117 protein-coding genes and 1 pseudogene (2 of these 118 only partly in view) are annotated in these 112,652 nt (G+C 62.1%); 59 read left to right on the top strand and 59 right to left on the bottom strand.

Going from position 1 to position 112,652, the window contains the following annotated elements; genetic code table 11:
* Together FJ977_RS18760 and FJ977_RS18755 are read left to right on the top strand one after the other, a co-directional pair.
* Positions 1–367, top strand: the end of a protein-coding gene (locus FJ977_RS18760) for a cytochrome c oxidase assembly protein (protein WP_140773719.1). 512 nt of this gene lie to the left of the window's left edge; the window shows 367 of its 879 coding nt (coding positions 513–879); the start codon falls outside the window, past its left edge; the stop codon is at positions 365–367.
* The gene (locus FJ977_RS18755; RefSeq protein WP_140773718.1) at positions 348–764 is read left to right on the top strand and encodes a c-type cytochrome; all 417 of its coding nucleotides are present in this window, start codon (positions 348–350) and stop codon (positions 762–764) included. The genes FJ977_RS18760 and FJ977_RS18755 overlap by 20 nt, the downstream gene beginning before the upstream one ends.
* On the opposite strand, the gene FJ977_RS18750 is transcribed toward FJ977_RS18755, so the two are convergent.
* The 8 genes from FJ977_RS18750 to FJ977_RS18715 form a co-directional block, all read right to left on the bottom strand.
* A complete protein-coding gene (locus tag FJ977_RS18750; RefSeq protein ID WP_140773717.1) occupies positions 765–1,568 on the bottom strand; it encodes an ABC transporter permease in 804 nt (267 codons plus the stop codon).
* A complete protein-coding gene (locus FJ977_RS18745; protein WP_140773716.1) occupies positions 1,565–2,290 on the bottom strand; it encodes an ABC transporter ATP-binding protein in 726 nt (241 codons plus the stop codon). Before FJ977_RS18745 ends, FJ977_RS18750 begins: the two co-directional genes overlap by 4 nt.
* Positions 2,287–3,249, bottom strand: a complete 963-nt coding sequence (locus FJ977_RS18740; protein WP_140773715.1) for a PQQ-dependent catabolism-associated beta-propeller protein — start codon at positions 3,247–3,249, stop codon at positions 2,287–2,289. Before FJ977_RS18740 ends, FJ977_RS18745 begins: the two co-directional genes overlap by 4 nt.
* Positions 3,237–4,412 carry an ABC transporter substrate-binding protein gene (locus tag FJ977_RS18735; RefSeq protein WP_140773714.1) on the bottom strand — a complete coding sequence of 392 codons (1,176 nt, stop codon included), beginning with the start codon at positions 4,410–4,412 and terminating at the stop codon, positions 3,237–3,239. Before FJ977_RS18735 ends, FJ977_RS18740 begins: the two co-directional genes overlap by 13 nt.
* Positions 4,409–5,083 (bottom strand): ATP-binding cassette domain-containing protein, encoded by a 675-nt coding sequence (locus tag FJ977_RS18730; protein WP_246683169.1) that lies wholly within the window; start codon positions 5,081–5,083, stop codon positions 4,409–4,411. The genes FJ977_RS18735 and FJ977_RS18730 overlap by 4 nt, the downstream gene beginning before the upstream one ends.
* Positions 5,083–5,850, bottom strand: a complete 768-nt coding sequence (locus FJ977_RS18725) for an ABC transporter permease (protein ID WP_140773712.1) — start codon at positions 5,848–5,850, stop codon at positions 5,083–5,085. Before FJ977_RS18725 ends, FJ977_RS18730 begins: the two co-directional genes overlap by 1 nt.
* A 10-nt stretch (positions 5,851–5,860) precedes the next feature.
* Positions 5,861–6,793: an ABC transporter substrate-binding protein gene (locus FJ977_RS18720; RefSeq protein WP_246683167.1), complete on the bottom strand. Its 933-nt coding sequence runs from the start codon at positions 6,791–6,793 to the stop codon at positions 5,861–5,863.
* 251 nt (positions 6,794–7,044) lie between these two features.
* The gene (locus FJ977_RS18715) at positions 7,045–7,377 is read right to left on the bottom strand and encodes a hypothetical protein (protein WP_181179949.1); all 333 of its coding nucleotides are present in this window, start codon (positions 7,375–7,377) and stop codon (positions 7,045–7,047) included.
* A gap of 168 nt (positions 7,378–7,545) precedes the next feature.
* On the opposite strand from FJ977_RS18715, the gene FJ977_RS18710 reads away from it, so the two are divergent.
* The 4 genes from FJ977_RS18710 (at position 7,546) to FJ977_RS18695 (ending at position 10,855) form a co-directional block, all read left to right on the top strand.
* Positions 7,546–8,478 (top strand): NAD(P)/FAD-dependent oxidoreductase, encoded by a 933-nt coding sequence (locus tag FJ977_RS18710; protein WP_140773711.1) that lies wholly within the window; start codon positions 7,546–7,548, stop codon positions 8,476–8,478.
* A gap of 167 nt (positions 8,479–8,645) precedes the next feature.
* Positions 8,646–9,932, top strand: coding sequence for an SDR family oxidoreductase (locus tag FJ977_RS18705; protein WP_140773710.1), 1,287 nt, complete (start codon positions 8,646–8,648; stop codon positions 9,930–9,932).
* Positions 9,932–10,414, top strand: coding sequence for a DUF2269 domain-containing protein (locus FJ977_RS18700; protein WP_140773709.1), 483 nt, complete (start codon positions 9,932–9,934; stop codon positions 10,412–10,414). Before FJ977_RS18705 ends, FJ977_RS18700 begins: the two co-directional genes overlap by 1 nt.
* Positions 10,415–10,528: 114 nt before the next feature.
* The gene (locus FJ977_RS18695) at positions 10,529–10,855 is read left to right on the top strand and encodes a low affinity iron permease family protein (RefSeq protein WP_140773708.1); all 327 of its coding nucleotides are present in this window, start codon (positions 10,529–10,531) and stop codon (positions 10,853–10,855) included.
* A gap of 624 nt (positions 10,856–11,479) precedes the next feature.
* Here FJ977_RS18695 and FJ977_RS35860 read toward each other — a convergent pair.
* From FJ977_RS35860 to FJ977_RS35855, 4 genes are all read right to left on the bottom strand, one after another.
* Positions 11,480–11,821, bottom strand: a complete 342-nt coding sequence (locus tag FJ977_RS35860; RefSeq protein ID WP_181179948.1) for a hypothetical protein — start codon at positions 11,819–11,821, stop codon at positions 11,480–11,482.
* A 1,381-nt stretch (positions 11,822–13,202) separates the two neighbouring features.
* The gene (locus FJ977_RS36750; RefSeq protein WP_348643214.1) at positions 13,203–13,460 is read right to left on the bottom strand and encodes a hypothetical protein; all 258 of its coding nucleotides are present in this window, start codon (positions 13,458–13,460) and stop codon (positions 13,203–13,205) included.
* Between the two features lie 153 nt (positions 13,461–13,613).
* Positions 13,614–14,126, bottom strand: a complete 513-nt coding sequence (locus tag FJ977_RS18675) for a hypothetical protein (protein WP_140773706.1) — start codon at positions 14,124–14,126, stop codon at positions 13,614–13,616.
* Between the two features lie 167 nt (positions 14,127–14,293).
* Positions 14,294–14,455, bottom strand: a complete 162-nt coding sequence (locus tag FJ977_RS35855; RefSeq protein WP_181179946.1) for a hypothetical protein — start codon at positions 14,453–14,455, stop codon at positions 14,294–14,296.
* A gap of 391 nt (positions 14,456–14,846) precedes the next feature.
* Here FJ977_RS35855 and FJ977_RS18670 point away from each other — a divergent pair, with 391 nt between their 5' ends.
* Complete coding sequence (locus FJ977_RS18670; protein WP_140773705.1) at positions 14,847–15,377, top strand: ferritin-like domain-containing protein; 531 nt, start codon at positions 14,847–14,849, stop codon at positions 15,375–15,377.
* 87 nt (positions 15,378–15,464) lie between these two features.
* Here the strand turns inward: FJ977_RS18670 and FJ977_RS18665 are convergent, their stop codons facing one another.
* Together FJ977_RS18665 and FJ977_RS18660 are read right to left on the bottom strand one after the other, a co-directional pair.
* Positions 15,465–15,734 carry a hypothetical protein gene (locus tag FJ977_RS18665; protein ID WP_140773704.1) on the bottom strand — a complete coding sequence of 90 codons (270 nt, stop codon included), beginning with the start codon at positions 15,732–15,734 and terminating at the stop codon, positions 15,465–15,467.
* 234 nt (positions 15,735–15,968) lie between these two features.
* Positions 15,969–16,157, bottom strand: a complete 189-nt coding sequence (locus tag FJ977_RS18660; RefSeq protein ID WP_140773703.1) for a hypothetical protein — start codon at positions 16,155–16,157, stop codon at positions 15,969–15,971.
* Here FJ977_RS18660 and FJ977_RS35850 point away from each other — a divergent pair.
* Positions 16,156–16,332: a hypothetical protein gene (locus FJ977_RS35850; RefSeq protein WP_181179944.1), complete on the top strand. Its 177-nt coding sequence runs from the start codon at positions 16,156–16,158 to the stop codon at positions 16,330–16,332. The genes FJ977_RS18660 and FJ977_RS35850 overlap by 2 nt on opposite strands.
* 85 nt (positions 16,333–16,417) lie before the next feature.
* On the opposite strand, the gene FJ977_RS35845 is transcribed toward FJ977_RS35850, so the two are convergent.
* Positions 16,418–16,768, bottom strand: a complete 351-nt coding sequence (locus FJ977_RS35845) for a response regulator (protein WP_181179942.1) — start codon at positions 16,766–16,768, stop codon at positions 16,418–16,420.
* A 595-nt stretch (positions 16,769–17,363) separates the two neighbouring features.
* Positions 17,364–17,627: a hypothetical protein gene (locus tag FJ977_RS18650; protein WP_140773701.1), complete on the bottom strand. Its 264-nt coding sequence runs from the start codon at positions 17,625–17,627 to the stop codon at positions 17,364–17,366.
* Between the two features lie 455 nt (positions 17,628–18,082).
* Between FJ977_RS18650 and FJ977_RS18645 the strand changes: the two genes are divergently transcribed.
* Both FJ977_RS18645 and FJ977_RS18640 read left to right on the top strand, forming a co-directional pair.
* Positions 18,083–19,843: a thiamine pyrophosphate-dependent enzyme gene (locus tag FJ977_RS18645; RefSeq protein ID WP_140773700.1), complete on the top strand. Its 1,761-nt coding sequence runs from the start codon at positions 18,083–18,085 to the stop codon at positions 19,841–19,843.
* 155 nt (positions 19,844–19,998) lie between these two features.
* A complete protein-coding gene (locus FJ977_RS18640; protein WP_140773699.1) occupies positions 19,999–20,346 on the top strand; it encodes a hypothetical protein in 348 nt (115 codons plus the stop codon).
* Between the two features lie 123 nt (positions 20,347–20,469).
* On the opposite strand, the gene FJ977_RS18635 is transcribed toward FJ977_RS18640, so the two are convergent.
* Entirely contained in the window at positions 20,470–20,784 is a 315-nt protein-coding gene (locus FJ977_RS18635; protein WP_140773698.1) for a hypothetical protein, read from the bottom strand.
* Between the two features lie 135 nt (positions 20,785–20,919).
* On the opposite strand from FJ977_RS18635, the gene FJ977_RS18630 reads away from it, so the two are divergent.
* A complete protein-coding gene (locus tag FJ977_RS18630; protein ID WP_140773697.1) occupies positions 20,920–21,123 on the top strand; it encodes a DUF2934 domain-containing protein in 204 nt (67 codons plus the stop codon).
* 336 nt (positions 21,124–21,459) lie between these two features.
* Here the strand turns inward: FJ977_RS18630 and FJ977_RS18620 are convergent, their stop codons facing one another.
* On the bottom strand, positions 21,460–21,810 hold the full coding sequence (locus tag FJ977_RS18620; RefSeq protein WP_246683163.1) for a response regulator: 351 nt from the start codon (positions 21,808–21,810) through the stop codon (positions 21,460–21,462).
* Between the two features lie 30 nt (positions 21,811–21,840).
* Positions 21,841–24,948, bottom strand: coding sequence for a CheR family methyltransferase (locus tag FJ977_RS18615; RefSeq protein ID WP_140773695.1), 3,108 nt, complete (start codon positions 24,946–24,948; stop codon positions 21,841–21,843).
* Positions 24,949–25,453: 505 nt separating this feature from the next.
* On the opposite strand from FJ977_RS18615, the gene FJ977_RS18610 reads away from it, so the two are divergent.
* Positions 25,454–26,035, top strand: a complete 582-nt coding sequence (locus FJ977_RS18610; RefSeq protein WP_140773694.1) for a response regulator — start codon at positions 25,454–25,456, stop codon at positions 26,033–26,035.
* A 395-nt stretch (positions 26,036–26,430) separates the two neighbouring features.
* On the top strand, positions 26,431–26,748 hold the full coding sequence (locus tag FJ977_RS18605) for a hypothetical protein (protein ID WP_140773693.1): 318 nt from the start codon (positions 26,431–26,433) through the stop codon (positions 26,746–26,748).
* Positions 26,749–26,800: 52 nt separating this feature from the next.
* Here the strand turns inward: FJ977_RS18605 and FJ977_RS18600 are convergent, their stop codons facing one another.
* Positions 26,801–27,013: a hypothetical protein gene (locus FJ977_RS18600; RefSeq protein ID WP_140773692.1), complete on the bottom strand. Its 213-nt coding sequence runs from the start codon at positions 27,011–27,013 to the stop codon at positions 26,801–26,803.
* 156 nt (positions 27,014–27,169) lie between these two features.
* Here FJ977_RS18600 and FJ977_RS18595 point away from each other — a divergent pair, with 156 nt between their 5' ends.
* The 3 genes from FJ977_RS18595 (at position 27,170) to FJ977_RS18585 (ending at position 29,531) form a co-directional block, all read left to right on the top strand.
* Positions 27,170–27,955, top strand: a complete 786-nt coding sequence (locus FJ977_RS18595; protein WP_140773691.1) for an SDR family NAD(P)-dependent oxidoreductase — start codon at positions 27,170–27,172, stop codon at positions 27,953–27,955.
* A gap of 91 nt (positions 27,956–28,046) precedes the next feature.
* Entirely contained in the window at positions 28,047–29,225 is a 1,179-nt protein-coding gene (locus FJ977_RS18590; protein ID WP_140773690.1) for a zinc-dependent alcohol dehydrogenase, read from the top strand.
* 51 nt (positions 29,226–29,276) lie between these two features.
* Positions 29,277–29,531, top strand: a complete 255-nt coding sequence (locus FJ977_RS18585; RefSeq protein ID WP_140773689.1) for a hypothetical protein — start codon at positions 29,277–29,279, stop codon at positions 29,529–29,531.
* 51 nt (positions 29,532–29,582) lie between these two features.
* Here the strand turns inward: FJ977_RS18585 and FJ977_RS18580 are convergent, their stop codons facing one another.
* Together FJ977_RS18580 and FJ977_RS18575 are read right to left on the bottom strand one after the other, a co-directional pair.
* Entirely contained in the window at positions 29,583–30,602 is a 1,020-nt protein-coding gene (locus tag FJ977_RS18580) for an SDR family oxidoreductase (RefSeq protein ID WP_140773688.1), read from the bottom strand.
* Positions 30,603–30,667: 65 nt separating this feature from the next.
* Positions 30,668–30,943 carry a hypothetical protein gene (locus tag FJ977_RS18575; RefSeq protein ID WP_140773956.1) on the bottom strand — a complete coding sequence of 92 codons (276 nt, stop codon included), beginning with the start codon at positions 30,941–30,943 and terminating at the stop codon, positions 30,668–30,670.
* Positions 30,944–31,145: 202 nt separating this feature from the next.
* Here FJ977_RS18575 and FJ977_RS18570 point away from each other — a divergent pair, with 202 nt between their 5' ends.
* The 9 genes from FJ977_RS18570 to FJ977_RS18530 all read left to right on the top strand — a co-directional run bounded on the left by FJ977_RS18570 (position 31,146) and on the right by FJ977_RS18530 (position 40,348).
* Positions 31,146–32,252 carry an SDR family NAD(P)-dependent oxidoreductase gene (locus FJ977_RS18570; protein ID WP_140773687.1) on the top strand — a complete coding sequence of 369 codons (1,107 nt, stop codon included), beginning with the start codon at positions 31,146–31,148 and terminating at the stop codon, positions 32,250–32,252.
* Positions 32,249–33,310: an NAD-dependent epimerase/dehydratase family protein gene (locus FJ977_RS18565; RefSeq protein ID WP_140773686.1), complete on the top strand. Its 1,062-nt coding sequence runs from the start codon at positions 32,249–32,251 to the stop codon at positions 33,308–33,310. The genes FJ977_RS18570 and FJ977_RS18565 overlap by 4 nt, the downstream gene beginning before the upstream one ends.
* The gene (locus FJ977_RS18560) at positions 33,307–34,599 is read left to right on the top strand and encodes a TIGR04295 family B12-binding domain-containing radical SAM protein (RefSeq protein WP_140773685.1); all 1,293 of its coding nucleotides are present in this window, start codon (positions 33,307–33,309) and stop codon (positions 34,597–34,599) included. The genes FJ977_RS18565 and FJ977_RS18560 overlap by 4 nt, the downstream gene beginning before the upstream one ends.
* A complete protein-coding gene (locus FJ977_RS18555; RefSeq protein WP_140773684.1) occupies positions 34,584–35,684 on the top strand; it encodes a glycosyltransferase family 4 protein in 1,101 nt (366 codons plus the stop codon). Before FJ977_RS18560 ends, FJ977_RS18555 begins: the two co-directional genes overlap by 16 nt.
* Positions 35,685–35,686: 2 nt before the next feature.
* Positions 35,687–36,817, top strand: coding sequence for a glycosyltransferase (locus FJ977_RS18550; protein WP_140773682.1), 1,131 nt, complete (start codon positions 35,687–35,689; stop codon positions 36,815–36,817).
* Complete coding sequence (locus FJ977_RS18545; protein WP_140773680.1) at positions 36,814–37,908, top strand: glycosyltransferase; 1,095 nt, start codon at positions 36,814–36,816, stop codon at positions 37,906–37,908. The genes FJ977_RS18550 and FJ977_RS18545 overlap by 4 nt, the downstream gene beginning before the upstream one ends.
* A complete protein-coding gene (locus FJ977_RS18540) occupies positions 37,905–39,014 on the top strand; it encodes a glycosyltransferase (RefSeq protein WP_140773678.1) in 1,110 nt (369 codons plus the stop codon). The genes FJ977_RS18545 and FJ977_RS18540 overlap by 4 nt, the downstream gene beginning before the upstream one ends.
* Positions 39,015–39,037: 23 nt before the next feature.
* Positions 39,038–40,069 carry a UDP-glucuronic acid decarboxylase family protein gene (locus FJ977_RS18535; protein WP_140773676.1) on the top strand — a complete coding sequence of 344 codons (1,032 nt, stop codon included), beginning with the start codon at positions 39,038–39,040 and terminating at the stop codon, positions 40,067–40,069.
* Positions 40,070–40,162: 93 nt separating this feature from the next.
* Positions 40,163–40,348, top strand: coding sequence for a hypothetical protein (locus tag FJ977_RS18530; RefSeq protein WP_140773674.1), 186 nt, complete (start codon positions 40,163–40,165; stop codon positions 40,346–40,348).
* A gap of 12 nt (positions 40,349–40,360) precedes the next feature.
* Here FJ977_RS18530 and FJ977_RS18525 read toward each other — a convergent pair whose 3' ends face one another.
* Positions 40,361–42,211, bottom strand: coding sequence for a hypothetical protein (locus FJ977_RS18525; RefSeq protein ID WP_246683158.1), 1,851 nt, complete (start codon positions 42,209–42,211; stop codon positions 40,361–40,363).
* A 48-nt stretch (positions 42,212–42,259) separates the two neighbouring features.
* On the opposite strand from FJ977_RS18525, the gene FJ977_RS18520 reads away from it, so the two are divergent.
* From FJ977_RS18520 to FJ977_RS35840, 10 genes are all read left to right on the top strand, one after another.
* A complete protein-coding gene (locus FJ977_RS18520) occupies positions 42,260–43,363 on the top strand; it encodes an inositol-3-phosphate synthase (RefSeq protein WP_140773672.1) in 1,104 nt (367 codons plus the stop codon).
* Positions 43,360–43,956: a histidine phosphatase family protein gene (locus FJ977_RS18515; RefSeq protein WP_140773670.1), complete on the top strand. Its 597-nt coding sequence runs from the start codon at positions 43,360–43,362 to the stop codon at positions 43,954–43,956. The genes FJ977_RS18520 and FJ977_RS18515 overlap by 4 nt, the downstream gene beginning before the upstream one ends.
* A 12-nt stretch (positions 43,957–43,968) precedes the next feature.
* Positions 43,969–45,069, top strand: coding sequence for a glycosyltransferase (locus FJ977_RS18510; protein ID WP_140773668.1), 1,101 nt, complete (start codon positions 43,969–43,971; stop codon positions 45,067–45,069).
* Entirely contained in the window at positions 45,069–45,872 is an 804-nt protein-coding gene (locus tag FJ977_RS18505) for a nucleotidyltransferase family protein (protein WP_140773667.1), read from the top strand. Before FJ977_RS18510 ends, FJ977_RS18505 begins: the two co-directional genes overlap by 1 nt.
* A gap of 2 nt (positions 45,873–45,874) precedes the next feature.
* Positions 45,875–46,636, top strand: a complete 762-nt coding sequence (locus FJ977_RS18500) for a TIGR04290 family methyltransferase (protein WP_140773665.1) — start codon at positions 45,875–45,877, stop codon at positions 46,634–46,636.
* Complete coding sequence (locus FJ977_RS18495) at positions 46,629–47,561, top strand: beta-xylosidase (protein ID WP_140773663.1); 933 nt, start codon at positions 46,629–46,631, stop codon at positions 47,559–47,561. The genes FJ977_RS18500 and FJ977_RS18495 overlap by 8 nt, the downstream gene beginning before the upstream one ends.
* Before the next feature lie 66 nt (positions 47,562–47,627).
* Complete coding sequence (locus FJ977_RS18490; protein ID WP_140773661.1) at positions 47,628–48,692, top strand: glycosyltransferase; 1,065 nt, start codon at positions 47,628–47,630, stop codon at positions 48,690–48,692.
* Positions 48,671–49,681 (top strand): GNAT family N-acetyltransferase, encoded by a 1,011-nt coding sequence (locus FJ977_RS18485; protein WP_246683156.1) that lies wholly within the window; start codon positions 48,671–48,673, stop codon positions 49,679–49,681. The genes FJ977_RS18490 and FJ977_RS18485 overlap by 22 nt, the downstream gene beginning before the upstream one ends.
* Positions 49,642–50,598, top strand: coding sequence for a class I SAM-dependent methyltransferase (locus FJ977_RS18480; RefSeq protein WP_246683155.1), 957 nt, complete (start codon positions 49,642–49,644; stop codon positions 50,596–50,598). The genes FJ977_RS18485 and FJ977_RS18480 overlap by 40 nt, the downstream gene beginning before the upstream one ends.
* 440 nt (positions 50,599–51,038) lie before the next feature.
* Complete coding sequence (locus FJ977_RS35840; RefSeq protein ID WP_181179940.1) at positions 51,039–51,215, top strand: hypothetical protein; 177 nt, start codon at positions 51,039–51,041, stop codon at positions 51,213–51,215.
* Positions 51,216–51,228: 13 nt separating this feature from the next.
* Here the strand turns inward: FJ977_RS35840 and FJ977_RS18475 are convergent, their stop codons facing one another.
* Complete coding sequence (locus FJ977_RS18475) at positions 51,229–51,777, bottom strand: sigma-70 family RNA polymerase sigma factor (protein WP_140773952.1); 549 nt, start codon at positions 51,775–51,777, stop codon at positions 51,229–51,231.
* 408 nt (positions 51,778–52,185) lie between these two features.
* On the opposite strand from FJ977_RS18475, the gene FJ977_RS18470 reads away from it, so the two are divergent.
* Both FJ977_RS18470 and FJ977_RS18465 read left to right on the top strand, forming a co-directional pair.
* A complete protein-coding gene (locus FJ977_RS18470) occupies positions 52,186–52,536 on the top strand; it encodes an SRPBCC domain-containing protein (RefSeq protein ID WP_140773659.1) in 351 nt (116 codons plus the stop codon).
* 80 nt (positions 52,537–52,616) lie between these two features.
* Positions 52,617–53,087: an SRPBCC domain-containing protein gene (locus FJ977_RS18465; RefSeq protein WP_140773657.1), complete on the top strand. Its 471-nt coding sequence runs from the start codon at positions 52,617–52,619 to the stop codon at positions 53,085–53,087.
* Positions 53,088–53,592: 505 nt separating this feature from the next.
* On the opposite strand, the gene FJ977_RS18460 is transcribed toward FJ977_RS18465, so the two are convergent.
* Together FJ977_RS18460 and FJ977_RS18455 are read right to left on the bottom strand one after the other, a co-directional pair.
* Positions 53,593–53,781 carry a hypothetical protein gene (locus FJ977_RS18460; RefSeq protein WP_140773655.1) on the bottom strand — a complete coding sequence of 63 codons (189 nt, stop codon included), beginning with the start codon at positions 53,779–53,781 and terminating at the stop codon, positions 53,593–53,595.
* A 314-nt stretch (positions 53,782–54,095) separates the two neighbouring features.
* Complete coding sequence (locus tag FJ977_RS18455) at positions 54,096–54,845, bottom strand: Crp/Fnr family transcriptional regulator (RefSeq protein WP_140773653.1); 750 nt, start codon at positions 54,843–54,845, stop codon at positions 54,096–54,098.
* Between the two features lie 569 nt (positions 54,846–55,414).
* Here FJ977_RS18455 and FJ977_RS18450 point away from each other — a divergent pair.
* Together FJ977_RS18450 and FJ977_RS18445 are read left to right on the top strand one after the other, a co-directional pair.
* Complete coding sequence (locus FJ977_RS18450) at positions 55,415–55,714, top strand: PRC-barrel domain-containing protein (protein WP_140773651.1); 300 nt, start codon at positions 55,415–55,417, stop codon at positions 55,712–55,714.
* A gap of 242 nt (positions 55,715–55,956) precedes the next feature.
* Complete coding sequence (locus FJ977_RS18445; protein ID WP_140773650.1) at positions 55,957–56,121, top strand: hypothetical protein; 165 nt, start codon at positions 55,957–55,959, stop codon at positions 56,119–56,121.
* Between the two features lie 62 nt (positions 56,122–56,183).
* On the opposite strand, the gene FJ977_RS18440 is transcribed toward FJ977_RS18445, so the two are convergent.
* From FJ977_RS18440 to FJ977_RS18420, 5 genes and pseudogenes are all read right to left on the bottom strand, one after another.
* Positions 56,184–56,438 carry a hypothetical protein gene (locus tag FJ977_RS18440; protein ID WP_140773648.1) on the bottom strand — a complete coding sequence of 85 codons (255 nt, stop codon included), beginning with the start codon at positions 56,436–56,438 and terminating at the stop codon, positions 56,184–56,186.
* A 96-nt stretch (positions 56,439–56,534) separates the two neighbouring features.
* Positions 56,535–56,822 carry a hypothetical protein gene (locus FJ977_RS18435; RefSeq protein WP_246683152.1) on the bottom strand — a complete coding sequence of 96 codons (288 nt, stop codon included), beginning with the start codon at positions 56,820–56,822 and terminating at the stop codon, positions 56,535–56,537.
* Positions 56,823–57,045: 223 nt separating this feature from the next.
* Positions 57,046–57,452 (bottom strand): annotated as a pseudogene (locus FJ977_RS18430) (hypothetical protein).
* Positions 57,453–57,659: 207 nt separating this feature from the next.
* Positions 57,660–57,932, bottom strand: coding sequence for a hypothetical protein (locus FJ977_RS35835; RefSeq protein WP_172219740.1), 273 nt, complete (start codon positions 57,930–57,932; stop codon positions 57,660–57,662).
* Positions 57,933–57,961: 29 nt separating this feature from the next.
* Positions 57,962–58,189, bottom strand: a complete 228-nt coding sequence (locus tag FJ977_RS18420; RefSeq protein WP_140773647.1) for a hypothetical protein — start codon at positions 58,187–58,189, stop codon at positions 57,962–57,964.
* 251 nt (positions 58,190–58,440) lie between these two features.
* On the opposite strand from FJ977_RS18420, the gene FJ977_RS18415 reads away from it, so the two are divergent.
* A complete protein-coding gene (locus tag FJ977_RS18415; RefSeq protein ID WP_140773645.1) occupies positions 58,441–58,836 on the top strand; it encodes a hypothetical protein in 396 nt (131 codons plus the stop codon).
* Positions 58,837–59,820: 984 nt separating this feature from the next.
* On the opposite strand, the gene FJ977_RS18405 is transcribed toward FJ977_RS18415, so the two are convergent.
* Positions 59,821–60,363 (bottom strand): hypothetical protein, encoded by a 543-nt coding sequence (locus tag FJ977_RS18405; RefSeq protein WP_246683206.1) that lies wholly within the window; start codon positions 60,361–60,363, stop codon positions 59,821–59,823.
* A 106-nt stretch (positions 60,364–60,469) separates the two neighbouring features.
* Entirely contained in the window at positions 60,470–61,543 is a 1,074-nt protein-coding gene (locus tag FJ977_RS35830; protein WP_181179936.1) for a YadA-like family protein, read from the bottom strand.
* 303 nt (positions 61,544–61,846) lie between these two features.
* Here FJ977_RS35830 and FJ977_RS18390 point away from each other — a divergent pair, with 303 nt between their 5' ends.
* Entirely contained in the window at positions 61,847–62,983 is a 1,137-nt protein-coding gene (locus FJ977_RS18390) for a helix-turn-helix transcriptional regulator (RefSeq protein ID WP_181179934.1), read from the top strand.
* 140 nt (positions 62,984–63,123) lie between these two features.
* On the opposite strand, the gene FJ977_RS18385 is transcribed toward FJ977_RS18390, so the two are convergent.
* Positions 63,124–64,029 (bottom strand): LysR family transcriptional regulator, encoded by a 906-nt coding sequence (locus FJ977_RS18385; protein WP_140773638.1) that lies wholly within the window; start codon positions 64,027–64,029, stop codon positions 63,124–63,126.
* Between the two features lie 130 nt (positions 64,030–64,159).
* On the opposite strand from FJ977_RS18385, the gene FJ977_RS18380 reads away from it, so the two are divergent.
* From FJ977_RS18380 to FJ977_RS18365, 4 genes are all read left to right on the top strand, one after another.
* The gene (locus FJ977_RS18380) at positions 64,160–65,497 is read left to right on the top strand and encodes an amidohydrolase family protein (protein WP_181179932.1); all 1,338 of its coding nucleotides are present in this window, start codon (positions 64,160–64,162) and stop codon (positions 65,495–65,497) included.
* A 69-nt stretch (positions 65,498–65,566) separates the two neighbouring features.
* Entirely contained in the window at positions 65,567–66,766 is a 1,200-nt protein-coding gene (locus tag FJ977_RS18375; RefSeq protein WP_140773634.1) for an arabinose transporter, read from the top strand.
* 57 nt (positions 66,767–66,823) lie between these two features.
* Positions 66,824–67,594 carry an SDR family NAD(P)-dependent oxidoreductase gene (locus tag FJ977_RS18370; RefSeq protein ID WP_140773632.1) on the top strand — a complete coding sequence of 257 codons (771 nt, stop codon included), beginning with the start codon at positions 66,824–66,826 and terminating at the stop codon, positions 67,592–67,594.
* 80 nt (positions 67,595–67,674) lie between these two features.
* Positions 67,675–68,034 carry a nuclear transport factor 2 family protein gene (locus tag FJ977_RS18365; protein ID WP_140773630.1) on the top strand — a complete coding sequence of 120 codons (360 nt, stop codon included), beginning with the start codon at positions 67,675–67,677 and terminating at the stop codon, positions 68,032–68,034.
* A gap of 71 nt (positions 68,035–68,105) precedes the next feature.
* Here the strand turns inward: FJ977_RS18365 and FJ977_RS18360 are convergent, their stop codons facing one another.
* The 8 genes from FJ977_RS18360 to FJ977_RS18325 form a co-directional block, all read right to left on the bottom strand.
* Complete coding sequence (locus tag FJ977_RS18360; RefSeq protein WP_027051844.1) at positions 68,106–68,408, bottom strand: DUF982 domain-containing protein; 303 nt, start codon at positions 68,406–68,408, stop codon at positions 68,106–68,108.
* Positions 68,409–68,547: 139 nt separating this feature from the next.
* Positions 68,548–69,534: a dipeptide ABC transporter ATP-binding protein gene (locus FJ977_RS18355; RefSeq protein WP_140773628.1), complete on the bottom strand. Its 987-nt coding sequence runs from the start codon at positions 69,532–69,534 to the stop codon at positions 68,548–68,550.
* 8 nt (positions 69,535–69,542) lie between these two features.
* Positions 69,543–70,502 (bottom strand): ABC transporter ATP-binding protein, encoded by a 960-nt coding sequence (locus tag FJ977_RS18350; protein ID WP_140773626.1) that lies wholly within the window; start codon positions 70,500–70,502, stop codon positions 69,543–69,545.
* Positions 70,499–71,470, bottom strand: a complete 972-nt coding sequence (locus FJ977_RS18345) for an ABC transporter permease (RefSeq protein WP_140773624.1) — start codon at positions 71,468–71,470, stop codon at positions 70,499–70,501. The genes FJ977_RS18350 and FJ977_RS18345 overlap by 4 nt, the downstream gene beginning before the upstream one ends.
* On the bottom strand, positions 71,470–72,486 hold the full coding sequence (locus FJ977_RS18340; protein WP_140773622.1) for an ABC transporter permease: 1,017 nt from the start codon (positions 72,484–72,486) through the stop codon (positions 71,470–71,472). Before FJ977_RS18340 ends, FJ977_RS18345 begins: the two co-directional genes overlap by 1 nt.
* Before the next feature lie 22 nt (positions 72,487–72,508).
* Positions 72,509–74,170, bottom strand: coding sequence for an ABC transporter substrate-binding protein (locus FJ977_RS18335; RefSeq protein ID WP_140773620.1), 1,662 nt, complete (start codon positions 74,168–74,170; stop codon positions 72,509–72,511).
* 18 nt (positions 74,171–74,188) lie between these two features.
* A complete protein-coding gene (locus FJ977_RS18330) occupies positions 74,189–75,094 on the bottom strand; it encodes a proline iminopeptidase-family hydrolase (protein WP_140773618.1) in 906 nt (301 codons plus the stop codon).
* A gap of 55 nt (positions 75,095–75,149) precedes the next feature.
* Entirely contained in the window at positions 75,150–76,664 is a 1,515-nt protein-coding gene (locus tag FJ977_RS18325; protein WP_140773616.1) for a leucyl aminopeptidase, read from the bottom strand.
* A gap of 110 nt (positions 76,665–76,774) precedes the next feature.
* Here FJ977_RS18325 and FJ977_RS18320 point away from each other — a divergent pair, with 110 nt between their 5' ends.
* Both FJ977_RS18320 and FJ977_RS18315 read left to right on the top strand, forming a co-directional pair.
* The gene (locus tag FJ977_RS18320) at positions 76,775–77,800 is read left to right on the top strand and encodes a LysR substrate-binding domain-containing protein (protein ID WP_246683148.1); all 1,026 of its coding nucleotides are present in this window, start codon (positions 76,775–76,777) and stop codon (positions 77,798–77,800) included.
* A 204-nt stretch (positions 77,801–78,004) separates the two neighbouring features.
* On the top strand, positions 78,005–79,462 hold the full coding sequence (locus FJ977_RS18315) for an NCS1 family nucleobase:cation symporter-1 (RefSeq protein WP_140773614.1): 1,458 nt from the start codon (positions 78,005–78,007) through the stop codon (positions 79,460–79,462).
* A 35-nt stretch (positions 79,463–79,497) separates the two neighbouring features.
* On the opposite strand, the gene FJ977_RS18310 is transcribed toward FJ977_RS18315, so the two are convergent.
* The 5 genes from FJ977_RS18310 to tpiA all read right to left on the bottom strand — a co-directional run bounded on the left by FJ977_RS18310 (position 79,498) and on the right by tpiA (position 84,765).
* Positions 79,498–80,043 (bottom strand): DUF1697 domain-containing protein, encoded by a 546-nt coding sequence (locus FJ977_RS18310; RefSeq protein ID WP_140773948.1) that lies wholly within the window; start codon positions 80,041–80,043, stop codon positions 79,498–79,500.
* Positions 80,044–80,157: 114 nt separating this feature from the next.
* Positions 80,158–81,795, bottom strand: a complete 1,638-nt coding sequence (locus FJ977_RS18305) for a CTP synthase (RefSeq protein WP_140773612.1) — start codon at positions 81,793–81,795, stop codon at positions 80,158–80,160.
* A 218-nt stretch (positions 81,796–82,013) separates the two neighbouring features.
* The gene (locus tag FJ977_RS18300; protein WP_140773610.1) at positions 82,014–83,138 is read right to left on the bottom strand and encodes a L,D-transpeptidase; all 1,125 of its coding nucleotides are present in this window, start codon (positions 83,136–83,138) and stop codon (positions 82,014–82,016) included.
* A 212-nt stretch (positions 83,139–83,350) separates the two neighbouring features.
* Positions 83,351–83,827: a preprotein translocase subunit SecG gene (gene secG / locus FJ977_RS18295; RefSeq protein ID WP_140773608.1), complete on the bottom strand. Its 477-nt coding sequence runs from the start codon at positions 83,825–83,827 to the stop codon at positions 83,351–83,353.
* Positions 83,828–83,994: 167 nt separating this feature from the next.
* Positions 83,995–84,765 carry a triose-phosphate isomerase gene (tpiA, locus tag FJ977_RS18290; protein WP_140773606.1) on the bottom strand — a complete coding sequence of 257 codons (771 nt, stop codon included), beginning with the start codon at positions 84,763–84,765 and terminating at the stop codon, positions 83,995–83,997.
* 144 nt (positions 84,766–84,909) lie between these two features.
* Between tpiA and FJ977_RS18285 the strand changes: the two genes are divergently transcribed.
* From FJ977_RS18285 to glp, 5 genes are read left to right on the top strand one after another with little or no spacing between them, the layout of a single operon-like run.
* The gene (locus FJ977_RS18285) at positions 84,910–86,802 is read left to right on the top strand and encodes a SurA N-terminal domain-containing protein (RefSeq protein ID WP_140773604.1); all 1,893 of its coding nucleotides are present in this window, start codon (positions 84,910–84,912) and stop codon (positions 86,800–86,802) included.
* Complete coding sequence (gene trpD, locus FJ977_RS18280) at positions 86,799–87,809, top strand: anthranilate phosphoribosyltransferase (protein ID WP_140773602.1); 1,011 nt, start codon at positions 86,799–86,801, stop codon at positions 87,807–87,809. Before FJ977_RS18285 ends, trpD begins: the two co-directional genes overlap by 4 nt.
* A 3-nt stretch (positions 87,810–87,812) precedes the next feature.
* The gene (trpC, locus tag FJ977_RS18275; RefSeq protein ID WP_140773600.1) at positions 87,813–88,625 is read left to right on the top strand and encodes an indole-3-glycerol phosphate synthase TrpC; all 813 of its coding nucleotides are present in this window, start codon (positions 87,813–87,815) and stop codon (positions 88,623–88,625) included.
* A 2-nt stretch (positions 88,626–88,627) separates the two neighbouring features.
* Positions 88,628–89,110, top strand: coding sequence for a cyclic pyranopterin monophosphate synthase MoaC (gene moaC / locus FJ977_RS18270; protein WP_140773598.1), 483 nt, complete (start codon positions 88,628–88,630; stop codon positions 89,108–89,110).
* Positions 89,110–90,315, top strand: coding sequence for a gephyrin-like molybdotransferase Glp (gene glp / locus FJ977_RS18265; protein WP_140773596.1), 1,206 nt, complete (start codon positions 89,110–89,112; stop codon positions 90,313–90,315). The genes moaC and glp overlap by 1 nt, the downstream gene beginning before the upstream one ends.
* 45 nt (positions 90,316–90,360) lie before the next feature.
* Here glp and FJ977_RS18260 read toward each other — a convergent pair whose 3' ends face one another.
* The gene (locus tag FJ977_RS18260; protein ID WP_140773594.1) at positions 90,361–91,191 is read right to left on the bottom strand and encodes an alpha/beta hydrolase; all 831 of its coding nucleotides are present in this window, start codon (positions 91,189–91,191) and stop codon (positions 90,361–90,363) included.
* A 316-nt stretch (positions 91,192–91,507) separates the two neighbouring features.
* Here FJ977_RS18260 and FJ977_RS18255 point away from each other — a divergent pair, with 316 nt between their 5' ends.
* Both FJ977_RS18255 and kynA read left to right on the top strand, forming a co-directional pair.
* On the top strand, positions 91,508–93,133 hold the full coding sequence (locus tag FJ977_RS18255; protein ID WP_140773592.1) for an AMP-binding protein: 1,626 nt from the start codon (positions 91,508–91,510) through the stop codon (positions 93,131–93,133).
* Positions 93,130–93,966, top strand: a complete 837-nt coding sequence (gene kynA / locus FJ977_RS18250) for a tryptophan 2,3-dioxygenase (protein ID WP_081294742.1) — start codon at positions 93,130–93,132, stop codon at positions 93,964–93,966. The genes FJ977_RS18255 and kynA overlap by 4 nt, the downstream gene beginning before the upstream one ends.
* 65 nt (positions 93,967–94,031) lie before the next feature.
* On the opposite strand, the gene kynU is transcribed toward kynA, so the two are convergent.
* The 4 genes from kynU to FJ977_RS18230 are packed head-to-tail and all read right to left on the bottom strand — an operon-like array spanning position 94,032 to position 98,065.
* Complete coding sequence (gene kynU, locus FJ977_RS18245; protein WP_140773575.1) at positions 94,032–95,279, bottom strand: kynureninase; 1,248 nt, start codon at positions 95,277–95,279, stop codon at positions 94,032–94,034.
* 33 nt (positions 95,280–95,312) lie between these two features.
* Positions 95,313–96,236: an ABC transporter permease gene (locus FJ977_RS18240; protein ID WP_140773573.1), complete on the bottom strand. Its 924-nt coding sequence runs from the start codon at positions 96,234–96,236 to the stop codon at positions 95,313–95,315.
* Positions 96,237–96,241: 5 nt separating this feature from the next.
* Positions 96,242–97,021 (bottom strand): ABC transporter ATP-binding protein, encoded by a 780-nt coding sequence (locus tag FJ977_RS18235; RefSeq protein WP_140773571.1) that lies wholly within the window; start codon positions 97,019–97,021, stop codon positions 96,242–96,244.
* Between the two features lie 57 nt (positions 97,022–97,078).
* Positions 97,079–98,065 carry an ABC transporter substrate-binding protein gene (locus FJ977_RS18230; protein WP_140773569.1) on the bottom strand — a complete coding sequence of 329 codons (987 nt, stop codon included), beginning with the start codon at positions 98,063–98,065 and terminating at the stop codon, positions 97,079–97,081.
* A 153-nt stretch (positions 98,066–98,218) separates the two neighbouring features.
* On the opposite strand from FJ977_RS18230, the gene FJ977_RS18225 reads away from it, so the two are divergent.
* The 3 genes from FJ977_RS18225 to lexA all read left to right on the top strand — a co-directional run bounded on the left by FJ977_RS18225 (position 98,219) and on the right by lexA (position 101,052).
* Positions 98,219–98,992, top strand: a complete 774-nt coding sequence (locus FJ977_RS18225) for a GntR family transcriptional regulator (RefSeq protein ID WP_140773567.1) — start codon at positions 98,219–98,221, stop codon at positions 98,990–98,992.
* On the top strand, positions 98,989–99,963 hold the full coding sequence (locus tag FJ977_RS18220; RefSeq protein ID WP_140773565.1) for a pyridoxal-phosphate dependent enzyme: 975 nt from the start codon (positions 98,989–98,991) through the stop codon (positions 99,961–99,963). Before FJ977_RS18225 ends, FJ977_RS18220 begins: the two co-directional genes overlap by 4 nt.
* Before the next feature lie 351 nt (positions 99,964–100,314).
* Complete coding sequence (lexA, locus tag FJ977_RS18215; RefSeq protein ID WP_096446241.1) at positions 100,315–101,052, top strand: transcriptional repressor LexA; 738 nt, start codon at positions 100,315–100,317, stop codon at positions 101,050–101,052.
* On the opposite strand, the gene FJ977_RS18210 is transcribed toward lexA, so the two are convergent.
* On the bottom strand, positions 101,046–103,499 hold the full coding sequence (locus FJ977_RS18210; RefSeq protein WP_140773563.1) for a ComEC/Rec2 family competence protein: 2,454 nt from the start codon (positions 103,497–103,499) through the stop codon (positions 101,046–101,048). The genes lexA and FJ977_RS18210 overlap by 7 nt on opposite strands.
* 102 nt (positions 103,500–103,601) lie before the next feature.
* On the opposite strand from FJ977_RS18210, the gene gltX reads away from it, so the two are divergent.
* Together gltX and gltA are read left to right on the top strand one after the other, a co-directional pair.
* Positions 103,602–105,026: a glutamate--tRNA ligase gene (gene gltX / locus FJ977_RS18205; RefSeq protein WP_140773561.1), complete on the top strand. Its 1,425-nt coding sequence runs from the start codon at positions 103,602–103,604 to the stop codon at positions 105,024–105,026.
* A gap of 184 nt (positions 105,027–105,210) precedes the next feature.
* Positions 105,211–106,539 (top strand): citrate synthase, encoded by a 1,329-nt coding sequence (gene gltA / locus FJ977_RS18200; protein ID WP_056577025.1) that lies wholly within the window; start codon positions 105,211–105,213, stop codon positions 106,537–106,539.
* Positions 106,540–106,606: 67 nt separating this feature from the next.
* Here gltA and lpxB read toward each other — a convergent pair whose 3' ends face one another.
* The 6 genes from lpxB to bamA all read right to left on the bottom strand — a co-directional run.
* A complete protein-coding gene (gene lpxB / locus FJ977_RS18195) occupies positions 106,607–107,779 on the bottom strand; it encodes a lipid-A-disaccharide synthase (RefSeq protein WP_140773560.1) in 1,173 nt (390 codons plus the stop codon).
* On the bottom strand, positions 107,772–108,671 hold the full coding sequence (locus tag FJ977_RS18190) for an LpxI family protein (RefSeq protein ID WP_181179922.1): 900 nt from the start codon (positions 108,669–108,671) through the stop codon (positions 107,772–107,774). The genes lpxB and FJ977_RS18190 overlap by 8 nt, the downstream gene beginning before the upstream one ends.
* Positions 108,658–109,491 (bottom strand): acyl-ACP--UDP-N-acetylglucosamine O-acyltransferase, encoded by an 834-nt coding sequence (gene lpxA / locus FJ977_RS18185; protein ID WP_140773556.1) that lies wholly within the window; start codon positions 109,489–109,491, stop codon positions 108,658–108,660. The genes FJ977_RS18190 and lpxA overlap by 14 nt, the downstream gene beginning before the upstream one ends.
* Positions 109,492–109,504: 13 nt before the next feature.
* Positions 109,505–109,972 (bottom strand): 3-hydroxyacyl-ACP dehydratase FabZ, encoded by a 468-nt coding sequence (gene fabZ, locus FJ977_RS18180; protein ID WP_140773554.1) that lies wholly within the window; start codon positions 109,970–109,972, stop codon positions 109,505–109,507.
* Positions 109,965–111,020, bottom strand: coding sequence for a UDP-3-O-(3-hydroxymyristoyl)glucosamine N-acyltransferase (gene lpxD, locus FJ977_RS18175; RefSeq protein WP_140773552.1), 1,056 nt, complete (start codon positions 111,018–111,020; stop codon positions 109,965–109,967). Before lpxD ends, fabZ begins: the two co-directional genes overlap by 8 nt.
* 75 nt (positions 111,021–111,095) lie before the next feature.
* Positions 111,096–112,652 carry the 3' portion of an outer membrane protein assembly factor BamA gene (gene bamA, locus FJ977_RS18170; protein ID WP_140773550.1) on the bottom strand. 825 nt of this gene lie beyond the right edge of the window, so only the last 1,557 of its 2,382 coding nucleotides appear in the window; its start codon lies beyond the right edge, outside the window — the gene reads right to left on this strand; it ends in the stop codon at positions 111,096–111,098.

Genomic DNA, 112,652 nt, shown 5'->3' with positions numbered 1-112,652 from the left:
CGGCGTGCTGCACTATGCCCAGCACGCGAGCTTCCTTGGAACCGGCCTGCTGTTCTGGTGGGTGATCTTGCCGCGCTCCGGCCGTCAGCAGAACTATGGCGGCGCGGTTATGCATCTCTTCGTCACCTCGCTGCATACCGGCCTGCTCGGCGTTCTCCTGTTGGTTTCGCCGCGGCTCTGGTACCCGGAGAATGCCATCGGTGCCGCGCTGTGGAATTTGAGCCCGCTGGAAGATCAGCAACTTGCCGGGCTGGTGATGTGGGTGCCGGCCGGGTTGATCTACGGCGGGGCAGCATTGCTGCTGGCCGGGCTGTGGATCAAGACGAGCGGAAGGAGGGTGTCGGCGTATGCGCTCGGGCCTGTCTAAACTGCTTGCCGCCGCCAGCGCCGCGCTGGTGCTGCTCATCACCGTCGTGGCCGGGTTGACCTGGTGGTCCGATCGCGCCGCGCGCATCCGGCACGAGGCGGAGGCGTCCACGGGCGGTGAGGTAGCGCGCGCCCTGCCGATCATGACCGCGAATGGCTGCTCCGGCTGTCATACGATTACGGGTGTGCCGGGCGCGCAGGGGCAAGTTGGCCCTCGCCTCGACGCCAGCCTTGCCGACCGTGTCATAATCGGCGGCGTCCTGGCCAACAATCCGGAGAACCTGGTCCGCTGGATACGATCGGCCAGGGAAATCAATCCGCGCACGGCCATGCCATCGACCGGGATTACGGAGCAGCAGGCGCGCGATATCGCTGCCTACCTCTACGCCCTGAAGTGATTAGCTTCCGGGGCGTCGCGACCACAGGCCGCGACCGGGGTCATAGCCGACCACGGCTGCCAGGAAGAACGCTAGGAGACCGATGAGTACGACCAAGGCTGAGGCGGCATCGAACCGCAGATACAGCGCAAAGCGGATCAACTCGACCGCCGAGCTGAAAGGATTCCAGGCGGCGATCGTTGCCAGGACCGGCCCCGCCTCGGCGAGATGCCAGAGCGGATAGAGAGCCGTCGAGGCAAAGAACATCGGGAAGATGACGAAATTCATCACGCCGGCGAAGTTCTCCATCTGCGTCGAGACCGAAGATACCAGCAATCCGAAGGCACCAAGCATCAGTCCCGACAGCAAGAGCGCCGGAAACACCGCGACATAACCGAGAGCCGGCGGCCGCACGTCCCAATAGCGTGCGATAACCAGGAACAGATAGACCAGCGGCAGTCCGACAATGACGCTGGCGAGCAGTCGCGCGGCAAGCAGGTACCAGCGCGGCAACGGCGCCGTGAGCAACAGGCGCATGCTGCCCATCTCACGGTCATAGACCATGGCCAGCGAGCTCGCCATGGCGTGGAAGAGCAGCATCATGGCCGCCAGGCCGGGCACGACATAGACTTCGTAAAGCACGTAGGTCTGGTAGGGCGGCGTGATCGACAGGCCCAGCACGGACCGGAAGCCGGCGGCGAAGATCGCCAGCCAGACCAGCGGCCGCACGATCGCCGAGAACAGACGGCCGCGCTGCCTGAGCGTGCGCAGCATTTCCCGTCGCAGGATGCCCGTGAGCGCCCGGCAGGCGTGATGCATCTTCATGGCGACCTCGTCAAGGACGCGAACGCCTCGGCCGTATTGGCCACTCCGACAGCGGCGGCCATGCGGTCGGCGCGGCCGCCCCAACGCACACTTCCCTCATGCAGAACCACGACATTGTCGGTGGGGGCCACTTCTTCAAGGAAGTGCGTGGCCCAAAGCACGGCAATACCACCGTCCCGGCAGAGGTCGCGCACATGCCGCTCAAGGGCGCGCCGGCCCGGCACATCGAGACCGGTGGTCGGCTCGTCGAGTAGCAAAAGACGCGGCCGGTGCATCAACGCCCGTGCGATCTCGACACGCCTCCGCTGGCCGCCCGACAGGGCGCGAACAGGATCATCAATCCTGTCGGCCACTTCGAGCCGGCTGAGTTCCTCGCCGGAACGTTCCTTGCTCAACCTTTTGGGGAGCCCATGCAGGGCGGCATGATAGCGCAGGTTCTCGCCAGCTGTCAGGTCGAGATCAAGCGTCGGCTGCTGGAAGACGACACCCATCTCGGCAAGCGCGGTTGATGGGCTAGACTTCATCGCATGGCCGAAGACAAGGACTGACCCGGCGCGAGCGTGATAGAGACCTGTAACAAGCGAGAACAATGTCGTCTTGCCGGCGCCATTGCGGCCGAGCAGAATGCACATTCCGCCCTCCGGCACCGAAAATGACACATCATCCAGAACCCGTCGGCTTCCGAAGCTGTGGCTGAGATGCTCGACCGACAAGGCGTTCATGGGCCGATCACAACGCCCCATGGCCCGCGGCCTACCGGCAGCGATTTCACAACCTCCTGGTTCTCGAGATCGATAAAGGATATGTCGCCGGAATTGCCGTTGGCGCTCACCAGACGCTTTTGGTCCGCGGACAGCGCAACGTGCCAGGGTCGTTGGCCAACAAGATAGAGCCGGCGGACCGCCAGTGTTTTCACATCGACTTCAGCCACCCTGTTGGCCGGTCCAAGCGCCACATAGGCGGTCGCGCCGTCGCGGGACATCTCCATGCCAACCGCCTGCACGCCCTCGCGTCGGATACCCGGCACCGCGAACTCGATCTTTCCGGTTTGGACGTGCGTCGCCGTGTCGAAGACGGTCACGGTGCCCCGGATCTCCGACGAGACCCACAACTGCTTGCCGTCCGGCGAGAACAAAGTCGCGCGCGGTCTCGTGTCGACCAGCAGGTTGTCCACGAGTTCGAGCGTGCCTGCGTCGATCAGGTGCACCATGCTGGTGGTCTCCGACGTGCAGGCGACATAGCGGCCATCGGCGCTGGCCGCCATCCCTTCCGGTTCGACACCGACATCGACGGTGCCGATGACCTTGGCGGCAGCGATGTCCACGACCGACACCAGATTGTCGTTCTCGTTGGCGACGAACAGCCGCTTGCCGTCAGGATGAACCACGAAGAATTCCGGATCGGCTCCCGACGGCAACTGCCCGAGCAGCTGGCGCTTTGCGACGTCGACCACGTCGATGCGGTTGTCGTCGCCTTCCGCGACGAACAGCATCTTGTTGTCGGTCGAGAGCGCCAGTCCGCGCGGACGTCGGCCGACGTCGATCGTCGCCAGCAAAGTCATCGTCGCGCCATCGACGACCGCGACGGTGTTGTCCTGCTCATTGGACACGTAAATGGTCTCCGCGGCGGCGGGAACAGCAAGAGCGAACGCCGCCAGCAACAACGCCATTAGAACTTGCATGTGCTCTCCTCCAGGTCGATGCCCAGCGTGTCGAGCGGCGTGCGCTGATGCAGGAAGCCCGGTTGCGGCGAGTTGGAGATCAGCAGGCGCGGCCCGGCGATCAAAATGGGCTGGCGCATCTGTCCGTCCCAGGCACGGAAAGTGAGCCCCTGCCCCTTGAAGCCAGCGAGAAGAAACGCATCGCCGCGTATATATTTGCCGATTGCCGCGGTATCGAGACTGTGCAGACGCGTCGCCGCTTCGCCGATACTGCGCACAGCGAGCCAGGCGGCGTAGTCGCTGGGCAGCATCCAGCGCCCGGCCTGCCTATGGAAACGATCCTGGAGTTGCGTGGCGCCCCACTCCTCGCTGACCGCGCTCCAGCCTGTGGCGACCAGACCTTGGGTGCCGGCGACGATCCTCGGCAGAGCAGTGCGCCCCTCCAGATAGGCGCCGAATTCATCCGCTTCATCGGCGACCACGAGAACATCATAGTCGCTGACCTGCGTGACCGCCGGTATTTCGGTCTGCAGCGTGACATGCCCGGTGTCGGCGCGTCCATTGGCTGGCCTGAAGGCCCATGCCTGGTCGGTCGTGATCTCGGCTCCGAAGCGAGCCGCCGCCCGTCGAAAGGCCGCCGCCATGGCCTGATCCTGCGGATGTGGCCCCACGAGCAGGAACCAACGCCGCCAGCGTTTCCAGACGAGATATTGCGCCAACCCGTCGGCGAGCATGGCGCGGCTCGGGATCGTGTGCAGAACATTCCTGCGGCAATCCTGCTGGCGCAGCGCATCGTCCGGCGCTCGGCTGTTGAGCAACGTCATCCGCTCAGCCCCGGGCGCGGCACTGGCCTGCAGAAGCTGACCGGCATCGAGATCGGCGATGACAAAGGCGATGCCGGCATCGGCGAATTGCCTTACAGCGTCGGCCGGAGCTTCAGCGGGTGCCAGGATCCTTTCCTCCAGTCGAAATTTCTGCCCAAGAAACCGACCGGTGCTGTCGTCGTCGGCAATACCGAGCCTTGCGCCTTGCAGGCCGTCATCGGCGACGGCTTCGTCAAGGGGTCCCAGAGGCAGAGCGTCTTTGCGCTGTTGGCCGATATAGCCGATCACCATTGTCTGTTCCTCGGCGGCGCCAGGGCCGGGCATCAACAATAGAAAGAAAAGGGCCAGCATCAGTCTCATTGTGTCGAATTTCCCAGCCTAAAGCGCGCCGATCCCGCTTCATCGCGACGTGAAATTTCGACGTCGCGCACGATGCGCGCCGGCGATCCTTCCAGAACGATGACCCTGTCGCCCAGCGACGAGGCGTATGCGAGATCGTGGGTGACCAGCAGCGTGGTGGGGCGCCGCTTGGCGAAACTGTCCTGCAGCAGGTTGCGCATGGCTTGCGCCGTCGCTTCGTCCAGTGACGCGAACGGCTCGTCGAGGAGCAAGAGCGCGGGCTCAACGGCGAGCGCCCGGGCGAGCGCTACGCGCCGCGCCATGCCGCCTGAGAGATGTTGCGGATAGTCCTGCTCATGACCTTTCAAGCCGACAGCAGCGAGCCACCGGGCGGCATCGGGCGCCTGACCCGGGACGGCGAGTTCGACATTGCGCAAGGCGGTGAGCCACGGCAGCAGCCTCGGCGTCTGGAAAAGCATGCCTATCAGACGCGCGCGGCCGCTCACGCTGCCGAGAAATTCGCGGTCGATCCCAGAGACGATTGACAGCAGCGTCGACTTGCCGACACCCGACGGGCCGGTCAGGACGCAGACCTGCCCGTCTGCTATATCGAGCGACAGCGCGCGAAAGATCGTCCGGCGTTGGCCGCCGTCACCCGGGAAAGTCTTCTCCTCGATTCTGATCCTCAGCATCAGCGTCGCCATGCGAACAGACGACGTTCCAACGGCACAAGCAGCCCATACTCCATCGCAAGCATCACGACGCCGAAACTGATGGCATAAGCCAGGATGTGGGTGACATCGAAATTCTGGAAATAGACCTGCAGCTGGAATCCGACGCCGTTGGAGCGGCCGAGCAATTCAGCGAGCAGCACGATCTTCCAAGTCAGTGCCAGCCCGCTGCGCAGGGTGACCAAAAAGAAAGGCGCCAATTGCGGCAGCACGACATACCGCAGCATCGCAGCACGGCTGAAACGATAGAGTTCGGCCATTTCGGCAAATTCCTTGTCCAGCCGGCCGGCGCCTTCACGGATAGTCACCACAACGTTGGGGATCTTGTTGAGCGCAACCGCCAGGACAAGCGCCGTGTCGGCAAGACCCATCCAGATATAGATCATGATGACGGTGATCAGCGCCGGCATGTTGAGGAGCAACACGATCCAGGGCCTAATCCAGATGTCGGCTCTGCGCGAGCGGCCTGCCGCGTAGCCAAGGGCCGCGCCGATCAGGATTGCCGCCCCGAGGCCTGCGGCGACGCGTGCAAGCGAGATGCCGAGATGGTATAGCAGCTCGCCCCTGACCGCTTCGTGCAGGAGAACCGAAACAACCTGGACCGGACCGGGAAACAGCCGATCGGCGGCGACCGATGCCGCGATCTGCCAGGCAAGCACCAGGGCAAGCAATGCCGCAGCCGACTGCCAACGGTGAATGTTGGTGGTAATGGCAGAGACCTCGGTCATGATCGCCAGCTCAAGCCGGTATGGTCCAGAAGACACTGGGATCCAGGCTCGTTGCCTTGCCGACCAGATCCTCGCCGCCCAATTCGGCCAGGATTGCAAACAACCGGGCCGCGCCATCACGTTCGTCTTTGCCGAAGCGGCGAGGGATTCCGGCCCGATAAGCATCGCGTAGCGCCGCCTTCAGGAGAGGATCGTCGGTACCCAATTGCGACGCAAGCATGCGCCATTCGCCGTCCGAGGACGCGAGCAACGACTTCGCCGCCGCAGTTGCGTTCGTGAACCGCGCGAGGGCAGTCGGGTTGGCCCGGGCCCAGCTTTCATGGAAGACGTAGCCGAGCATCGGCAGTTCCGCTGAGACGTCAAGCCATTGCAGCATTTGCGCGACGCTGAGCAGAGGCCTTGCTCCTCCTGACTCGAGACGGGCAGCGAAATTCCAGAATGTCAGCAGGCCATCCAGTCGCCGCGCCAGGAATTCCTGCTCCAACAAAGGCGGCACGCCGAACACCGGATGCACCTCTTCAGCAAGATCACGCTTCAGCTGACGGAGGCTAAGCGCGCGCAACAGAATCCAGCTTTTGTCCAGCGGACCACCCGCGATCCCCAGCATTTTGCCCTTGAGGTCCGCAAGACTTCGAACGGGCGAGTCTTGTGGCAATTCGAGGGCACCTACGGCACGAGAATAGGGATAGAAGACCAGATCGGCGCCTTCGCTTCGTTGGCGCATAACCCACACCCAATCCGAAACGATGACGTCGACGCTGCCCGCCAGCAATGCAGTCTTGCCCGCTTCGGCGCCGGCAAGCCGCTGTGCCTCGATTGATACTCCGTATTCGGTGTCCAACGCTTGCCGCCGCATGACATCGACTTCCCAGGCAGCGGTGCCATATCCCAGCACGCCGAACCGCACGCGCGGCTGTGCCGCGGCTTCCGCTGAAACAGCCAACGGCCAGCAAGCAATACCTGCAAGAGCCGTCCGCCGCGAGATGCGACCCTGATCGTGCCGGGGCAGCCATTCGCATGAGGGGTTCGCAGTTATCACGGGGCGCACCGATGTGAAGGAACTCACCTAACGTTGCGGCAGCAGGAATGTTCCTCGACAGTGCATGGAACTACCTGGGAATTGACCTGGCGCCATTGCGAGAAGGCTCGCCATGCACTGCGCGGGAATGGTCAAGCGAAGGCGATTGTTTGGGCCTACGGTCCGCTCTTGGGATCATCGACCTCCAGCGCGTCCATTACAGCCGCCAGATCGTCCCCTTCGGATCTCACGCTCTGCACCCCGGCGTTCTTTATCGCTTGCTCGATAGCATCCTCGATGTTTCCGAGTTCGTCCTCCCTTACGTCGCGGCCGTAACCAGCCACCTCGGCATCCTGCTCGAATTGCTGGGCGAGCACCGCGACGCTAACTTCCTCTTGGCCAGGAAGTGTGCCGACATTCTCCTGTAGCCAGTTTTCAAAGAACTCTCTGGTCGCGCTCATCTCAGACCCTTTCGCCAGATTAAGTGCGGCGGTGATCCGAAGTTCCATGATGCTTTAACTTTCGCGGTGGCGCTGTGACAGCGGTTGCGGCCGCGACCTGCGCGAGGGGCTCGATGGGCAGTGGCCTTTCTCTTCACGCCTCGGTTGGAGACTCGCTCTTATCGCTATCCGGTTGACACCACGTGGAACAAGGTTGTTTCGCGCAGGTTGGGCGCAATGACACGTTCGTCCGGCTCACAAATTCTTGACGTTGCTATCGTCGGCGGCGGCCCAGCAGGGCTCGCCGCGGCCACGTATTTGGCCAGGTTTCTGCGGTCCGTTATCTCATTCGACGCTGGGGATGCGCGCGCCAAGCTTATTCCAAAATCCCATAACTGCCCCGGCTTCCCAGACGGCATCAACGGGGATGAACTACTCGGCCGCCTGCGAGCCCAGGCACGCCAATACGGGGCGAGCATCGCCGATGGTTACGTAGCGCACGCCGAAAAACGCGAGGAATGTTTTGTTCTGACGACGGCCGGCGGGATGGTGCAAGCAAGGCGTGTAATTCTGGCAACGGGCATTGTGGACAAGGCACCTCCGATTGAAGGACTGCAGCAGGCGATCGCAGATGGCATTGTCAGACTATGCCCGGTTTGCGATGCATACGAGGCCAGGGGTAGCTGCATCGGCGTCGTTGGCCCGGAGCATCTCGCCGTCAGGGAGGCTCTGTTCCTGAAGGAATATGGCAGCCGAGTTGCATTGCTCGCCAATTACTCGGACGATGTTTCCGAAGCTGCCCGCGCAGTCGCATTGGCAGGCGGAGTAGAAATCTGGGACGCTGTCGATGACCTGATCCCTCGACGAACCGGCTTCGATGTCGTCATGGCCGAGGGCGCCCCGCTGCGCAACATCGATGTGGTGTACCCTTCCATGGGCTGCGACGTACGCTCCGAACTCGCGGTTGCGCTCGGGGCTATCTGTGACGAAGAGGGCTATGTCCTGGTCAACCAGCATCTTGAGACTTCAACGCCAGGACTCTATGCCATCGGTGACGTGGCGGAGGGGCTCAATCAAATTGCTGTTGGGTTCGGACACGCCGCCACGGCTGCAGCTCACATTCACCACGACCTGGGCGAGTGCGCCGAGCCGGCGACGAAATGTCGATGAAGTCGACCTGCGAACGCACTCTACCGCCGCTCAACTCTTCGCTCCATTGTGACCCGGAGCTTGTTCCACCCGGCGTAATACTTCTGGCTTCGGCTTTCATCAAGTTCTCTTAGGCGCGGTGGCAGGTTTATGAAGGCGCACGCGCCGGCGAACGGCGGGAGAAAGGAATGAAAGTTCTCGTCACTGGCGCGTCAGGTCTGATTGGGAACGCGCTCTGCGCGCGCCTGACAGGTGAGGGACATGAGGTGGTTCGCGTGCTTCACCGCGCAGATACCGGCATCCATCCTGAGACCTCAACGGTTTTACTGGATATGGCGCGGGCCTTGCGACCTGAGGATTGGACGCCCTGTCTGACCGGTGTGGACGCCGTTGTAAACTGTGCTGGCGTTCTGCAGGATAGTGCCGGGGAAAACACCCGGCATGTCCATTTGACCGGCGCCTCGGCTCTCTTCGTCGCGTGTGAGCAGGCAGGTGTGAACAAGGTCATTCACTTTTCCGCCATCGGGGTCGATCGCCAGCAGCCCTCCGCCTTTTCCGCCAGCAAGCTTGCCGGCGATGCAGCATTGATGGCGCGTCGACTTGAGTGGGTAATCCTGCGCCCTTCAGTGGTGCTGGGAAGGCCGGCTTTCGGCGCAAGTGCGCTTTTTCGCGGCCTCGCGGCTTTGCCGCTCTTGCCGTTGATGCCCGACACGGGCCGTCTCCAGGTCGTTCAGCTCGATGACGTGATCTCCACCGTTCTCTTTTTCCTCAAACCCGGCAGCCCATCGCGCCTCACGCTGGAAGTTGCTGGGCCCGTGGCGCTTTCGATGAGCGAGGTAGTCGGTTGCTATCGCCGCTGGTTCGGATGGCGCAGTGCTCGGGAGTTCACCTTGCCCAATTGGACCGCAGCTATCTTGTACAGGTTGGGGGATGCCGCGGCTCAGCTAGGCTGGCGCCCGCCGATGCGCACCAATGCTGCAAAAGAGATCACGCGGGGCGCTGTCGGTGATCCCCGGCCGTGGATGACGGCGACCGGCATTCAACCGTCCAGTCTCACAGCTGCACTAGGTATAAATCCTGCGACGGTGCAGGAGCGATGGTTCGCCGGTCTTTACCTCGTCAAGCCGGCGCTGTTTGTCGTTTTGCCGCTCTTCTGGATTCTGACCGGTATCATTTCCCTCACCATCGGCTGGCGCAGCGGAGTTGACTTGCTGATTGGCACTGCTGCCGGCGGGTTGGCCGAACCGGCAGTCGTCGCCGGCGCACTGGCGGACATCTTCGTGGGAGCGCTTATCGCTTGCCGCCCAACCAGCCGGCTTGGTCTTTTCGGCGCAATCACGGTATCGCTTTTCTATGCGATCGCTGGGAGCATTTTGCGGCCGGATCTTTGGTTTGAACCACTCGGGCCCCTGTTGAAAATCTTCCCGATCCTCGCTTTGCATTTTGCAGCGCTGGCCATTCTGGAGGAACGCTGATAATGTACTTTGTGCTCAAATACCTTCACGTCATCGGTGCGGCTGTGCTGCTCGGGACTGGCGCCGGCAATGCGTTTTTCATGCTTATGGCACACCGGACCGGAAACGCCGCGACGATCGCCGCCGTCGCCCGCATGGTCGTCCTGGCTGATTTCCTGTTCACGGCTACGGCTGTTGTCGCACAACCTCTGACCGGACTGGGCCTTGCTCGGCTTGCGGGGTATTCGCTGTCGGAAGGCTGGATCGTTCTCTCGATCCTGCTTTACATCGTAACCGGCGTGTTCTGGCTGCCTGTCCTGTGGATGCAGATCGAGATGCGAAATCTGGCGACACAGGCCGCCCTGTCCAACCAGGCCCCGCCCGAGCGCTACGATCAACTGTTCAGACGCTGGTTTGTCTTCGGCTTCCCGGCTTTCGGCGCCGTCCTCGCCATCTTCTGGCTGATGATTGCACGTCCGGCAATTGAGTGGTCCGCGTTGTAGCTACGCACGACCGGCGAATCATCAACCCGCAAATGGTCTGCCGCGCCTGGCAGGCTCATGGCGGCGCAATGTAGTGCGCTCGGGAACTAGGCTCGCCGCCGCAAGTTCTTTGGGATGGCCAACCATCCCGTCACCAGCGTGCTCACCTCGATCGGCACATTGACCTCCCGCCCCGCGGCATTCCTGATCCTGTTGGCCTATGCAGTCCTTTGGATGATCTTCGAGCGACAGAGCCTCGACTGGCATGGAGCGGCCACCTTGTTCACCTGGGCCATGACGCTATTCATTCAGCGGGCAGAGCACCGCGACACCCAAGCCATTCACGCCAAGCTGGACGAGATCCTGCGATCAGATCACAATGCTTCCAACATCACACGGATCGACGACGAAGAGCCTGAGGAAATCGAAAAAGAGCGCTATCGCAGGCAGCAGGGCGATTGATGAGCGGCGCTTCGGTTTGCGACAGGGGCTTCTTTTCGAGGATCTCCGCGATAAGGCAGAACACTGGGGCCCTGCCTCCGTCAGGTAGCAGTTCGTCTACGCCCGTCGCGACACTCCACCGACAGACAGGGGCGATAAGATTTCTTGGCTACGGGGATCTCCGCCCTTGGCAGCGCTCCGATGGGGGGCTCAAGGGATTGAAAGTCTCACACCTCTCTGCTGGCTCCCGTACCCGAAAGAGAGAGAGAGGATCTTCAAACAGGACAGAGTCCCTGGGGCGTCAAAATGTGCTAAAAAAAAGCCCGCCTCGCACAATTGCGAAGGCGGGCTAGATGGCCTGACGAGATGGGAGCATCAAGCTGGCTCAAACCTTGCTTGACCGGAAATGTTCCGGATGATGTGAGGAAATCCGAAATCATTGTTACGAACCGCAAACGGCCAAGAACAATACAAAGAGGCCCGCGCCACCCAAAGCGAACGCGGGCCCCGGCGGTCCACGCCGCAACTAACGCCGTCGAAACTGGCCAGGTTTCTTCCGCTCTCATATGTGCGACCCGCCGAGAGCCCGGAGATCAACGATTGCCGAGCGGTTCAGCCAAGAGTTCCAAGGCTTTGGCTGCAATCTCATTGCGCGGCTGGTTGCGACGGTTGTGTGCCTTGCTGGTCGCCGCCGGTGCTCGTTTGGGGCGTAGGATTCTTGTCGACCTCGGGATTTTGGTCGACTGGTTGGCTGTTCATGGTGTCGGTTTTGGATTGAACGGGATCGTTCGCAGCCGGGTTGGCACCTGACGTAGCCGCCGGCAGGTTGTGCTGCTGATCCGTCGAAGGATCTTTGATAAGGACACCATAGACCTCGGCAACACCCCAGGCGACGATCGCCAGGAGCAGGGCAGTTAGGAGGACGAAAAGAACCGGACGGCCAAGCGTGGCTTGGCGGGCGCGATTTTCAGGAACATTGTTCGTCATAGGTTACGCTCTTTCAAGAGATGGCCCGCGCTTTCGGTCTAGGTTGCACGGGCCGACCAGGACGAGGACATCATGGCCAGCGCCATGAACCTGATGAGGACAGGCCGCTGTCTCAAAACATCCGGCGAGGGAGAGCGTTCCGAAACCGTCTAGAAAAAAGTCGCCTCGCGATCCAGCGCGCCGTCAGACTTGAAAAGATCCGCGTTGAAAGATCAGCTGCAAGTGCACAATCAGAAGCGTGTGCCAATCGAGAACGCTCCAGAGTTCGCGTCCATTGTATCCCGGCAAATCTCCCGAAAGCGCGGAACAGACACATCATCACTTTCCCGTACCCGCATGTTGAGGCAGCACCGGAAGGTGCCAGCCGCATTCGCTGTCCATTCGCAAAATTTTTGGCAAACTGTTCATTCTCAAAAAGTCGTTGAGTGACGTTGCCGTTTTCTACGATCTGAACGGCCCACTCTCCGTCGAGCCGTTCAACGCGCACATCGTTCGCTGGCGTATTCTCGGCGCCTGATGCCATCTTCAATCTCTGCCTCTGATTTTTCTTGCTTATCAGCACACATATCAAGCGCTGCAAATTACATAGGTTAGTGAGCGCGAAAGAGGGCTCTACGGACGGCCGTCGCCTCGCGGAACTGTCCTGTGGTCAATAACATTTGCGGTCCAGTCGGCGTGCCTAAGCCACAAAGCTAAACAACTTTCATCGGATAGCCTGACCGCGATACTAATGACGTGCCGCCCCGGTACTTTGCCCCACAGGCGTGACCGCAAATCCTGACCTGGCGTTCATTTCAATCTGCTATCGGAACAAATCGCGCGCCCGCGAATTTGGAGGTGTTTGTGGCGGTGGGATGAGGATCAATGGCGCCAAAAGAAGTTTCGCTAACCGGAGCGCCGAAACCGTTCCTAACCCGGCTGACACGTGAAGCTGTTCCCCGTCACGAGATCGACTTCATCAGCAAGATTGGTAGGCTCAGCCGCGAGGAAGTCATTGAACTCCTGAACAAGCACCGCGGTGATCGAGAAGCTGTGTTCTTGGAACTCGCTTCGCGCAGGATTAGGTGAGTCCACGGCATGTTTTCAGTCTTGGCCAAACGACCGGATCTGGTGGCTTGGGTAGGTCGGAACGTGGATTCGCTTTGCTGAAGGCAGGCCTCGCTGATTACGGCATAGGGCGGCGCGACATATCCTCTCAAACGCGCGAGAAAATAGTTCGCGCATCTCGCTGGCTCGGACGCCAATTGTTGAGGACCTCTTTCGCCGTGACTGTTTCAAGCTGTTCGCTGAACCGCGATCGATAGAGTTCCGTCAACCGTGGCGAGAACACAGACGTCCGTCTCGCCGCCGGTGATGAACAGCGTATCAACCTGCATGCCATTTAGGAGATCGTCGAGGCGACCTTTGGTCCAGGGCAAATAGACTTCTTGTCCACAATCTTGGCGGGTGGAACGAAACGCTTGAGATCCGGCATGAGTTCGATCAGTTCAGCGTCGATATTCTCGATGGTGGCCTCTGCCCAGCGTCGGTAATATTGCACCCACATACCCATGCCCTCCCCGGGTCTCCCCGCCGGTATGAACCGCGTGAAGATCGTTCGCTCGGCATGGCCGCCGGCAAGCTCTTCGATGGCCGGCAAGACCTCTTTCGTCCAAGGAACCGGCCAGGGCCGGCGGCGCCGAAGAGGCCTTGCATGTCGACGCAGATGTGAACGGCAGATTTGCCGAGGGGGCCGTGGACCAGACGGCGTGCAGCCATCTCCAACTCCCGGGTGCGCAATTGCAAAGTGGCTTCAAAGCGACGCGTTGTCATTGGCCTGCCGCGCTGCCTCGGCTTCGGCAACATCGATCGTGCAAACCTCAGCACCGCTGTCGTCGCGCACGCGCACCAGCCATCCCGTCAGGTCGTCATTGCCCGGCTGGAGGTCAATCAGCATATCAATTGCGCAACGCACAGCTTCGGCGCGCGCAGCCTCGGCACTTGGCATGTCACAGGGTGGAAGCAAGCGAGCCTCGTCGCCTTCGCGGTACTCAAATGTGTAGATCTTGCTCACCATGCCATCGGTTACGCCAGAATCTGTCGGTCGAGTGTCAGTTCTATCGCCAGACCCTTCGAAGGTGGCAGTCTGCACGAGAATGGCCTTGGCACGGTCGATAGCCCCGACCCCCGAGGCCTCATCGACAAGTTCCCCTCGTGCCATTTCCACCGACACGGATTCGCCTCCCTCGCCCTGGAAAACCACACGCAGTAGCGACCTGCCCTCAAGACCTGAGGTTGGCTCAACGTTGACACCTACGATCTGCATAAAAAACCTCCTTGGTTGTCTGTGACAAACAAAGGTTTTCAGCACTGGTTCCAGGACGAAAGCGATTCTTTGCGCAAGGAGCAAAGCGCACGGCCAACGAACGCCATTAAGGCAGTCTTCAGGCGATGCAAAGACTTGGTCCCGTCCGCGCTTCGGCCGTCAAGCTGCTACTCTCTATGCTCGTTATACAATTCCTTGGTGGCGTTGTCGCTCTGGCGTTGTTCAGCTGGCTCTTTTCGGCGACGGGTGAACATCGCGTAGAGGATCGCCGCCAGAAGGATCAATGGACCAGCAGCAACCACCAACACCCACATATCAACGCCAGACATTGTTGCCTCCTCGTGAAATGGGATTGTCGGGTCGAGTTCCCGCCGCGCTAACAGCCCGAATGCCGAAATGTTCCGGCAACAAGCAGCCAGGTGAAACGAATTGACCCGTCTTGCAGACGTTTCATCACCTCCCCTTGGAAAGCGCCATAGGCTTCGACAGATGGCAGCGATGGACAGGCCGGAGACAGAAAGGTTCTTCCTCAAGAAACGGCTGTTGCGATGAGCGGCCGAAGCACTGCGGCGCGGAACCCTCCCCGGCCCGCCGCTACGCGGAAGCAAACGCTGTTTGTCGAAAATTGACCGACAGATCACCTTTCGCGGGAACCTGCGGCGCCACTCTCAGTTGGGTCAGCACCCAAACGGGTGATTTCAACCAAAGGGAGATTGTCAAATGACAGCCACCAAGAAAGCAAGTGCCAGCACCAAGGGTCTTGAGGACCTCATGCTCGACGGCCTCAAGGACATCTATTATGCCGAAAAGAAAATCCTCAAGGCGTTGCCGAAGATGGCCAAGGGCGCGGAAGACGAGCAGGTCGCCGCCGCATTCGAAAAACACCGTGTAGAGACCGAGGGCCAGGTCGAGCGGCTTGAGCAGGTGTTCGAAATTCTCGGCGTCGCCGCGCGCGGCAAGACCTGCCCTGCCATTGACGGCATCATCGAGGAAGGGTCCGAAATTCTCGACGAATATAAAGGATCGACGTCGATTGACGCGGGCCTCGTCGGCGCCGCGCAAGCTGTTGAGCACTATGAGATCGCGCGCTACGGCACGCTGATCGCCTGGGCATCCTCGCTTGGGAAAGATGACATTGTCGAACTGCTCAATGCTACTCTTGAAGAGGAGAAGGCCACTGATGAGGCCCTGACGTCCCTCGGCGAGTCCGGCGTGAACGACAAGGCGGCCGAGCAGCAAAAAGCCGCTTGAACCTATCAGACCGACGCAACAGGGGCCACGGCATCGCCGCGGCCCCTGGCTTATGGAGAGGTCAGCTAGACCACCGCCAATCTGCTGTCAGGCAGGCAATCGGCCGCAGCGCCTGGGGCCACTATTGCTCTTCGGGAAGCCATAACGCACGGCAGCCGCTTCGCGCAATTTTTGCGCTGCGTCGAGAAGCTCCTCCTCGCTGGTCAATCCGTTCATGAAGAGCTTCAGCAGATGCGACGCCGTCCTTGCTGCCTCGGGCGAGGTAAATGGCAATCCGTTCTGTTTGCAAAGCGATCGGCTCACACGAGACAACATTTCGATCTCGCTCGGCTCAAGACATCGACCGGGGTACAACATGATTGTTTCCTCTCGTGGCTTCGTGTGCTGCCTGTGATCGGCGCTTGTGTTCAGCACTTCACTCGCATGACTGATACGTGACTAGTGCGCGCTGCGATCTGAGCCGATCCTCCCAAGGAGCGCGCACCAGGATGGCTGGAATATCCGAGCCGGTCATTAACCTATGATTGGTGGGGCTGCTTGGTAACTTTTGTACATCTGCGCAACCATGCGAAGCTGGACGAGACCTTGCAATCAGCTCACGCGGCCGCAAATATCACGCGGATAGACGACAAGGAGCCTGAGGAAGTCGGGGAGCATCGCCGTCGCGAGCAGCAGGGTGACTGACGCCGGGCGGGCGACAAGCGCCTTCGCATAGCAGCGGGTGGGAACCACCAGCCGCCCATTGAGTTCGACCATCTTCTGAACCCGGATGCGGAACATGGCGGATATCAGCAACGCGCAACAGAAAGTCATGGCCGAACTTATCCGGCGGTGGATCACGTCGGACACAAACCGGCGCCAGATTCGGCAATTGCTGGACCGGCCCTCCGATATTGATCTTCCGTCTGAACATAAATCATTGCTCGATGAGCTTGACCGGAAGCTCAATGAGTAGTGGTAGCCGCGGTACTGTATTGACCGTGGGGACGCTTCGACCGGAGACGAGAAGTTCTGAAGGACACTACGGCGACGGCGACCTGTTACCGAGCAGTCAATGACACCGCCAGCGTGACAAGCTCTGATGTATTGGCCGGTTTGCCCACGAATTTTCCGGCTTTGAAAGCTTCGCTCCTGCCATCAAGATCTGTGCCGCTGTAAACAAGAAAGGGTATTTGACGCAACGCCAGCTGCTCCGCGATCTCATCACTAGCGCAGTCCCGTAGAATGATATCCAGGATCGCGATATCCGGTTGTAGATATGAGAGAATCTCTGTCGTGCGCTCGCATGAAGGAGCGGCGGATACAGCGAACCCGGCGCGCTTCAGCGAAGCCTCAAGGTCGGCGACGATGAAGGGCTCGTCCTCCACAATGAGAGCCAAGGGTTTTCGCATGGTAGCCTCCCTTTTACGAAGCCGTCGACAGCCGCTCGCCAATCGAAGGCAGAGTACGCCATTTGCGGCGAGAGTCACTTTCAAATATTTTCCAGGCCGCCGGACGGCAAACCGCTTTTCGAGCCGTGTCCAGGGAAGTAATCCTTGCCACCTCGAACCATCAGTCGACAAGACTCGGCCATCCGGCCACTGCAAAACAACTGCCGTCCACGGTTCGCATCGAAACCCGGAGTCCATGGATCATTTTGCAGTTTCGCCAGTTAGGCGCCCACATTTGCAAACCGGCATCGTGCCAGACGCTGGGTCCGAGGCGCAGTATTTTGCCCGCAGGTGCGGCTTGTGCACGGAAGAAGCGGTAGCGCTCATGATCGCGGATCACGGTTACGAAGGTCGGATCGTCGCTAACAAGATGTCCAGGCTTGGTCGAAAAGCGGTGAACAAATCCCGTCGAACCGACAAGGGCGCCGGTGCCGAATGAACGGGCCAGGTGGCGAAGGAGCTTGGGACGCCACAGGACACGTCGCCGGCCGCGGGCATCCGCAAAGCAACAATGAAATGCCCGGCAATCGATAATCAGGCGAGGTAGCCGGACCTGTCAACTGCGGTCGACAAATTCGTTGCTGAGACTGGTGGCGCCGCTCTCCGTCAGGTCCTGATGCAGGAAAGCCAGATTGTTTCCGTCCAGTATACGGAAAAACTCATCCCATTCGACAGGTTGCACTCGCCCGCCATCCTCACCGAAGTCGACCCGCAGAGTGGCGCCTTTGGCTGAATCTCGCACCACAGCAGGCCTGCCTTCACGCGCTTCGATCCATGCCCGGATCACTTCGTGATTTGTGGTTTTCAGGGCCTCGCTCATAGGATCTCTCCTTGCTGCAATAGTGCCTATCCGAAGGAAGCCAGGCGCCCGCTCTATTGTTGCTGGACCGCCTGAAGCATTTCCCCCAGAGACAAAAGGCCCGTTACTTTGGGCAACGGGCCTGATGGGATCCGAGTGGACCCGGGATCGCTTGGGGGGAGCGATCTGTCGTCAAACCGGCACGACGCCCGAATGTTCCACCGATCGGCGGCTTTCTCTCCGGATCGCGCAGTTCCTGCATGGCAGGAAGGGAGTTTGGCCGTACCCGACTCGGGACGCCAGACCGCTGCTGGCTGTCATGTCCGAATAGCGCTCCTTGGCCTCGGAGCTTGGCGATTGTTCGGCGATGGGCAGGCAGCGCCGGTTGTCGGGAACCATTCGCCGGCCCGCCGGTTCGGGGACAAATTGCTGGAGCCTCTATTGCTGGAGCCTCGCCAAATTCCTGGAGCCTCGCCATGTCCAACGCAGCGGAAATTCTCGTCGACACTTTGATAGCCTGGAACGTCGAAGTTGTGTTCGGCCTTCCAGGAGACGGCATAAACGCCATCATGGAGGCCCTGCGGCGCAACCAGGAAAAGATATCCTTCATCCAGGTGCGGCACGAGGAATCGGCAGCCTTCATGGCGTGCGCGTATGCGAAATGGACCGGAAGGCTGGGCGTTTGCCTGGCAACATCGGGCCCCGGCGGCACGCACCTCCTGACCGGGCTTTACGATGCCAAGCTCGATCAGGCGCCGGTGCTCGCCATCACCGGCATGCAGTTTCACGATCTCATCGAGACGTTCACGCAGCAAGACGTGGATTTGACGCGCGTCTTCAACGACGTCGCCGTCTACAATGCGCAGGTCTCTGACGCGGCGCACATGGAGAATGTGGCCAGCCTTGCCTGCCGCACGGCGCTGTCACGCAAGGGCGTTGCCCATCTTTCGATCGCCAGCGACATTCAGGAACAGCCTTCGGACGCTTCCATACGCTCCAAGCGCAACCGGCCGGCGCACACGCCGCAAGAGATGTTTGCGCCGCGCTGCTTGCCGGCGGATGGGGAACTCGACAGGGCGGCAGCCATTCTGAACGACGCCTCGCGCGTCGCGATCCTGGCCGGGCGCGGCGCGATGGGCGCCGCGGCGGAGCTTGAGGAAGCCGCGACCTTGTTGCAGGCACCGGTCATCAAGGCGCTGCTCGGCAAGGCGGTGCTGCCTGACGATCACCCTCATACCACCGGCGGCATCGGGATACTGGGCACCCTGCCATCGCAGGAAGCGATGGAAAACTGCGACGCCGTGCTGATTGTCGGTTCGACGTTTCCCTATATCGAATATTATCCGAAACCGGGCCAGGCGCGCGGGGTCCAGATCGACTGCGACGCGCAGCGCATCGGCTTGCGCTTCCCTGTCGAGTCGGGCCTGGTTGGCGATGCCAGGGAAACACTGGCCGCGCTCAACCGCAGGCTCACCCGAAAGGCCGACAACCGGTTCCTGGCCGAGGCGCAGGCGTCGATGCAGACATGGCGTGAGATGATGCGGCAATCGGAGGATGGCCAGTCGCATCCGCTCAAACCGCAGCTTGTCGCCCGTGCATTTGGAGAGCGGCTGGCCGGCAACACCGTGCTTGCTGCCGATTCAGGCCAGAACACCGAATTGGCTGCGCGGCACGTCGACTTGCATCATGGTCAGGCCTTCGGCGTCTCCGGCGCTCTGGCGTCGATGGCATGCGGCCTGAGCTACGCGATCGCCGCCGGCATCGCCTTCCCGGGCCGGCCGATCGCCGCCATTGTCGGCGACGGCGGACTTGCCATGCAGCTCGGCGAATTTTCGACGGCTGTCCGCTACCGCATCCCCCTGAAAGTTCTGGTCATCAAGAACAACATGCTGAACCAGATCGCCTGGGAGCAGATGATGTTCCTCGGCAACCCGCAATTCGGCTGCGAATTGCAGCCGATCGATTTCGCCAAGGCGGCGGAAGCGATGGGCGGCAAAGGCTTCAGCATAGAGAGCGCCGATCAGGTGACGCAAGTGCTCGACGAAGCCTTCGCCACGCAGGGGCCGGTCATCATCCAGGCGCTGGTGGATGCCTACGAGCCGATGATGCCGCCGAAGATGCCGCCGGATTATGCAAAAAATTTCCGCAAGGCGCTGCCTGAGACGCCTGGGCACGAGCGCATCGCGGAAAATGTCGCGCGTGAGCCGGCCAAGACGATGATGGAGGCCGGCGAATAGAACAGCCGATGCCGACGATCAGGAAGGGCATTCAGCGACGAAGCGACCTGGCCCCCGAGAAATAATCGGTCGCAACGTCAAGTAATCTAGGAACATGTCAAACCGCCGGAGGTTCGGGCTGTATCGCAATCAGGCGATCAACTTAGGAGACTTCGATGATCAAACTTCTCATGGCATCTGCTCTCGCGCTCGCTCTCGCGGGCTCGGCCATGGCGCAGTCCGGATCCGGCGGTACCGCAACCGGATCCGGCGGTACCGCAAGTGGAGACAATGGTACCGGCAAAACGACGGGTACTGGCAACGGTGGCAACACCGGCACCAACAGTGGCACCGGCACCAACAGTGGCACCGGTGGCACCGCACCAGCCGATCCGAACGCCACCAACAGCACGACCAATACGAACGGGATGACGGACCGCTGCAAGGATGCAGCAGGGAACGACACCAACACCAACACCGCAAGCGGCGCCACGACGTCCACCAAGCAGAACTGCAATAAGTAGAATTCTGCCGTCGGCCGGGCGGCTTCGCGGTGCGCCCGCTGTCCCACTCGCAGCATGAAAACAGGCCCGCCGATCTCGGCGGGCCTTTTGTTGCCGGGCAGGACGCGTGCGGTCGCCCCGTATTCAGTCCTTTACATAAGCTCCGGGCTGGCGACCGTTCTTGGGCGCCTTGGCATCCTTGGAATGCTCCGCGATCGATGGACCGGCACCGGAGGTCTTTTGCGTTGCGGGGCTGGGTGTGGCGTGCCTCGGAGGGTTTTGATCGTCCGACTGATGGGTCTCGTCCTCGACCTCGCCTTGCTTGCGGGTTAGCCCAATTCCCCCAGCGGGCTCTTTATTGCCTGCCGCGTCCTGGGAGAACTCATCGGCCGGATCGGGATCGTTATTTGCCGGGTATTTCCTGGCGCCCGTCTCGCGGCGGTTTTCCTGATTGCTCATGACGTATCTCCAGTTTGACTGCAATGAACAACAACCCTCACCTGGCAAGAGCGTTCCCGCACCAAACCCGTTCAGACTGATCGCGTGGAACAAACATCAATGACCCGGATTAGGGAGCGCAAAGGAGGATCGGTCATGGACAGGGAAGAGCGCATCAGACGCCGCGCCCACGAAATCTGGGAGCGCGAAGGCTACCCCGAAGGGCGCCAGCAGGAGCATTGGGACCAGGCGGTGCAGGAGGTCGAATCCGAAAGCTCGGAAGCCGAGCGCGGTCCGGTTGTCCCTGATCCGACGGTCGGCTTTGGCTCCGCCCCGACCATCAACAAGCCTGCTGGCTAAATTGGAAGCACGCGCAGAGCGAAAGAAAAAAACCTGCAATGGCTCGCGCTATCTCATGGACAGTGGTTATGCTGGTCGTGCTGGTCGGCACCTGGCTCTGGTTCGATCGCGACATGGAACGCCCTGCTGGCGGCGCCCACCAACCAGCACCCCACTCGATCGACCAGGGGCGATTGAAAATCTATAACGCTGGGTGGCTGAGCTAATTAGCACAGCGCAGTGTCGCCCATAGCTCAAGGCCGATGCGGCGCGGCAGACCCGATCGGCAAAGCCGGCGACCACCCAAACCGGCAGCACGAAATACATCAGGATGGGCACCATCGGGTCGGCGAGCTTCTACCGGCTCTTCGGCGCCGATACTTGTTGGACGAGCTTCAAGACGACTGCCGCCAACAGGGCCTGGTTCGTGGGCTTCTGCAGCACGGCCACCTCGGCGAAACGAGGCGGCAGGGAGGAATCACCATAGCCGGTCACGAAAGCAAACGGGATGCCCTTTTCGCGCAGCGTGTCTGCCAGCACGTAGCTCGTCTCGTCGTTCAATTGCACGTCCAGAAGCACGGAATCCGGCTGTTCCCTTGCGATGCTGTCGAGCGCCGCTTCGACTGAAGGCACAGGCCCGACGACTTCGCACCCCGCTCGTCGCAGATGCTCCGCATGGTCCTCGGCGATAAGCCATTCGTCTTCCACGATGAGGATGCGAAGAGCGGCTGCCAAAGGTCAGGCCTTCCGGTCGAGAGGAAAAGATATCCTTACCTTCAAACCCGTTGGCTCGAAGAATATTTCAGCCTTGCCGCCGAGACGGTATTCAATTTCGCCTTTGACCAGCGAAAGGCCAAAGCCGCCATGCTTTGGCTGAGCGACGGGCGGCCCATCGATTTCTTCCCAGGCCAGATTGAATCTCTCGTCGTGTAGCGACCATGCGACATCCACCTTGCCATCCTCCTTGGCCAGCGCGCCGTACTTGGCCGCGTTGGTGGCGAGTTCGTGCATCACCATGCCGAGTGACAGCGCTTGTTGCGGCTTGAGCATGACCGACGGGCCGGACAGCGAGAAGCGCTGACGGCCAAAAGGCGCGGCTTCCTGGTCGATCAGCTCCTCGACCGAGACTTCCGTCCAGTTCTCCCGCGACAGCGCTCCGTAGGAGCGCGCCATGGCATGGAGCCGCCCGAGCAGTGCCGTTGCGAATTCCTCCTTGGTTGAAGAGTTCTCCACAGAGCGGTTGGCGATGCTGGTGACGATCGCCAGCATGTTCTTGACGCGATGATTCAATTCCGAGATCAGCACCTTCTGGTGTTCCTCGGCTTCGGCCAGCGCTGTGACGTCAACCAGCGTCACCACCACCCCATTGATGCGCGCGCCCTTGTCTCGATAAGGAATAAGACGAACCATGAAAAAATGGCCTCGTCCATCGCGCGCCAGATGATGGATGACCGGCTCGCCATTCTTGAAAACCTTTGCGATATGGTCGCGCATTTCCGGATAGTCAAGCTGGCTGGAAAGCTCGGTAAGCGGACGGCCGACGTCGGATCGGCGCAGATTGAAGAACGACGAAGCCGCCGGCGTGAAGCTGCGTATCACCAGCTCGCGATCGAGGAACACGGTTGCGATGTCGGTGCTCTCGAACAGGTTCTTCAGGTCGCTGTTGGCGTGGTCGAGCTCCTCGATCTTGCCGGAGAGTTCGGCGTTGATCGTGTTCAACTCCTCGTTGAGGGATTGCATCTCCTCCTTGGAGGCCTCCAGCTCTTCATTGGTCGACTGCGCCTCCTCATTGAGGGAGACCAGTTCCTCATTGGAAGATTTCACCTCCTCCAATGCCGTCTCGTACTCCTCGATGGTTGATTGCAGGCGCTCGCGGATTTCGCGCAATTCCCGCTCAACTTGTACCAGGTCGTCCGGAGAGCGGCTGTCCCGCTCGGCTTCCCACTTATCGCGGGAGGCCCCCACCGGCTGGAACAGCACGAGATAGAACGCCCCGCCACTGTCGCGGTCCGGCAGCGGCTCGACTGTGATGGTAGCGCGTTGCACGCGGTCGTCCTCACCGTCGACGACGACGTTCTCGCGCAGCACGATCTGACGTGTCGTCACCGCCTCGTGCAGCGCCGAGCGCAAATCGAGCCTGAGGCCCCGCCGCGCCATGCTCAGCAGGTTACGGCTGGGCACGCCCTGCGGCGGCTCGAGATAGCGTCCGGTTCGCGCCGAATAATAGATGACATCGCCTTCCGCATTGACCACCACATGCGGTGGCGCGTGACGTTCGAGAACCTGCGATTCAACGGATTGCCGCAGCGGATGACGAGCGAGTTCGCTAGTCCTGCTTTGTGGCCCAGTGGACAGGGATGGGACGCTCCCGCTGCCTTCGCCAACCAAAAGCCGGAGGCGCGCTCTCGGCAAGACATCGTCGCGGGCCCTGAAGATGCGTTGTTTTTTATCGACGGTTACAAAAAGATCGGTGTGCTGGCCGATGCTTTCGGAAGTGCCGACGAACAGATAGCCGGACGGCCTCAGCGCATAGTGAAAGATCGGAAGGACCCGGTTTTGGATATCCGGGCCGAAATAGATGAGAAGATTGCGGCATGAGACCATGTCCATGCGCGAAAAGGGCGGATCCTTGATGACGCTGTGCGGCGAGAAGATGCACAGTTCGCGCACCTCGGTGGCCAGCACGAAGCTCTCGCTTTCATCAGTGAAGAACCGCTTCCGCCTTTCGGGGGAGACACCATCCATCATGCCGGCGGGATACCGCGCCGCGCGCGCGACCGAAAGTGCCGCCTCGTCGATGTCGGTGGCGAAGATCTGTATCTTCGGCACTGCCGACAGAGTGTCCATATGCTCGCGCAGCAGCATGCCGATCGAATACACTTCCTCACCGGTCGCGCAGCCAGGCACCCAGATCCTGATCGTGTCGGACGCGGTCTTGCCCTCGAAAAGCTTCGGCACGATCTTCTTTTCCAGGAGCTCGAACGCGTCGGCATCGCGAAAGAAGTTGGTGACGTTGATCAGCAGGTCGCGAAACAGCGCCGTGACCTCGCGCGGCTCCTTGCGCAGCAGCTCGATATAGCCGGACAGCGATGTGATCTGGCCGATCTGCATGCGGCGCTTGACCCGGCGAATGAAGGTCTTGGTCTTGTAGCCGGAAAAGTCATGGCCTGATTGGGAGCGCAGGACATCGTAGATTTGCGCGCGCGCCCGGTCGATGTTCTCGGACGCATCCTCACTGCCCTCCGCAAGTTGATCGAGGGTGTCGAAGCCGCGGGCGAAGTCCATCAGTCGTTCACCCATTTGCTCCGCTGCAACGGCCATGTCGACGACGCCGCTGGAAATCGCGCTTTGCGGCATGTCGGGGTTGCGCGGTCCCGAACCATCCGCAGCCTGCGCCAGCACGAAGCCGCCGTGTTCCTTGATCATCTTGGCGCCAAGCGTGCCATCGCCGTCACCGCCCGATAGGATGATGCCGACGGCGTACTCGCCTTGATCCTGTGCGAGCGAGCTGAAAAAGATATCGATCAGCTTGCGTTCACGGCTCGCCGCGCTTGGCCGCCGCAACCGCAATTTCCCGCCTTCCATCGTCAGGACGGCATTTTGCGGCATCACATAGATTTTGTCAGACGCAACTTCCATGCCGTCTTCGGCGATCGTCACCGGCATTGCGGTGTAGCGGCCGAGCACATCGTGCAGCATGCTCTCCCGGTCAGGGCTCAGATGGGTGACGACGACAAAGGCCATGCCGGGCGCGTCAGGCAAACCCTTTAACAGCCCTTCCATGGCCGGGATGCCGCCGGCAGAAGCGCCGATGCCGACGATCGGCAATCTTGAATTTCGCGACACTCAGCCCGCCTCCGACTTACTGCGCCACTTTAGATAAGGCGGCAACGATGTTTGACCATGGTTTTGCTGCGAGACCAGTCAGGCATTCGCCGTCAAGCGTTTTGACCAGCAGCCGCATCCGTGCGAGGCCACGGTGGAGGCTCGCGGACCGCTTGTTCTCGTCGCTGGAATCGCCAAGCCCCTCGCCGTGCGCCTGGACAACCGCCGCAGAATCTGCCTCGTCGCGGAGTTCGCACTGCAAAATGCTGAAATCCTCCGGGTGACGTCCAATCTGCTCCTTGTCAAAGCATGCCCTCTCCGAACGGCGAGCGCAAGGCTTGTAACCCGCCAGCGGTCAGCTCTTCCCCACGCATACCAAAGTCCCCACGTGCCGGAACAACTTGCAGCGCTCAGCGTTGCTCATTATCCGGGGGCAATTTACTCGAAATCGAATGGAACGCTCCGGATCGACAGCCCGCTCAACCGGGAAGCTTATCATCCAAGATTGCAACCATGAGGAGCTAAAGTGCAACGGCTGGCAGAAGCCAAGATCCTGATTGTCGAAGACGAATTTCTCGTGGCTGACGATATCGCGCGCTACTTCGCCGGATTAGGCGCGCGTATCCTCGGCCCGGTGAGCACCGTTGCGGAGGCGCAAGTTCTTGCTGAAGAGGCGGATGCAGCCGTGTTGGACATCGATCTCAACGGCGCGTCCGTGTTTCCGGTCGCTGATCGCCTTTCCGACCGCGGCGTCCCCTTCGTCTTCTTCAGCGCATATGACCGCAACGTCATCCCCTCCCGGCTCGATCATATCGCGAGCCTTATGAAGCCGACGGACCGGCGGAAAATCATTGCGGCCCTTTTTCCCGAGAAGGACCCGAACGAGAGCCTGGACGACCCGTTTGATGTGCTGGCGCTGCTGCCGAAATTGCGGCTGGCCGCCCGGCTCATGCTTCCGGATGCGGGCGCCGCCGACCGCCTGGTCGAGATGACGCTGGAACTCGCCATCAGCGAGAGCGATGATCGCCCGGCCGGTATGCCTACCGAGCGATGGCTGAACTCGATCCTGAAACGGGTCGCTAGCAGCTCGGCCGGCCTGCTCCACTAGTTGCGAATGCAGGCGGCCGAAGGCACAGCTTGTGGCTATGCAAGACCCTCGGAGATGCGGCGGGTTCTGGAGCAGACTTGTGAATTCATACAAAGCCAACGCGCCTTTCTCGCCAGCCCATTCGACGTTGCTGTCACGGCGAAAGCCCGCGCCTTTTGAGGGCATCGGCGCGGGCCGATCAGGTGTTGTCCACCGATCTCAACAGACACCACGCCGCGGCATCTGCAGCGACACCAAACTGGGCTCCTTCGCCAATGTTCCAGCGACCCGGAAAATCTGTTTGGCCAAGAATCTGTTGGGCGAAAGCGGACACAACCGCCGCGCAAGAACGGTTTCGTCCAAATGGAACATCCGGACCAGCTCCCAGTTCGGTGGCCGCGACAGGAGCACTCATCATGAACACTGAACGTAGCCCGGCCGAAAACAGAGGCGATATCCAGTCCGGCACGACAGGCGACAAGACGCCCGGCTTCGACCCGGCGGCGGCCCCCCAGGAAACCGATGCCGAAGCAGCGGACGCAGGCACCGTTCCGGTTCCTGCCGCGACAGGCACGCCGGCCTTCGCCAATCAGGCGAGCTTCGCCAATGCGATGCGGCCGCCGGACGATGAGCGCACCCCATCCCCGGCCAGAACCGGCCCGGTGCTTGTCATTGCCGCGCTCGTGGTGATTGCGGCCGTCGTGTTCGTTGGCGCTGCGATGCTGGGGCGCTAGCGAAGCGGGGTATCCGGCGCTCACGCTGAACGTCTATCCTCCGAGCGGGCTTTCAAGACGCACTATCGTCGTAAAGGTGTTCATGAATGATGCCGAGGATTTCAGACCGCACCGCTTCGCGCGCCTCCGGCTGGATCAGCGGCATCAAGAGATCGACCGTGTCCTTGACCTTTTGTGGCAGGTCGGCACTTGCGTCCGTCAACTCCCTACCGTGAGCGTAGAGATTGTCAGCGAGTTTTTTGTCCATATCAGAAAACAGTCCCATGACGTAGCTCCGCGTTTTTGCCGCAACACCCGGCAACGCGATTGGTTCCGCGGATTGGCCATCTGTTTCAAGATAACAAGCAATGTCGAAGGGAACATCCGCGCCCTGCGTTAGTTCGGCCGCTGTTCTGAACTGTTTTGATTATCGGAGGATCGAATGGACGACGCCAAGCTTGCCGTTGTAACCGGCGCTTCAAGCGGAATCGGCAGGGAGCTCGCCAAACTTTGCGCCAAGGACGGCTATGACCTGATCGTCGTGGCCGACGAGCCGGCGATCCGCCAGGCTGCCGAGGCCCTTCAGTCGCACAATGTGGCGGTCGAAGCTGTGGAGGCCGACCTTGCGACCGAGGACGGCGCCGATCGGCTGATTGCGACGATCGGCGACCGCTCGATCGACCTGTTGTTCCTCAATGCCGGGCGCGGCTTGGGGCGCGGCTTCGTCGACCAGGATTGGGCACAGGTCCGCCGCGTCATCGACACCAATGTCACCGGCACGGTCTATCTTGCTCGTAAGCTCGGCGAGCGCATGGTGCGTAAAGGACGCGGCCGGATCCTGTTTACCGGCTCGATCGCCGGCTTCATGCCTGGCACCTTCCAGGCCGTTTACAACGGCACAAAGGCGTTTATCGATTCCTTCGCGGTCGCTCTGCGCCACGAGCTGAAGGACAGCGGCGTCAGCGTTACGGTGCTGATGCCCGGCGCGACACAGACAAGGTTCTTCGAGCGTGCCGACATGATGGACACCAAGGTCGGAACCGCCGAGAAGGATAATCCCGCCGATGTCGCCAAGGACGGCTATGAGGCCATGTTGGCCGGCGAGCAGCAGGTGATCAGCGGCTGGAAAAACAAGCTTCAGGTGGCGGCAGCGCACGTCACTCCGGCCGGCACCTTGGCCGAGCAGCACCGCGGCATGGCCGAACCCGGCTCAGCCGCCAAGGACTGAGCCGAGCGGCTTTGCCGGAGCCGGGAACATTTCACCTTGGGGCAAGTTCGGCCTCATCGATCTTGTCCAGCACATCCAAAGGGAGCAGCACATGAAGGCCCTGACCTGGCACGGCAAAGGCGACATACGTTGCGAACAGGTGGCTGATCCGACTATCCAGAATGATCGCGACATCATCATCAAGGTCACCTGCTGCGCCATATGCGGCTCGGATCTGCATTTGATGAACGGGTACATGCCGACGATGAAATCGGGCGATGTGCTGGGCCATGAGACGATGGGAGAAGTGGTGGAAGTCGGCCGCGGCCACACCAAATTCAAGAAAGGCGACCGCGTCGTCGTTCCCTTCAACATCTCGTGCGGCGAATGCTGGTTCTGCCAGCGCGGGCTGTTTTCGCTTTGCGACCGCTCGAACCCGAACGCCAAGGAGGCGGCGAAAGTCATGGGACAATCGCCCGCCGGCCTGTTCGGCTACTCGCATCTCGTCGGTGGCTACTGGGGTGGCCAGGCCGAGTATCTGCGCGTGCCCTTCGCCGATGTCGGTCCGATCAAAGTGCCCGACGGTATCGATGACGAGCAGGTGCTGTTTTTGTCAGACATCTTCCCGACCGGCTACATGGCGGCGGAAAATGCCGGCATCGAGGACGGCGATACGGTTGCCATCTGGGGATGCGGCCCGGTAGGCCAATTCGCCATACAGAGCGCCTGGATGCTGGGCGCCGGGCGCGTCATCGCCATCGACAAGGTGCCGGAGCGATTGGCGCTGGCACGTACGCACGGCCGGGCGGAGACACTCGATTTTAGCAACTCCGACATCTACGACGCGCTGATGACGATGACCAATGGGCGCGGACCGGATCGCTGCATCGATTGCGTCGGCACCGAGTCCGATCCCGGCGCAAGCTTCGATGCCATGCTCGACAAGGTGAAGGCCGCCGTCTATCTCGGCACAGACCGGCCGCATGTCTTGCGCGAGGCCATCTACTCCTGCCGCAAGGGCGGCACGATCTCGGTGCCCGGCGTCTACGTCGGGCTCGTAGACCATATCCCGTTCGGCGCCGCCATGAACAAGGGCCTGACGTTTCGCATGGGACAGACCCACACGCAGCGCTATCTCGAGCCGCTGCTGCAAAAGGTTCAGAATGGCGATATCGATCCCTCCTTCGTCATAACCCATCGAGCTGGCCTCGACGCCGGGCCCGATCTGTACAAGACCTTCCGCGACAAGGAGGATGGCTGCATCAAAGTGGTGATGCGCCCGCACGGCTGAACCTCCTGGCCAACGGGGCCGATTGATGCGGGTGATGAAAGGAGATTGAGTATGGCCAAGGACAAGCCCATGCAGGCAAAACAGAGCGACAGACCACCGGTTAGGTCGCCCGGAGCCGATGGCCTGCCGCACCCTCGCCGCGACGCCGAAGACAGCGATGACGGCGCCAAGCCGACGGCCCCCAAGACCGCCGGCGCGCAGGAAGCATCCGAATCGCCGCTCGATAGCCGCGTTGCTAACCGCAATGCCGGCCGGCCTCGCCAGGCGGGGGCGACGCCTCGCCCTATCGACAAACCGCTGGATTAAGAAAAAGCCGACGCTGCGGCGTCGAAGTCCGGCGCCGCTGCTCTTTTGCGGTCAGGGGCCGCCTCCACCACCGACTGCGCCATAGACCTGACCGGTCGCGTAGCTATCCTCCTGCGAAGCCAGAAGCACATAGATCGAGGCCAGTTCGGCAGGCTGCCCGGGCCTGCCCATCGGGCTGTCGGCGCCAAATTGCGGAAGCTCTTCTGGAAACTGGCCGCCGCTTGGCTGCAGCGGCGTCCAGATCGGCCCCGGAGCGACGGCATTGACGCGGATGCCTTTCTTGGCCACCTGCTTGGCCAGGCTCTTGGTGAAGTTCTGGCCGCAGGCCTTGGTCATGGCGTAGTCGATCAGCGCCTCGTCCGGATCGTAGGCGTTGACCGAACTGGTAATGATGATCGACGAGCCCGCACCCATATGCTTCAGCGCCGCTTTGGTGATCCAGAACATCGCGTAGACATTGGTCTTGAAGGTCCAGTCGAAGGCTTCCGTCGTAATGTCGGCGAGCTCTTTTTGCGGGTGCTGACGCGCGGCGTTGCTGACCAGAATATCCAGCCCGCCGAGGCCGGCAACCGCATCCTCGACCAGCTTTTGGCAGAAACTTTCCTCGCGGATGTCGCCAGGCAGCGGCAGCGCCTTCCTGCCGGCCGCCTCGATCAGCCGCACCACCTCCCTTGCGTCGGGCTCTTCGGCCGGCAGGTAGCCGATGGCGACGTCGGCACCTTCGCGCGCAAAGGCGATCGCGGCGGCGCGGCCCATGCCGGAATCACCGCCGGTGATCAGCGCCTTGCGGCCGGCCAGCCGGCCGGATCCCTTGTAGCTATCCTCGCCGTGATCGGGCCGTCGGTCCATTTTGGAGGCGAGGCCCGGCCATTCCTGCTGCTGCGGCTTGAACGGCGGCTGCGGGTATTGCTTGGTCGGATCCTGCTTGGCTGGCGCCGCGGCCGGGCCTGAAGCCGCCGCATTGGCCTGCTGCGCCTGCGCCGGCGTTGCCAGCGCGGCAAGCATGCCGCCGGCCATGCCGCCAACCACGGTGCGCCGCGACGTTCCGGCGGGAATTGATTTGTCCGACATGTCTTACTCCTGCTGAATGCCGGCTGCGCCGGCGATGATGGTGGGTGTGGCTGGGCCGATGCGCCTCAGCTTGTGGCGTTGCTGCGCTCCACGAATTTGTTGAAGCGGCTCTGTCCGCCGTTGCCGGATTCTTCCTGGTGCAGGAAAGCCAGGTCGTTCTCGTCGAAGATGCGGAAGAACTCATCCCACTCGATCGGTTCGAGCGTGTCTTCAGGCTCGCCGAAGTCGATCCGCAGAATGCCGCCCTTGCCGCCCGTGCGGACAACGGCGGGACGGCCGTCCCGCTCCTCCACCCAATTGCGGATTTCGTCGTGATTGGTTGTCTTTTTCGCTTCGGACATCGCTTTCCCTTTCTCGCCATCGGCCGATGAGCGCCTAACAGCGGCGAAGGAGCAATGTTCCAATGCTTTGCGTCCGGGCTTTGCGCCGCCTGGTTGCACGCTCGGACGAAGGAACTTTGTTGAAGCAAGGGAACAAACCTTTTGCCCGGCAGTTCGGGGCGCCAAAGCCAGATCTTGCCCAAGCCAAATCAGAGGAGTGATCGTGAAACGCATACTGGTTACAGGAGGCTGCGGCTTCATTGGCCGCCACGTCGCCCAAGAGCTTGTCGACCATGGCTATGAGGTGCGCATCCTGGATGCGCTGCTGGAGCAGGTCCATGGCGCCGAAGCCGTCACTCTTCCCGCCGGCGCCGAGTTGATGAAGGGCGATATCCGTGACCGCGAGGCCGTGGTCGAGGCGTTGTCGGATGTCGACGCGGTCGTCCACCTGGCCGCCGAAGTCGGCGTCGGCCAATCCATGTACGAGATCGCCCGCTATGTCGGCACCAACGATCTCGGCACCGCGATCCTCTTGGAAGCATTGATCAAGCAGCCGGTCGAAAGGGTCGTCGTCGCCTCCTCGATGAGCATATATGGCGAGGGCCTCTACGAAACCGCGGACGGCCGGCGCATCGACGATGCGCGCCGCAAGGCCGGCGACATCAAGAGCGGCCAATGGGACCTTTTGTCGACCAGCGGAGACAGGCTTGCGGCTGTGCCCACCGACGAAGAGAAGCGGGCCGATCTCGCCTCGATCTATGCGCTGACCAAATACGCGCAGGAGCGTGCCGTGCTGATCTTCGGCCAGGCTTACGGCATCGACGCGGTGGCGCTGCGCCTTTTCAACGTCTTCGGCGCCGGCCAGGCGCTTTCCAACCCTTACACCGGCGTGCTTGCCAATTTCGCCTCCCGCCTGGCGAACGGACAGCGGCCGATGATTTTCGAGGACGGCGAGCAGAAGCGCGACTTTGTCCATGTGCGCGATGTCGCGCGCGCCTTTCGCCTGGCGCTGGAGCAGCGTCAGGCGCATGGCCACGCCATTAATGTCGGCAGCGGCCGCTCCTACACGATCAGCGAGGTCGCCCGCCTGCTCGCCGAGGCGATGGGCGAGCCCGGCCTGTCGCCGGAAATCCTCGGCAAGTCACGCTCGGGCGATATCCGCAACTGCTTTGCCGATATTTCAAAGGCGCACGAATTGCTCGGCTTCGAACCGGAACACCGGCTGGAACACTCACTCGACGAGTTTGTCGCCTGGGTTCGCAACACCGTCGCCATCGACCGAGGTGCTGACATGAAGCGGGAATTGGAAGAGCGGGGACTGGTTTCATGAGCCATCTCCGCGAGACTGCCATTGCCATCGTCGGCGGCAGCGGTTTCATCGGCTCGAATCTCGCCGACAGCCTCTTGTCGGATGGCGAACCGGTGCTGGTCATCGACAATCTCAGCCGTCCCGGCGTCGAGCAGAACCTGCAATGGCTGGCGCAAAAACACGGCAATCTGCTTGCCGTGGAACGGGCCGATGTGCGCAATGCAGAGGCGATGATGTCCGCGCTGACCTCCGCGAAGGCCATATTCCATCTCGCCGCGCAGACGGCCGTAACCACCAGCCTTGTCGACCCGGGCGACGATCTCGATGTCAATCTGAGGGGTACATTCCATGTGCTGGAAGCCGCCCGTCAGACCGGCGCGCCGGTGATTTTCGCCAGCACCAACAAGGTTTATGGCGCATTGCCGCAAATCGCGGTGCGGCAAGCGCGGGATTGCTACGAGCCATGCGACGACGACATCCGCGCCCACGGCGTCGACGAGGCGGTCGGGCTCGATTTCTGCACGCCCTATGGCTGTTCCAAGGGGGCGGCCGATCAATATGTCCTCGACTACGCCAAGTCCTACGGCTTGCGCACGGCGGTGCTTCGCATGAGCTGCATCTACGGACCGCGCCAATTCGGCACCGAGGATCAGGGCTGGGTCGCGCATTTCCTGCTGAGCGCCCTCGTCGGCCACCCCATCACCATTTACGGCGACGGCCGCCAGGTGCGCGACGTCCTGCATGTCAGCGATGCGGTCTCAGCCTATCGCGGCGTGCTTGCCAGGATCGACCATCTCAAGGGCCAGGCCTTCAACCTGGGTGGCGGACCGCGCAATGCTGTTAGCCTGCGAATGCTGTTGGCCGAGATCGCAAGCATGACCGGCCGCAAAGTCGCGGTTCACCACGACCGCGAACGCACCGGCGACCAACCGTTCTTCGTTGCCGATACCCGCAAGATCGAATCCGCGCTCGGCTGGAGGGCGAAATTATCATGGCGAGACGGCATTCGCGACCTCGCCGACTGGCTGCGTCGGCATCGTCTGGCGCCGGGCCCGGAAGCCGCGAGGTATGTTGCATGAAAGTCGCCCTGGTCAATCCCTGCTGGACATACGAACACAGCATCTATTTCGGCTGCCGCCAGCCGCATCTGCCGTTGGAGCTCGGGTATTCAAAGGCAATGCTGGAAGCGGACGGCCACGAGGTGCTGATGCTGGACGGGCAATTGCAAAACCTTGACAACGCCATGCTTGCCGAGCGGGTGGCAGCCTTCGCGCCCGACATGAGCGTCGTGACCACCGCGCCGACCTATCTGTTCTGGCGCTGCGCGCCGCCGGAGCTGCGGGTGCCGGCGGAATTCCTCCGCCATCTCGCGCGACGCGGCGGCCGCACCGTCGCGGTCGGACCGCATGGGTCGGCGACGCCGGCGCCGACGCTACGCAAGCTCGGCGTGGATATCGTCGTCAAAGGCGAATGCGAGGAGATCGTTACCGATCTCGCCCGACGCCACGACTGGGAAAGCGTTCCGCACACGGCACACCTCGCCGATGGCGCGCTCGTCGCCAATGGCGGCACACATGCTAGCCGCTTCGTCGACCACCCTGCCTTGCGCTGGCCCTCCGAGTGGATCGCGGCCCATGCGCATCATCACCATCGGTTCGATGCGAACCAGCACCGTGCCGGCGCCGAGGTGGAGGCGTCGCGGGGCTGTCCCTACAATTGCAGCTTCTGTGCCAAGATCGATTTCCGCGACGGCTATCGTCGCCGCAATCATGACGCTGTCATCGCCGAGATCGACGGGCTGATCGCGCAGGGTGTAGGCTATATCTACTTCATCGACGAGATCTTCCTGCCGCAGAAGGCCCTTCTGGAGGCGCTGGTCGAGCGCGACATCCAGTTCGGCGTGCAGACCCGCATCGATCTCTGGAAACCGGAGCTGTTGAGGCTGCTGGGCGCGGCCGGCTGCGTGTCGATCGAAGCCGGCCTCGAAAGCCTCACCGTTGAAGGCCGCGAAATGCTGGCCAAGCGCTGCCGGCTGGGCACCGAGGAACTCGCTGCGCTGCTGGTCGATGCCCGCCGTCATGTCCCCTTCGTACAAGCCAATCTGATCGGCGTCATCGAGGACGATCCGGCGCTGGTGGATTATTGGCGCAAGCACCTCATCGACAATGGCGTCTGGGCCAATGAGCCGGTGCCGCTTTATCCGTATCCGAGTTCGCCCAGCTATCGCGAGCTGTGGGGTGAGCCCGACGATCTAGCCTGGGAACGTGCTCACGAGCACTATCTCGCCTCATTCGAGACCTTCAGCGACATCCAGGAAAAACGCCCACGTGCGCTGGCGGAGTTGGAGGCGACATGCTGCAGTCATTGATCCGTCATCCGCGGCGCATTCTGATGACGACCGACGCCGTTGGCGGGGTGTGGCGCTATTCGCTCGATCTGGCACGCGCCATGGCAGCCGAGGGCAACAGCATCGTGCTGGCGGGGCTGGGACCCGAGCCGTCGCGAGACCAGGCGGCTGAGGCGCGGTCCTTTGCCACGCTGGCATGGCTGACGACGCCGCCAGACTGGATGACCCGCAACGAGAACGATCTCGACCGGCTGCCCGGAGAACTCGACGCGCTCGTCAGCGCTCATGCTATCGATCTCGTGCACCTCAATGCGCCGACGCAGGCAGTTGGTCTCGAGCTTCGGTGCCCAATCGTCGCTGTATCGCATTCCTGCGTGGTGACATGGCTGCATGCGGTGCGCGGTGACGTCATCGCAGGCGACTGGGTCTGGCAACGGGAGCGACACAGAGCAGGTTTCGAGCGGGCCGATGCCGTTATTGCGCCGAGCCAAAGCCATGCCGGCGCGCTGCAGGCCTGCTATGGGCCCATCGCAAGACTGTCCGTCGTTCACAATGGCGCCCTTCCCGGCTCCACAGCCGAAGGACGCGATACCTTCGTGTTTGCCGCGGCGCGCTGGTGGGACGAGGGCAAGAACGCCGATACTCTCGACAAGGCGGCAGCGATCGCGCCGTGGCCGGTCTACGCGGCCGGGTCGCTCAATGGTTCCGACGGACAGCGTGCCCGTCTCGACAATTGCACCGCGCTTGGCCCGGTCGGCTATGCCGAAGTGCGCCGGATGATGGCGAAAGCGGGCATCTTCGTGTCGCCATCCATCTACGAGCCGTTCGGCCTTGCCGTGCTTGAAGCCGCGACGTCCGGCACGCCTCTGGTGCTCGCCGACATTCCCACCTACCGCGAGCTCTGGGACGGTGCAGCACTGTTCTTCGAAGCGCGCGACGCCCATGGGCTTGCCGGGTGCATCGCCCGGCTCGCCGGCGACGACGAGTTGCGGTGTCAACTCGGCAGGCACGCGGCAGACCGAGCTCGCAGGTTCTCGCTGCCGGCCCAGTCCGGCGCGACGAGCGAAATCTACGATCTGGCGGCCATGGCCGCCGCGGGACGCTAGCCATGCATTTCCAATTCTACACCCATTCGGCCGTCTCCGACTGGAACCACGGCAACGCGCATTTCCAGCGCGGCATCATGCGCGAACTCGTCGGGCGCGGACACCATGTGATTGCGCTGGAGCCTGCGGAAGGCTGGAGCCGCTCCAACCTCCTGGCCGAACAAGGACGTTTTGCCATCGAGCGCTTCCGCAAGGATTTCCCGGAATTGATGCCTGTGACCTATGACGCGTCCTTCGATCACGAGGCTTGGGTCGCCGACGCCGATGTGGTGATCGTCCACGAATGGACGGAGCCCGACCTCGTCGCGCGCATTGGGCGTGCGCGGGCCAATGGCGGCGACTTCACCCTTCTTTTCCACGACACGCACCACCGGGCGGTATCGGCAACGCAAGCAATTTCGGCCTTGGACCTCGAACACTATGACGGCGTTCTGGTTTTCGGCGAGGCCTTGCGCGATGGCTATCTCCGCGCCGGGTGGGGCAAACGGGTCTTCACCTGGCATGAGGCGGCCGACAACCGATTGGTCAAGCCATCCTCCGGTATACCTCCGGGATCGGACCTGATCTGGATCGGCAATTGGGGCGATGACGAGCGCAGCGCCGAGATCACGGAATTCCTGATCGAGCCGGCGCGCGAGCTTGGCCTGTCGGGAACGGTGCACGGCGTGCGCTATCCGCCGGAGGCTCTCGCCGCGGTGGCCGACGCAGGCCTGCGTTATGAAGGCTGGATCGCCAATGCCGACGTGCCGAAGGCGTTCGCACGTCACCGCGTCACGATGCACATTCCGCGCCGGCCCTACCGGGAAAACCTGCCGGGAATTCCGACTATTCGCATGTTCGAGGCGCTGGCTTGCGGCATTCCCCTTGTCTCGGCGCCCTGGTCGGACGCCGAGGGGCTGTTTCGCGCCGGCCGGGATTTCCTGTTTGCGCGCGACGGCGCCGAAATGCGCCAGCACCTGCGCGACATTGTGAACGATCCGGAGCTTGCAAGATCGCTGGCCGCATCCGGCATAGAAACCATTCTGGCGCGGCACACATGCCGGCACCGCGCCGACGAACTGTTCGACGTTCTGGCCAGATGCGGCAATCGCCACGTGGCCAAAGAGATTCCGGCAAAGGAGGCCGCCGCATGAAAATCGCGTTCTATGGCTCCAGTCTGCTCTCGTCCTATTGGAACGGCGCGGCGACCTATTATCGGGGGCTGCTCAACGCGCTCGCCAAGCGCGGCTACGATATTGTCTTCTACGAGCCTGACGCCTTCGACCGGCAGAAACATCGCGACATCGAAGCGCCTGACTGGTGCACCGTGGTCGTCTACGAGGCCACTCCGCACGCGCTGATGCAGGTCGCGGCACGCGCCGCGCAGGCTGATATCGTGGTCAAGGCAAGCGGCGTCGGCTTCGAGGATGACGCCTTGCTGCGTGCGGTGCTGGACCATGCGCGGCCCAATGCATTGACGGTGTTCTGGGACGTCGACGCGCCGGCCACGCTCAATGAATTGCGCAACGATCCGGATCATCCCCTGCACGAGGCGCTAACCAGGGTCGATCTTGTCCTGACCTATGGCGGCGGTGATCCGGTGGTCTGGGAATATCGGGCATTGGGCGCGGCCGAGTGTATCCCCATCTACAACGCGCTCGACCCGGAGACGCATCATCCCGTCGCCAGCAATTCGCGCTTCGCCTGCGATCTCGCCTTTCTGGGCAACCGGCTCCCTGACCGTGAGGCGCGCGTCGAGGCGTTCTTCCTCGAGCCGGCGCGGGCGTTGGATGGCCATCGCTTCCTGCTTGGCGGCTCGGGTTGGGGAGACAAGCCGCTGCCGTCCAATGTCACATGGATCGGCCATGTCGGGACGAGAGACCACAACGTCTTCAACGTCACGCCCAAGGCGGTCTTGAACATCAGCCGCGACAGCATGGCAGCCAACGGCTTTTCGCCGGCGACTCGCGTTTTCGAAGCAGCCGGCGCCGGCGCTTGCCTGGTGACGGACGCCTGGCTCGGCGTCGAGATTTTCTTGACGCCGGGCGAGGAAATCCTGGTCGCAAGAGACGGCGCCGACGTCGCCGAGATCATGCGCACGCTCTCGCCGTCGAGAGCCCGAGCCATTGGCGCGGCGGCGCTGCGCCGCGTTCTTGCCGATCATACCTACACACTGCGGGCTGAACTGGTGGACGCCATCTTCAGGCGGCATTTCGAAAGCGAAAAGGCGGAGGCGGCGGAATGAAGACGCAACTCGACATCGTGTTCCTTGGCCTTTCCCTGTCGTCGTCCTGGGGCAACGGACATGCCACAACCTTTCGCGGATTGCTAAGGGGCCTGAACGAGCTCGGCCATCGCGTCACTTTTCTCGAGCGCGACGTGCCATGGTATGCACACCACCGGGATCTGCGCGACCCCGATTTTTGCACCCTGCGCTACTACGACACCGTCGATGAATTGCGCCGCAGCTACGACCGAGAGCTGCAGCGGGCCGACATTGTGGTGGTAGGATCTTTCGTTCCCGAAGGGATAAGTGTAATCGACAGCTTGAGCTCGTTGTGCACGGGGCGGTTCTGCTTTTACGACATCGATACACCGGTGACCCTAGCCAAGCTCGCGCAGAACGATTGCGACTATCTGGTCCGTCGTCAGGTCCCTTATTTTGATTGCTATTTCTCCTTTGCCGGCGGCCCGACGCTTGAGCGCCTGAAGTCGGAGTTCGGCGCGCGGCGTGCCGAGCCGCTCTATTGCTCAGTCGATCCCAAGCGCCACCATCGAGTCGAAACCGCCATTCGATGGGACCTCGGTTATCTCGGCACCTACAGTGCGGACCGGCAGCAAGCATTGGAAACTCTGTTGATCGAGCCGGCGCGCAGGCTACCGAAGCGACGCTTTGTCGTCGCCGGGTCGCAATATCCATCAGACATCGTCTGGCCCGACAATGTTGAGCGGATCGACCATCTGCCGCCTGCCGAGCACGCGGCCTTCTACAGCAGCCAGCGCTACACGCTGAATCTCACGCGCGCGTCGATGATTGCGGCTGGATGGTCACCCAGCGTGCGGCTGTTCGAGGCCGCCGCCTGCGCTACACCGATCATCAGCGACCGCTGGCCTGGGCTGGACAGCTTTTTTCCGCGATCGGCGATTGAGACGGCCGGTAGGGTCGAAGACGTCCTCGCAATCATGGAGGGAAAATCCGACCGGGCAAGGTTGGACACGGCCAGGCAGGCCCAGGCGATTGTCCTGGCCGAACACACGGGGGCTGCGCGAGCACGCGAATTCATTTCCGCGCTGAGGCAGCCAAATCAGGCACGTCCGGTGCTCGACCGGGACGTGGAAAGTGCAGCATGACAGGCAGACAGGAGACAAAGGCAATGCGGCAATCCAGAAAGACGCAAAGGCTGACGGTACTTGTTGCCGGCGGCGCCGGCTTCCTCGGTTCGCATTTGTGCGAGACCTTGCTCGAAAGTGGTCACAGGGTGATCTGCCTCGACAACTTTCTCACCGGCAGGCTCGAGAACATAAATGCGATGATCGGGCGGCCGCGTTTTCGCTTGGTCAAGCAGGATGTCTGCCAGCCGGTCACGCTCGATGAGCCCGTCGATCGCATCTTCAACATGGCTTGTGCGGCGTCGCCGCCCCGCTACCAGGCAGATCCGGTTCACACCACGCGCACCTGTGTGATCGGCACACTCAATCTCCTGGAACTTGCCGTCGCAAAAGGCGCCCGTTTCCTCCAGGCTTCGACCAGCGAGGTCTATGGCGATCCCGAACAGCATCCGCAGAACGAGGATTATCTCGGCCACGTCAACTGCACCGGGCCGCGCGCCTGCTACGACGAGGGCAAGCGAACCGCGGAAACGCTCTGCTTCGACTATCTGCGGGCGGACCGGGCCGATATCCGCGTTGCCCGGATCTTCAACACCTATGGTCCGAGAATGGACCCGGCCGACGGCCGCATCGTCTCAAATCTGGTCATGCAGGCTCTCGAAAGGCGGCCGCTGACGATTTTCGGCGATGGTCGCCAGTCGAGGTCGTTCTGCTTCGTCACAGACCTGGTGGAGGGACTGCTGCGCCTGATGGAGGTCGACCCCAATCCGCGCCAGCCCGTCAACCTGGGCAATCCGGGGGAGTTTACCATTCTTGAGCTCGCAAACCTGGTCCGCGAAATGACGGGCACACGGTCGACGTTGACTTTCCTGCCCCTGCCGCAGGACGACCCGCGGCGACGGCGGCCCGACATTACACGGGCCAAAACGCTGCTCGGCTGGCGGCCAAAGGTGCCACTGCGCGAAGGCTTGCTGCCGACCATCGCCTATTTCGCCGACCTGGACGACGGCATGATCGAGCCGATCACCGCCGTGAAAAAAACGGTTGCGGGTAAGGCGCAAAACCTTTCGGTGTGAGAACGCCGTTCGGGCGTCCTCCTTTTCGCCGGACATGGGAACATCCGGCAGACCTGCCGGTTTGGTGCGGCAACCGGCAGGGAGAAGAAAGCGGTGCAACCAAAGCGAAGTGTCAAGGACATCGATCAGCTCGCAGCCGAGGAAACGGCAGCGTACTTGCGCCGCGCTTCCATCACCTATCTGGAATGCTGCGTCAGCCTGATGATGACGCATATGGGTCGCGATGAAATTGCCGCTATTCTGGAGCAGGAAGCCGATATGCTGCGCAAGCTCGATTGAGCGGTGGCGGCTTCACTGTGTCGTCTGCTCCAGAAAGCGGGACAGACGCGACTGATAGCGCTCGATGAGAGGCCGCAATCGGTCGCTCTCACCGGTTTCAGCCTGGTCGGCCATAGTCCACAATCCCAATTGGAAAGCGAGATAGCAGGGCAGCATGTAGCTCAACAATTCGCGATCGACTGCGCGATTCATTGCAGCCTCCGCGCATACCGTCAGATGGAGCAGCTCGGCGTCCGAAAGATCATATTCGACAACGGCGCCGGCGATGTCCCATTCAATGCCCTGAGAGCCGATAAGGTCGTGTGACCGACAGTGATCGAGAGCGTCTGTCTTGAGCAGTCTACCGTCGGGGCAGTAAAGGAATTCCCATGGGTGCAGACGCCCATCGATCTGCACTCGACGTAGAGATTGCCGCAGCGGTCGGGCGTCGAACCAGTGACGCAGTTCAGCCGCTTTGGTTACCCCCAACGCCTCGCCACAATTCTGCACGGCCATGGATGCCAACGCATCGGGCGCAGCACCGGTCGCGGACGTCCGGAGATGGACGCCGCGCCAACCGAGATAGCGCCCGAGCCAAGCGATGAACCTTTCTCTGGATACATCGGCGCCGTGCAACCTGTTCGCCTCGACCCAGCACTCGACCAGGAAGCCGTGGCAGAGACCTGCGACGGGCGGTCCGAACCCGGACTCATGAAGCAATCTGCCTGTGCGCAGCTTTTGCACTCCACTCTCGCCGAGCCCGGCGAATTTGACCAGCCAACGCCCTGCCCCGGCTGAAGCCAGAAATTTGCGTCGTTCGAAGCCGGCAAAAATCGGGGGCCACTGCCTTGGCGGCAAAGATAGGTGATGGCGCCACGCGCCACCGGATATCTCGTGAAGTTGAACATCGGGGGCGGCCAGAAGCTTGCCCACCCAGTCGGCGAGTTTCGCAGCCGTCCCGCCATCGAACGTGTGTTCGAAATCCACGCAGTGGATGCGGCAGCGGGACCAGGTGGCGAGGATGTCTTCAGTTGCTTTTCCGCCCGGGCCGTTTCGATGGCTCGGGAACAGATGGATGCGTTCGAGATCGACGCCCTGATGAAGCAACCAGCTTACAACGGCATGGAACGAGCTGCCGGACAGACCGGGACCTTCGTCGACCACCGCATAGTTGGCCGCCGGACCGAGAAGCCAGCGGCCTATCAGATCAGGCGCGGCGGAGATGCGCCGGGCGAACGGATGCCCGACCGGCCGCACACTAACGGGCGGTGGCGCGCCGAGTGCGGCGGCGACCATCGCGGCAAGCCCCAGACCAATGCTGCGGATGCCGATGACGCATGTGTTGGCGCCGAGGGCGGACTGTTGCGCTGCGGCAAGATAGGTTTCGGGATAGAGCGCATAATGGGCGTAGCCTTCAGCCGCGCCCGCAGTGATCTCGGCCTGGCGATCCAGTTTGGCCAACATCTCCGAGACGTCACAATCAATTGGACCGGCAGAGGCAAATCCGCTTCGCCAGGACCGCGCCACCTCTGAGGCCAGCGCAACCAGAATTTGTGCGCCGCATTGCTGCGAAGGTGAATTTCGGTCAACGCCTGCGACCTCGAACTCCGCATCCGCAAGACCTTGAACCAGCTCGGAGACGTGGACGAAGAGCCTGACCAGGGCGGAATGCCGCTCAAGGCCCGGCGGCATCCCGCCGATGTTGGTCGCAGCCGTGCTGGCGGCCTCGGCGAGCCGGCCGGCGCGGCACTTCTGCTTGTGGTCACCGAAGACGATCATCACCCTGCCTTGCTGTCTGGCCGCCAACGCGGAAGCTGCATTTTCGATCCGCAATCCGGCAACGCAATTTTTGGGCACTGCAAAGGAACATTCCGGGCCGCTCACGGTTCGGCGCCAAGGAACTTACCTTTAAGCAGCAGAGGCAGCGGTTTCGTGGCATCGAAGAAAGTTCGTATCGGCATCGTTGGCATCGGCAATTGCGCATCCTCCCTGGTGCAAGGCCTGACCTACTATCGCGACGCCAAGAGCAACGAGCCGATACCCGGGCTGATGCATGCCGATCTCGGCGGCTACCACGTCGATGACATCGAGATCGTCTGCGCCTTCGATGTGGCGGAGGGCAAGGTCGGGCGCGATATCGCCGAGGCGATCTACAGCGCACCCAACAACACCTTCCGCTTTGCCGACGTGCCTCCGTCCGGTGTTCGTGTCGAGCGCGGGCCGACGCTGGACGGGATCGGCAAATATCTGCGCGACGAAATCGAAGAGTCGCAGCAACCGGTCATCGACGTCGTTGCCCGGCTGCGGCAAAGCGAGCCCGATGTTCTGGTGTCTTACCTGCCGGTCGGATCGGAAGAAGCGACTCGCTTTTATGCCGAATGCGCGCTCGAAGCAGGATGCGGCTTCGTGAACTGCATACCCGTCTTTATCGCTTCCCGACCGGAGTGGCGCCAGCGCTTCGAGGAGCGCGGACTGCCGCTGGTCGGGGACGACATCAAGAGCCAGGTCGGGGCAACAATCGTGCATCGCATGCTGGCAAACCTTTTCCGTGAGCGGGGCGTGCGCATCGACCGCACCTACCAGCTCAATTTCGGCGGCAACACCGATTTCCTCAACATGCTCGAACGTGAGCGGCTGGAATCGAAAAAAATCTCGAAAACCCAGTCCGTCACCAGCCAGATCGATGTCCCCCTCGCGGCAGGCGACATTCATGTCGGTCCCAGCGACCATGTTCCCTGGTTGACCGACCGCAAATGGGCCTACATACGTGTCGAGGGCACGACCTTCGGCGGCGTTCCTTTGAATGCCGAACTCAAGTTGGAAGTGTGGGATTCGCCCAATTCAGCGGGTGTCGTCATCGACGCCGTTCGCTGCGCCAAGCTCGCTCTCGACCGCGGAATTGCCGGAGCCCTGACCGGCCCCTGCAGCTATTTCATGAAGTCGCCACCGGAACAATTCACCGACGCCGAAGCCCGTCAACGCACGCTCGACTTCATCGCCGGCAGGGACGAGCCGATGCTCGACGCTGCGGAATGACGACGACTTTCTTCCTGATCCGGCACGCCGCGCACGACAATGTCGGCAGCTATCTGGCCGGTCGCATGGACGGCGTCTGTCTCGGCGCGGCAGGCCAGGCGCAAGCCCTGCATCTGGCCCGCCGCATGGCGCGCGAACCGCTGGCTGCGATCTGCAGCAGCCCGCGCGAGCGGACCCTGGAAACCGCCAAGCCTATGGCGATCGCCTGCGCCGTCGACAGGATCGCGATCTGCCAGGAGCTCGATGAAATCGACTTCGGCGCCTGGTCGGGAAAGACGTTCGACGAGTTGAATGGCGATGCCGCCTGGCAGATGTGGAACAGTCAACGTCAAAGCGCGCGCACGCCGAGCGGCGAGACGATGCAGGATGTCCAGCAGCGCGTGGTTGCGGTCATGGATACGGTGCGCCAGACCGCGCAGAACCAGTGTGTTGCCTTGATCAGCCATGCCGACGTCATCAAGGCCGCCGTTTGTAAAGTGCTCGGGCTTCAGCTCGGGGAGTGCTTCCGCTTCGATATCGAGCCCGCCTCGATCACCACGATCGTCTATGGCGACTGGGGTTCCAAGCTGATCCGCCTGAACGAAAGCGCCTGACGGAGTCGCCGAATGCGCATGCTCATTTTCGGTCTCACCGTCACCTCATCCTGGGGGAATGGACATGCCACACTTTGGCGTGGGCTCATCCGCTCATTGGCGCGGCTGGGCTGGTCCATCAGTTTCTTCGAGCACGACACCCCTTACTACGCGGGCACCAGGGATCTCCATCAGCTCGATGGCGGCAATGTCGTGCTCTACCCGAGTTGGGAGGACATCCGGCACGCTGCGGAGATCGAAATCCGTCATGCCGATATCGTCATTGTCACCTCCTATTGTCCCGATGCGGTCGAAGCTTCCCGGCTTGCACAGCAAAGCTGCCGCGGGCTGACGGTTTTCTATGATCTCGACACACCGGTGACCCTGGCAAGGTCAGTGCGCGGAGACTACCCGCCCTACTTAGGCCCCGAAGGATTGCGCGATTTCGATCTGGTGCTGAGCTACACTGGCGGGCCGGCCCTCGATGCCTTGAAAAATATCCTGGGCGCGCGCCACGTCCTGCCGCTTTATGGCCATGTCGACCCGGACCGGCATCGCCCCGCCCAGCCAAGGGCAGAGTTCGCCGCCGATCTGTCTTATCTCGGAACCTATGCGGCGGATCGTCAGGCCGGCGTCGAAAAACTCCTGGTCGCTTCTGCGGCCCGTCTGCCAGACCAGCGCTTCATCATCGGCGGGGCGCAGTATCCGCCAGAATTTCCGTGGAGCAAGAACATATTCTTCGTCAGGCATCTGCCGCCCGCCGACCATCCCGCCTTCTTCTGCTCGTCGCGCCTGACGCTGAACGTCACTCGCGAGGCGATGGCCCAGACGGGCTGGTGCCCTTCGGGCCGGCTGTTCGAGGCGGCGGCGTGCGGGGCAGCTGTGATCTCCGATGACTGGCCGGGCATGGACCTTTTCTTCGAACCGGGAAGCGAGATCCTGCTTGCCAATTCCACGGATGATGTCGTTGCCGCGCTCAGCCTCCCGGACGACGAACTCCGGCCCATCCGCAGCCGCGCCCGCGAGCGCGTTCTCAGCGAACACACCTCGGCACTGCGTGCGGCGGAACTGGACCGGATGCTGAACGACGCCTTGCAGGCCCCCGCGAACGTATCGATGAAGGAAGCTGTCTGATGTTGGGCATCATACCTGCGGCCGGTCGCGGCAGCCGCATCCAGCCGCTCGGTTTTTCGAAGGAACTGCTGCCGGTCGGCAGCCGGATGGACGGGCAGACCGAGCGTCCCTGCGCTGTCAGTGAATATCTGGTGCGGCGCATGGTGCGCAACGGGGTCGACAAAATCTGTTTCGTCATCGGATCGGGCAAATCCGACATCCTGGAATATTATTCCGCCGGCTACGAAGGCGCGGCCGCGATCTTCGTCACTCAGCCCTCGCCGGTCGGCCTCTGCGATGCGATATTCCGCGCCGCGCCGCTGGTCGCGCCTGACGAGACGGTTCTTGTCGGCCTGCCGGACACCATCTGGTTCCCCGAGGACGGCTTCTGCCACCTGCCCGACGACCAGCTGTCCTTCCTGCTGTTTCCGGTGGAGCGGCCGGAGCTTTTCGATGCCGTGGTGCTCGACCAGGACGGCCGCGTCAAAGAAATCCAGGTCAAGCAGCGCGGCGCCGCGTCGAATTGGATCTGGGGCGCTTTCAAGATGCCGGGCGACATCTTCCACCAGCTCGCCGCGCTTTGGCGCCAGCGGGATGGCCGCGACGAGTATTTCGGCACCTTGGTCAACGCCTATCTCGCCGCTGGCGGCCAGGCCTCTGCAGCCAAAGCCGGCAGCGCCTATGTCGATGTCGGAACCTTCAATGGCTACCGCACGGCTCTGCGACTGCTCGAGAACAACGAAACTCCGGACGAAGAGGCGATGCTGATGGTCTTGCCGCAGGGCCGGTCAGGCATTCCATCCTTTCCGGGCGAAGGAGGCTAGCCATGCTGCATTCCAATGCCGAGCTAAAGGCTCGCATCGACGCTCTTGGGCCGTGGTTCCACAACATGGAACTGGGTGGCGTGGAGACCGCCCCCGATCATTTCCTCGGCAATTACCCCTTCATCAAATGGCGAAAATTCGCAGACGCCATCCCGCACGATTTGTCGGGCAAGTCCGTGCTCGACATCGGCTGCAATGCCGGATTCTACTCCATCGAGATGAAAAGGCGCGGCGCCGAACGCGTGCTGGGCATGGACTTCGATGAAGCATATCTGGCGCAGGCGCGTTTTGCCGCCGAGATCGCGGACTGCCAGATCGAGTTCCGCCAGCTCTCGGTCTATGACGTCGGCGCGTTGGGTGAGACCTTCGACATCGTGCTGTTCATGGGGGTGCTCTACCATTTGCGCCATCCGCTGCTGGCACTCGATCTCATCCGCCAGCATGTCGCAAACGACCTCCTGGTTTTCCAGTCCATGCAGCGCGGCAGCAACGAGACTCTCCCCGTCGAAGAGAACTATCATTTCTGGACGCATGATCTGTTCGATCGCGCCGCTTTTCCGAAATTGCATTTCATCGAGCATCGCTACGCCGACGATCCGACCAACTGGTGGATTCCCAACCGCTCCTGCACCGAAGCGATGCTGCGAAGCGCCGGCTTCGAAATCCTGCAGCACCCGGAAGATGAGGTGTTTTTCTGCCGTGTTGCCGGCGAACCGGGCGGCGGCGGCGCCGTCTATCCCGCGAAAGGACGAACCCATGATTGAAGCCGCGATGATCTGGAACGAGCCCAACAACAAGTCCCATTGGGATCCCGAACTCGATCCGGACTGGAGCCGTTTCGCCGAAATGGCTATCCTCGCCGCCGATGCCATCGCCAGGGAGAACGCCGCCCTCACCAAGGTGCTTGGCGGGATATCTCCGATCGATGCCGGTTTCGTGACACGCATGAAGGAATTCGGCGTGCTCGACCATGTCGATGCCGTCGCCGTCCATGGCTTCCCGCTCGACTGGAACCTCTGGCAGATTCACGAATGGCCGCAGAAGCTTGGAGAGATTTCGGCTGTCACCGATCTGCCGGTCTGGGTCAGCGAAGTCGGCGTCTCCACCTTCGGCGCCGAGGAAATCCAGCTCTGGGGCCTGCGTCGGACAGCCGAATTGCTGCTCGGCAACGCCCCGCGCATCCAGTGGTACAGTCTCTACGATCTGCCGCGTGCATGGGGCGCGACGACCCGCCACCGCGAAGCGGAGGGCTCTTCCTACTACCGCCACTTCTACATGGGCCTGCTGCGCGAGGATGGCACGCCCAAGCCGGCGCTTGAAGAGTTCGTGCGTCACACACCGCAGATGGGGTTGGTACAGTGGTTCCATTTCGAAGACCCTCGCCTGGACGACGCGGTCGCGTGGATGAAGAGGCTTGGCGTCACCAATTTGCGGACCGGTCTTTCCTGGGCAGACAGTTTCAGGCCGAACGCACTCGACTGGTTCGACAGGCAGATGGCGGCGCTTGCGGATTTTGACGTCACCGTCACCTTCTGCTTCACGCCGGAGCATCGCGGCCTGCAACCGCACCACACCAGCGCGCCGCAAATACCTGAGGAGTTCGCCGAATTCTGTGCAGCGATGACCCGCCGTTATGCGCCAGGGGTTGCCGCTGCCACGGCACCCGCGCCTCGAGCTTCGGCTGCATGAACCCGCCATGCCTGCTTGTGATCAACACCCGCAGGTCCTGCTCGAAGAACTCGGGCTCGATCGCCCATGACTCTCACCGTGCTCAACGTCGCTTATCCGCTGGCACCGGTCGGGCCTGATGCGGTCGGCGGCGCCGAACAGGTGCTGTCGATGCTCGATCGTGCATTGGTGCGGGAAGGACATCGCTCCATCGTTGTCGGTTGCGAAGGATCGCGTGCCGCCGGCACACTGGTCGAAATACCCGCCGAAACGGGAACCCTGGACGAGGCGGCCAAGAGCCGGGCCCAGAATGCGCAGCGCAAGGCGATTGCCGAGGCGCGGGCACGCTGGCCGATCGACGTCGTTCACCTGCACGGCATCGACTTTGATGCCTATTTGCCCGAGGACGGCCCGACGTTGGTGACGCTGCACCTGCCGCTCGACTGGTATCCGGCTGAGACGCTTGCGCCGTCGCGGGACGATCTTTGGCTACATACGGTCTCGCAGGCGCAGCATGGAACCGCACCGGTGGGAGCCCGGCTGAGAGCGCCGATCCCGAATGGCGTCGATACCGAAGCGCTCAGCATGCCGTCGTCCCGGCGCAACTTCGCGCTCCTACTCAGTCGCATCTGTCCGGAAAAGGGCATTCATCTGGCGCTGCAAGCCGCCAGCCAGGCGCAAGTCCCGCTGGCCATCGGCGGCCGGCTTTATCCGTATGAAACGCATATCCGGTACTTTGACGATGAGGTCCGTCCCCGGCTCGACAGGCATCGGCGTTTCCTCGGGCCACTCGGCTTCCGCGCCAAGCGACGTCTTCTCAACACTGCCCGTTGCCTGGTGGTGCCGAGCATTGCCGCGGAGACGAGTTCGCTCGTCGCCATGGAGGGCCTTGCCTGCGGCACGCCTGTCATTGCCTTTCCCAACGGCGCCCTGCCCGATGTCGTCGAACACGGCCGGACCGGCTTTCTCGTCAACGACATCGATGAAATGAGGAAGGCTATCGTCGCCTCGGCTGAACTGGACAATGAGACCTGCCGGGCAGAGGCACGCCGCCGCTTTTCGCTTGAACGCATGGTGTCTTCCTACATGGATGCCTATGGGGAACTGGCCAAGCTCGGCGCACCGGGCCGGTGGCGCGGAGCCGCCGAGTGAACAGTTCGCGTACGGAGATCATCCGCGACCAGGATTCATTCGAGAGCATCGAATCCGACTGGTGGCGGTTGTGGTCGCAAAGCGCCTCGGCGACGCCTTTCCAGTCGCCCGCCTGGCTGCTGCCGTGGTGGCGTGCGTTCACGCCGGGCGATCTCGCGGTGATCGCAGTGTGGAGCGGCAACGATCTTATCGGTCTGGCGCCCCTTTACGTCGAACGGGACGCTGGGGGATCACGGCTGCTGCCGGTTGGAATTTCGCTCAGCGACTATCTCGATATTCTGTGCGCCCCCGGCGCGGAGACGCATGTCGGTACCGCGATCGCGGAGGCGGTGCTCTCGCTGGACTGGTCGCAGTGGATCCTGCCGGATCTGCCGGCAGGATCCACCGCCTCTGCCATGGCGATTGCCGGCACGCGGGAGGAGCAGCATGCGGGACACGCCGCTTGTCCGATACTCGCTCTTGCCGGCGATGAAACCCTGGCCGGATCTGTCCCCTCCAGAAGGAGACGTCAATTGCGACGCGCCCACAACGCAGCTCTTCGGCGAGGCCGAGTCGAGATCGCGCCGGCGCAAACCGATCCCGAGCTTTTCCTGTACGAGCTCACCCGTCTGCACGGCGCCCGCTGGGCCGGGCATGGCGGCGGCGTGCTGGCAGATTCAGCAGCCGTCGGATTTCATCGCGACGCCTTGCCACGGCTTTATGCCAACGGTCTGGCACGATGCTGGACGATAAAAATCGACAACGCCGTTGTCGGCGCCTACTACGGTTTTCACCACCGCAGCCGTGCCTATGCCTATCTCGGCGGCTTCGACCCCAGCTATGCCGAAGAGAGTCCAGGTGCGATCCTGATCGGCAACGCCATCACCGAGGCGATCCGGGAGGGCGGAGGCGAATTCGACTTCCTGCGCGGCCGCGAAGAATACAAATACAGTTGGGGAGCGCTGGATCGGTGGACGATGCAAAAGATCTGGACGCGGCAGACGCCGTGAGCGCGTTCGGCGCACAATCGCCACGCATGGTTGCGCTGAGCGTGCTCGAACGATGCCTTCTGCACGCCCTTCCCCCCGAGGTCGCCCTCGCCAGGCTGGCCGTCAATGTCGGCGCCGAGATCGATGCGGACGAACTGGCCGGAATTGCTGCGAGCCTGCACACCAACGACATTTGCCAGCGGGCATGGTTGGCACAGGTCGCCGGCATGCTTGCCGATCGACCGCAGATCCTCGATGCAATCCGCGCGACAGCGGCTTCGGTTTGCCATCAGTCTGGCAGCGATGAAGCGCCAGCGAAAATCATTGCTCGACTGGCAAGCGGCTTCGACCGGGCATCGGCGGTCTCGCCGGCTGCCAGCGTGCAGCTTTCCTCGCTCGGCGAAGAGGAAAAACTCGCGGCCGCTACATATGAGATCGTCGACTGGCTGGAGCAGAACGGCCTCACCGGCGGAGACAAGGACATATTGGACATCGGTTGCGGCATAGGCAGGTTCGAAAGCGCGCTGCACAGCAAGGTAGGCCGTGTCGTCGGCACAGACATTTCGCCGAACATGATTGCTATAGCGCGACGACGGTGCGCTGGGATCGCCAATGTGGAATTCCATCGAACCACTGGCTTTGATCTTGCTGCTTTTGACGATGCGATCTTCGACTGCGTGCTGGCCGTCGACAGCTTTCCCTATCTGGTGCTTGCGGGCGTGGCCGAACGGCACTTTCTTGAGGTAGCACGGGTTTTGAAACCAGAAGGCCTGACAGCGATCCTGAATTACTCGTATCGCGGTTCGCTGGCTCTCGACCGATCCGACATCATGCGCCTCGTCGGCGCATGCGGGATCCAGCTTATCGTCGATGGCGAAACGCCGTTCAGCCGCTGGGATGGCACCGCGTTTTTACTTCGGCGCTTCAGCGGAACATAATAGGCAAAACGCGGTTTGGGTTCGAAACGGTTGCAAAACCAGAGGCGGAAGATGCATCCGGCGGTAGGAAGCACATAGGCCGGGTAGTCAGGGTAAGGCTCGGGAACAGAAGCTGCAACCAATTTCCCCGAGGTGACAGTTGGCGAAACTGACATCCTCTCCAACCGCATGAAAAGCGGCATACCGAGCAACGCGGTCTGGACGGCGATCGCACGAAGTCAGATCAATATCAGGGCCATGCAGCCGACGGGATTTCGGAAGACTGATCCCACCGCAGCTGCGGCACCCGGTTAAGGAGATCGGGCGGAACGCTGCAAATTCTCGCCAGAATCCTGTGCAGAGTCGAGGCAGATCGGGCCTGTTGCCGAGAGCGCATTGCAAACGTTGGCCGTCTGTGGTGACAGTGACGCGAAGGGACTGTCATTTGTTGAGAGAAAAATATGCCTCGCACCGGCCCACCTGATCTCGCTGCCCAAGCCAGCCTGGGCGTGGATCAAGAGATTGCAACACTTTTGAGCGCCATCGAGCAGGAGAAGGTTCCTGATCGCCTGACGCAACTCGCAATCGAACTGCAAAACGCACTTATCCAAAAGCGGCGGCACGAAACGACGAACTGACGTTCGATCGCCCTCAGCCGGCATCCGAATCCCAGTGATTTTCGGCCAACGGGTGCCGTCTCTCCACCAACGCTTGCGATGACGTCTCGCCCAGAAACTCCAGTACGCTGGCCCGGGCGCGATTGAGACGGCTTTTGACGGTTCCAACCGCGCAGCCGCAAATTTCGGCTGTCTCCTCATAGGTGACGCCGAGAACGCCGATCAGCATCAGAACCTCGCGCTGGTGTTCAGGCAGCTTTTGGATCGCATGGTGAACTTCCCTGCTCTGCATGGACCAGTCTTGCGACGCTTCCGTTACAGGACGGCTGGACGCGCAGTCGAGCAGACCGGGCGCCTCGCGCGCCGCGGCCTTGATGCGCGTATAATGCGTGTTGCGCATGATCGTGAAGAGCCAGGATTTCATCCGCGTTCCCGGCTCGAATTTATCGAGATTGGCAAGACCCTTGGCCAAGGTCTCCTGGACGAGGTCATCGGCGTCGTCCGGCACGCGGCAGAACGTGCGCGCGAAGGCGCGCAATGCCGGAATGAGATCGACGATAGAAAGGCTGTCGGCTTCGTCGATAGCGGTTGCACGGTCTCTGAGTAACAAGGCTTGGATCCCGGAGGTTGATGGATGCAGATAACGGGGAATGCACGAGAACGAGGAACGTTCCTTCCCCGACACAAACTCACTTCAAGGCAACCACACTGCTCCCATCGGACCGCAACGCGAGGCAAAGGTCGCAATAAGATACGCCTCATTGCTCAAGTTTGAACCACTCTTGGCAACAGCAGTTCGGAACCACTCAGGGAGGCGGCTGTGGGCTTTGGCCTGTCGACGCCTCGCGGTATAAAACAACAGTTCCACCGAGCCAGCCGAGCGGTCTGTTACCGGCCTTGGAACGCAATCAGGAGGCCTTGACTGAGCGGTGCAAGAACGAGGAAGGAAATGCCTCACTGCAGAATCGAATAGCCTCGCGCCCGGGCGAGCATTATCATTCGGGTAGCGCCTGACGACATCACCAAAGCATTGATCGAGCCTGACCGGCTGACACAGTTCTGGCTGGCTTCGAGCAGCGCCCCCCTCGCCGCTGGAGCCAAGGTCCATTCGAAGTTCATGGTCCCAGGTGCGGAAGTCGATACCACCGCAACGCGGCTGATCCCGGGTCGGAAGATCGACTGGAAATGGTCGGATGGAACCAACGTCGATATCGATCTGGAGGGAGTCGACGACGGAACTGCGGTGACCATAGTCAGCTCGGGATTTAGGGGCAGCAGGGACGAGGTGGTCAAGCACGCCTTGACCGCGACCGAGGGTTCGCGTTCGTTCTTGCCGCCCTGAAAGATATGCTGGAATCTGGCAAAGCCAGCAACATCGTGCGCGACAAGGCACGATTGATCGAGTTGCGGAGCTAAGGCCAAATGGCAGTTTCCAGCAATCTTAGATCGCAAGCTAGCAATTCTGTTTTGCTGCGGACACGTCGTTCTTTCGATCATGCACGAGAGGCCGTGTATGCCGCCTGGGTCACTCCGGAAATCGTCCGTCGCTGGCTTTTCGTCAGCCCGGGCAACAAGATAATTTCGGTTCAAATCGAAGCTCATCTGGGCGGATTGTTCTCGGTCGATGAATTGAACAATGAAGAGATGATCAAACATTGGGGACATTTCACGCGGGTCGACCCACCGCGCCGACTGGCGTTCACCCTGAATGTCCCGAAGAATTTCCATGGCGAAGCCCGGATTGCGGTCGACATAGCTAAGACCGCAGAGGGATGTCGCCTCACCTTGACGCAGAGCGTTGCTGGTCCAGAAAACGCCGAGCGGATATGGCAAGGCATGTTCGACGGCCTCACCAACGTTTTGCAAGGCCGGCAGGCGTTCGAGCGACTATAAGGTGCTAGCCATTCCCCGACGGCCGGTAGCGACCGCCTTATAGTGACAATTTGGGATGGTCGGTATGGTTCCTATGGCTTGGTAGCGCCTACAGGCGGCTTTACGGCCAAAGCCTCCACCAGAAACTCAACTGGCGCGTCCAGCCCTTGCATAGCCTTGTGCAAAGCCGCTGTAGCGGCCGCTAGGTGATCTTCCGGATTGCCATTGTCATTGGCGAGGTCTGGCGCGTGAGGCTTCATAGGCGAATTATGCGCCTTGCGTGGTCGTCGGTCCACTACTGCAGGGCGCGGGACAATTCCCTGTCGAGGCCGTTCGGTCGAGTGGGGAACAATCGATGGTTGATGAGCATGGCAAGCTGCCGATCGATGGTAGAGGCACCATGGCCCGCCGTCTGGCCGATGAGACTGGCATTACGGAAGTGCAAGCCCGCGAGCTTGTCAGCTTTCTTGGATTGAATTGGGCGTCCTTGGTTCGCGAGGCGCGGCTGTTGAGGAAGCCTTAGCCGCTACTTCCGCACGATCCATTCCAGCAACTCTGCGTCAACGTCCTCGCTACTAGTGAGGTCACGGATAAAGTCCGACGCCAATTCGCGCCATCTATGTTCGGGCACATTGTCTTCGATGACGGATCTGATGAAGGCGTTGCGCAAAATATCGCTGTCGAACGCCGATATCGGAATTACTGGCTGGGGCATGGCCAACCTCCCATGATAAGGGCGGGAGCTTCGCGTCACTCTCAACCATCGGTGCGCCGTTAACCCCAAGCCGGTGACGCCCGATCATACGACTGGGGAAACCGGTGCTGAATATCAAATGTTTGTACGTTTTTTACCAAGCAATTGCCGGCCAATTGGCGCGCTCTACCTCCGGCAGGCGGCAATCCCCTCAAAGTTGCCGCAGTGGCCGGCGCGGGCTTAGGCAATGATGTCTCACCGGCATCATCGCGTCGGCCACTTGCACCTGAAGGGACTCCCCCGCCGCGGACGCGCCCGTCCCGTTCCTCCAACGCTCAGGCGATGGGCCGTTCCTGCCTTGCAGGGTTCTTTGAACCGAGGTCTCCGACCAGCCGGCGATACTGCGCTTCGGGTGGTCCGTAGGCGTCTCGCGCCAATTTCAGCAGGCCATTGCGATCGCGGATTGTGATCTCTCCGCGACGGGCACGGATATAGCCATAGCTCTCGATCAACTGCAGCCCCACAGTCACCCCGGGACGCCTGACGCCGAGCATGATGGAGAGAAACTCGTGGGTTATCAGAAGCCTGTCACCGACAGTTCGGTCGCTGCACATGAGAAGCCACCTCGCCAGCCGGACTTCGAGGCTTTGCCGCGCATTGATCGATGCGGTATAGCTGGTCTGAACGTGAAAATAATGGACGTAGCGCAGTAGGAACGACCGCAAGGTAGAGCTGCCTTCCAACGCCTCGACGAAGGGGGCGGCGGCTATCCTCAGCGCTTCGCACGTCGACTGCACGTAGCAATCGAAGTTCGCCTGGTCGTCGCCCATCACCAGGGCCGACCCGGTCATGCCTTCGAACCCGATGATTCCGACTTCCGATTCGGTCGCTGCCGAGGTCTTGGCCGCCACCGATGCAAGCCCGCTTTCAAGAAAATAGACGGCTTCGATCTTTTGCCCCGCGGTCTCCAGCGGCGCGCGCAGCTCCAGGAAGACGCTCTCCAGATGCGGCTTCAGCCGCGCGAGATCGTCTGCGCTCATGCGGCGCAACAATTCGCTCCTGGCTTGCAGGATCTGATGATCCACGAGACGCTCTCCCCTTGGGCAAGAGCACTGGGATCTCTTAGCCGGCCGCGCCCGTCGAACGAGCGGACGGTGCCGAACCATAAACTTTGGCCGGCGCAGCACTAGGCGGGCCAGCGTGTTGGTATAAAACCGACATTGACTGCTGTGGAAAAATCGTGCGCTTCGGTGACTATCCATCCTTCGCCAGAAGACGAGCTTCCCGCAGGATGGACGCACGATCAAACCCGACCAGCGATATTATTTCGCGGATCTGCTGTTCCGTAGCGCCGGATTCCCGCGCAATTGTACGTACTGTCTCCGGTGCCAAGCCGGGCCGCTCGGGTTCCTTCGCCATGACATCCTATGCCTCGTGGTGGGCAGGAGTGCGATGGTCGCTCCCAAGCGCCGGCGCCCAAACTGTGCTGCCGGCGATTTTCTAACGTACGCTTTCGTACAGACTCTTGCGAGTCAATTCGGGCCGAGGCCGAATTTAAGCAGGGCTTGCGGTGATCAGTCGGGGCCCTGACATCGTTCGGAACGATTGCCTTGCTGGGAGGTTCAAATATTCCCACCCAACAGGAGGTTCGACAATGGACCATACCAATCATGTACGTCTCACGAGCACCGAACTGACGCCGGATATTCTTGAAGACGCCACGATATACGACGCCGACGACAACAAGGTCGGCAGTGTTTCGCATGTCCACGGTTCCGGGGCCGCCAGTCAGGTTGTCATTGATGTCGGCGGCTTTCTCGGCATCGGCGCCAAGCCGGTGGCCGTTCCGGCGAGTCAGTTGGACTTCATGCGTGACGAGGACGGCGATGTGCACGCGGTGACCAATTGGACGAAGGACGAACTCAAGAAAATGCCCGAGCACCACGACGCGTGACTTCACCTTGACGGAGAGCGGCCCTCCTGGCCGCTCCCCGATTATCCTTAGCGTGACGTGACCGGGTCTAGCGGGGCTATCGCCGAGGCCGATCGCATGACCGGCTAAGCCCCTACAGGCGTCGCTATCGATAAGTGGAACCGGCCCGGCTCCGCCTCGTTGAACTCTCGTCGAAGCGAACGAAGCTCGGATAGCCGCGTCGGCAAAGATTTCGGAACAGGCTCCAAGGGAGTTCAAAAGCCATGACGGCCAGGAAGCAGGAAACCGAGAGCAAGGACAAGAAGGCACTGCGCTTGGCAGAGACTACTGACGTCTCACCCAAGCAAGCTAAAGAACTCATGAAAAAGCATGGCAAGGACAGCCCCAAGGTCGAGAAGGAAGCCAAGAACTTCAAGGCAGAAGGGTAGGACGCGCATTGAAGGCTCGTGCCCGTGCAAGCGCGATCAGCTGTCAGGGCCAACATTCGAAATTAAGGAGCGGTCCCGGCCCTTTGTACCGCGAAGGCAAATGGGAAGCGCAGCACCAACTTGTGGTTTTCGTCAAAAATCTCGAAGGCCAATCCAGTACGCACCGCCTTGCCGCTCAGAAGCTCTTCGGCAAGAATCTCTTTGGCCGAGGCCATCGCGTTCTCCTCAGCGCCCGCGAGATCAGAAAACTCTTGACCCTCGGGATCCTCCCGAAGGTTTCCATTCTCATCACGAAGGTAGAAAAAGTACCTAGACATTTGGACTCAACTCCTGCTGGTCATCGTACGGCCGGCGCAGTTCCGGCGTCCGCACCATGCCAAAGCGTAGCAATCCTACAAGCCCGACTCGCAGCCTCAAGCTTCGGTGCCTGCCGTGCCCGGATTGTCGAAGAGCACACCAAGGCCGTGCTCGATGGCGCAGGCCGCGATCAGATCATCGAAAGCTTTCCCCGACAGCGGGCAACTTGGCATCACCTCCCGAATTGCGGCCCCGGCCTTGGCCGTGGAAACCACATCGTGGCGTTTCTTGCGTGTTTCGACATATTGCTCGACCAGGGTTTTCAGGCGCCTCACCGCAACGTCGTCTGTAAACATGGGTTCCTCGGCCAATGCCCGAAGTAAGACTGTCGGCCTGATCTTCATGCCGACGATCCCGGGGTTAGCCGGGATTGCTCGCACAATATTTCGATAGGCATTTGGTTCCCCGGGCGCCCGCTTGGTAAGTTTCGTACAAAGAATCCCACTTGCTACCCGGGCGACCCGCCAGACCCTGACTGTCCGTGGTGAATATGCGAGTTGCCGATTGGGGCGTCCGCGCTTCGACCAAGGAAGGATCGCTGAACAAGACTGCAAACCTTCCTTGCTGTCAGCGCACCATCTTTTGCCTCAACCACACAAAGAACCTATTACCACCAATCGTCGCGAGAACCCGAGCAGCGGCCCAACGCGCTTTCATCTAGCGCCGATATGACAGTCACAGACGATGTCGTGCAATTGCCAGTCGCTCAACTCGAAGAAACGCTTTGCTTCGCCGTAGGTATCGTCTTTCAGGCCCGATGCGCGAAGCACGAGGTCTTCGAAGGCAACCGCAATCGCCGATCCTTCGCCACGCACCCTGCCACGTTCCTCCGAGTGCAAATATTCGGTACCTGTAAACGCTGCGAGGTGTCGCTCTGGATGTTGATCGAGAAGTTCGGCCCAACGCTCGATACGCTGGGTCCGCGTCATTCCCGTATATGCCGCCGTGGATTCAACCTTGGCGACAGCATGCAGTGGTCGAGTGTCTAATGTTTCATGGCAGGCTCCTGTGGAGAGTGAGAAGCGCCCACGCCTTCAGGAGAATTATCGCACGGTGATGCCTCGACAAGGGCCGGAGATCGAAGCGGCCGGGATCGTGAATGTCCACAGCGCATTCATGGAGAGGGGCGGCGACACCGGCTATCGATCCAGGGCCGAGGCTGTTGCATCCTGCGGCCGCAGCTACTTCTTGATGATGTTTCCGTTGCGCAGGTCGAAGGCTTCGGTATCGCGAGCCTGGCGGTAGAAATCATCCTGCAGCTCGCCCCATTCGCCCAGAAAGGCACCGCACTTGCTGCAATGAATTGGCGTCGACTCCGTGGCATCGTCGGGAATGTCCATCTGGATCGTCCCGCAAGCCTTGCAATCGAGTTTGTCGTCCAACCGGCGTTCCATTTTCCAAGGATCGCGCATTTCCTGCCATGAACCAATTGTCGGTTTCATACCAAGCGGCATCGATCGGCGTCACGTCGTTCGGCCATCGATCAACCGCGAGAGTCAAAAAGGACGGCGAGCCGCCGTTCCCTTGCCAGATCGACGATCTTCTCCGTCAACTCGTCGTCCGTATCCTGCAAAAAAGGCGCTTCCCTGCGCACGGCCTCGATAGCCGCCTTGATCGAGACGATATCGCCATATCGGGCATTTCGAAGCTCTGATGCCAGAAAATCCCTAGCGGTACCGACAGGTCTTATTGCCCATCTGGCGATGCTCATGCGGCTCCTCCCCATGGTCATCTCGGCGTCATTTTGATCCTGTCCACGACGCAGATCAATCGATTGTACGGTTCCGTACGGAACCGCCAACGCGATAGGACACAACAGCAGGATGACGTCACTGGGGCCTCGGTTTGGGCGTCTCGACGGTTGGGGTTGGGTCGTAATCGCCCGCTGAGGCCAGCCCTGCGGAACCATCGCTCAGTATGAGGGTGTCTTCAAATGCCCCTTGAGCGAATGAAGGAACGACCATGCGGATGTTGACGATAGCTATCGCACTTTCCGGGGCGGTCATCACGCAGCCTATCCACGGGCAAACCCTCGGCCCACAGCTGCCCCAGATGACGCCACCGCAGGGCCAAGCGCAATCGGAAGAGACGCCACCTGATCAAGGCTCTCCTGGTTTGGATTTCACCGGTGTTGCCGTTGTCGCCGTCGAGGATTTGCCTGCTGAAATCAAGGCGCAGGCGGATGCCGTGATCAACCAGACCAGCGCTCAAGATTTGCTTCGCCTGCAAAACTCCATCGATGGTTCGCCGCAGGCGACATCGGCGCTGAGGGCGAACGGACTCAATTCCTCGCAGGTCGTCGCTGCGAACATCCATGGTGACGGTACGCTGACGCTGATCATTCAGACGACGACGTGAAGCGGCGCGCTATCGTCAATTGTCCGATTGCTCCGGCTTGCGATCACCCGAGACGTCATTAGGAATGGGCCTAGGCAGCCAGCCTCCGCCGCCCTCAGCAACGAGATTTGAGAAGATGGTGCGGGTGGTCGAACTCGAACCGACACTCCTTTCGGAACTGGATTTTGAATCCATCGCGTTTACCAAAGGTCGAAATGCTTCCAAGAGCTCAGGCAAACTGGGCGCTGCAGCGGACAAATGAGGTTCACGGATATCCCGGCGAACATCCGCATTGGTGCGGTCAATATCGTCGGCACAAGAGCGCCGAAAAGGGCTGTCGGCGGCTCCGTCGTGGGAACGAAAAAAGAAGAGAAGCAGAACTTTCGTGTGCTATTTTTGCACACAATATCTCGTAACTAACTGATTTTATTTATGTATCTTCCCCATCCATCATCGGCGCCACGGCCAGTCTATGGTGTTGATTTTTCATCATTTTTTTAACATCAAATCGTCAGAACCTGCCGGGTGCACACGAATTTACGCCAGAGAGACGACGCACGGCACTGGGCAACCGAAACCGAGCGCCAAGTCGATCGCGGTGAGACGCCGACCAAGTCCCGTATAGCGCGCCTGAACCTTCGGCGAACTCATCGACCTTCATATCGACGACATGTGCGATGTAGGCAAGTCCCCTCGCCGCTCCAAGGCCGTGGCCCTCGATATGCTCCGAAGACATTTGGGGAAGTGCAACATCGCAGCATTGGATCGCGAACGGCTCATTCGATTTGGTCGAGAACGGGCCGCCCAAGGTGCCGGACCGATGGCTCTCGGGATTTACAATTGAACAGGTTGCACTGGTCACACGTCACAAGGATTGGAAGATGTTGAGGCGTTATACGCATCTCAAGCCGGAAATGCTTCACACTATCCGAGCCCGATGGCAACGTAATCCGCGCAAGTAAGGTTGGCGGCAGGAACAGCAAAATGCGCGAGACGCCAGCGGAGTTACGGCTTGGTGGCCTTCATCTTTTTCCCGACCGCGACCGACGGCGTTTCGGGGGGCGGCGATGCTTGCGAAGGCTTGGGATGATCGGGCAATGGCTTATCCGGCGCCTGTGGTCCGCCGGGGGTAAGGTTGACCGAGACACCAAAAATCTTCCACTGCCGGCTAACCGGCTCGAACAGCAGTTCGAAGTTCACCTGCAACGGTGCCGAAGGAAAAAAACCGGCCATGTGCAGCATGCCGTTGGGCTCGATCTGCGGCAGAAGGGTTAGCTGCGGCTCCAACACCGCCACCGCGCTGAAATCGAGCGCCTGCTTGCGCTGCGCCGCAAAGATATCGCCGAGTCCAGCTGCGCTGTTGGCCTGGAAATTGGGCGAGCCAAGGTCGCGTAGCACGGTGTAGTTGCCAGTCTTGTTGGCTTGGTCAAGCGCCAGCAGGACGCTCCGCGTCAGGATCAGCACACCGTTTCGGTCGATCTCGGCCGGCTTGGGCTGGGCCTTCTTGTCCGGCGAGCTGGAGGCCTGGGACAGTGCTGGCGATGCCATGGGAGCTGCTGGCACCGCCAGTAACAGTGCGCCCAGGGCGATGCCTTTCCACATTGAGGCCCCCAGGTCGACAACGCTCATAGCCAACAGCCCGGCCTGACCCTTACTACCAGGCCACCGTCACGCCCGCCCGCCCGCCAACAGTATGGTTGCTGGCGCCGACGCCAATGCCGCCGCTCAGGACAACGTTTTCGCTGATGCGGGCCTGTGCACTGCCTGCAAAGGCGTTCTCGCCTTGGAACGTGCCCCAGTTCAGCGAGACAGCATAGTTCTTGTCGCCAGGAAGGCCGCTCCCGGCCATCGCCAGTGCCATGGCAGTGCCCTCGAACGCCTTGTCGATTCTGCCGTTGACCGCATTCAGACCGCTTTCGAGGCTTCCCACCCGGCCGTCCAGCAATGCAATATTGGTGGTGTTGGTGGCGATATCGGCGGTGTTAATGGCAATATTGGCGGTGTTGATGGCTATGTTGTTGGTATTGGTAGCGATGTCGGCAGTGTTCGTGGTCACTCTTGTGTCGAGCGAGGCGATCTGGGTCGTGTGCTGCGCAATACCGCCCTCGGCGTTGGTGATGCGCGTTTCGTGGTTGGCCAGTTCGGTGGTGTGGCCGCTCACGGTGCCTTGCAGCGCGGTGATGTCGGAACTGTTCTGCGTCACCTGCGCGGGCAGTGACGACAGCGTTGCCAGGTCGAATGTCGAGGCCGCCAGATTCCCGGCGCTGTCCGTCGTGACCATGTAGGTCGTGCCGGACTGGGCGTTCGTGCTGGCCGCCGACGGCAGGCCCGCGAGCGTGTAGGTTGCCTGGCTGCCGCCGATGGCGACCTGGTCTGCCCTCGTCGTGGCAACGCCCTTGCCCACGGCTGTGGACCCAGCGAACCCCGCATTGCTGCCTTGGCCGACAGCAGTGGTGTCGTTGCCGAACGCGGTGGCACCGGCGCCCACGGCCGTGGCGTTGGCCCCGTTGAAGGCACTGGCGGAGGCGCCGAGTGCGGTGTTGCGGCCACCGTCAAAGGCGTGAGCCTCATTGCCGAACGCGCTGTTGGAAGCACTGCCCGAAGCCAAAGCGTCAACGCCGCAGGCATAGGCACCGTCTAGACCGTCGCCGTCGCCGCAGTCGTCGGCACGGGCCGAGGTCCCTGACGACATCATGATGCCGAGCACGACCGAGGAAACGCCGAGCAAGGATCGCATCTTCGGCGGGGATCCGGAAAAAGAGCCATCCCTCGTACCGCAAGCTTTAAACGCGTCTCTCGCCCCGCCACACTGTTTTGTCATCCCCAAACGCCCCCGCCTGATCAACAAGATTCGCAATCGGCTGGAAACTAGTCGTCGGGGCGGACGACGGCATCCACCAATTGGTGGATACGGCGAGGCCGGAGACAATGTATCAACGAGGAATTGGACAAGATCACTGTCCTAACTAGCCAACGTACCCACACTATGCTGTATTTCACCCATTGGGGCGCTTTCGGGGGAGAGCATACCTTGCCAGATAAGTTTTCCGAACTCACCGCCATGATAGGCACTTTCTACGATGCGGTCATAGAGCCCCGTCTCTGGCAGAAGGCGCTCGACGATATGCGCGGTCACTTCGGCTTCCATCTCGGGGCAATCTCCGTGATAGCGATGCCGACCGGCACTGCCGTGGTGCAAGTGACTACCAACATTCCCGACGAATACCTTGCCGGAATGCAGGCTTACAATGACGATGTGATCGAGCTTTGGGGTGGCGTTGCGCGCATGGCCGAGATGCCGCTGGAGGAGCCCATTCTCCAGTCGCGGATCACAGGGCCCGACGTCTGGGAGGGCAACCGATTCTATGAAGAATGGGTGCGCCCGCTCGGCCTCGTCGATCAGGTCGGCATCATGTTGGCGCGCGACCGCACAATGGTGGGCAATATCGGGCTTGGCGTTCACGAGTCCTCGCAACCGCTTACCGAAGCACACATGGAAGGGTTGCGCTTGATGGCTCCGCACGTGCGGCGCGCAGCGATCATCAGCCGCATGCTGGACGGCGCGGCGTCGGCCGCCGCTACATTCGAAGCCGCGCTCGACGCCACGCGATCGGCCGTGGTCCTGGTTGACGCGGAAATGGCGATAGTTCATGCGAACTCCGCAGCCCGAGCCATGCTGGGGAACGGTGATCCGATCGCCTCCGTACGCGGCAAGCTCTCCTTGCCACGCGAACTCGTGCCGAACCGCCTCCAGGTAGCGGTTCAGGCCGCGGCGCGTGCAGAACATGAGTTGGGAAGGCGCGGAATTGGCATCGCGGCCAAGTCCCGCGATGGTACGGCACTTTCTCTGCAGGTGATGCCGCTCGAAAAGCGTACGATGCGCGGGGGTCTCGACCGCCGGGCCACGGTGGCCGTATTCATCGCCGACGCCACTGCGCCGCTCGAGATGCCCGCCGACGCGATGCGCCTGCTTTACGAACTGACGCCGGCCGAACAGCGGATTTTCGAACTCGTCGTCTCGGGTGAAACCACGGCGAGCATCGCACGCTCGCTGGGCGTGGCGACAAGCACCGTGCGAAGCCATCTGCTGAAGATATTCGAGAAGACCAACCGCCACACCCGGGGTGACCTGGTCAAGCTCAGTCGCGAAATCATCTTGCCGGGCTGAGAACCCCGCGTGAGGCGGAGCAGATCCAGCACCTCACCCAAGGTCATGGCAATCGTCTCAATGGATCGGCCAAATTGGGGTGTCGCGGCCCTATCTAGCCTATTGCTGCCTCTTTCAACCGGTTCGCTTGGTAGGCGTTGCTACAGCTCCCGACAAACCTCGACGCAGAAATCGACGAAGGCCCGCACCTTGGCAGGCGGATGCTTGCGCGACGGGTGAAAGGCAAACAGTGGGAAGAGCTCGCCATGCCAGTCCGGAAAGAGATCGATCAGCGCCCCTTCCGCGAGCAGATCCCCGACGCCCCAACTGATAACCTGGGTGACACCAGTTCCAGCGATGCATTCCTCCAGCATCGATTTGGGGTCGGTGAAGGTCAGCGGTCCGCTGGTTGGAACCTCGATCGTTTCCTCGCCGCGTACGAACGCCCAGTCGAATGGCGTGCCGCTGTGCGGGTCCAGGAATTGCAGGCATCGGTGCGCTGAGAGATCCGCGGGATCGCCGGGCCGTCCATGGCGCTCGATATATCGCGGGGAAGCGACCGTCAGGATCGGCGCCTCGATCAACTTGCGCGCAACGAGGGTCGAGAACCGTGGCTGTCCGAAACGGATCGCAAGGTCGATGCCATCCGACACCAAGTCCCCGAACTGCTCTTTCGACACGAACTCGATCGTCAGCTCGGGATGGCGATCACAGAAGGCGCCGAGCCGGCCGGCCAGAACCAACGGCAGGAAGAAAGGGTCGATGTCCACCTTGAGGCGGCCTCGTACGGCCGAGGCCGTACCGGAGGCGACAATTGCCGCATCCTCGATCGCGTTCAGGTGGGGTTTTACTTCTTCGTAGAAGCGTCGGCCCTCATCGGTAAGCGACAGGGATCGCGTGGTGCGCTCGAGCAGCCGCACGCCAAGACGCGCTTCAAGCCGTCCAATGGCCCGGCTGACGCCTGAATCGGTAATGCCGATGAGCTCGGCGGCCTTGACGAAAGTGCCGCCTTCGACCACCGCCGCCAGCACGCTTACCCCTGACAAGATCCGACCATCGAACGCCATTGGTCATTCCTGATTTTCAGTCAGGAAGTATCGGACATATCAGCACTTAATTCAAGCTCGCCCAGGAGCGATAAGGCCGGCCATGCGGAACCCGCCACTCGTCCCCGCGCACCTGGAAAGGAATAGAGCCATGAGCACGCAAAAGAATCCCCGCACGTTATTCAAGGGCGGCACCGTCATAACGATGGATGCCGCCGTCCCCAATCTCGCGACAGGAGACGTTCTTGTCGAGAACGACCGCATCGTCGCGGTCGGTGCAAACATCCAGGCGGATGGCGCCGACGTGATCGATGCCACGGCAAGCATCGTCATGCCGGGGCTGATCGATGCGCACCATCACATGTGGCTTGGCGTGATGCGGCGCCTGATGCCTGATGTCGACGATCTCTTCGCCTATATCGGTGTCGTCGCCGAAACGCTCGGCGCGCATTATCGCCCGCACGATATGTATGTCAGCACCAGCCTGACGGCCGCCGCCTCGCTCGATGCCGGCATAACGACGATCATCGACGCCTGCCACAGTTCGCGCAGCCCCGAACATACCGATGCGGCACTTAACGCGCTCAAGGGGGCCGGCATCCGCGCGCTGCATCTGGCAGGTGCCGCCATGGACAAGAATGCGTCCAGCGCGCACTTGCCTGGCGATCTCGAACGCCTCGCCCGCACTTGGAACTCCACCGGTGGTCTCGTGCAGGTTGGACTGTTCGGCCAGTTCAATCTCGACTGGTGGAAGGTCGCGCGCGACCTCGACATGCGGATCCTGACCGAGTTCATCGGCGACCTCGCGAAGCTGCCCGCGGAAGTCACCGAGAATGGCTTGTTGGGTCCGCACAATATTTTCAATCATTGCACGCGCCTGCCCGAAGACACCTGGAAGCGCTTTGCCGATGCGGGGGTCAGCGTGACCGTCAATCCGCGCTCCGACGCGCTGTTCGGCTTCGACGACGACCGCTTCGCCTATCAGCAGGCCATCGACCATGGTCTCACGCCGGCGCTTGGCATCGACCTCGACACCGCTTTCGGCAGCGACCTGTTCGGCGAAATGCGTGCATTGTTCGGACAGCAGCGTTCGGCAATGCGCTATCGCCGCTTCCGGGGGGAAACCAACGTTCCGGGGCCGATTTCCGTCGAAGCGGTGCTGCAAGCCGCCACCATCAACGGCGCCCGTGCCGCCGGCCTCGAAGCCGCCATCGGCACGCTGACATCAGGCAAGCAGGCCGATATCATCATGGTGCGCACCGACGATGTCGCCGTGTTCCCGCTCACCAACGCGATCGGCACGATCGTCCAGGCGGTCGAACGCTCCGACGTCGACACCGTGATGGTCGCCGGCAAGATACGCAAACACGCCGGCAAACTGGTCGACATCGATCTTGTCAGGCTGGCGTCCGAGGCAGTCGCCTCACGCGACCATTTGCTCGAAACCAGCGGTTATCGCGCCAGCCTCTTCGGAGCCGCTGCGAAATAATCCGCCTGATCCGGCTGGCCGCCCAACAAGCTGCGGCCTGCCGGCCTCACCCATCCCATGGAGGCTGTCATGTCAGCACTCGCTACCCCTGCGTCGAACCGGTCGAATGCCGCGCCGGCTAATCTTTCCCGTCCCGCACCCGGGATCATCGCGGCGCTGTTCTGCGGCTATCTCTGCGTCGGCTTGCCGCTGCCGGTGCTGCCGCTGTTTATCCATGACAAACTTGGATTCAGCAGCCTGATCGTCGGGCTGGCCATCGGCATCCAGTTCCTGGCCACGGTGCTGACGCGCGGCTATGCCGGGCGCGTCACGGATCAGCAAGGCGGCAAGCGCGCGGCGGTTCAAGGTGCGATCGTTTGCGCTTGTGCCGGCCTCCTTTATTTCGTCTCCGCGCTGCCCGGTCTGTCTCCTGCAACCAGCCTCGCCATCGTGGTTGTCGGCCGCCTGGCGGCCGGGTTCGGCGAGAGCCAATTCGTCACGGGTTGTGTCTCGTGGTCGATCGCCTCCGTCGGTCCGCAGCGCGCCGGCATGTCGATGTCCTGGACCGGCATTGCGATGTTCGCCGCGCTTGCCGTCGGTGCGCCGGTAGGCATGGCGCTCTATCAGGCCTATGGGCTCGATGCCGCCATGGTTGCCTGCGTCGTGGCACCGCTTATCGCCGCCGCTATCGCCTTTGGCTCGACCTCTTACATGACGCCTGGCGGCCAACGACTGCCCTTCCACCGCGTCGTCGGTCAGATCTGGCGCGAAGGTCTCGGCCTCATGCTGCAAGGCGTCGGCCTTTCCGGCCTCACCGCCTTTGCCTCGCTCTATTTCGCCGCGCTTGGCTGGGGTCATGCCGGTCTGGTGATGACCGCTTTCGGCATCGGCTTCATTCTCATGCGGGTCTTGTTCGGGCATCTGCCCGACAGGATCGGCGGCTATCGCGTCGCTCTGTGGTCCATGGTCATCGAGGCGATCGGACAGCTGATGATCTGGAGTGCCCCGCATGAGAGCATCGCACTGGCGGGCGCCCTGGTCACCGGACTAGGCTGCGCGCTAATCTTTCCGGCCCTTGGCGTCGAAGCCCTGAAGCGCGTCCTGCCGGCAAACAGAGGCAGTGCGATGGGTGCCTTTGTCGCATTCCTCGATATCGCCTACGGGCTCGCTGGACCTGTCGCGGGCTTTGTGGCCGGTCAGTTCGGTTACGCTGCCGTCTATCTGCTTGGTGCCGCCAGCGCATTGCTCGGCGTGGTGTTGGTCTCCACGGCACGCCGTCGTGAAAACTGACCGCCGACCAGGCACCATCGCCGCGCACCAACGCGGCCAGTTTCAAGGAGAATTGCCATGTCTCGCATCTTCATTTCCGGTTCGTCCGCCGGCCTCGGCCTGATGGCGGGCGAACTGCTCGTCAGCCAAGGCCATCAGGTCGTCCTTCATGCTCGCAACGCAGTTCGCGCCAGCGACGCCCGCCGGGCGTTGCCTCAGGCCGAAGAGATCGTGGAGGGCGACCTCGATACAGTTGCTGGAGCTAGGCAAGTCGCCACGCGCGTCAATGGACTTGGCCGCTTCGATGCGGTGATCCACAACGCCGCCGTCGGTTATCGCGAAAGCCATCGCCTTACGGCGGATGGCTTGCCGCACGTCTTCGCCATCAACACATTGTCGGCCTATATCCTAACCGCCTTGATCGAGCGACCACACCGGCTGGTCTTCCTCAGTTCAGGCATGCACCATCATGCGGACGCCAATCTTGACGATATCCTCTGGCGCAAGCGCCGCTGGAACGGTTCGACCGCCTATGCCGAGAGCAAATTGCATGATGCGATGCTGGCATTCGCGGTAGCCCGTCGCTGGCCCGAAGTGCTGTCGAACGCGCTCGAACCGGGCTGGGTACCCACAAGAATGGGTGGCCCCGGCGCGCCCGACGATATGATGCAGGCGCACTTGACGCAGGCCTGGCTCGCTACCAGCGACGAACCGCAAGCCAATGCAACCGGCCGCTATTTCTATCATCTGCGTCCGCTGGCCGCCAACCGCCAAGCCGACGACAAGGCGCTTCAGGATCATCTGCTTGAAATCTGCGCCGAGCTTTCCGGCATCACTCTGCCTGCCTGATCCAGAACATTCCATGAGCTGTCACGAATACAAAGGGGCATTCTACGGTAGGATCTGGTCGAAGCAGAGGCGAAGCCGGCATGGGCGATTCGGCAGCAAGAAAACCAGTCTACGATCCGCAGGATCTCGAGCCGCTGCTGATTTCGCGCCAGCATGCCGGAGATGTCGATGGCATGACCGCTTTGTTCGAACCCGATGCGGTGATCGACTGCGGCGGCGGACGTTTTCTGCGCGGCCGCGAAGCCATTCGCCGCTACTATGCCGAGATCCTCGCGTCAGGACGGAAGTTTGCCGTGGGAGAACAGCGGCCTGCGCTTATTTGCGGCGACCTGGCACTCACCTCGACCCTTTTTCCCGATGGCGACATAACCAGCGAAGTAGCACGGCGGCAAAGCGACGGCTCGTGGCTTTGGGTGATCGACCGTTATTCCGTCGCTTGAGCGTACAGATAAACCGCCATTATGGACGCGGTCCATAACGTTCAGCAATGACGTCCAGCAGCCCGACGCGTCTATCGCCGCAGCGCGTATACGCCTGCCATGGTTTCGCCGGCGACAGGCAACGCCATGTCATCGTCCAGAAGGCGCGTGATCCGGGCAAAGCCCGTGAATGCCTTCCTCGCCTCTTCAGCCGACATTTGTCCCGACAGGGCGGCCGAACAGCAATTCAGCGCGCACTGATACACAGGTCCACGTCGTCCCGTCGGCCATTTACGCAAGAAAACCATCGCCTCGGCGACACTATCCACTTCTTCTACAGGGTGTCCCTGCCCGCGCGAGATCCGCACGGGCGAAAAGAAATGCAGGTAGTCCATCGTTTCCTCCCGGTCGATCGCGATGCGCCCGATCGAACCCATTGAAACGCGCCGCCTGGCAGTCGGTTCCATGCAAAAAACGGAATCTTTAAAAATCTTTTGGCCGAATGCGATCGCCGATACGAGGATGACCGCTCGGCTACACCGTTGGGAAGTGGCAGGCAACTTTCCGCCCAGGCCGATACTCCCTCAGCTCCGGCCGCTCCGTGCGGCAGCGCTCGGCCGCGATCGGGCATCGAGGGTGGAAACGGCAGCCGGATGGCGGCTTGAGCGGGCTCGGCACATCGCCGGTGAGGATGATGCGCTTGCGCGTCCCGCTCGGCGTCGTCTCGACCACGGGCACCGCCGAGATCAGCGCCTGGCTGTAAGGGTGGGCCGGGGCCGCGAACACCTCCTCCGCCGGCCCTTCCTCGACGATCGAGCCGAGATACATGACCGCGATGCGGGTCGACACCTGGCGCACCACCGAGAGATCGTGGGCGATGAAGATGTATGTGAGGTTGAGCTTCTCCTGCAGGTCGGCGAGCAGGTTGACGATCTGCGCCTGCACCGACACATCGAGCGCGGAGACCGGCTCGTCCAGCACGACAAGATCGGGGTTCAACGCGATGGCCCGCGCGATGCCGACACGCTGGCGCTGCCCGCCGGAGAATTCGTGCGGATACCGCATGACATGATCCGGCAGCAACCCGACGAGGTCGAACAGTTCGGCGACGCGCGCGGTGATTTCGCGTGACGAAAGCCTGCCATGGATTCGCAGCGGCTCGGCCACCAGATCGCCGACACGCCGGCGCGGATTGAGCGAGGCTGATGGATCCTGGAAGACCATTTGCAGGCGGCGCCGCAACGGCCTCAGTTCGGACAGCGATTTTGTGGTGATGTCGTCGCCTTCGAAGAGAAGCTTGCCGTCCGTAATGTCGTAGAGCCTCACCAGGCAGCGCGCCAGAGTGGACTTGCCGCACCCGGACTCACCGACCAGCCCGACCGTCTCGCCGCGCCGCACGCTCAGCGAAACATTGTCGACCGCATGCACGGTTCGCATGCCTTCGGCGGAAAAGCGGGTGCCGATCGAAAAACGTTTTCCCAGCGAACGCGTCTCGAGAATCGGGCGGTCTTTGTCGGTCATGGGTCCGCTCATGCCTGTGCCACCCGAAAGCATGCCGCGGCGTGGGTACCGGCCCCAAGGTCGGGCTTGCCGGTCACGCAGGGTTCGTAGTGCACTGGGCAACGCGGCCCGAACGCACAGCCTTGCGGCAATCGAAGCAGCGATGGCGGCGAGCCGGGGATGGCAGGCAGGCGGCGCGGCTTGTCGCCGGTCAGCGGCGGGATCGAACCGAGCAGCGCCCGCGTATAGGGGTGTCGCGGATCGGAAAACAGCTCCATCCGACTGCCGCGTTCCACCACGCGGCCCGCGTACATGACCATCACCCGGTCGGCGAGTTCGGAGACCACGCCCATGTCGTGCGTGATGAAGACGACAGCTGATTTGTGTGTCGCGCGCAGCTTGCGCACCAGGTCGAGAATGCCGGCCTGCACCGTGACGTCGAGCGCCGTGGTCGGCTCGTCCGCCACCAGCAGCGCCGGATTGCAGGACAAAGCCATTGCGATCACCGCCCGCTGCCGCATGCCGCCCGAAAGCTGGTGCGGGTAGCGCGACATCGCCTCGTGCGGGTTGGGAAAATTCACCTCGGCCAGCAGTTCTTCCACCCGCTCCATCGCCTTGGCCTTGCTGATGGTGCGATGCGCGCGGATCTGTTCGGCGATCTGCCAGCCGATCGTGTAGACAGGCGTCAGCGCCGTCATCGGATCCTGGAAGATCATCGCGATCTCGTTGCCGCGTAAACGACGAAGCTCCCGCGCGGGCAGCCCCACCAGTTCGCGGCCCTTGTAACGGATCGAGCCTTCGATGGTGGCGTTGGGATCGGTGATGAGGCCCATCACGGCCAGCAGCGACACCGTCTTGCCGGAACCGGACTCGCCGACGACACCGAGGATCTCGCTTTCCTCGAGGTCGAAGGAAACGCCGTCGATGGCCCGCACCAGGCCGTCATTGGTGCGGAAGGATACTTTGAGGTCGCGCACCGACAGTATCATGATGTCCTCAGGCGCGGATCGAGAAGGATGTAGACGAAATCGACGACCGCGTTGGCGATCACCACGAACATGGAAGCATACATCACCGTTGCCATGATCATCGGCAGATCGAGGTTCTGCAGTGCGTCATAGGTGAGCTTGCCTATACCGTGCAACCCGAACACCACCTCGGTCAGCAGCGCCGAGCCTCCTACCAGTGCGCCGAAGTCGAGGCCGAACAAGGTGACGAAGGCAATGAGCGACGTGCGCAAGGCATGGCGCAGCAGGATGCGGGTCTCCGACAGCCCCTTGGCCCGGGCCGTGCGGATATAGTCTTCCTGCAGGGATTCGATGATGGCCGCGCGCAGCACACGTCCATAGATGCCGATGTAGAGGATGGCCAGCGTGATCCATGGAATGATCAGCGTCAGGAACCAGCCCTTCGGATCGTCGGAGAAATTCTTGTAGCCGAGCGGCGGCACCCAGGAGAACGCCCAACTGTCATGGTAGCGGCTCTGGGTGATCAGGTTCATCACTTCGCCCAGCCAGTAGACCGGCATGGAAATGCCGAGCAGCCCCAGCGCCATCAGAAGCTTGTCCAGCCAACTGTCGCGGGTGGCGGCGGCGACGATGCCGATGATGATGGAGACAACCACCCACAGGATCGCAGCCCCGAAGACCAGCGAGAGCGTGACGGGAATGGAATCCATGACCGCCGGCACCACCTTCCAGCCACGATTGACGAACGAGGTCAGGTCGCCCGTGACGAAGATCTTCTCCATCATCTTCACATATTGCACGTAGAGAGGCCGGTCGAAGCCGAAGCTGTGGCGCACCGCCTCCAGCACTTCGGGCGACGCATTGCGGCCGGCGATGCGCGCGGCCGGGTCGGCGCCCGGCGTCGCGAAAAAGATCAGGAAGACGATGACCGAGATGCCGAACATGACGAACAGCATCTGACCGAAACGGCGCAGGATGGCGTAGATCATCAGTCGCGCCCCAGCCGAACCTTGGAGCGCGGGTCGAGCGCGTCGCGCAGCCCGTCACCGAAGACATTGAGCGCCATGACCGAAACTGCGATCGCCAGGCCCGGAACCAGCGCCACCAGCGGCCTGGTGTAAAGCAGCGCCTGTCCGTCCTGGATGATGGTGCCCCAGCTCGCCGCCGGCGGCTGCACGCCGATCGACAGGAAGGAGAGTGCTGATTCCGTCAGCATGTTCAGCGCCATCATCAGAGGCACGAAAACGATGAGCGTGGTGGTGATGTTGGGCAGGATATCGCGCCACAGGATGCGCCATCCCGGTACGCCCAGATTGATCGCGGCGAGCACGAACTCGCTGTGGCGCAGCGACAGGACCTGCCCGCGTATTGGTCGAGCCACATAGGGCACGTAGACGATGCCGATGATGATGACCGGCAACCACAGGCTGCCGGACTCGATATCTATCGGCCCGATCCTGATCCCCTGCGCGATGGTGACAATGGAAAGCGAAATCGCCAGCAGGTAGATCGGAAACGCCCACAGGACATCCAGCAAGCGCGACAGCACCGTGTCGGTGACGCCGCCGAAATAGCCAGCGATCAGTCCCGCCGCCGTACCGATGATCAGCGTGAAGATGGTGGCCGCCCCGGAGATCAGCAGCGAGCTCAGCCCGCCATAGAGCATCCGGGCCATGACATCGCGCCCCTGACTGTCGGCGCCGAGGAAATAGTTGCCGAGCCGCCAGGTCGGACCGATCGGCGTGTAGCCGAGCCCGAGCCCCTCGGTCGATTGTTCCATCACCGGGACGTCGGCACCGTCGATCTGGATGACGGCGTCGAGCGTCGAGGCGAAGGGGTCCACGCCTGCCCATTGCGCATAAAGAGGTGCACTGAGGCAGGCAAGGACGATGAGGAGGAACACGGCCAGGGACGCCATCGCGGCCCTGTCCCTTGCCAGCTTCGCAAACGCGACGGCCCAGGGCCCTCGCGTCTTGCGCGGCATGGCGACAGCTTGGTTCGACACGGACGTGTCCCTCCAAAGGTCGTTACTGCACCCAGGACTGGGTGATCATCCAGTTGAATTGCCGGTTGAACTTGAAATTGCCAACCCGTTTGCTGACGAAGTCAAGCCGCTTCGGCGTGAAGAGGCCGACGGCCGGTGCCTTGTCCGTGACTTGCTTGTCGATTTCGGCCCACAATTTGTCGGCGGCTTTCTGGTCGGTCACGCCAAGGTCCAGCGCCTTTTGCATCTTGGCATCGATGTCCTTGTCGCAGAAGCCGGCGATGTTGATCGAAGCATCCGAACCTTCACGGAAGGAAGCGCAGCTGAACAGGATGTTCAGGAAGTCCGAAGCCGCCGGATAGTCCTTGTACCATTGGGTGACGGACATCTGCACTTTGTTGTTGGTGTTCTGGATGTAGGTGAACTGGATATTGGACGAGATCGGCTTGACGTCGGCTACATAGCCGATGGTCGTCAGCACACTCTGCAGGTAGACGCCGATCGACCGCGAAATGGCGGTATCCTCGACGATGATGGTGACCTTCTGGCCCTTGGTTCCCGATTCCTCGACGAGCTGCTTGGCCTTGTCGAGATCAGGTGCCGACCATTTGGCGCCGGGGTCCTTGGTGAAGGGGCAATAGTCTTCGTGGCCGGGGAAGTCCGGCGGCAGGACCTGGCAGACCGGCGAGGCCAGCACCTTGCCGCCGAACAGCTTGACCAGTGTGTTGCGGTCGATCGCATAGGCAACGGCCTGGCGCGCCTTTTCATTGTCGAATGGAGCAAGGCGGTTGTTCAGCGGGGCGTACCACCAGGCCGAAAGCGGCGAGATGTGCAACTGGTCCATGGACTTGCTGCCAAGTTCGCCCAGGCGGTCGCTCGGCAATGCGTCGAACATCCAGTCCGCTTCGCCGTTCTGGATCGCGGTGACGGCCGCTTCCTCGGACAGGCCGAAATCATATTGGACAACGTCCGGATAGCCGTCCGGCTGCGCCTCCTCGCTCCACTGCTTGAAATTGGGATTGCGCGAAACCGTCATGCCTTTGTTGGGGTCGAAGGCGGAGATCATGTACGGACCGGTGCTGGGGATGGGCTTGGAGCCCATGTCTTCGGCTGGCGTATCCGCCGGCAGGACCACGGCATGCGGCAAGGCAAGCTTGTAGAGGATTTCGGCGTCGGGCTTGGTGAGGTTGACGGTGATGGTGCCGGCCGCTTCATCGCCGACAACGCCGCCTTCCAGCGTGCAGCCCTTGGTGTCGGCCAGGCATTTGTCGGCGCCGACAATGCCGGCATAGAACGTGCCGGAGGTCGGCCCTGAAACCTTGAAGATGCGCTGGAATGAGGCGACGACATCCTTCACGCCAAGATCCTGGCCGCTGGAGAACTTGATGCCCTTGCGCAGCTTGAAGGTGAAGGTCTTGCCGTCATTGGTGACCTCGGGCAGCGCCTCGGCCAGGTCGGGAACGATGGTGAAGCCGTCCATGCCCTCGGCCTTGCGGAAGGCCACCAGCCCGTCATAGATCGGCTGGTACATCTGCCAGCCCTGGTCGGTGTAGTTGATATGCGGGTCGAGCGTTCCCGCCGCGGAGCGGGCCAGAAGGCGGATGGTGCCGCCTCGGTGCTCCTTGAGATATTCGGCCTGTGCCGGGGCCAACCATGTGCCGGCCAGCAATGCCGCGGCTGATGCCGCCAGAAGCAGTTTCTTCATGTCTTGATTCCCCTTTTCTCAGTTGTCGTTGTGGTCCAGGAAGTCTCCCACCGCCCGCATGCACGCATCCTGTTCTTCGACATGCGGCATGTGGCTGGAGTGCTCGAATATCTCCCAGCGCGATCCTCGGATGCCGTCCTTGAAGGGCTGCACGGTCGCGGGCGTCGCCTCGTCGTGACGCCCGGAGATGATCAGCGTGGGAACATCGATGGCCGGCAGGCGGTCGATGATGCTCCAATTCTTCAGGGTTCCGATGACGTGGAACTCGTTCGGCCCATTCATCAAATTATAGACGGTGGGATTGCGCACGACCTGGGCGAAGGTCTCCGTCACCTCTGGCGGGAACGGCACGACCCGGCAGACATGCCGCTCGTAGAAAACCATCGTCGCCGCCTGGTAGGCCGGATCGTCCGTCGTGCCGGCCTGCTCGTGGCGGGTCAGCGTCTCCTGCACGTCCTCGGGCAGGTCGGCGCGCAACCGGTTGGCCTCTTCGACCCACAGCTTCATCGAAGCCGGCGAGTTGGCGATGGTCAGCGACTTCAGACCTTTCGGCCGCGTGACCGCGTATTCGGCGCCCAGCATGCCACCCCAGCTCTGGCCAAGCACATGGAATCCCGCGCGAATGCCAAGACGGTCGACGAGGTTTTCAAGCTCGTCGATGAAAAGCCGAGGTGTCCAGAAGTCGGCGCCTTTCTCGGGCAGCAATGTGGAATTGCCGCAACCCAACTGGTCGTAGTGGATGACGGCGCGATCTCCTCGGGCAAGAAGCTTGTAGGCATCGACATAGTTGTGGGCGGCGCCTGGCCCACCATGCAGGATCACCACCGGCGCCTTGGCGGCGTCGATGTCGCCAGAGATCCGATACCAGGTTTCGTAGCCGCGGAAGGTGGCCCGCCCTTCCCTGCCAATGATCTCAGACGACATCCCGGTTCCCCATCACGTTCGAACGCATCTCTTTGCTGTCCCTGACGGCAGGCGCCTAGTTTACCCTGCGGCTGGCCTGCACCCACTCTTCCAGCATCTGCACGCCGAAGGCGGTGGCACCTTGCCTGCCCAAGGGCCGATCGGTGTCGGTCAATTCCTTGCTGGCGATGTCGAGATGCACCCATGGGCGATCTTCCGTGAAATGGCGCAGGAAAGCAGCTGCATAGGGAGCATCGCCATCCTCCATGTCCTTGGCATGATGGCGGAGGTCGGCGAATGGCGATTGCAGCCCCTCGTCATAGGCACGGTCGAGCGGCAGCCGCCAGAACCGCTCGCCGACGGTTTCACCGGCCGTGATCATCTGCAAGGCAATCGCATCGTCGGTGCTGAACAGGCCGGCGAATATCGATCCCAGGCCGCGCGTCACCGAATAGGTCAGCGTCGCCAGATCGACGATCACCGACGGATTGAAGCGTGTTGCCGTGTAGTGGAGGCAATCGGCCAGGAGCAGGCGCCCTTCGGCATCGGTGTCGAACACTTCCACGGTCTGTCCCGAGGCCGTCGTGATGATGTCGCGCGGTTTGAGCGCTGTGCCGGACGGCATGTTCTCGGCAATGCCGAGGACGCCGACGGCATGTACCGGACTGCCTTGCCGGGCGAGCGCGATCATCAGGCCGACCACCGCCGCCGCTCCGCCCATATCGGCCTTCATGTCGAACATCTGCTCGCCGCGCTTGATGCAGAGGCCACCGGAATCGAAACAGACGCCTTTGCCGACGAACGCCATCGGCTGGGAGGGAGCACCCTTGCCGCGATAGCGCAGCACGGCCACCCGTGGCGGCCGCGCCGAGCCGGAGCCGACCGCCAGCAGCGCGTTCATGCCGAGCTCTTTCAGTTGCGCGGCATCGAGTATTTCGATGTCGATGCCGGCCTCGCGCAGCGGCTCCAGATGATCGTGGAAATTGTCGGGGTGAAGATGGTTCGGCGGCAGGTTGACCAGCGTGCGCGCGTATTCGACGCCATCGGCGATTGCATTGACCCGGGCCAGCGCCGGGGTCAGCTCCGCGCTACTTGCTCCGACCAGTTGCACCCGCAGGGTTCGATCCGCTCCCGCCCCCTGGCGCCGGTTGCGCATGTCGAAACGATAGCGCCGCAGCCGCATGCCAAGCGCGACGCGCGCCAGGATTTCGGCTCCGGGCAAGCCGACACCGGCAATAGGGTCGAGGACAAGCGTGGCGGCGCATTCGCCCTTGCCTTCCAGATGCGCGGCAAGCAAACCGCCGGCGCGCGCCAATGACAGGGCGCTCACGGCTTCAGCTTTGCCCAGGGCCAGGACGATTACGCGCCGGGCCGACACGGCCTGTGGGGCGATGAGATCGATGCAGGTGCCGGATTCGGCCAATGCGGCCGGGTCGGAGCAGGCGCGGGACAGAATCCCGCCCATTTCAGCATCCAGCGCCGCTGCCCGGGGGCCAAAGCCTGTTTGGGCGGTTTGCAAGATCACGACGACAGAGGCTTCCGCGGAAATCTCGTCCACCGTTTCGAAGACCGGCACTGGCGATTGAGGCATATGCAGTCGTTCTCCCATTTGCTGATGTGCGCAATGCTCCCGCCGCCGGCGGTGAAACCGATCAGGCCGGCCTCCGCCATTGGTGGAATGGTGCCGGAGGCCCCAAATCATTGTTTTTGGACGGCGACTTAGTCGCTCTTGCCTTTGGGTATCCCCGAACAGGCCAGGCGATCAAACGCCAATTTTGCCCAAGTCGATTGACAAAAACTCAACTGACAATTCATGATTGGCTCATGGCCTTACCGTCACTCAATGGCATGCGCGCTTTCGAGGCCGCCGCACGTCTTGGCAGCATCAAGGATGCGGCCGAAGAACTGCACCTGACGCCCTCGGCCATAAGCCGCCACATCCGTGCGCTTGAAAGGAATCTCGGCCAGGATCTGTTCGAGCGCGGCTTTCGCCAGATAACGCCGACCATCAGGGGCTCTTACTATGCGCGCAGCCTTTCCGAGGCGTTCGAGGCCATCTGGCGCGCCACTGACGATGTCAGCCTCACCGATGGTCCGGGTCACGGCAGGACCCAACGTGTCCGGGTGTTGTGCGTGCCGGCCGTTCTAAACCTTTGGCTGGCGGACCGACTGCCGAATTTTCGCCGGTTGCATCCGGCGGTGGAACTGGAGATCTCAACGTCGGGCAAGCGCGCCAACTTCGATTTGGCCATTGTCGACGAGTTCGTCTACAAGGCCGGCCCGGCTCTGACGTTGCTCATCCCGCTGGTTCTGACGCCTGTCTGCGCGCCCTCACTGCTCGAAGGGCCCGTGCCGCTGCGATCGCCCGCCGATCTGGTCAATCACCACCTGATCCATGAATGCGAGACCATGAGATGGAAGCGGTGGCTTGAGCAGGAAGGTGTCTCGGATACGACGCCGAAATCCAGCACGACGCTGGATGATTGCACACTGATCATGCGCGAGGCGATCAATGGCGCCGGAATAGCGCTTGCCGACACGATGATGGCACAGGATTTTCTTGAGCAGGGCAAACTTGTCGCCCCGTTTCGTGCCCGCCACACCTACCCGGCCGGCATTTATCTGCACCAGCGACGCAGCATCGGCAACAAGCCAGGCACCGGCCTGTTTCAGGATTGGCTATTGTCCGAAGTCGAGGACCACAAGCGGGTAATGGCCATCACCTAGGCCGAGCCGTTGTTACCGAATCCGAATCACCGGACCGCCTTGTTCAACAACGGCCCACCAATGCGATCCGTCGATAATCGCGGTTCATATTGAATATCTTTAAGGCCAAAGCCGGCAAATGGGTTGCTTGTCGGTTCCCCAGCGTCAGGCGTAACCTCTTCGGCCAACGCGTGAGGGCGCGTGCTGCAAGAAGGGGATATTGCAATGACAATACAGGGCGCATCGCCTGGCCTATACAATGAGGACCTCGCTCCGGCCAAAGTTCGAAACTGGGGAGCGTTTTCGATCTTCAACGTCTGGACGTCGGACGTCCATAGTCTGTGGGGCTACTATCTCGCCGCCAGTCTGTTTCTGTTCTGCGGCGGCTTTGTCAATTTCATCATAGCCATCGGCATGGGGTCACTGATCATCTACGCGCTGATGAACATGGTCGGCTATGCCGGCGTGAAGACCGGCGTGCCCTACCCTGTGCTTGCTCGCGCCTCCTTCGGGGTCTGGGGAGCCAACATACCGGCGCTGGTGCGCGCCATAGTCGCCTGCTTCTGGTACGGCGCGCAAACGGCGGCCGCATCCGGCGCGATCGTGGCCTTGTTGACCCGTATCCAATGGTTCGACGAGTTCAACAAGACGTCGCATCTTCTCGGCCATTCCACACTGGAAGTGATCTGCTTCGTCATTATCTGGGCGCTGCAGCTGCTGATCATCCAGAGAGGCATGGAAACGGTACGCCGCTTCCAGGATTGGGCTGGGCCTGCGGTCTGGGTGATGATGCTGCTCCTGGCCATCTATCTCTGCGTCAAGTCAGGGACCTTCGCCTTCACCAGTGATATTCCAATGGATGTGCTGCGCGAAAAGACCGCCGATGCCGGCATTCCGGGCGATCCCGGATCGTGGACGGCACTCTTCGGGGTTGCCGCGATCTGGGTGACCTATTTCTCGGCGCTTTATCTCAATTTCTGCGACTTCGCCCGCTACGCGCCGGATAAGGCTGCGCTGCGCAAGGGCAATATCTGGGGCCTGCCGGTCAACCTGATCCTGTTCTCGCTGGTCGCTGGCGTCACCACCATTGCAGCCTACGACGTCTATCACGAAGTGCTGCTGCATCCCGACCAGATCTCGGCCAAGTTCGACAGCTGGTTCCTGGCGGCCCTTGCCGCGCTGACCTTCGCGGTGGCGACGCTCGGCATCAACGTCGTCGCCAACTTCGTCTCGCCGGCCTTCGACTTCTCCAACGTCTTCCCGCGCCAGATCGACTTCAAGAAGGGCGGCTACATCGCGGCGCTGATCGCGCTGGTGCTCTATCCCTTCGCCCCGTGGGAAGGCGGCGCGGCGCATTTTGTCGGCGTCATCGGTGCGACGATGGGACCGATCTTCGGCGTCATGATGGTCGACTACTATCTGATCCGCAAAGGTGAGGTCGACGTCGAGGCGCTTTATCGCGAGCATGGCGAGTTCCGTTTCCAGGGCGGCTGGCATGTCAATGCCTTCATCGCCGCCGGCATTGGTGCTGTCTTCTCGTCGATCCTGCCGAACTTCACCAACTGGCTGCCTGCCTGGTGGGGCGTCTACGGCTGGTTCTTCGGTGTCTCCATCGCCGGCGTCATCTACTACGTGCTGCGCACCGCCGCCGTGGGTGCGGGCGCCAGGACGGCGAAAGCCTGAAAATGAGGGAGTAGGCGGTAGGCGTCAGGGAATCCCTACTGCCTACTGCCCACCATCTCGGCCAGTTTGCGCACCGTGTTCCAGTTGCGCGATGTGCCTATGCCCATGCGCTTGTGATTGGCGGCCGCAAGCAACCGTGAGCTTGGTCTTTCCCGCGAGAACACGAGCCATATGTCGCCGCCGACCAAGAGCACCTTCTCGTCCTCGGCGGCATGGGCCTGAAGCCCTGGCAGGACATCTTCGGCCACGGCTTTGCGCATCACGCGCACCGCGACCTGATCGCCGGCGCCCGTCGATTCGCAGGGGAATGGATTGCGTGACGCGAGTTTCAGCCAATCTCCGGCGCCGCGGACGATGATGTCGACATGGCGGCCAAAGGCCGTTTCGAAAGCGGCCTCCAGCCGCCTTTCAAGGACGGGGATGGCAATCTTTTCACTCTCGAAGACAAGGTTGCCGGTCGCCACGAAAGTGCGAACATTGCTGAGGCCGAGGCTTTCCGCCATCGCCTTGAGGTCCGACATGACGACCCGCCGCCCCGCGCCAAGAATGATGCTGTAGAGGAGCGCCACATAGGTCTGCATCAAGTGGGCCTCGCCTGAGCAATTCCAGGAAGGTTTCCGACAGGAATTGCATCGAAACAAAGGGATAGAGCGATCCACCGTTTCCGTGAGACGGTGGATCGCTCTATCGGGTGCCTACACCAGTCGGCTCTGCTCGACCGCCGCCTCGATGAAGCTGGCGAACAGCGGATGCGGATCGAGCGGCCGGCTCTTCAACTCGGGATGGTACTGCACGCCGATGAACCAGGGATGGTCGGGATATTCGACCGTTTCCGGCAGCACGCCGTCCGGCGACATGCCGGCAAACACCAGGCCGCAATCCTCGAGCCGCTCCTTATAGTCAATATTGACCTCGTAGCGGTGGCGGTGGCGCTCGGAAATCTGCGTGTCGCCATAGATGTCGGCGATCTTCGACCCCTTGGCGAGCTCGGCCTGATAGGCGCCGAGCCGCATCGTGCCGCCGAGATCGCCGGTCTCGCGGCGTTTCTCCAGCATGTTGCCTTTCAGCCATTCGGTCATCAGGCCGACGACCGGCTCGTTGGTCGGGCCGAACTCGGTCGAAGACGCATGCTCGACGCCCGCCAGCGACCGCGCCGCCTCGATGCAAGCCATCTGCATCCCGAAGCAGATGCCGAAATACGGCACCTTGCGCTCGCGCGCGAACTTCGCCGCCAGGATCTTGCCTTCGGAGCCACGTTCGCCAAAGCCGCCGGGAACCAGGATGCCATGCACCTTTTCCAGCCACGGCGTCGGATCTTCCTTTTCGAAGATCTCCGATTCGATCCAGTCGAGCTTGACCTTGACGTGGTTGGCGAGCCCGCCATGCGACAGCGCCTCGATCAGCGATTTGTAGGCGTCCTTTAGGCCGGTATACTTGCCGACGATGGCAATGGTCACCTCGCCTTCCGGGCTGTGGATGCGATCGGAGACCTTCTGCCAGGGCTCCATGCGCGGCTTCGGCGCAGGATCGATGCCAAAGGCGGCCAGCACTTCCGAATCGAGCCCTTCCTTGTGGTAGGCCATCGGCACGTCGTAGATATGCGGCACGTCGAGCGCCTGGATGACGGCGCTTTCCCTGACATTGCAGAACAGCGACAGTTTTCTGCGCTCTTCCTTGGGAATGGCGCGATCGGCACGCACCAGCAGGATGTCCGGCGCGATACCGATGCCGCGCAATTCCTTGACCGAATGCTGGGTCGGCTTGGTTTTTAGCTCGCCCGCCGTCGGGATGTAGGGCATCAAGGTCAGATGCACATAGACGGCATTGTTGCGCGGCAGGTCGTTTCCGAGCTGTCGGATCGCCTCGAGGAACGGCATCGCCTCGATGTCGCCCACCGTGCCGCCGATCTCGCACAGCACGAAATCGTAGTCGTCATTGCCGTTGAGGACGAAATTCTTGATCTCGTCGGTGACGTGCGGGATGACCTGGACGGTGGCGCCGAGATAGTCGCCGCGCCGTTCGCGCTCGATGATGTTCTTGTAGATCCGGCCGGTGGTGATGTTGTCCTGCTGATTGGCCGAGCGGCCGGTGAAGCGCTCGTAATGGCCAAGATCGAGGTCGGTCTCCGCACCATCATCGGTGACGAATACCTCGCCATGCTGGTACGGCGACATCGTGCCGGGATCGACATTGAGGTAAGGGTCGAGTTTTTTGATGCGTGCGCGATAACCTCGCGCCTGCAGGAGAGCCCCTAGGGCCGCTGCGGCAATGCCTTTTCCAAGTGAGGAAACCACGCCGCCTGTGATGAATACATATCGCGCCATGGGAGTCATCGCTTAACGCGGCCGGATTGATTCCGCCAGAGAAAAAACCACCGCGAAGGCTTTTTCCCAAAAAGGCGCTTGGACCGTGATCCCGAAAAGTGGAATCCGGTTTTCTCGGGCAAACGGTTTCCGTTTGTCCAGGGATCACGACCGAACAGGCTTGATCGTGAACGAGGCAAAACAAAAGGGCCGGCTGGGCCGGCCCTTTCGGCATGATGGTGAAAACGTCAGATGATGACGACTTTGGTGCCGACCCTGACGCGGCTGTAGAGGTCCATGACGTGCTCGTTCATCATGCGGAAGCAGCCATTGGAGGCACTGGTTCCGATCGACTGCGGCGCGATGGTGCCGTGGATACGCAGATGCGTATCCTTCTTGCCGTCATAGAGATAGATGGCGCGCGCGCCGAGCGGGTTCTGGCCACCGCCGGGCATGCCGTCCTTGTACTGGGCGTAATGCTTCGGTTCGCGCTTCTGCATGTCGAGCGTCGGAATCCAGCGCGGCCATTCCTGCTTGTCGCCAACGGCAACCGTGCCTTTGAACTGCAGGCCTTCACGGCCGACCGCGATCGCGTAGCGACGCGCGGTGGTCGATGATTCGACGAGATAGAGGCGACGCGCGCTGGTGTCGATGACGATGGTGCCGGCATCGTAGCCGGTGAACTCCACGTCCTGCGGCACGAATTCCGGCTTCACCTTGAACGGCTTCTTGGCATCTTTCTTGGCAAGTGCGGAGTCGAGCGCGCGGGTCTCGGGCAGATAGCTGATCGACGAACCGGACGAGGTACCGCCGAACAGGCCGGCGAACAGGCCGCCGCTGCTCGGCCGCGTCTGGCCGACGACCTCGCTGCGCAGTTCGCCATTGTTGCCGGTCAAGGCGACGTTCATAGCCTCGGCCGGGAGCGGCTCGGCCGACTGGATTGGCGTAATTGGTTCAATCGGCTCGATCACCTTGGTGGTCTTCTTGGCAGGCTTGGCCTCGGCCACTTCGGTTGCCGGAGCAGTCTTGCCCTTCTGGGCCAGGAAGGCCTGCCGGTCCGCGTCGGCCCTGGCCTTGGCTGCTTCACGCATCGCCAGCTTCCTGGCTTCCAGCGCCTTGGCCTTGGCGTCTTCCTTGTCGGCAACGATCTTGGCCTCGATCTTCTTGATCTGGGCGAGATCGTCCGGTGTCGGGTTTTTCTTCTTCTTGAGAAGCTTCAGTTGCGCCGCATCGCTCTTGGCTGCGACGTTGATGGCGTCGGTTTTGTCGACCGACTGGTTGGCGGCCAAATTGGCCGGCACGCCGGCGAAAGCCGGGGAACTCAGGCCGAGTGCGGCGCAAAGTCCCAGGAAAATGAAGCTGCGAAGCTGCATGGCGAAGATCCGATCGTTCAATGCTTGTTGCCCACGGCGCCGCCCGGCGCCCCCCAAGGACACCGAAAATGCCGCCTGCAATCTATAGTCGAATAAGCGCGTATGCCTCAAGCGCGAGACCGCGCTGCCGCCCGTCGAATCTTCGTGATCGCGCAGCATTTGCCGCGACTGTGTTCAAACGATCACAGATCGCGGCCTGGACCAGGTGGAGCTTACTGGTTCGGGACTTGCGGTGTCGCCGGCGCGGTGTTGGTGGTGCCGTTGCTTGCCGGCGGCGTCGCGCCGGCAGCAGGCGCGGTCGCCGGGGCAGTTGCCGGAGGCGTCGCCGCGGCGTCATTGCCGGATGGCGGCGTCGGCGCGGTATTGCCGGCGGGCGCCGGGGTCGTCGTGCCGGGCAATTGGTTGAGCACGCCCTTGCCAGCACCGTCCGAAGTCGCGGGAACGCGGTCGAGAATGTCGATCGGCTTCTCGCCGTAGCGGGCAATGATCGACAACGTCAGCGACGTAACGAAGAAAGCCGCCGCCAGGATCGCCGTCGCCCGCGTCAACGCATTGGCGGCGCCGCGCGCCGTCATGAAGCCCGATCCGCCACCAATGCCAAGGCCGCCACCTTCAGAGCGTTGCAGCAGCACCACGCCGACCAGGGCGAGCACGACCATGAGATGGATGACGATCAGTACGGTTTGCATAGTTTATCCTGGCAAGGCCTTGCCCGGCCGCGGACACGACCGGTGAATTGGAGGCGGCTCAATACAATGCTTTCACGGCATTTCCAAGCCCGTGGCCGGAATATGGGAAGCAACGCGCCCTTTGCAACGAATTTGGACGGGATGAGCCCCGTCCAGCGTCATGGATCTCAGCCGGGAATGCTGCGATAGGCTTCAGCGATACCCAGGAAATCAGCCGCTTTCAGGCTGGCACCGCCGACCAGGGCGCCGTCGACATTCCTGACACCCAGCAGCTCCACCGCATTGGACGGCTTGACCGAGCCACCATAGAGGATGCGTATCCTGGCAGCGGCGGCGCCGAGTTTTTCCGACAGCTTTTCGCGGATATGCGCATGCGCTTCGGCCACATCGACCGCGGTCGGCGTCAGGCCGGTGCCGATCGCCCACACCGGCTCATAGGCAATGACGGTGTTGGATGACGTGGCACTCGGCGGCACCGAGCCGGCGACCTGGCGCGACAGCACATCGAGCGTGGCGCCCGCTTCGCGCTGTTGCTGCGTCTCGCCGATGCAAACGATGGCCACCAATCCGGCGCGCCATGCGGCGGTTGCCTTGGCCTGGACCGTCGCATCGTCCTCGCCGCGTTGTTCGCGGCATTCGGAATGGCCGACAATGACATGGCTCGCTCCCGCGTCCTTCAGCATCTCCGCCGAGATGCAGCCGGTGTAGGCGCCGCTTTCCTTGGCGTGGCAGTCTTCACCCCCGGCGTGGACGGGCGTGCGCGACAGAATCTCCGCGGCATGGGAAAGCAGTGTCGCGGGAACGCAGACCAGCGCCTCGGTCTCGGCGTCGAGCCCGCTCATGAACCCGTTGCCGATCATCCTGAGCTCGTTCAGCGAGGCGCTGGTGCCGTTCATTTTCCAGTTGCCGGCAACGAGCGGGCGAATTCCTGGCGTCATGGTCTGCTTCTCCGGGCGATATCAGGCTCTGGCCCTCACTACCAAAATCAGGCCACAAAGCAATCGACAGTGGACCGGAAGGGCGCTATTGCGCTTGTTTCAGACTCGGCGCCTGCGAAAAAGGCGCACAAATCGGAAGTAACGATGCTTGGTATATTGAGAAACGCGGCGGGTACCTGGGTCGCGAAAGGTCTACTGGTGTTGCTGGTGCTCAGCTTTTTGGTCTGGGGCATCTCCGGGCGGCTGATGGGCGGCTTTGCCGGCCACGATTCGGTGATAACGGCTGGTGGCACCAAGGTATCGATCAACGAATATCGCCTCGCCTATGACCGCCAGTTGGCCGTCATGTCGCAGCAATTCGGTCAGCGCCTCACCCATGAACAGGCAAAGGCGCTCGGCATCGACAACCAGGTGCTGGCGCAGCTCGTTTCCGGCGCCGTTCTCGATGAACAGGCACGCAAGCTGGGCCTCGGCCTGTCCAAGGACCGGCTGGCCGAGCTGACGCGCGAGGATCCGGCCTTCAAGGGGCCGAGCGGTGAGTTCGACCGGAGGACGTTCGAGTACCTGCTGCGCGAAGTCGGCATGCGGCCCGAGGATTATCTGAAGAACCGCGCCCAGGTGGCGGTGCGCCAGCAGATCGTCGAGGCGGTCTCGGACGGCCTCAAGGCGCCGGACGCCTTCTTCAAGGCGGTGGCGCTCTATCGCGGCGAGGACCGCACCGTCGACTATCTGACATTGCCGAAGGCCCTCGTCGAGCCGATCGAGGCACCGGGCGACAGCGTGCTTCAGGCCTATTTCGAAGCCAACAAGAAGACCTACGCCGCACCCGAGTACCGCAAATTCTCTTATGTCCGCCTGGAGCCCGCGGACATCATGGATACGACCGCGGTCACCGACCAACAAGTCAGCGACGATTACAACAAGAGCAAGGCGCGCTACACCACGCCCGAGATGCGCACCATCGAGCAGCTTGTGTTCAAGACACCGGATGCGGCCAAGGCCGCGCTAGATTCGCTAAAGGCCGGCGCCACTTTCGAAAAGCTGGTGACCGCCGAAGGCAAGACACCGGCAGACACCCTGCTTGGCACGCTCGCCAAGGACAAGATCGCCGACAAGGCGGTCGCCGATGCCGCGTTCACGCTCAATGCCAATGAAGTCAGCCAGGTCGTTCAGGGAGCCTTTGGTCCGGTGCTGCTGCGCGTCACCGAGATCAAGCCCGAGGTGGTGAAGCCGCTCACCGAAGTCTCCGACCAGATCCGCAAGGACCTGGCGCTGGGCGAGGCAAGCCGCATCCTGCTGGATGTCCACGACAATTACGAAGACACCCGCGCCTCCGGCAGTTCCTTGGCCGAAGCGGCCGCCAAGCTGAAGCTGAAGGACGTCACCATCGAAGCCATCGACCGCAACGGCCTCAGGCCGGACGGCTCGGTCGTCAAGGACCTGCCGGAATCGCCAGCGCTGATCAAGGCTGTCTTTGACGCTGAACCCAACACCGAAAACGAGGCGCTGACCACGGCCGACAATGGCTTCGTCTTCTATGAGGTCGGTTCGATCACGCCGGCACGCGACCGCACTCTCGATGAGGTCCGCCAGAAGGTCGTCGCGGACTGGACGGCGGCGGAGACGACCAAGCGGCTCGCCGCCAAGGCGGACGAACTCGAAAAGCGGCTCAAGGCTGGCGCCACGCTGGACGTCATCGCCAGCGAGCTCAAGCTGGAGAAGCAGACCAAGCGCGGCCTGAAGCGCGAAGCCGACGATGCCGATTTCGGCAAGGAGGGCGCCGCCGTGATGTTCGGCGTCGGCGAAGGCGGCACCGGGCTGATCCCCTCGCCCACCGGCGACGGACAGATCCTGTTCAAGGTCGCCGAAGTGTTCGAACCCGCCGGGGCCGATGCCAGCTCGGTGCCGGAGGACGCACAGAAATCCTTCACCTCCGGCATGTCGGACGATCTGCTCGACCAGTTGGTGGCGCAGTTGCAGACGCAGTATGACGTCCGCATCGACCAGGCCGCCGTTGCCCAAGCCTCGACAAGATGAGCGCGCTGAAAACCCATATCGCCAAGGTCGCGGGCGGCAGCGCGCTTTCCTTCGAGGAAGCGCGCGAGGCCTTCGACATCATCATGTCGGGCGACGCGACACCCGGGCAGATCGGCGGCTTCCTGATGGCGCTGCGCGTACGTGGTGAAACGGTGAGCGAGATTTCGGGCGCTGTCGCCACCATGCGGGCCAAGATGCTCCGCGTCGAAGCGCCCGCCGGTGCCATCGACATCGTCGGCACCGGCGGCGACAATTCCCACAGCGTCAACATTTCGACGGCATCGGCGTTCGTCATCGCCGGCAGCGGCGTTCCTGTCGCCAAGCACGGCAATCGCGGCCTGTCCTCGCTGACCGGCGCCGCGGACGTCCTGATCGCCCTTGGGCTCAAGATCGATATCTCACCGGAAACGATCGGTGGCTGCATCCGGGAGACTGGCCTCGGCTTCATGTTCGCGCCCGCGCACCATCCGGCGATGAAGCATGTCGGCCCGACCCGCGTCGAGCTCGGCACCCGCACCATCTTCAACCTGCTCGGGCCGCTCTCCAATCCGGCTGGCGTCGTCAGGCAGATGGTCGGGGTGTTCCTGCCGGAATGGATCCTGCCAATCGCTGAGACGTTGAAGGCGCTGGGCACCGAACATGCCTGGGTCGTTCACGGCGACGGCTATGACGAAATCACCACCACCGGCGAGACGCAGGTGGCGGAACTGATCGGTGGCGAGATCCGCAGTTTCACGCTGACCCCGGAAGAATTTGGGCTGAAGCGCCATACCAAGGACGAACTGCGCGGCGGCGACGCCGCCTACAATGCCAAGGCATTGCGCGACATGCTGGGCGGCGCTGCCGGCGCCTATCGCGACACCGTGCTGATGAATGCCGGCGCCGGACTGGTAATCGCGGACAAGGCAACGACGCTTGGCGACGGCATCGCGCTCGCCGCGCAAGCCATCGATAGCGGCCGGGCGCTGCAGGTCCTCGACCGATTGGTCGAAGTTTCGAACGGGTGAACCGTGTCTGACATTCTGCGCAAGATCGAAGCCTACAAACGCGAGGAGATCGCCGCCGCCAAGGCACGCGTGCCGCTGGCCGAGATCAAGGCGCGCGCAAAAGATGCAGACGCGCCGCGCGGCTTTCTCGCGGCCCTCGAGGCGAAGCGCGGATCAGACGGCTTCGCCCTGATCGCCGAAATCAAGAAGGCAAGCCCTTCCAAAGGGCTGATCCGGGCCGATTTCGATCCACCGGCTTTGGCTCGGGCCTACGAGAAAGGCGGCGCCGCCTGTCTTTCGGTCCTGACCGACGCACCGTCCTTCCAGGGGGCGCCGGAATTCCTCACCAAGGCACGGGCTGCCGTCGCCCTGCCCGCGCTGCGCAAGGATTTCCTGTTCGATCCCTATCAAGTGTACGAGGCCCGCGCCTGGGGCGCCGATGCCATCCTGATCATCATGGCCAGTGTCGACGATGCCTTGGCGAGCGAATTGGAAGCGACCGCATTCGAACTCGGCATGGATGCGCTGATCGAAGTGCATGACGAGGCCGAAACGCAACGCGCGGTAAAACTGTCGTCGCGGTTGATCGGCATAAACAACCGCAATCTGAGAACATTCGAAACCAGTCTTGAGACTTCCGAGCGGCTGGCGGCAATGGTGCCGGGCGACCGCCTGCTGGTCAGCGAGAGCGGGATCTTTACCCATGACGATTGTCTCAGGATGCAGAAGAGCGGCATCGGCACCTTCCTCGTCGGCGAGAGCCTGATGCGACAACAGGATGTCACAGCGGCGACGCACCTGCTTTTGACGGGCAAGGCGGCGGTAGAGGCCGCCTGATCATGACATCGGCACTCACCCATCTCGGCGCGCAGGGCGAGGCCAACATGGTCGATGTCGGCGACAAGGACGAGACGACGCGCACCGCGATCGCTGAAGGGTTCGTCTCGATGCAAGCCGAGACGCTGACAACCATCCTCGCCGGCAATGCCAGGAAAGGCGATGTGCTCGGCACCGCGCGCATCGCCGGCATCATGGCGGCGAAGAAGACGCATGAGTTGATCCCGCTCTGCCATCCGCTGCTCTTGACCAAGGTTTCCGTCGACATCGAGCCCGACCATGCGCTGCCCGGCCTGAAAGTCACTGCATTGGCGCGTGTCACCGGCAAGACGGGCGTCGAGATGGAAGCACTGACCGCTGCTTCCGTGGCCTGCCTGACCATTTACGACATGGCTAAGGCAGTGGACCGCGCCATGGTCATCTCCGGCATTCGGCTGGTCGAGAAGACCGGCGGCAAGTCCGGCGACTACAAGGCCGACGCCTGATGGCGCTGGTTCCGGTCGCGGAGGCGCTCGAACGCCTGCTTGATGGTGCCGCGCCGCTGGCCGGCGAAAGCGTTCCCCTCATCGAGGCGGTCGATCGCGTGCTGGCCGAACCGGTCGTGGCGCTTCGCACCCAGCCGCCCTTCAATGCCTCGGCCATGGATGGTTATGCCGCGCGCGCGGCCGACGTGGCGTCCGTGCCATCGAAACTCTCGGTGATCGGCATGGCGCCGGCCGGCCGTGGCTTTGACCGCACGGTCGGCGAACGCCAGGCGGTGCGCATTTTCACCGGCGCCCCGCTGCCTGACGGCGCCGACACCATCGTCATCCAGGAAAACGTCCGGGATCTTGGCGGCGGCAACATAGAAGTGATCGAGCCCACCGCCGAATGGCGCAACATCCGCCGCGTCGGGCTCGACTTTTCCCAAGGCGACGTCTTGCTGGAAAAAGGCCGGGTGCTGGATCCGGCGGCTCTTTCGCTGACGGCATCGGCCAATCATCCGCGGGTGAACGTGGTCAAACGGCCACTGGTCGCCATCATCGCCACCGGCGACGAGTTGTTGCCGCCCGGCAGCGAACTCGGGCCGGACCAGATCATCTCGTCCAACGCTTACGGTGTTGCTGCCGCCGCGCAATCGGTCGGCGCCCGAGCGCTCGACCTCGGCATTGCCGCTGACCGCCAGGAGGCCATTGCCGCGCTGGTCAGGAAAGCGGTCGCGGCCGGTGCGGATGTCATCGTCACGCTTGGCGGCGCGTCGGTCGGCGACCACGATTTGATCCATGACGTGCTGACCGGCGAAGGCATGACGCTCGGCTTCTGGAAGATCGCCATGCGCCCCGGCAAGCCGCTGATGTTCGGGCGCCTTGGCGATATCAGGTGCATCGGACTGCCCGGCAACCCAGTGGCAAGCCTGGTCTGCTCGCAATTGTTCCTGAAACCGCTTCTGGCAAGGCTCGGCGGCCGCAACTATCGCCAGGACATTCGTCAGGCACGGCTGGGCGTCGGGATGCCGGCCAATGACCTGCGCCAAGATTATGTGCGGGCGGTGGTCGAGGAGAACGATGGCGAACTGGTGGCGACACCGTTCGGCATCCAGGATTCCTCGATGCTGAGGATGCTCTCCGACGCCAACGGTTTGATCGTGCGGGCTCCTTTTGCTCCCGCATCCGCTGCCGGAGACTCCTGCAACGTGCTTATGTTACGCTGAAGAATCGTCCCATAGATCGCTGATAATATAGAAAAATGATCTCGGCTATTCCGAGATCAAGGTCTGTGTCAGCCCATACGCCGGATCGGCTAGGCCATCGAGGACATCGTAATGATGCCGGTCGGGCTCAACCACGGTGCTGGTGACGGCGCCAAGCCCGGTCCAGATGTTGGCCAGCAGCGCATTCTGGCGCAGGAACTCGGACCGTTCCCCGCCTCCGGCCCAGCAGGTGAGGCGAACGCCGTCCATGGGGCGCAGCAACGCTGGGCTTTCTGCCTGGGCTTCGGCTTCGTCGATTGCCAGGGCCTCGTTCATGCCGGTGCGCATGAGCGGGCGCAGGTCATGGAGGCCCGAAATCGAAACGACATGGCGTATACGCTTTGCCACATCCGCGGCCAGAGGCGTTGATATCGTCACCATGCGGCTGGCGAGATGTCCGCCGGCCGAATGCCCGGTTAGCATCAGCGGCCCGTCCACCATTGCCGCCGCCGTGCCGATCGCCACGCCGATTTCGCGCACGATGCCGGCTATGCGTACGTCCGGGCATTGCGTGTAGGACGGCATCGCCACCGCGAAACCGCTGCTGACCGAGCCTTTGGCCAGGTGCGACCAGGTGCTCTTGTCGGACTCCATCCAGTAACCGCCATGGATGAACACGACGAGGCCCTTGGGCGAAGCCTGTGGAAGAAAAAGATCGAACCGATTGCGTGGTCGCTCACCATAGGCGATGTCGATGCGTGCCCGGCCTTGCGCCGACATCGCGTCGCGAAAGGCTTGCGCAGGTTCCGTCCACGCGGCCGGCCAGCGGTCACTGCGGGCAATGTTCGCGCTGTTGGCGTAGGCATTGTCCCAATCCTCAATGCGATGTCCAAGCATCCGCACCCTCCCCCAAGCGCTTCGGTTTTCACGCTAGCAATGGCCACCACCATGCCATGCGTCAATGCTCCAGCGCAAAACATTTTAGGCTTGAAACAAATTTCGACTGGTGCGATCCTGCCCCACGAACAGCCGACAATGGGAGGTCTGCTGTGCTGTCCAAACCTGCGGATGTTCACCCTTTCCCGGTGGCGTCGCCGAACAGGTGTAGCTGGGCTGCACGAAGCCTCTCGCGAAAAGACGGGAACTTCAGATCCACCACCTCGGACATGTGCTTTTCGCGCACTGGCCAGGCAGCAGACAGGATGGCGGCGACATGCTTGGGCCTTCAGCGCATATCGACACGTTCACGCGCGATCATCTGCCGCCGCCGGATCAATGGCCGGATTTCCTGCTCGATGGCTTCGACTATCCCGACCGCCTCAACGCCGGCGTCGAGTTGACCGACAGGCTGGTCGAGAAGGGCCTCGGCGATCACACCGCGCTGATCGGCAATGGCCGCCGCCGCACCTACAAGGAACTGTCCGACTGGACGAACAGGCTGGCCCATGCGCTTGTCGAGAATTATGGCGTCAAACCGGGCAACCGGGTGCTGATCCGCTCTGCCAACAACCCCGCAATGGTCGCCTGCTGGCTGGCCGCCACCAAGGTCGGCGCCGTGGTCGTCAACACCATGCCGATGCTGCGCGCGGGCGAACTCACCAAGATCGTCGACAAGGCGGAGATCACCACCGCGCTCTGCGACACCAGGCTGATGGACGAAATGACGGCCTGCGCCAAGGACAGTGCGTTCCTGAAGCAGGTGATCGGCTTCGACGGCACCGCCAACCATGACGCCGAACTCGATCGCGCCGCCCTCGACAAGCCGGTGACCTTCACTGCCGTCAACACCGGTCGCGACGACGTCGCCCTGCTCGGCTTCACCTCGGGCACGACGGGCGTGCCGAAGGCAACGATGCATTTCCACCGCGACCTTCTGATCATCGCCGACGCCTATGCGCGCGAAATCCTCCAGGTGACGCCGGATGACATCTTTGTCGGCTCGCCGCCACTCGCCTTCACCTTCGGCCTTGGCGGCCTCGCCATCTTCCCCCTGCGCTTCGGCGCGGCGGCGACACTGCTGGAACAGGCGACGCCGCCCAACATGATCCACATCATCGAGACCTACAGAGCGACCATCTCCTTCACCGCGCCGACTGCCTATCGCGCCATGCTGAAGGCCATGGATGAAGGCGCCGACCTGTCATCGCTGCGCGTCGCCGTTTCGGCCGGCGAGACCTTGCCGGCTCCGGTCTTCGAGGAATGGACCAAGAAGACCGGCAAGCCGATCCTCGACGGCATCGGTGCCACCGAAATGCTGCACATCTTCATCTCCAATCGTTTTGACGACATGAAGCCCGCGTCCACCGGCAAGCCGGTAGCCGGCTACGAAGCGCGCATCGTCGACGACGCGATGCGCGAGGTGCCGCGCGGCGGGACCGGACGGCTGGCGGTGCGCGGGCCGACCGGCTGCCGCTACATGGCCGATGACAGGCAGAAGGACTATGTGCGCGACGGCTGGAACCTCACCGGCGACACGTTTACCCAGGACGAGGACGGCTTCTTCCACTTCGCCGCGCGCTCCGACGACATGATCGTCAGCGCCGGCTACAACATTGCCGGCCCCGAGGTCGAAGCGGCGCTGCTGTCGCATCCCGATGTCGCCGAATGCGCCGTGATCGGCGCCGAGGATGGCGAACGCGGCCAGATTGTCGAGGCGCATGTCGTGCTGGTGCAAGGCGTGGCGGCGGATGCATTGACCATCAAGCGCCTGCAGGACCACGTCAAGGCGACGATCGCGCCCTACAAATATCCGCGCTCGGTCAAGTTTATCGCCGCGCTGCCCAAGACCCAGACCGGCAAGATCCAGCGCTTCCGGCTGCGCACGGAGAAAATCCATTGAGCGAGCCCTACGATCCGGCGTCCGAAGGCGCGCAGATGTCGTTCAAGGAACGCATGTCCTACAGCGACTATCTGCACCTGGAAAAAGTGCTGGAGGCACAGACGCCGCTGTCGTCGGCGCATGACGAGATGCTGTTCATCATCCAGCACCAGACCTCGGAACTGTGGATGAAACTCGCCTTGCATGAGATCGCCGCCGCGATCCGCTCCATCCGCGCTGATCGGCTCGAGCCGAGCTTCAAGATGCTGTCGCGCGTCGCGCGCATTTTCGAGCAGTTGAACAATGCCTGGGACGTGCTGCGGACCATGACGCCAAGCGAATACACCGAGTTCCGCGACGCGCTCGGCCAATCCTCGGGCTTCCAGTCCTGGCAGTACCGCGCCATCGAATTCATGGCCGGCAACCGCAACCTCGCGATGCTCGGACCCCACAAGCATCGGCCAGACCTAAGCGGCAAGTTGGAAGCCATCCTGGCCGAGCCGTCGCTCTACGACGAAGCGCTGCTCCTATTGGCGCGCAACGGGTTCGACATCGGCGCCGATGCCAAGCGCACGGACTGGCGTGAAACCCGCACCGAGAACGAAGAGGTCCTGGTTGCCTGGCAGACCGTCTACCGCGATCCTCAGCGCTACTGGATGTTTTATGAGCTTGCCGAGAAGCTGGTCGATTTCGAGGACTACTTCCGCCGTTGGCGTTTCAACCACGTCACCACGGTGGAGCGCATCATCGGCCTGAAGCGCGGCACTGGCGGCACCTCAGGCGCTTCCTACCTCAAGAAGATGCTCGAAGTCGTGCTGTTTCCAGAACTGTGGACGGTCCGAACTCGGCTCTGACTTTTTGCTTGGCGCAATTTCGGACGGAAAACCGCCAACACTTTTCCTGAAATTGCGCCGACGTCTCAAGTCACCGCCGTTTTCACCGCGAAACGCGCCTCCTGCCAGGCGCCGGTGCGCAGGATGTCCTCCAGCACCTCGACCGCCTGCCACACGTCCTTGTAGCCGACATAGAGCGGCGTGAAGCCGAAGCGGATGGTCGAGGGCGCGCGAAAATCACCGATCACGCCGCGCTCGATCAGGGCCCGCATCACCTGGTAGCCATGCGGATGAAGGAACGACACCTGGCTGCCGCGCGCATTGCCGTCGCGCGGGCTTTCCAGTTCGAGCCCATAGGCGCCGCATTTGGCTTCGACGAGCTGGATGAACAGGTCAGTCAAGGCAATGCTCTTCTTGCGCACCGCCGCCATGTCGACCTCGTCCCAGATATCCAGCGCGCCCTTCAGCGCCCGCATCGACAGCACCGGCTGCGTGCCGCACAGGAACCGGCGGATGCCGCTGCCGGCGGCAAAACCCTGCTCGAAGGCGAACGGCCGCGCATGGCCCCACCAGCCGCTCAGCGGCTGATGGACATCGTCGTGATGGCGTGTCGCGGCATAGATGAAGGCGGGCGCGCCCGGACCGCCATTGAGATATTTGTAGGTGCAGCCGATGGCGAAATCGGCATTGGTGGCATCAAGTTCAACCGGCAAGGCGCCTGCGGTGTGGCAGAGATCCCAGACGATCAGCGCGCCGGCTTGGTGGGCCTTGCGCGTCAGGGCTGCCATGTCGCGCAGCTGTCCGGATTTGTAGTTGACGTGGTTGACCAGGATGACGGCAACACGCTCGTCGATCAGCTCTTCAATGGTCGGAGCATCGACGCCCTCAAGCCGCAGCACCGTGCCCGGCCGTGTCGAGGCCACGCCCTCGGCCATGTAGAGATCGGTTGGAAAGCTGTCGCCCTCGGCGACGATGACCGTGCGGTCCGGCCGCATGTTGAGTGCGGCATGCAGCACCTTGTAGATGTTGATCGACGTTGTGTCGCAGACCACCGTCTGGCCCGTCGCCGCTCCGATCAGGCGCCCCAGCTGGTCGCCAAGCGCGACCGGCATATCGAACCAGCCGGCGGTGTTCCAGGCGCGGATGAGGTCCTGCGCCCATTCCTGCGTCGCCGCCTTCTGCAGCTCGTTGAAGACGGCGGGCGCCGCGGCACCCAGCGAATTGCCGTCGAGGTAGACCACGCCTTCCGGCAAGATGAACCGGTCGCGCATGGCACGCAGCGAATCCGCCGCATCCATGGCTTCGACTGCTACGAGATCGAGCGTTGCACGCATGATTTGTGACGTCCCTAGGTTATTCACGTCTGATTATTCACGGATCGCTTCGCGCGCGGGTGCCGGGCCCCGGCTGCGCTTGAGGCTGGGCAGAGCAAGCATGGCGAGCACAAACAGGCCCGTGGCAAGCTTCAGGTCGGGAGGCGGCATGCCGGCGGCAAGGCAGAACGACACCAGCTGGTAGTAGATGATCGCGCCGGCAAAGGGCGCCAGCAGCTGGCGCCAGACCGTCTGCTTGCCGACGACCGCCTCGCCGATCATCAGCGCGGCAAGCCCGTTGATGAGAATTCCCAGCCCCATATTGACGTCGGCGAAGCCCTGCGACTGCACCATCAGTGCGCCGCTCGAGGCCGAAAATGCACTCGCCAGCCCGACACCACCAATGGTCGCCGCCCAGACATTGATGCCTTGAGCCTCGGCCATATCGGGGTTGGCGCCCACGGCACGCACCGCAGTCCCCTTCTCGGTCCTGAAAAACATATAGAGCGCAAGGAAGACGATGAGCGCGATGAAGCCGGCGACAACGATCTTGCTGGCCGGAAAACCCGGCCGCGCGAACGGCACCCAGTCGAACACGGTGGGCGAGCCGAAGACGGAGAGGTTGGACTTGCCCATGATGCGAAGGTTGATGCTGTAGAGCATCGTCATCATCAGGATGCCCGCGAGAAGCGTGTGGATGCGGAAACGCAGGTGGATGAAGGCGGTGCAGCAACCCGCCGCGAAGCCCGCCGCGAACGCAACCACGATGGCCGCCAGCGGTGATACGCCGGCAGCCAGCAGCACGCCACAGACGCAGCCACCCAGCGGAAACGCGCCTTCGCTGGTTAGGTCGGGAAAATTCAGCATGCGAAACGGGATCATGATCCCGAGTACGACGAAGGCCAGGATCAGGCTTTGCGCCAACGTGACCGGTATGATCGCGACGAAGCTGGTGAGAACCTCCTGAACAAAGCCCATGATGATCAGCTCGCCAGCAACATGCGGTCGGTCTTGACCGAAAAATGGCCGATCAGGTCGATGACCGTGACCCTCGCCTTCTCCTCGCCAGTGACCTCAAGCAGGACCCGGCCCGCATCGAGCATGATCACCCGGCTGCCATAGTCGACAGCGTGTTGCATGTTGTGGGTCACCATCAGGGTGGTCAGCTTCAGCGCGTTGACGGCGCGCACCGTCGCTTGCATGACGATCTCTGCCGTGCGCGGGTCGAGCGCGGCCGTATGCTCGTCGAGCAGCAGCAAATCCGGCGATCCGCCGACGGCCATGATCAGCGACAGCGACTGACGCTGCCCCCCCGAGAGCAGGTCGACACGGGTATCGAGGCGATTTTCAAGACCGAGGCCCAATATCGACAGGCGCTCCTTGTAGGACGCTAGCCGCGTGGCGTTCAGCCCTTGCCGCAGCGTGCGTTTTTGGCTGCGCAGGTCGGCCAGCAGCATGTTCTCCGCCACCGTCATGCTGGCGGCTGTGCCGCGCATCGGATCCTGGAAGACGCGCGCCAGTCTTGTCGCCCGTTTGTACACCGGCATGGCTGTCACATCGGCGCCATTGATCAGGATTTTGCCGGAATCCAGGACAAGAGCTCCGGAAATGGCATTGAGCATGCTGCTCTTGCCGGCTCCGTTGGAGCCGATAACGATGCCGAACTCGCCCGTGGCCAGCGACAGGCTGAGACCGTCCAGCGCGATCTTCTCGTCGGCCTGGCCCTTGTAGAATACTTTGCGCGCGGATCGGATCTCGAGCATCGTTCCTCCCTGACCTCAGGATGACGGCGCCGACGCCGTCATCCTTCAGTGCCGATGTCAGTCGACGATGCAGCCGCAATCAGCCATCGACGCCGGTATCTCGATGCCGAACGCGGCCATCGCCTTGCGGGAAATCGTTGCCATGTGATCCTTGTAGGCCGGGCGCGACGGCGCGATCGTCTTGGGATCCTTGCCCTTGAGGATTTCGGCGGCGATGTTGCCGGCGTTGACGCCGACCTGCGTGTAATTGACCGCGAAGCTTGCCGGCACCGTGCCGTTGCGGACCGCGCTGTCATCGGAGTTGACGATCGGGATTCCGGCCTGGCGAGCCGCCGCGGAGACAGCGGCGATCGCCGGCTGGATCAGGTTCGAAGCCGGGCCGTAGATCACGTCTGCCTTGCCGGCGAGCGCGGCGATGCGCTGCTGGATGTCATTGACGTTGTCGACGCCGACTTCGATGACTTCGAAACCGGCCGCCGGTGCGGCCGCCTTGATCTTCTCGACCAAGGCAACGTCATTGGCCTCGCCTGGATTGTAAGGCACGCCGAAGCGCTTGGCGTTCGGCAGCAGCTTCTTGGTGAAGGCCATGACAGCGGCGACGTCCTGCAGATCGCTGGCGCCGGTCATGCCTTCGTCTCCGGCGTCCCACGACGGCACCAGCTTGGCCGCGACCGGATCGGTGACGGCGGCAAAGACGATCGGAATGCCGGAACCGGCAAGCGCCTTCTTGGCGATCTGCGAGACCGGCGTGGTGATGGTGTAGATCAGCTTGGGCTGCTCCGCCTGCAGCTTGGCGATCATCTGCGGCACCAGCGATGCATCGAAATTGGTATGGCTCTCCGTGTAGACGACATCCTTGCCCTCGACAAAGCCATTGTCCGTCAGCGCCTTCTTGAAGCCGGCTATGGCGGCGTTGAGCTGCGGATGCTCGCCGAAATTGGCGATGCCGATGCGAATCTGGTCGGCGGCGGCACTCCCCGCGCTGACCATCAACGCGCCTGCCAGGGCCAATCCCGACAGCCAAGCGGATTTCGACTTCAACATCATTTCCTCCCAGATTTGATCAGCGCCGCTTATCGGGACGGCAACTGTGGCGATCATGGTCAGTCCGTCGCCACCTGTCAAACATTATATATAATTCTTGCCATGGGCCGCCATCATATATAATTTTCGCATGCCGACGATGGACGGATCGCGATGCAGGATCAGAACAACTCCACGAAAACCGAGGCGGCCTATCAGCTGCTGCGGCGCGATATCCTGACCACACGCCTCATGCCGGGCGCACCGCTCAAACTGAGCGCGCTGCGCGGTCTATACGGCGTCGGCTGGACACCGCTGCGTGAAGCCTTGTCTCGACTTGAAGCCGAGCGCCTGGTTACCGCCATCAGCAATCGCGGCTTTGCCGTGGCTCCGGTGTCGCGGGCCGAGCTCGAGGACCTGGCTCGCGCAAGGATGGTTGTGGAGATGCCGCTGTTCCTGGAATCGATCGAGAAAGGCGGCAGGGAATGGGAGGACGCGGTTGTCACCGCCCACTACCGGCTCTCCCGCTGCAAGACCGCGGTCGACGACCCCTCGGATGCGGCCGTCGACCAATGGGACGAGAGCCACGAGGCCTTTCACGCGGCACTGCTGAGTGCTGCGACGTCCAACTGGCTGTTGCGCTTCCGTTCGACAATCGCCGATCAGTTGCGGCGGCATCATCGTTTTCTCGGCCTGGCGCCGACATTGCGGGCGGCCGCCGGCCTCAAGGATGGCTATGGCGAGGCAATGGACGCCCTGCGCGAGGCGATCGCGATCGAGCATCACACCGCGATCATGGAAGCGGCCCTCGATCGCGATGTCGAGCGGGCAAAGGCGCTGATGACGGCGCATATCGGCTACACGCTGCATGTCTACGTTCACAGCGAGGACGGCGGCGCGAACAACTACACCGCACGCGCCGGCAGCCTGAAGGCAATTTCGGGATGACTTCAGCGCTTCCGCGACGTCCGGCTCTCTATGAGATGGTCGCGGCCCGTGACAGGCTGGCCGCCTGGTTGCCGCGCACGCCGCTGCTGCGCCTCGATCTCGGTCGTGCCGATCAGCGGATATTCCTCAAGCTCGAGACATTGTCGCCCATTGGCGCCTTCAAGATCAGGCCGGCGCTCAATGCCTTGCTCTGCCGCGATGCCGATGAACTCAGGCATGGCGTTGCGACCATCAGTTCCGGCAACATGGCCTACGGAATGGCCTGGGCGGCACGGGCGCTTGGCGTTCCGATGGCCGCCTACATGTATGCCGATGCACCCCAGACCAAGATCGACGGGGTCCGCGGCCTTGGTGGCGACGTGCGCTTCGTCTCGCACGAGACATGGTGGCGCTACATCATCGGAACGGAGCGGCCGGAGGGCGCGGAATTCCTGGTGAACCCGGTCACCGACCAGGCGGTGCTTGCCGGCAACGCGACCATTGGCCTCGAGATCGCCGAAGATCTGCCCGAGGTCGATTGCGTCCTGACACCTTATGGCGGAGGGAGCATGACAACCGGTGTCGCCAGTGCGGTCAAGGCGATGCGGAGCCAGGCCAAGGTCTTCGCCGTCGAGGATGAGAATGCGGCTCCGGTCACGGCGGCGTTGGCGGCCGGACGCATTGTCGAGATCGAGACGCGCCCCTCCTTCATCAAGAGCATAGGCGGCCCATCGCTGGTGCCCGGCCTATGGCCATTGGCAAGCCAGTCTATCGACGGCGCCATTGCCGTCAGTCTCGACCAGGTCACGGAAGCGATGCGCCTGTTGTTCTCGAAGGCAAAGATCGTGGCCGAAGGCGCGGGTGCCGCCTCGCTCGCCGCCGCTCTCCGCAGCGAGCGGGCAACCGGCAACGTCGTCTGCGTTATCTCCGGCGGCAATATCGATGCCGGCGCCTATGCGCAGATTCTGGGCGGAGCGATGCCGGAAGCCTGAACGCGTTCTATCCCCGGATAGCCAGCGATTGTTGGCGTTTTGATTTCGTTTCGTTCCGGTCGAAATGGATCGATTGGCCCATGCAATCCGCCCTGTGAACGCGCTTCAAACGCTGATGCCAAGCGGGACAAGAGGGTGGACCACAGGCCATTAACCAAAATGATTTCAATGCTCGCCTTGGCGCGGAGGTGGTCGATTGCTGCCCACCGCCGGCAGCGGATAATTTCAGATGCCTTAACAAATTCACTAAACTTTAAACAGTTGCGGAACACAACTGGAACAGATAGTGTTTGTTCTGGGTTTGTTTTTCGATTCCGATTCACACCCTTCGTTCAATGCCTGGGGGGCGCCATGCTGACGCGCAAGCAACATGAACTTCTGATGTTCATCCATGAACGGCTAAAGGAAAGCGGTATCCCGCCCTCCTTTGACGAGATGAAGGAAGCGCTCGATCTCGCCTCCAAGTCAGGGATCCATCGCCTGATCACGGCACTGGAGGAACGCGGCTTTATCAGGCGGCTGCCCAACCGGGCGCGGGCATTGGAAGTGCTGCGGCTACCGGATTCGATCGCGCCCGGCCTCAACGCCGCAAAGAAATTCTCGCCGAGTGTCATTCAGGGCAGTCTCGGTCAGGGTGGCCTCGGCCGCCAGATCAAGCCGGCGCCGTCGCGCTTGCCCTCTGCCGGCAATGACGACGACGCGGTCTCCGCCGTGTCGATCCCGGTGATGGGCCGTATCGCCGCCGGTGTGCCGATCGATGCGATCCAGCATCAGACGCATTCGATCTCGGTGCCGCCGGACATGATCATGGGTGGCGAGCACTATGCGCTGGAGGTCAAGGGCGACTCGATGATCGAGGCCGGCATCTTCGATGGCGACACGGTCATTATCCGCAACGCCGATACGGCGAGCCCGGGCGAGATCGTCGTGGCGCTGGTCGACGAGGAGGAAGCGACCTTGAAACGGTTCCGCCGCAAGGGCGCCTCGATTGCCCTTGAAGCCGCCAACCCGGCCTACGAGACGCGCATTTTCGGGCCGGACAGGGTCAAGGTGCAAGGCAAGCTGGTCGGGCTGATCAGGCGCTACTGAGCAGGAGCAGCCGGCATTTCGGCTTTTTGATAGGGCGGCAGCCCCCTCGCCTCACGCGAAAACTTTCGTTGCTCGTGCCAGGGCCGATACGGCCCGTCCACGGCGAAGCTGACGGTTGGCGGACCGGTCGCCGATTGGCGGTCGAAGAAGACGGCGGCACTGCCCTTGCGTGCAAGTTGCCGCTTGGTGATGACGAGGACCAGCGGGTTGTGGCAGGCATCGTAGCCCGTCGCGTCATTGACAACGATCAGGTCGGCGAAGCCGCAGGCCTTCCAGGTAGCCTTGCGGTCTTCGACATGCGCGATGATCGCGCCAGACGGATGCCGGGCGAGACAGATGCCTTCCGTGCAGTAGAACGGCGCCCCTGGCGGCAGATTGACGGCATCGGCAATGTCGAATTGCCCGTCCGCCTTGTTGAACATCTCCGGTGTGACAATGGTTTCGGACACCAGCGCGCGTTTCCAATTGTCGACGGTGAATTCGTTCGGACGAGCTCGGCTGACCGCGAGTTCGCCACCGCCGATCGGCACCGCGACCAGCCGCGCATCTTCGGAGATCAGCACATCCGGCACGCGCGTATCAGACACAGTCAACAGGCCGGCGAGCGCGAATGGCACTGCCGCGAGCCGCAGCCATGTCGTCGCCATCGTCGCGATGACCAGGGCAATCGTCACCAGCAGCACGGAGTGTTGTGAAATCAGCCCGATCGCATCGACGGGGGAGCGTTCCGATATCCACGCCGATATGGCGATCATCACGGTCAGGCCCTTGCCCATCACGTAGAGAAAGGGACTATCGGCACCAAAGGGCATCGCAAGAGAACTGAGAACAGCGAAAGGCATGACAATCAGTGACACGATAGGCATGACGGCGAGATTGGCGAACAGGCTGAGCGGTGACACACGCTGGAAATGCCAGATGGCAAATAGCGCCGTGGCGCAGCCGGCAATGATGGAGGTCATCGCCAACCCGCCCGTCGCCAGCAGGAATCTTCGCGTCAGGAACCCCGGCAGGGACCGCTTTGGCGGTGGCGGTCTTGCCTTTCCCGCACGGTGATCCGCCCAGCCGGCATAGGCGCCGACCAGCGCGGCCGTTGCGGCGAACGACATCTGGAAACTCGGGCCGACCACCTCATGCGGCGACACCACGATGACGGCGATCGCCGAGATCGCCAGGTTGCGCATGGTCAGCGCCGCGCGATCGAACAATACGGCAATCAGCATCACCGCCAGCATGATGAAACTGCGCTCGGCTGCAACGACGACGCCTGAGATGATGAGGTAGGCGGCGATCGAGAACAGTGCCGCGGCGGCCGCATATTTCTTCACCGGCCGGCACGCGGAGAAATCCGGGAACAGCGCGAAGGCACCGCGCAGCAGACCCATGATGGTGCCGGCGACCAGCGCCATATGCAGTCCCGAAATGGAGATGATGTGATAGATGCCGGTGCGCCGCATCGCTTCGTTGATTTCATTGGGAATGCCGGCGCGCACGCCAACGATCAGCGCTGCCGCGATCTCACCTTCGGCACCGCCAACAACGCTCCTGATATGGTCGGCGATGGCTTCGCGAGCATTTTCTATCCCTGAAAACAGGCGGGCCGACAGCGGCATCTCATCGTCGTCGGCGGAGACGATTCTTGGATTGCCGAGAAAGAAGCCGCTGCCGCCGATGCCGGCAAAGTAGCTGTCGAAGGAAAAATCGTAGCTGTCCGGCCGCACCGGGCCGGTCGGCGGCAGCAGTTTGGCATAGCCCGATATCAGCGAGCCGGCGGTCATGTCGTCAGGTATCTTGCGCGCCGAGAGCCGGACCCTTTCCGGCGCGTAACGCAGTTTTGGCCGCGCCGTCGACGTCACGTCTATGGTCAATCGGATGCGACCGGTCTCCATGCGGTCGAGCGAGACGACGCGGCCGGTCACTTGCGTCGAGATTTCCGAACCCAGCATCCGGGTGTCCGCCCGCCAGGTCTCGACCTTGGCGGCAAGCAGGCCCAGCGCGCACAACAATGCCGCCATGAAAGCCAGATGGGTTTTCGGCCAGGAGCGCGAGACAAGCGCACAGATCGCCATCAGTGCGACGATCGCGACAGGCTTTGCAAAATCAGGCTCCGCCGCCAGCGAATAATAGCCGATCGCACCAGCGGCCAGGCAGACCGGCACCAGCAGGAAGGCGACGCCTCGGTCAAGTTCCAGTTCCGCTGCTGTCGTCACACTGTGGCGCAGGCGAGGCAAGGAAGCCTGGCCGATTTGCCGCCCGATACGCGCAATCCTGCCAGTGGCGGGCGGAATTGGTGCTGGGGCACCCGCTGGCAAAGGTCGGCTGCCGGAGCCAGGAACGAGAGGTGATGGCGGCAGCGAGGCCGGCGGCGGGATCGCAAACAGGGACCGCTCGCTGACGCCAACAACAGCGTCCTCGCCCTGATCCGAGCCCCGGCCACGTCCAGCCATCGGGTCTGCCCCTTGCACCCCTGACGCCCTATGCTACATGAACGCGCAACGCGCGAAAGTCCGCGCCGCCGCGCCCCGCTTCAGATGGTTTCCGAGAGTTTCATGTCCGACAAGGTCGTCACCCGTTTTGCCCCCTCGCCCACCGGTTACCTGCATATCGGAGGCGCGCGCACGGCGCTGTTCAACTGGCTCTATGCCAAACATACCGCCGGCACGATGCTGTTGCGCATCGAGGACACCGATCGCGAGCGTTCCACCGATGCGGCAACGGCCGCCATCCTGGACGGACTCACCTGGCTCGGTCTTGGCTGGGACGGCGATGCGGTTTCGCAATTCGATCGCGCCCCGCGCCACCGCGAAGTCGCGGAGGAGCTCGTGCGCCTGGGCAAGGCTTATTACAGCTACGAGACGCCTGCCGAACTGGAGGCAATGCGCGAAGCGGCTCGCGCCAAGGGTCTGCCGCCACGCTACAATGGCCAGTGGCGCGATCGCGATCCGTCCGAGGCGCCAGCCGGCGTCAAGGGCGCCATCCGCATCAAGGCGCCGACCGAGGGCGAGACGGTCGTCCACGACCGCGTCCAGGGCGAGGTGCGCTTCCCCAACAAGGATCTCGACGACTTCATCATCCTGCGTTCGGACGGCAACCCGACCTACATGCATGCCGTCGTCGTCGACGACCACGACATGGGCGTCACGCACATCATCCGTGGCGACGACCACCTGACCAATGCCGCCCGCCAGACTGTGATCTACAATGCCATGGGTTGGGACGTGCCATCGATGTCGCATATCCCGCTGATCCATGGCGCCGACGGAGCCAAGCTCTCGAAGCGTCACGGCGCGCTCGGCGTCGAGGCTTATCGCGCCATGGGCTACCTGCCGGAGGCGCTGCTCAACTACCTGGCGCGCCTGGGTTGGAGCCACGGCGACGACGAGATCATGTCGATCAAGGACATGATCTCCTGGTTCGATATCGGCGACGTCAACAAGGGCGCGGCCCGCTTCGATTTCGCCAAGCTCGAAGCGATCAATGGCGCGCATATGCGCCGCATGGCCGATGCCGAACTGTTCGACATCTTCATCGCCACGCTGCCCTATCTCGAGGGCGGCCCGGCGATGGCCGCGCGCCTTGACGACACGAACAAGGCGCAGCTGCTGGCAGCCCTTCCGGGGCTGAAGGAGCGCGCCAAGACGCTGGTCGAGCTTGTCGATGGCGCGGCCTTCCTGTTCGCCACGCGCCCGCTGCCGATCGACGACAAGGCGGCGCTCTTGCTCAATGACGATGCGCGCAAGATCCTGCGCGGCGCTCACGAAGCTTTGAACGCGGTTTCGGACGACTGGACGGCTGCCGCGGCGGAGGCAGCGATCCGCGATTATGCGCTGGCCGGTGGCCATAAGCTTGGCGCCGTGGCCCAGCCCCTGCGGGCCGCGCTGACTGGCAAAAGTACCTCGCCGGGTGTGTTCGACGTGCTTGCCGTGCTTGGACGCGAGGAGAGCCTGGCGCGCATAGCGGATCAAATCGATTAGGAGCAAACTGGCCCAAGAAGATTGGCATTGAAAGGCGCGTTTCGCAGTGCAACATTAGGCCTTGGCCCAATCTGGCACGCACCTCCTAAAATGCGGTGGCGAATACGCGCATTGCGGTGATTTCGACGTGTCGCTCTGCAGAAATTTGCCTTTGCCGGCATGAGGAAACAAGAAGGAGTTTGCAATGACCGAAGCTGCGAAGAAACTGGATGTGGGCGGCAAGAACCAAGAAGCTACGGCAACGCTTGAATTCGCCGGCAAGACTCATGAATTCAAGGTGCGAAGCGGCTCCGTCGGGCCTGACGTCATCGACATCGCCTCGCTCTACAGCACCACCGGCGCGTTCACCTACGACCCCGGTTTCACCTCGACCGCAAGCTGCGAGTCCGAGATAACCTTCATCGACGGCGATGCCGGCATCCTCTTGCATCGCGGCTATCCGATCGACCAGTTGGCTGAACACGGCGACTTCCTCGAAGTCTGCTATCTCCTGCTCTACGGCGAACTGCCGACCAAGGCGCAGAAGGACGATTTCGATTACCGCGTAACGCGCCACACCATGGTGCATGAGCAGATGTCGCGCTTCTTCACCGGCTTCCGCCGCGATGCGCACCCGATGGCGGTCATGTGCGGCGTGGTCGGCGCGCTGTCGGCCTTCTATCACGACTCCACCGACATCTCCGACCCGTACCAGCGCATGGTCGCTTCCATGCGGCTGATCGCCAAGATGCCGACGATCGCGGCCATGGCCTACAAATACCACATCGGCCAGCCCTTCATTTACCCGAAGAACGATCTCGGTTTCGCGGCAAACTTCCTGCATATGTGCTTTGCCGTGCCGTGCGAGGAGTACAAGATCAACCCGGTGCTGGCGCGCGCCATGGAGCGCATCTTCATCCTGCACGCCGATCACGAGCAGAATGCCTCGACCTCGACGGTTCGCCTCGCCGGCTCTTCTGGCGCCAACCCGTTCGCCTGCATCGCCGCCGGCATCGCTTGCCTGTGGGGCCCGGCCCATGGCGGCGCCAATGAAGCGGCGCTCAACATGTTGGGCGAGATCGGCCATGTCGATCACATCCCGGAGTTCATCGCCCGCGCCAAGGACAAAAACGATCCGTTCCGGCTGATGGGCTTTGGCCACCGCGTCTACAAGAACTACGATCCTCGTGCGAAAATCATGCAGAAGACGGCGCACGAAGTCTTGGGCGAACTCGGCATCAAGGACGATCCGCTGCTCGACATCGCGATGGAGTTGGAGAAGATCGCGCTGACTGATCCCTATTTCATCGAGAAGAAGCTCTATCCGAATGTCGACTTCTATTCCGGCATCACGCTGAAGGCGCTGGGCTTCCCCACCACCATGTTCACCGTGCTGTTCGCGGTCGCCCGCACCGTGGGCTGGATCGCGCAGTGGAAGGAGATGATCGAGGATCCGCGCCAGAAGATCGGCCGTCCGCGTCAGCTCTACACCGGCGCGCCGGAGCGTGACTACGTGCCGATCGCCAAGCGGTGATCGGAAGAAGTGAGTAGTCAGTAGTGAATAGTGATAGTCCACTTAACTACTCACTACTCACTACTCACTACCTCGCTCTCTTGACGTACCCCATCACCACCTGCGCCGCGATCTCGCCCGACGGCCTGTCCGTCGCCATGCGACGCGCGATCTCGGCAAAGCCGTCTTTCTGCCAGGCGCGCATGCCGCTGTCGGCGAACAGCGCCTCCATCTGCCGGGCCAGATTGTTCGGCTTGACGTACTCGTTGTAGAACTCCGGAATAAGCGCACGATCCGCAATCAGGTTGGGCAGCAGCGCCGACCAGACGGATACGAAATAGGGCGCAACGGCGCGTGCTATGGGATCGAGCCTGTAGCACGAGACCATCGGCACACCCGACAGCGCCAGCTCCAGCGATACGGTTCCCGATGCGATCAGCGCGGCATCGGCCTTGCCGAAAGCCTGCCATTTGCGTTGGGGATCAACGATGATCTCAGGCTTTTCATCCCAGCGGTTGACCGAGGATTTCACGAGGTCGGCGACGTGGGGAACCGTCGGCAGCAACAGCCGCAGCCTATGTCCGCGCGCGCGCAGCATCGACACCGTCTCGCCGAATGGTTCGATCAGCCGGCGCACCTCGCCGCGCCGCGAGCCGGGCAGCACGAGCAATGTCTTGATGCGGTCCTGGGTAAGATCGCGCGGCAATTCCTGCGCCTTCGCGGCAGCGAGCACGCCCGCCTCATGCGTGAGGCGATGCCCGACATAGGTGCCGGGCGGGCCACCCAGCCGCTCGAGTTCCTTCACCTCGAACGGCAGGATGCACAGGATATGGTCGACGTAAGGCCTCATTGCCACTGCCCTGCCCGGCCGCCACGCCCAGACGCTTGGACAGACATAGTGGATGATGGGAATCGACGGGTTGGCCGCACGCACCTTCCTGGCGACACGCAAGGAAAAATCGGGGCTGTCGATGGTGACCAGACAGTCCGGCTTCTCGTCCGCAATGGTTTTGGCCAGTTGGCCGATCCGCCTGATGAGGCGCGGCAGATCACGCAGGACGGCACTGAAACCCATCAGTGCGATCTCGCCGGCATCGAAGGGCGACACCAGGCCCAATTCGCCGAGATGCCGGCCGCCGAGGCCGACGAGTTGCACCTCGCGGCCCGTCATCTGGCGGAGAGAACGCACGATGTCGGCTCCAAGCAGATCGCCTGATTCCTCACCCGCGACGATCGCGATCTTGAGTACCCTGTCAGCCATGCGCCGGCTCCGCGGCGGCCAGGCCGACGATGAACAGACCGAGTTCGTTGGCGCGCGACAGGGTTGCGGGACCCTCGAGGATCAGCGAGCGTCCCGCCTCGACGGCAATGCCGGCAAGCCCGGCCGCGTGGGCTGCTTCGATCGTCTGCGGTCCTATGGACGGAAGATCAGCGCGCAGCTCCTGGCCGGGCTTGGCGCATTTGACCAGGACGCCGCGTGTCTTGCCGGCGATGCGGCCGTGGCCACGCAGCAGCCTGGCGCGGTCGAGCAATCCGGCCGTGCCTTCGATGCCCTCGAGCGCGATGGTCCGGCCGCCCACCGCGATCGCCGCCTGGCCGATATCCAGCGCTCCGATGGCCTTTGCCGCCGCAAAGCCCGCCTCGATGTCGCGCCAGTCGGGCTTCTGCGGCTCCACCTTGGTCAAGGTCCCTTCGGCTGCCACAAGGTTCGGCACGATTTCATGGGCACCCACGACCTTTATTCCTCGTGCCTCAAGGCCCCGCGCCACCACTTTCAATAGGCCATCATCGCCGCGCGCCAGTGCCATCACGACAAGGGGTATCACGGCGAGCAGGCTGAGGCTTGGGCGCAGATGCGTCAGTCTTGGCCGGCGTTTGATCTCGCCGGCAAGCACAAGATGGGTAATCCGGTGGCGCTTGAGCAATGGAACAAGCGAGCCGATCGCCTCCAGGGCCAGGGTCTCATGGTCATACTGGCGCAATTCCACCAGTCGGTCGGCTTCGCCGTCCATGAGGACGACGAAGGGCGGATACCCCTGCTCGGCCGAGCCGGCCGCGACTTCAACGGGAAGACTGCCGCCGCCGGCGATGATGCCGACCCTGGCATCAGGCGGGAGATCAAGACCAGCAGAAGCCGTCTCAGTCTTCATCATCGGCATCGTCGCCGTCGCTGCCCTTGAGCGATGGCACCGCATAGTGCCGCTTGCCGCGACTGGTGATGAAATCGATGATCTTCATGGCGGTCGGCGAAGAGGCGAACTCGGCCTTGGCGAATTCGATGTTCTCGCCGACGGTGCGGGAGCGGTCGAAGATCGTCCTGTAAGCCTTGCGCAACAGATAGATTTCGGAACGCGGCAGACCGGCGCGCTTGAGGCCGATGATGTTCAAGCCGCGCAAGCTGGCGCGGTTGCCGACGGCAATGGCATAGGGAATGACATCACCGACAAAAGCCGAGCACCCGCCAAGAAAGGCGTTATCGCCGACACGCACAAACTGATGAACGGCGCTGAGGCCGCCAATATAGACGTTGTCGCCAATCTCGCAGTGTCCGCCCAGCGTCGCGCCATTGGCGAAGGTGGCGTTCTTGCCGACCACGCAATCATGGGCGATGTGGGCATAGGCAAGGAAATTGCCGTTGTCGCCGACCGTCGTCTCGCCGCGGCTGGTATCCGTGCCGACATGCATGGTGACGCCTTCGCGGATGGTGCAATTGGCGCCGATGACCAGCGTGGTGCGGCCGCCCTTGTGCTTGGTGTTCTGCGGCGGCGCGCCCAATATCGCCATCGGATAGACCTTGGTGGACGCCCCGATAGTGGTCGCGCCCATCACCGAGACATGGCTGACCAGTTCGACGCCATCACCGATCACGGCATCGGCGCTGACATGGCAGAACGGCCCTATGCGCACGCCCTGGCCGATTTGAGCGCCCTCTTCCACGACGGAAGAAGGATGGATTGAAGTCTTGATTTTCATAGGCACTCGATCGTCAGTCGCCGGTGACCATCATGGCTGAAATCTCGGCCTCGGCCGCCTTGGTGCCATCGACCAGGGCTTCACAGGCGAATTTGAGCAGGTTGCCGCGCTTCTTGATTTTCTTGACGTGGATCTTCAACTGGTCGCCGGGAACGACCGGTTTGCGGAATTTGGCGTTGTCGATGGTCAGGAAATAGACCAGCGACGGCTTCGAGGCCCCAAGGCTTCGGATGCAAATGGCGCCCGCCGTCTGTGCCATGGCCTCTACGATCAGCACGCCCGGCATCACAGGCTGCTCCGGGAAATGCCCTTGAAAATGCGGCTCGTTGATGGTGACGTTCTTGATGCCGATGGCAGATTCATCGCCATCGATGTCGACGATGCGGTCGATCATCAGGAAGGGATAGCGGTGCGGCAGAAGCTTCATCAGCCCCAATATGTCGACCGCTTCCAGCGTCGTCGCCGCCACCATATCAGCCATTGTCCTTGCCCTGCTTGCGTGCCCTGGCCATCGTGCGCAACATGGCTATCTCCCGCATGGCTTCCGCCATCGGCTGTGCCGGATAACCGCCCCAGATCTCGCCGGCAGGGACATTGCTCATAAATCCACTTCTGGCGGCAAGCTTGGCTCCTGTGCCGATGGTCAGGTGATCGGCAAGTCCCACGCCGCCGCCCATCGTGACATTGTCACCCACGACCACGGAACCGGAAATACCTGAAAGCCCGGCCACTATGCAATTGCGACCGATGCGGACGTTATGGGCGATCTGGACGAGATTGTCGATCTTGGTACCCTGACCGATGATCGTATCGGACATGGCGCCACGATCGACGGTCGAATTGGAGCCGATCTCGACATCGTCCTGGATGACGACCCGCCCGATCTGCGGCACCCGCTCCGGCCCCTTGGCGCCGCCGACAAAGCCGAAGCCGTCCTGGCCAATCCTGGCGCCGCCATGGATGATGACCCGGTTGCCGATCAGCGCATACTGGATGCTGGCTCCCGGGCCGACATAGCCGTCACGGCCGATCTGGCAGGACTGTCCAATGACCGCGTTGGGTGCGACGACGGTCCCGCTGCCGATCGAGACGCCCGGTCCGATGACCACGCCGGCCTCGATGATAGCGCCGGCTTCGATATGCGCGGTCGGATCGATGTGGGCATGCGATGAAATACCGGTTTCACCTGTCATTGGCCCCGGCGTGGCGGCTGTCGGGAACAGCAGCCGGCCGACGAGCGCGAATGCCTGTTGCGGCCGCGGGTGTATCAGCACAGCGACCCCGGCCGGCGCCTTGTTGGCGAATTCCGCGGGGCACAGGACCGCAGCCGCCCGCAGCGAGGGCATCAGCGCGGAATTGCGTCTGCCGTCGACGAAGACGAGCGCATTGGCAGCGCCTTCGTTGGCTGGTGCCAGCGCTTCGATCGAAACGTCGGATTGGCCGGAATCGACAAGCACCGAGCCGGTCAGATTCGCGACTTCGGCCGCCGTATACCGGCGTGATGGCGCGAAGAACACCGGGTCGGTCATTCCAGAAGCTATATCCAGCTAGGTCGGAACATTTCTCCCGGATCCAAAAAACCCGGGAGCATCGTTGGCCGCCGATCAGAAGCGGGTCGATATGCCGAAGTTGAATTCCTGCACGTCGTCGCTCGCTTCCTTCTTGACCGGGATCGCATAGTCGATACGGATCGGACCGAACGGCGAAGCCCACATCAGGCCGAGACCGACCGAAGCGCGCAATTTCATGCCGGTAGAGTCTTGGTTGACCAAGGTCTGATCGGCAATCTTGCTGCCATAGAGCGTCGCCGCATCGGCAAATACAGCGCCGCGCAGGCCGAAGCTCTCAGGAATGACCGGCAGCGGGAACTGGGCCTCGGCCGACGCATTGAAATAGGTCGTACCACCGAGATGGTCACCGCTGGAGCCGGAAGCAACCGGGCCAATGCCCCCATAGGCAAAGCCGCGGATCATGCGGTCGGTGCTCTGGAAGTGGTCGAAGATGCGCAAATCGCCGTCGCTGCCGTAACCCTCGACGTGACCGGCGCCACCCGAAAGGAGACCGACAAGATCGAGCTGCTCGGACAGCGTCTGATAGATGCTGCCGCGTCCCGTGATCTTCACGAACTTGGCATCGCCGCCAAGTCCCGCGACCTCGACGGTCGTGTTGGCATAGATACCCTCATGCGGGTTCTTCATGTCGTCGATGGTGTTGTAGACCAGCCCCAGGCTGACCGACGACTTGATCCACGGACTCTGCTCGATGCCGTCCAGGACAGCCTGGGAGATGTTACAGGTACCGCCGGGATCTCCAGGACTCGTGGGACCGCAACTATCGTCGACCTTATACTTCTCCTGAGAGATATTGTACGCCAGCTGGGTGGTGATGTTGTTGGTGATCGGCAGTCCGAAGCGAACCGTCGCACCCGTGGTGTCGCTGTCGTAGTTGTTGTTGTACTGCCTCGTCGACTTGTAGATGTCGAAGCCGGCAGCGATGCGCCGCCCGAGGAAATAAGGCTCGGTGAACGAAATGCTGTAGTCGCGCGAATTCTTGCCGCCACCCGCCGACAGCTTGATGAACTGGCCGCGGCCGAGGAAGTTGCGCTCGGTGATCGATCCTTCGACGGACGGACCCGCCGCGTCGCCACCGGTCGAATAGCCGGCGCCAATGGAGAATTCACCTGTCGACTTCTCGACCACATCGACCACCAGCACGACCTGGTCCGGCTGCGAGCCGGGCACGGTCGAGATGTCGACTTTGTCAAAATAATTCAGGTTTTCCAGGCGCTTCTTCGCACGCTGGATGAGCACCTGGTTGAACGCATCGCCTTCGCTGACGTCGAATTCGCGGCGAATGACATAGTCGCGCGTGCGATCGTTGCCTCGGATCTCGATGCGCTCGATATAGGCTTTGGTGCCCTGGTCGACCGTATAGACCACAGAAATCGTATGGTTCTCGAAGTTGCGGTCGCCGCGCGGCGTCACCTGCGCGAAGGCATAGCCGGAGCCGGCCACCTTCTCGGTCAGCGCGATGATGGAGTCTTCGACGTTCTTGGCATTGTAGACGTCGCCCTTGCGGGTCTCGACCACAGATTCCAGTGACTTGGAGTCGACTTCCGGGATCGTGCTTTCGACGCTGATGTCACCGAAGTTGTAGCGCTC

Origin of the sequence: Mesorhizobium sp. B2-1-3A (assembly GCF_006442655.1) — a bacterium.
Classification (GTDB): Bacteria; Pseudomonadota; Alphaproteobacteria; order Rhizobiales; family Rhizobiaceae; genus Mesorhizobium.
This window is presented reverse-complemented; position numbering and strand designations above follow the sequence as displayed.

Bases quoted from the DNA above. Each gene is read 5' to 3' on its own strand.
- FJ977_RS18755 (WP_140773718.1), top strand. From the start codon at position 348: ATGCGCTCGGGCCTGTCTAAACTGCTTGCCGCCGCCAGCGCCGCGCTG.
- FJ977_RS18750 (WP_140773717.1), bottom strand. From the start codon at position 1,568: ATGAAGATGCATCACGCCTGCCGGGCGCTCACGGGCATCCTGCGACGG.
- FJ977_RS18745 (WP_140773716.1), bottom strand. From the start codon at position 2,290: ATGAACGCCTTGTCGGTCGAGCATCTCAGCCACAGCTTCGGAAGCCGA.
- FJ977_RS18740 (WP_140773715.1), bottom strand. From the start codon at position 3,249: ATGCAAGTTCTAATGGCGTTGTTGCTGGCGGCGTTCGCTCTTGCTGTT.
- FJ977_RS18735 (WP_140773714.1), bottom strand. From the start codon at position 4,412: ATGAGACTGATGCTGGCCCTTTTCTTTCTATTGTTGATGCCCGGCCCT.
- FJ977_RS18730 (WP_246683169.1), bottom strand. From the start codon at position 5,083: ATGCTGAGGATCAGAATCGAGGAGAAGACTTTCCCGGGTGACGGCGGC.
- FJ977_RS18725 (WP_140773712.1), bottom strand. From the start codon at position 5,850: ATGACCGAGGTCTCTGCCATTACCACCAACATTCACCGTTGGCAGTCG.
- FJ977_RS18715 (WP_181179949.1), bottom strand. From the start codon at position 7,377: ATGGAACTTCGGATCACCGCCGCACTTAATCTGGCGAAAGGGTCTGAG.
- FJ977_RS18710 (WP_140773711.1), top strand. From the start codon at position 7,546: ATGACACGTTCGTCCGGCTCACAAATTCTTGACGTTGCTATCGTCGGC.
- FJ977_RS18705 (WP_140773710.1), top strand. From the start codon at position 8,646: ATGAAAGTTCTCGTCACTGGCGCGTCAGGTCTGATTGGGAACGCGCTC.
- FJ977_RS18695 (WP_140773708.1), top strand. From the start codon at position 10,529: ATGGCCAACCATCCCGTCACCAGCGTGCTCACCTCGATCGGCACATTG.
- FJ977_RS35860 (WP_181179948.1), bottom strand. From the start codon at position 11,821: ATGACGAACAATGTTCCTGAAAATCGCGCCCGCCAAGCCACGCTTGGC.
- FJ977_RS18675 (WP_140773706.1), bottom strand. From the start codon at position 14,126: ATGCAGATCGTAGGTGTCAACGTTGAGCCAACCTCAGGTCTTGAGGGC.
- FJ977_RS35855 (WP_181179946.1), bottom strand. From the start codon at position 14,455: ATGTCTGGCGTTGATATGTGGGTGTTGGTGGTTGCTGCTGGTCCATTG.
- FJ977_RS18670 (WP_140773705.1), top strand. From the start codon at position 14,847: ATGACAGCCACCAAGAAAGCAAGTGCCAGCACCAAGGGTCTTGAGGAC.
- FJ977_RS18665 (WP_140773704.1), bottom strand. From the start codon at position 15,734: ATGTTGTACCCCGGTCGATGTCTTGAGCCGAGCGAGATCGAAATGTTG.
- FJ977_RS35850 (WP_181179944.1), top strand. From the start codon at position 16,156: ATGGCGGATATCAGCAACGCGCAACAGAAAGTCATGGCCGAACTTATC.
- FJ977_RS18660 (WP_140773703.1), bottom strand. From the start codon at position 16,157: ATGTTCCGCATCCGGGTTCAGAAGATGGTCGAACTCAATGGGCGGCTG.
- FJ977_RS35845 (WP_181179942.1), bottom strand. From the start codon at position 16,768: ATGCGAAAACCCTTGGCTCTCATTGTGGAGGACGAGCCCTTCATCGTC.
- FJ977_RS18650 (WP_140773701.1), bottom strand. From the start codon at position 17,627: ATGAGCGAGGCCCTGAAAACCACAAATCACGAAGTGATCCGGGCATGG.
- FJ977_RS18645 (WP_140773700.1), top strand. From the start codon at position 18,083: ATGTCCAACGCAGCGGAAATTCTCGTCGACACTTTGATAGCCTGGAAC.
- FJ977_RS18640 (WP_140773699.1), top strand. From the start codon at position 19,999: ATGATCAAACTTCTCATGGCATCTGCTCTCGCGCTCGCTCTCGCGGGC.
- FJ977_RS18635 (WP_140773698.1), bottom strand. From the start codon at position 20,784: ATGAGCAATCAGGAAAACCGCCGCGAGACGGGCGCCAGGAAATACCCG.
- FJ977_RS18630 (WP_140773697.1), top strand. From the start codon at position 20,920: ATGGACAGGGAAGAGCGCATCAGACGCCGCGCCCACGAAATCTGGGAG.
- FJ977_RS18605 (WP_140773693.1), top strand. From the start codon at position 26,431: ATGAACACTGAACGTAGCCCGGCCGAAAACAGAGGCGATATCCAGTCC.
- FJ977_RS18600 (WP_140773692.1), bottom strand. From the start codon at position 27,013: ATGGGACTGTTTTCTGATATGGACAAAAAACTCGCTGACAATCTCTAC.
- FJ977_RS18595 (WP_140773691.1), top strand. From the start codon at position 27,170: ATGGACGACGCCAAGCTTGCCGTTGTAACCGGCGCTTCAAGCGGAATC.
- FJ977_RS18590 (WP_140773690.1), top strand. From the start codon at position 28,047: ATGAAGGCCCTGACCTGGCACGGCAAAGGCGACATACGTTGCGAACAG.
- FJ977_RS18585 (WP_140773689.1), top strand. From the start codon at position 29,277: ATGGCCAAGGACAAGCCCATGCAGGCAAAACAGAGCGACAGACCACCG.
- FJ977_RS18580 (WP_140773688.1), bottom strand. From the start codon at position 30,602: ATGTCGGACAAATCAATTCCCGCCGGAACGTCGCGGCGCACCGTGGTT.
- FJ977_RS18575 (WP_140773956.1), bottom strand. From the start codon at position 30,943: ATGTCCGAAGCGAAAAAGACAACCAATCACGACGAAATCCGCAATTGG.
- FJ977_RS18565 (WP_140773686.1), top strand. From the start codon at position 32,249: ATGAGCCATCTCCGCGAGACTGCCATTGCCATCGTCGGCGGCAGCGGT.
- FJ977_RS18560 (WP_140773685.1), top strand. From the start codon at position 33,307: ATGAAAGTCGCCCTGGTCAATCCCTGCTGGACATACGAACACAGCATC.
- FJ977_RS18555 (WP_140773684.1), top strand. From the start codon at position 34,584: ATGCTGCAGTCATTGATCCGTCATCCGCGGCGCATTCTGATGACGACC.
- FJ977_RS18550 (WP_140773682.1), top strand. From the start codon at position 35,687: ATGCATTTCCAATTCTACACCCATTCGGCCGTCTCCGACTGGAACCAC.
- FJ977_RS18545 (WP_140773680.1), top strand. From the start codon at position 36,814: ATGAAAATCGCGTTCTATGGCTCCAGTCTGCTCTCGTCCTATTGGAAC.
- FJ977_RS18540 (WP_140773678.1), top strand. From the start codon at position 37,905: ATGAAGACGCAACTCGACATCGTGTTCCTTGGCCTTTCCCTGTCGTCG.
- FJ977_RS18535 (WP_140773676.1), top strand. From the start codon at position 39,038: ATGCGGCAATCCAGAAAGACGCAAAGGCTGACGGTACTTGTTGCCGGC.
- FJ977_RS18515 (WP_140773670.1), top strand. From the start codon at position 43,360: ATGACGACGACTTTCTTCCTGATCCGGCACGCCGCGCACGACAATGTC.
- FJ977_RS18510 (WP_140773668.1), top strand. From the start codon at position 43,969: ATGCGCATGCTCATTTTCGGTCTCACCGTCACCTCATCCTGGGGGAAT.
- FJ977_RS18505 (WP_140773667.1), top strand. From the start codon at position 45,069: ATGTTGGGCATCATACCTGCGGCCGGTCGCGGCAGCCGCATCCAGCCG.
- FJ977_RS18500 (WP_140773665.1), top strand. From the start codon at position 45,875: ATGCTGCATTCCAATGCCGAGCTAAAGGCTCGCATCGACGCTCTTGGG.
- FJ977_RS18495 (WP_140773663.1), top strand. From the start codon at position 46,629: ATGATTGAAGCCGCGATGATCTGGAACGAGCCCAACAACAAGTCCCAT.
- FJ977_RS18490 (WP_140773661.1), top strand. From the start codon at position 47,628: ATGACTCTCACCGTGCTCAACGTCGCTTATCCGCTGGCACCGGTCGGG.
- FJ977_RS35840 (WP_181179940.1), top strand. From the start codon at position 51,039: ATGCCTCGCACCGGCCCACCTGATCTCGCTGCCCAAGCCAGCCTGGGC.
- FJ977_RS18465 (WP_140773657.1), top strand. From the start codon at position 52,617: ATGGCAGTTTCCAGCAATCTTAGATCGCAAGCTAGCAATTCTGTTTTG.
- FJ977_RS18460 (WP_140773655.1), bottom strand. From the start codon at position 53,781: ATGCCCCAGCCAGTAATTCCGATATCGGCGTTCGACAGCGATATTTTG.
- FJ977_RS18450 (WP_140773651.1), top strand. From the start codon at position 55,415: ATGGACCATACCAATCATGTACGTCTCACGAGCACCGAACTGACGCCG.
- FJ977_RS18445 (WP_140773650.1), top strand. From the start codon at position 55,957: ATGACGGCCAGGAAGCAGGAAACCGAGAGCAAGGACAAGAAGGCACTG.
- FJ977_RS18440 (WP_140773648.1), bottom strand. From the start codon at position 56,438: ATGTCTAGGTACTTTTTCTACCTTCGTGATGAGAATGGAAACCTTCGG.
- FJ977_RS18435 (WP_246683152.1), bottom strand. From the start codon at position 56,822: ATGAAGATCAGGCCGACAGTCTTACTTCGGGCATTGGCCGAGGAACCC.
- FJ977_RS35835 (WP_172219740.1), bottom strand. From the start codon at position 57,932: ATGCCGCTTGGTATGAAACCGACAATTGGTTCATGGCAGGAAATGCGC.
- FJ977_RS18420 (WP_140773647.1), bottom strand. From the start codon at position 58,189: ATGAGCATCGCCAGATGGGCAATAAGACCTGTCGGTACCGCTAGGGAT.
- FJ977_RS18415 (WP_140773645.1), top strand. From the start codon at position 58,441: ATGCGGATGTTGACGATAGCTATCGCACTTTCCGGGGCGGTCATCACG.
- FJ977_RS18405 (WP_246683206.1), bottom strand. From the start codon at position 60,363: ATGGCATCGCCAGCACTGTCCCAGGCCTCCAGCTCGCCGGACAAGAAG.
- FJ977_RS18385 (WP_140773638.1), bottom strand. From the start codon at position 64,029: ATGGCGTTCGATGGTCGGATCTTGTCAGGGGTAAGCGTGCTGGCGGCG.
- FJ977_RS18380 (WP_181179932.1), top strand. From the start codon at position 64,160: ATGAGCACGCAAAAGAATCCCCGCACGTTATTCAAGGGCGGCACCGTC.
- FJ977_RS18375 (WP_140773634.1), top strand. From the start codon at position 65,567: ATGTCAGCACTCGCTACCCCTGCGTCGAACCGGTCGAATGCCGCGCCG.
- FJ977_RS18370 (WP_140773632.1), top strand. From the start codon at position 66,824: ATGTCTCGCATCTTCATTTCCGGTTCGTCCGCCGGCCTCGGCCTGATG.
- FJ977_RS18365 (WP_140773630.1), top strand. From the start codon at position 67,675: ATGGGCGATTCGGCAGCAAGAAAACCAGTCTACGATCCGCAGGATCTC.
- FJ977_RS18360 (WP_027051844.1), bottom strand. From the start codon at position 68,408: ATGGACTACCTGCATTTCTTTTCGCCCGTGCGGATCTCGCGCGGGCAG.
- FJ977_RS18355 (WP_140773628.1), bottom strand. From the start codon at position 69,534: ATGACCGACAAAGACCGCCCGATTCTCGAGACGCGTTCGCTGGGAAAA.
- FJ977_RS18350 (WP_140773626.1), bottom strand. From the start codon at position 70,502: ATGATACTGTCGGTGCGCGACCTCAAAGTATCCTTCCGCACCAATGAC.
- FJ977_RS18345 (WP_140773624.1), bottom strand. From the start codon at position 71,470: ATGATCTACGCCATCCTGCGCCGTTTCGGTCAGATGCTGTTCGTCATG.
- FJ977_RS18335 (WP_140773620.1), bottom strand. From the start codon at position 74,170: ATGAAGAAACTGCTTCTGGCGGCATCAGCCGCGGCATTGCTGGCCGGC.
- FJ977_RS18330 (WP_140773618.1), bottom strand. From the start codon at position 75,094: ATGTCGTCTGAGATCATTGGCAGGGAAGGGCGGGCCACCTTCCGCGGC.
- FJ977_RS18325 (WP_140773616.1), bottom strand. From the start codon at position 76,664: ATGCCTCAATCGCCAGTGCCGGTCTTCGAAACGGTGGACGAGATTTCC.
- FJ977_RS18315 (WP_140773614.1), top strand. From the start codon at position 78,005: ATGACAATACAGGGCGCATCGCCTGGCCTATACAATGAGGACCTCGCT.
- FJ977_RS18310 (WP_140773948.1), bottom strand. From the start codon at position 80,043: ATGCAGACCTATGTGGCGCTCCTCTACAGCATCATTCTTGGCGCGGGG.
- FJ977_RS18305 (WP_140773612.1), bottom strand. From the start codon at position 81,795: ATGACTCCCATGGCGCGATATGTATTCATCACAGGCGGCGTGGTTTCC.
- FJ977_RS18300 (WP_140773610.1), bottom strand. From the start codon at position 83,138: ATGCAGCTTCGCAGCTTCATTTTCCTGGGACTTTGCGCCGCACTCGGC.
- secG (WP_140773608.1), bottom strand. From the start codon at position 83,827: ATGCAAACCGTACTGATCGTCATCCATCTCATGGTCGTGCTCGCCCTG.
- tpiA (WP_140773606.1), bottom strand. From the start codon at position 84,765: ATGACGCCAGGAATTCGCCCGCTCGTTGCCGGCAACTGGAAAATGAAC.
- FJ977_RS18285 (WP_140773604.1), top strand. From the start codon at position 84,910: ATGCTTGGTATATTGAGAAACGCGGCGGGTACCTGGGTCGCGAAAGGT.
- trpD (WP_140773602.1), top strand. From the start codon at position 86,799: ATGAGCGCGCTGAAAACCCATATCGCCAAGGTCGCGGGCGGCAGCGCG.
- moaC (WP_140773598.1), top strand. From the start codon at position 88,628: ATGACATCGGCACTCACCCATCTCGGCGCGCAGGGCGAGGCCAACATG.
- glp (WP_140773596.1), top strand. From the start codon at position 89,110: ATGGCGCTGGTTCCGGTCGCGGAGGCGCTCGAACGCCTGCTTGATGGT.
- FJ977_RS18260 (WP_140773594.1), bottom strand. From the start codon at position 91,191: ATGCTTGGACATCGCATTGAGGATTGGGACAATGCCTACGCCAACAGC.
- FJ977_RS18255 (WP_140773592.1), top strand. From the start codon at position 91,508: ATGCTTGGGCCTTCAGCGCATATCGACACGTTCACGCGCGATCATCTG.
- kynU (WP_140773575.1), bottom strand. From the start codon at position 95,279: ATGCGTGCAACGCTCGATCTCGTAGCAGTCGAAGCCATGGATGCGGCG.
- FJ977_RS18240 (WP_140773573.1), bottom strand. From the start codon at position 96,236: ATGGGCTTTGTTCAGGAGGTTCTCACCAGCTTCGTCGCGATCATACCG.
- FJ977_RS18235 (WP_140773571.1), bottom strand. From the start codon at position 97,021: ATGCTCGAGATCCGATCCGCGCGCAAAGTATTCTACAAGGGCCAGGCC.
- FJ977_RS18230 (WP_140773569.1), bottom strand. From the start codon at position 98,065: ATGTTGAAGTCGAAATCCGCTTGGCTGTCGGGATTGGCCCTGGCAGGC.
- FJ977_RS18225 (WP_140773567.1), top strand. From the start codon at position 98,219: ATGCAGGATCAGAACAACTCCACGAAAACCGAGGCGGCCTATCAGCTG.
- FJ977_RS18220 (WP_140773565.1), top strand. From the start codon at position 98,989: ATGACTTCAGCGCTTCCGCGACGTCCGGCTCTCTATGAGATGGTCGCG.
- lexA (WP_096446241.1), top strand. From the start codon at position 100,315: ATGCTGACGCGCAAGCAACATGAACTTCTGATGTTCATCCATGAACGG.
- FJ977_RS18210 (WP_140773563.1), bottom strand. From the start codon at position 103,499: ATGGCTGGACGTGGCCGGGGCTCGGATCAGGGCGAGGACGCTGTTGTT.
- gltX (WP_140773561.1), top strand. From the start codon at position 103,602: ATGTCCGACAAGGTCGTCACCCGTTTTGCCCCCTCGCCCACCGGTTAC.
- gltA (WP_056577025.1), top strand. From the start codon at position 105,211: ATGACCGAAGCTGCGAAGAAACTGGATGTGGGCGGCAAGAACCAAGAA.
- lpxB (WP_140773560.1), bottom strand. From the start codon at position 107,779: ATGGCTGACAGGGTACTCAAGATCGCGATCGTCGCGGGTGAGGAATCA.
- FJ977_RS18190 (WP_181179922.1), bottom strand. From the start codon at position 108,671: ATGATGAAGACTGAGACGGCTTCTGCTGGTCTTGATCTCCCGCCTGAT.
- lpxA (WP_140773556.1), bottom strand. From the start codon at position 109,491: ATGAAAATCAAGACTTCAATCCATCCTTCTTCCGTCGTGGAAGAGGGC.
- fabZ (WP_140773554.1), bottom strand. From the start codon at position 109,972: ATGGCTGATATGGTGGCGGCGACGACGCTGGAAGCGGTCGACATATTG.
- lpxD (WP_140773552.1), bottom strand. From the start codon at position 111,020: ATGACCGACCCGGTGTTCTTCGCGCCATCACGCCGGTATACGGCGGCC.